Source organism: Delftia sp. WSY_7 (assembly GCF_043104845.1).
In the GTDB taxonomy this organism is placed as follows: domain Bacteria; phylum Pseudomonadota; class Gammaproteobacteria; order Burkholderiales; family Burkholderiaceae_C; genus Comamonas; species Comamonas tsuruhatensis.
The window spans coordinates 1-112427 of sequence record NZ_JBICLB010000033.1 but is presented as its reverse complement, the minus strand read 5'-3'; the positions used below and the strand labels follow the sequence as shown (position 1 = coordinate 112427).

At 63.4% G+C, this 112427-nt stretch carries 105 protein-coding genes and 1 riboswitch (1 of these 106 running past the window's edge); of the genes, 76 read left to right on the top strand and 29 right to left on the bottom strand.

The features are described from left to right. The 3 genes in view from ACF8ME_RS12660 to ACF8ME_RS12650 are tightly spaced (at most 34 nt apart) and all read left to right on the top strand, a layout consistent with a single transcriptional unit that may run on beyond the window. On the top strand, nt 1-808 hold the 3' portion of the coding sequence (locus tag ACF8ME_RS12660; RefSeq protein WP_392407170.1) for an RHS repeat-associated core domain-containing protein. Its footprint begins 278 nt before the window's first position; 808 of the gene's 1086 nt are visible here — the last part of the coding sequence; its start codon lies beyond the left edge, outside the window; its stop codon occupies nt 806-808. 2 nt (nt 809-810) lie between these two features. Then, complete coding sequence (locus ACF8ME_RS12655) at nt 811-1215, top strand: hypothetical protein (RefSeq protein ID WP_074932063.1); 405 nt, start codon at nt 811-813, stop codon at nt 1213-1215. Nucleotides 1216-1249: 34 nt separating this feature from the next. Next, entirely contained in the window at nt 1250-1372 is a 123-nt protein-coding gene (locus ACF8ME_RS12650) for a hypothetical protein (RefSeq protein ID WP_392416747.1), read from the top strand. Nucleotides 1373-1452: 80 nt separating this feature from the next. Here ACF8ME_RS12650 and ACF8ME_RS12645 read toward each other — a convergent pair whose 3' ends face one another. The 3 genes from ACF8ME_RS12645 to ACF8ME_RS12635 all read right to left on the bottom strand — a co-directional run bounded on the left by ACF8ME_RS12645 (nt 1453) and on the right by ACF8ME_RS12635 (nt 2625). Continuing rightward, nucleotides 1453-1923, bottom strand: a complete 471-nt coding sequence (locus ACF8ME_RS12645) for a macro domain-containing protein (RefSeq protein WP_392407171.1) — start codon at nt 1921-1923, stop codon at nt 1453-1455. 68 nt (nt 1924-1991) lie between these two features. After that, entirely contained in the window at nt 1992-2306 is a 315-nt protein-coding gene (locus ACF8ME_RS12640) for a DUF4148 domain-containing protein (protein ID WP_392416745.1), read from the bottom strand. 10 nt (nt 2307-2316) lie between these two features. Further along, nucleotides 2317-2625 carry a hypothetical protein gene (locus ACF8ME_RS12635; protein WP_392416743.1) on the bottom strand — a complete coding sequence of 103 codons (309 nt, stop codon included), beginning with the start codon at nt 2623-2625 and terminating at the stop codon, nt 2317-2319. Between ACF8ME_RS12635 and ACF8ME_RS12630 the strand changes: the two genes are divergently transcribed. The 4 genes from ACF8ME_RS12630 to ACF8ME_RS12615 all read left to right on the top strand — a co-directional run bounded on the left by ACF8ME_RS12630 (nt 2616) and on the right by ACF8ME_RS12615 (nt 5947). Beyond that, a complete protein-coding gene (locus ACF8ME_RS12630; protein WP_013802443.1) occupies nt 2616-3353 on the top strand; it encodes an AzlC family ABC transporter permease in 738 nt (245 codons plus the stop codon). The genes ACF8ME_RS12635 and ACF8ME_RS12630 overlap by 10 nt on opposite strands. Before the next feature lie 3 nt (nt 3354-3356). Further along, nucleotides 3357-3653 (top strand): AzlD family protein, encoded by a 297-nt coding sequence (locus tag ACF8ME_RS12625; RefSeq protein ID WP_012205574.1) that lies wholly within the window; start codon nt 3357-3359, stop codon nt 3651-3653. 63 nt (nt 3654-3716) lie between these two features. Then, nucleotides 3717-4061, top strand: a complete 345-nt coding sequence (locus ACF8ME_RS12620) for a FlxA-like family protein (protein ID WP_046238531.1) — start codon at nt 3717-3719, stop codon at nt 4059-4061. A 284-nt stretch (nt 4062-4345) separates the two neighbouring features. Then, the gene (locus tag ACF8ME_RS12615; protein ID WP_046238556.1) at nt 4346-5947 is read left to right on the top strand and encodes a methyl-accepting chemotaxis protein; all 1602 of its coding nucleotides are present in this window, start codon (nt 4346-4348) and stop codon (nt 5945-5947) included. A 137-nt stretch (nt 5948-6084) separates the two neighbouring features. On the opposite strand, the gene ACF8ME_RS12610 is transcribed toward ACF8ME_RS12615, so the two are convergent. Both ACF8ME_RS12610 and ACF8ME_RS12605 read right to left on the bottom strand, forming a co-directional pair. Further along, a complete protein-coding gene (locus tag ACF8ME_RS12610) occupies nt 6085-8028 on the bottom strand; it encodes an AMP-dependent synthetase/ligase (protein WP_392416740.1) in 1944 nt (647 codons plus the stop codon). Between the two features lie 215 nt (nt 8029-8243). Further along, on the bottom strand, nt 8244-8879 hold the full coding sequence (locus ACF8ME_RS12605) for a GntR family transcriptional regulator (protein ID WP_016446050.1): 636 nt from the start codon (nt 8877-8879) through the stop codon (nt 8244-8246). Between the two features lie 114 nt (nt 8880-8993). Between ACF8ME_RS12605 and scpA the strand changes: the two genes are divergently transcribed. The 4 genes from scpA (at nt 8994) to ACF8ME_RS12585 (ending at nt 16057) form a co-directional block, all read left to right on the top strand. Then, nucleotides 8994-11171, top strand: a complete 2178-nt coding sequence (scpA, locus tag ACF8ME_RS12600) for a methylmalonyl-CoA mutase (RefSeq protein WP_047218660.1) — start codon at nt 8994-8996, stop codon at nt 11169-11171. A gap of 25 nt (nt 11172-11196) precedes the next feature. Then, complete coding sequence (gene meaB / locus ACF8ME_RS12595; RefSeq protein WP_016446052.1) at nt 11197-12207, top strand: methylmalonyl Co-A mutase-associated GTPase MeaB; 1011 nt, start codon at nt 11197-11199, stop codon at nt 12205-12207. A 57-nt stretch (nt 12208-12264) separates the two neighbouring features. Beyond that, a complete protein-coding gene (locus ACF8ME_RS12590; RefSeq protein ID WP_392416737.1) occupies nt 12265-13797 on the top strand; it encodes an acyl-CoA carboxylase subunit beta in 1533 nt (510 codons plus the stop codon). Between the two features lie 211 nt (nt 13798-14008). After that, on the top strand, nt 14009-16057 hold the full coding sequence (locus ACF8ME_RS12585) for an acetyl-CoA carboxylase biotin carboxylase subunit (RefSeq protein ID WP_392416736.1): 2049 nt from the start codon (nt 14009-14011) through the stop codon (nt 16055-16057). Nucleotides 16058-16140: 83 nt separating this feature from the next. Here the strand turns inward: ACF8ME_RS12585 and ACF8ME_RS12580 are convergent, their stop codons facing one another. Then, entirely contained in the window at nt 16141-17235 is a 1095-nt protein-coding gene (locus ACF8ME_RS12580) for a LacI family DNA-binding transcriptional regulator (protein WP_046983925.1), read from the bottom strand. A gap of 156 nt (nt 17236-17391) precedes the next feature. On the opposite strand from ACF8ME_RS12580, the gene ACF8ME_RS12575 reads away from it, so the two are divergent. The 13 genes from ACF8ME_RS12575 to ACF8ME_RS12515 all read left to right on the top strand — a co-directional run bounded on the left by ACF8ME_RS12575 (nt 17392) and on the right by ACF8ME_RS12515 (nt 29568). Continuing rightward, nucleotides 17392-17979: a gluconokinase gene (locus ACF8ME_RS12575; RefSeq protein ID WP_370690597.1), complete on the top strand. Its 588-nt coding sequence runs from the start codon at nt 17392-17394 to the stop codon at nt 17977-17979. Nucleotides 17980-17997: 18 nt separating this feature from the next. After that, on the top strand, nt 17998-18504 hold the full coding sequence (locus tag ACF8ME_RS12570; RefSeq protein ID WP_016446057.1) for a TRAP transporter small permease: 507 nt from the start codon (nt 17998-18000) through the stop codon (nt 18502-18504). A 12-nt stretch (nt 18505-18516) separates the two neighbouring features. Further along, on the top strand, nt 18517-19797 hold the full coding sequence (locus tag ACF8ME_RS12565) for a TRAP transporter large permease (protein ID WP_016446058.1): 1281 nt from the start codon (nt 18517-18519) through the stop codon (nt 19795-19797). Nucleotides 19798-19825: 28 nt separating this feature from the next. Continuing rightward, on the top strand, nt 19826-20845 hold the full coding sequence (locus ACF8ME_RS12560; protein WP_034367023.1) for a TRAP transporter substrate-binding protein: 1020 nt from the start codon (nt 19826-19828) through the stop codon (nt 20843-20845). Between the two features lie 109 nt (nt 20846-20954). Continuing rightward, nucleotides 20955-22781 carry a phosphogluconate dehydratase gene (edd, locus tag ACF8ME_RS12555; protein WP_151019679.1) on the top strand — a complete coding sequence of 609 codons (1827 nt, stop codon included), beginning with the start codon at nt 20955-20957 and terminating at the stop codon, nt 22779-22781. Beyond that, nucleotides 22766-23404, top strand: coding sequence for a bifunctional 4-hydroxy-2-oxoglutarate aldolase/2-dehydro-3-deoxy-phosphogluconate aldolase (locus ACF8ME_RS12550; RefSeq protein ID WP_392416733.1), 639 nt, complete (start codon nt 22766-22768; stop codon nt 23402-23404). The genes edd and ACF8ME_RS12550 overlap by 16 nt, the downstream gene beginning before the upstream one ends. An 87-nt stretch (nt 23405-23491) precedes the next feature. Next, nucleotides 23492-24394 (top strand): LysR family transcriptional regulator, encoded by a 903-nt coding sequence (locus tag ACF8ME_RS12545; protein ID WP_212645816.1) that lies wholly within the window; start codon nt 23492-23494, stop codon nt 24392-24394. A 110-nt stretch (nt 24395-24504) separates the two neighbouring features. Further along, on the top strand, nt 24505-25218 hold the full coding sequence (locus tag ACF8ME_RS12540; RefSeq protein ID WP_392416731.1) for a Bug family tripartite tricarboxylate transporter substrate binding protein: 714 nt from the start codon (nt 24505-24507) through the stop codon (nt 25216-25218). 9 nt (nt 25219-25227) lie between these two features. Next, nucleotides 25228-26415, top strand: a complete 1188-nt coding sequence (locus tag ACF8ME_RS12535) for a CaiB/BaiF CoA transferase family protein (protein ID WP_392416729.1) — start codon at nt 25228-25230, stop codon at nt 26413-26415. Beyond that, on the top strand, nt 26412-27176 hold the full coding sequence (locus ACF8ME_RS12530; protein ID WP_126312291.1) for an enoyl-CoA hydratase: 765 nt from the start codon (nt 26412-26414) through the stop codon (nt 27174-27176). Before ACF8ME_RS12535 ends, ACF8ME_RS12530 begins: the two co-directional genes overlap by 4 nt. 156 nt (nt 27177-27332) lie before the next feature. Beyond that, nucleotides 27333-28169 carry a lectin gene (locus tag ACF8ME_RS12525; protein ID WP_267179099.1) on the top strand — a complete coding sequence of 279 codons (837 nt, stop codon included), beginning with the start codon at nt 27333-27335 and terminating at the stop codon, nt 28167-28169. A gap of 9 nt (nt 28170-28178) precedes the next feature. Continuing rightward, a complete protein-coding gene (locus tag ACF8ME_RS12520; RefSeq protein ID WP_392416727.1) occupies nt 28179-29021 on the top strand; it encodes a YdcF family protein in 843 nt (280 codons plus the stop codon). A gap of 76 nt (nt 29022-29097) precedes the next feature. Beyond that, complete coding sequence (locus ACF8ME_RS12515; protein ID WP_013802423.1) at nt 29098-29568, top strand: VOC family protein; 471 nt, start codon at nt 29098-29100, stop codon at nt 29566-29568. Nucleotides 29569-29574: 6 nt separating this feature from the next. Here ACF8ME_RS12515 and ACF8ME_RS12510 read toward each other — a convergent pair whose 3' ends face one another. After that, complete coding sequence (locus ACF8ME_RS12510) at nt 29575-31554, bottom strand: UvrD-helicase domain-containing protein (RefSeq protein ID WP_392416726.1); 1980 nt, start codon at nt 31552-31554, stop codon at nt 29575-29577. Between the two features lie 415 nt (nt 31555-31969). On the opposite strand from ACF8ME_RS12510, the gene bioB reads away from it, so the two are divergent. Beyond that, on the top strand, nt 31970-33031 hold the full coding sequence (bioB, locus tag ACF8ME_RS12505; protein WP_012205605.1) for a biotin synthase BioB: 1062 nt from the start codon (nt 31970-31972) through the stop codon (nt 33029-33031). A 36-nt stretch (nt 33032-33067) separates the two neighbouring features. Here the strand turns inward: bioB and ACF8ME_RS12500 are convergent, their stop codons facing one another. Continuing rightward, nucleotides 33068-34219, bottom strand: coding sequence for a site-specific integrase (locus tag ACF8ME_RS12500; protein WP_392416724.1), 1152 nt, complete (start codon nt 34217-34219; stop codon nt 33068-33070). Nucleotides 34220-34472: 253 nt separating this feature from the next. On the opposite strand from ACF8ME_RS12500, the gene ACF8ME_RS12495 reads away from it, so the two are divergent. Next, entirely contained in the window at nt 34473-35456 is a 984-nt protein-coding gene (locus ACF8ME_RS12495; RefSeq protein ID WP_209669281.1) for a DNA-binding protein, read from the top strand. A gap of 21 nt (nt 35457-35477) precedes the next feature. Here the strand turns inward: ACF8ME_RS12495 and ACF8ME_RS12490 are convergent, their stop codons facing one another. Continuing rightward, on the bottom strand, nt 35478-36179 hold the full coding sequence (locus tag ACF8ME_RS12490) for a GntR family transcriptional regulator (protein WP_392416722.1): 702 nt from the start codon (nt 36177-36179) through the stop codon (nt 35478-35480). 283 nt (nt 36180-36462) lie between these two features. Between ACF8ME_RS12490 and ACF8ME_RS12485 the strand changes: the two genes are divergently transcribed. Then, nucleotides 36463-38064, top strand: a complete 1602-nt coding sequence (locus tag ACF8ME_RS12485; RefSeq protein ID WP_392416720.1) for a gamma-glutamyltransferase family protein — start codon at nt 36463-36465, stop codon at nt 38062-38064. Nucleotides 38065-38136: 72 nt separating this feature from the next. Here ACF8ME_RS12485 and ACF8ME_RS12480 read toward each other — a convergent pair whose 3' ends face one another. Beyond that, nucleotides 38137-38805, bottom strand: a complete 669-nt coding sequence (locus ACF8ME_RS12480) for a GntR family transcriptional regulator (protein WP_012205610.1) — start codon at nt 38803-38805, stop codon at nt 38137-38139. 267 nt (nt 38806-39072) lie between these two features. Between ACF8ME_RS12480 and ACF8ME_RS12475 the strand changes: the two genes are divergently transcribed. After that, a complete protein-coding gene (locus ACF8ME_RS12475) occupies nt 39073-40065 on the top strand; it encodes a tripartite tricarboxylate transporter substrate binding protein (protein ID WP_043783529.1) in 993 nt (330 codons plus the stop codon). Nucleotides 40066-40133: 68 nt separating this feature from the next. Here the strand turns inward: ACF8ME_RS12475 and ACF8ME_RS12470 are convergent, their stop codons facing one another. Together ACF8ME_RS12470 and ACF8ME_RS12465 are read right to left on the bottom strand one after the other, a co-directional pair. Beyond that, complete coding sequence (locus ACF8ME_RS12470) at nt 40134-41966, bottom strand: methyl-accepting chemotaxis protein (RefSeq protein ID WP_392416717.1); 1833 nt, start codon at nt 41964-41966, stop codon at nt 40134-40136. 126 nt (nt 41967-42092) lie between these two features. Beyond that, entirely contained in the window at nt 42093-43418 is a 1326-nt protein-coding gene (locus ACF8ME_RS12465; RefSeq protein WP_392416715.1) for a serine hydrolase domain-containing protein, read from the bottom strand. Between the two features lie 166 nt (nt 43419-43584). Here ACF8ME_RS12465 and ACF8ME_RS12460 point away from each other — a divergent pair, with 166 nt between their 5' ends. After that, the gene (locus ACF8ME_RS12460) at nt 43585-44511 is read left to right on the top strand and encodes a LysR family transcriptional regulator (RefSeq protein ID WP_013802414.1); all 927 of its coding nucleotides are present in this window, start codon (nt 43585-43587) and stop codon (nt 44509-44511) included. A 4-nt stretch (nt 44512-44515) separates the two neighbouring features. Here ACF8ME_RS12460 and ACF8ME_RS12455 read toward each other — a convergent pair whose 3' ends face one another. From ACF8ME_RS12455 to ACF8ME_RS12420, 8 genes are all read right to left on the bottom strand, one after another. After that, complete coding sequence (locus ACF8ME_RS12455) at nt 44516-45298, bottom strand: CbiX/SirB N-terminal domain-containing protein (protein ID WP_392416712.1); 783 nt, start codon at nt 45296-45298, stop codon at nt 44516-44518. Then, on the bottom strand, nt 45285-46073 hold the full coding sequence (locus ACF8ME_RS12450) for an ABC transporter ATP-binding protein (protein ID WP_392416710.1): 789 nt from the start codon (nt 46071-46073) through the stop codon (nt 45285-45287). Before ACF8ME_RS12450 ends, ACF8ME_RS12455 begins: the two co-directional genes overlap by 14 nt. Beyond that, complete coding sequence (locus ACF8ME_RS12445) at nt 46070-47155, bottom strand: iron ABC transporter permease (protein WP_013802411.1); 1086 nt, start codon at nt 47153-47155, stop codon at nt 46070-46072. The genes ACF8ME_RS12450 and ACF8ME_RS12445 overlap by 4 nt, the downstream gene beginning before the upstream one ends. Further along, on the bottom strand, nt 47142-48185 hold the full coding sequence (locus tag ACF8ME_RS12440) for an ABC transporter substrate-binding protein (protein ID WP_392416708.1): 1044 nt from the start codon (nt 48183-48185) through the stop codon (nt 47142-47144). Before ACF8ME_RS12440 ends, ACF8ME_RS12445 begins: the two co-directional genes overlap by 14 nt. Next, the gene (locus tag ACF8ME_RS12435; RefSeq protein WP_392416705.1) at nt 48185-50311 is read right to left on the bottom strand and encodes a TonB-dependent receptor; all 2127 of its coding nucleotides are present in this window, start codon (nt 50309-50311) and stop codon (nt 48185-48187) included. Before ACF8ME_RS12435 ends, ACF8ME_RS12440 begins: the two co-directional genes overlap by 1 nt. 120 nt (nt 50312-50431) lie before the next feature. Then, nucleotides 50432-50751: riboswitch (cobalamin riboswitch) on the bottom strand. A gap of 12 nt (nt 50752-50763) precedes the next feature. Then, the gene (locus ACF8ME_RS12430) at nt 50764-51438 is read right to left on the bottom strand and encodes a 2OG-Fe(II) oxygenase (protein ID WP_392416704.1); all 675 of its coding nucleotides are present in this window, start codon (nt 51436-51438) and stop codon (nt 50764-50766) included. Nucleotides 51439-51452: 14 nt separating this feature from the next. Further along, the gene (gene alkB, locus ACF8ME_RS12425) at nt 51453-52103 is read right to left on the bottom strand and encodes a DNA oxidative demethylase AlkB (RefSeq protein ID WP_392416702.1); all 651 of its coding nucleotides are present in this window, start codon (nt 52101-52103) and stop codon (nt 51453-51455) included. A 27-nt stretch (nt 52104-52130) separates the two neighbouring features. Next, nucleotides 52131-52862 carry a 2OG-Fe(II) oxygenase gene (locus tag ACF8ME_RS12420; RefSeq protein ID WP_016453410.1) on the bottom strand — a complete coding sequence of 244 codons (732 nt, stop codon included), beginning with the start codon at nt 52860-52862 and terminating at the stop codon, nt 52131-52133. A gap of 205 nt (nt 52863-53067) precedes the next feature. On the opposite strand from ACF8ME_RS12420, the gene ACF8ME_RS12415 reads away from it, so the two are divergent. The 3 genes from ACF8ME_RS12415 to ACF8ME_RS12405 all read left to right on the top strand — a co-directional run bounded on the left by ACF8ME_RS12415 (nt 53068) and on the right by ACF8ME_RS12405 (nt 57492). Further along, nucleotides 53068-53889: a hypothetical protein gene (locus ACF8ME_RS12415; RefSeq protein ID WP_016446083.1), complete on the top strand. Its 822-nt coding sequence runs from the start codon at nt 53068-53070 to the stop codon at nt 53887-53889. A 148-nt stretch (nt 53890-54037) separates the two neighbouring features. Then, nucleotides 54038-55288: a hypothetical protein gene (locus ACF8ME_RS12410; protein WP_017404759.1), complete on the top strand. Its 1251-nt coding sequence runs from the start codon at nt 54038-54040 to the stop codon at nt 55286-55288. Then, entirely contained in the window at nt 55285-57492 is a 2208-nt protein-coding gene (locus ACF8ME_RS12405; protein WP_392416700.1) for an AAA family ATPase, read from the top strand. Before ACF8ME_RS12410 ends, ACF8ME_RS12405 begins: the two co-directional genes overlap by 4 nt. Before the next feature lie 216 nt (nt 57493-57708). Here ACF8ME_RS12405 and ACF8ME_RS12400 read toward each other — a convergent pair whose 3' ends face one another. From ACF8ME_RS12400 to ACF8ME_RS12390, 3 genes are all read right to left on the bottom strand, one after another. Continuing rightward, entirely contained in the window at nt 57709-58179 is a 471-nt protein-coding gene (locus ACF8ME_RS12400; RefSeq protein ID WP_392416698.1) for a hypothetical protein, read from the bottom strand. Continuing rightward, entirely contained in the window at nt 58131-60650 is a 2520-nt protein-coding gene (gene mobH / locus ACF8ME_RS12395; RefSeq protein WP_392417144.1) for a MobH family relaxase, read from the bottom strand. Before mobH ends, ACF8ME_RS12400 begins: the two co-directional genes overlap by 49 nt. 638 nt (nt 60651-61288) lie before the next feature. Next, nucleotides 61289-61471 carry a hypothetical protein gene (locus ACF8ME_RS12390; protein ID WP_392416696.1) on the bottom strand — a complete coding sequence of 61 codons (183 nt, stop codon included), beginning with the start codon at nt 61469-61471 and terminating at the stop codon, nt 61289-61291. Between the two features lie 406 nt (nt 61472-61877). Here ACF8ME_RS12390 and ACF8ME_RS12385 point away from each other — a divergent pair, with 406 nt between their 5' ends. The 7 genes from ACF8ME_RS12385 (at nt 61878) to chrA (ending at nt 70980) form a co-directional block, all read left to right on the top strand. Then, entirely contained in the window at nt 61878-63041 is a 1164-nt protein-coding gene (locus tag ACF8ME_RS12385; protein ID WP_392416694.1) for a TolC family protein, read from the top strand. Beyond that, the gene (locus ACF8ME_RS12380) at nt 63038-63658 is read left to right on the top strand and encodes a hypothetical protein (protein ID WP_392416693.1); all 621 of its coding nucleotides are present in this window, start codon (nt 63038-63040) and stop codon (nt 63656-63658) included. The genes ACF8ME_RS12385 and ACF8ME_RS12380 overlap by 4 nt, the downstream gene beginning before the upstream one ends. After that, nucleotides 63655-64773, top strand: a complete 1119-nt coding sequence (locus ACF8ME_RS12375; protein WP_392416691.1) for an efflux RND transporter periplasmic adaptor subunit — start codon at nt 63655-63657, stop codon at nt 64771-64773. Before ACF8ME_RS12380 ends, ACF8ME_RS12375 begins: the two co-directional genes overlap by 4 nt. Before the next feature lie 16 nt (nt 64774-64789). Then, entirely contained in the window at nt 64790-67930 is a 3141-nt protein-coding gene (locus ACF8ME_RS12370; RefSeq protein WP_392416689.1) for an efflux RND transporter permease subunit, read from the top strand. 64 nt (nt 67931-67994) lie between these two features. Then, nucleotides 67995-68378, top strand: coding sequence for a hypothetical protein (locus ACF8ME_RS12365; RefSeq protein WP_392416688.1), 384 nt, complete (start codon nt 67995-67997; stop codon nt 68376-68378). Nucleotides 68379-68385: 7 nt separating this feature from the next. Then, complete coding sequence (locus ACF8ME_RS12360) at nt 68386-69444, top strand: DMT family transporter (protein ID WP_392416686.1); 1059 nt, start codon at nt 68386-68388, stop codon at nt 69442-69444. A gap of 174 nt (nt 69445-69618) precedes the next feature. Then, entirely contained in the window at nt 69619-70980 is a 1362-nt protein-coding gene (gene chrA, locus ACF8ME_RS12355; protein ID WP_392416684.1) for a chromate efflux transporter, read from the top strand. 297 nt (nt 70981-71277) lie between these two features. Here the strand turns inward: chrA and ACF8ME_RS12350 are convergent, their stop codons facing one another. Continuing rightward, nucleotides 71278-72975 carry an AIPR family protein gene (locus ACF8ME_RS12350; protein WP_392416682.1) on the bottom strand — a complete coding sequence of 566 codons (1698 nt, stop codon included), beginning with the start codon at nt 72973-72975 and terminating at the stop codon, nt 71278-71280. Nucleotides 72976-73326: 351 nt separating this feature from the next. Then, complete coding sequence (locus ACF8ME_RS12345) at nt 73327-73830, bottom strand: hypothetical protein (RefSeq protein WP_392416680.1); 504 nt, start codon at nt 73828-73830, stop codon at nt 73327-73329. Nucleotides 73831-74417: 587 nt separating this feature from the next. Between ACF8ME_RS12345 and ACF8ME_RS12340 the strand changes: the two genes are divergently transcribed. The 20 genes from ACF8ME_RS12340 (at nt 74418) to ACF8ME_RS12245 (ending at nt 93638) form a co-directional block, all read left to right on the top strand. After that, nucleotides 74418-74921, top strand: a complete 504-nt coding sequence (locus ACF8ME_RS12340; protein ID WP_392416678.1) for a hypothetical protein — start codon at nt 74418-74420, stop codon at nt 74919-74921. An 80-nt stretch (nt 74922-75001) separates the two neighbouring features. After that, the gene (locus ACF8ME_RS12335; RefSeq protein WP_392416676.1) at nt 75002-76093 is read left to right on the top strand and encodes a hypothetical protein; all 1092 of its coding nucleotides are present in this window, start codon (nt 75002-75004) and stop codon (nt 76091-76093) included. 56 nt (nt 76094-76149) lie between these two features. Next, nucleotides 76150-76647, top strand: coding sequence for an integrating conjugative element protein (locus tag ACF8ME_RS12330; protein WP_392417143.1), 498 nt, complete (start codon nt 76150-76152; stop codon nt 76645-76647). Then, nucleotides 76644-77222: a PFL_4695 family integrating conjugative element protein gene (locus ACF8ME_RS12325; RefSeq protein ID WP_392416674.1), complete on the top strand. Its 579-nt coding sequence runs from the start codon at nt 76644-76646 to the stop codon at nt 77220-77222. Before ACF8ME_RS12330 ends, ACF8ME_RS12325 begins: the two co-directional genes overlap by 4 nt. 72 nt (nt 77223-77294) lie before the next feature. Next, the gene (gene traD, locus ACF8ME_RS12320) at nt 77295-79550 is read left to right on the top strand and encodes a type IV conjugative transfer system coupling protein TraD (protein ID WP_392416672.1); all 2256 of its coding nucleotides are present in this window, start codon (nt 77295-77297) and stop codon (nt 79548-79550) included. After that, on the top strand, nt 79550-80302 hold the full coding sequence (locus ACF8ME_RS12315) for a TIGR03747 family integrating conjugative element membrane protein (RefSeq protein ID WP_392416670.1): 753 nt from the start codon (nt 79550-79552) through the stop codon (nt 80300-80302). Before traD ends, ACF8ME_RS12315 begins: the two co-directional genes overlap by 1 nt. A 20-nt stretch (nt 80303-80322) precedes the next feature. Then, nucleotides 80323-80634 (top strand): RAQPRD family integrative conjugative element protein, encoded by a 312-nt coding sequence (locus ACF8ME_RS12310; RefSeq protein WP_043792128.1) that lies wholly within the window; start codon nt 80323-80325, stop codon nt 80632-80634. Nucleotides 80635-80649: 15 nt separating this feature from the next. Next, nucleotides 80650-80886: a DUF3262 family protein gene (locus tag ACF8ME_RS12305; protein WP_392416668.1), complete on the top strand. Its 237-nt coding sequence runs from the start codon at nt 80650-80652 to the stop codon at nt 80884-80886. A 37-nt stretch (nt 80887-80923) separates the two neighbouring features. Beyond that, nucleotides 80924-81295 carry a TIGR03745 family integrating conjugative element membrane protein gene (locus ACF8ME_RS12300; protein ID WP_052014041.1) on the top strand — a complete coding sequence of 124 codons (372 nt, stop codon included), beginning with the start codon at nt 80924-80926 and terminating at the stop codon, nt 81293-81295. Between the two features lie 6 nt (nt 81296-81301). Beyond that, nucleotides 81302-81715: a TIGR03750 family conjugal transfer protein gene (locus ACF8ME_RS12295; RefSeq protein WP_319076894.1), complete on the top strand. Its 414-nt coding sequence runs from the start codon at nt 81302-81304 to the stop codon at nt 81713-81715. Then, nucleotides 81712-82452 carry a PFL_4703 family integrating conjugative element protein gene (locus ACF8ME_RS12290; protein ID WP_016446100.1) on the top strand — a complete coding sequence of 247 codons (741 nt, stop codon included), beginning with the start codon at nt 81712-81714 and terminating at the stop codon, nt 82450-82452. Before ACF8ME_RS12295 ends, ACF8ME_RS12290 begins: the two co-directional genes overlap by 4 nt. Nucleotides 82453-82592: 140 nt before the next feature. After that, nucleotides 82593-83522 (top strand): TIGR03749 family integrating conjugative element protein, encoded by a 930-nt coding sequence (locus ACF8ME_RS12285; RefSeq protein WP_392416665.1) that lies wholly within the window; start codon nt 82593-82595, stop codon nt 83520-83522. Between the two features lie 9 nt (nt 83523-83531). Next, nucleotides 83532-84980 carry a TIGR03752 family integrating conjugative element protein gene (locus tag ACF8ME_RS12280; protein WP_392416664.1) on the top strand — a complete coding sequence of 483 codons (1449 nt, stop codon included), beginning with the start codon at nt 83532-83534 and terminating at the stop codon, nt 84978-84980. Then, the gene (locus ACF8ME_RS12275; RefSeq protein ID WP_392416662.1) at nt 84967-85494 is read left to right on the top strand and encodes a TIGR03751 family conjugal transfer lipoprotein; all 528 of its coding nucleotides are present in this window, start codon (nt 84967-84969) and stop codon (nt 85492-85494) included. Before ACF8ME_RS12280 ends, ACF8ME_RS12275 begins: the two co-directional genes overlap by 14 nt. After that, nucleotides 85494-88442 (top strand): conjugative transfer ATPase, encoded by a 2949-nt coding sequence (locus tag ACF8ME_RS12270; RefSeq protein WP_392416660.1) that lies wholly within the window; start codon nt 85494-85496, stop codon nt 88440-88442. Before ACF8ME_RS12275 ends, ACF8ME_RS12270 begins: the two co-directional genes overlap by 1 nt. Further along, a complete protein-coding gene (locus ACF8ME_RS12265; protein ID WP_392416659.1) occupies nt 88439-88867 on the top strand; it encodes a TIGR03757 family integrating conjugative element protein in 429 nt (142 codons plus the stop codon). Before ACF8ME_RS12270 ends, ACF8ME_RS12265 begins: the two co-directional genes overlap by 4 nt. A 77-nt stretch (nt 88868-88944) precedes the next feature. Beyond that, nucleotides 88945-90165, top strand: a complete 1221-nt coding sequence (locus ACF8ME_RS12260) for a TraU family protein (protein WP_392416657.1) — start codon at nt 88945-88947, stop codon at nt 90163-90165. Between the two features lie 10 nt (nt 90166-90175). Next, nucleotides 90176-91558: an integrating conjugative element protein gene (locus tag ACF8ME_RS12255; RefSeq protein ID WP_392416656.1), complete on the top strand. Its 1383-nt coding sequence runs from the start codon at nt 90176-90178 to the stop codon at nt 91556-91558. After that, on the top strand, nt 91555-91983 hold the full coding sequence (locus ACF8ME_RS12250) for a hypothetical protein (RefSeq protein WP_392416654.1): 429 nt from the start codon (nt 91555-91557) through the stop codon (nt 91981-91983). The genes ACF8ME_RS12255 and ACF8ME_RS12250 overlap by 4 nt, the downstream gene beginning before the upstream one ends. Before the next feature lie 14 nt (nt 91984-91997). Continuing rightward, nucleotides 91998-93638, top strand: a complete 1641-nt coding sequence (locus tag ACF8ME_RS12245) for a conjugal transfer protein TraG N-terminal domain-containing protein (RefSeq protein WP_392416653.1) — start codon at nt 91998-92000, stop codon at nt 93636-93638. Nucleotides 93639-93643: 5 nt separating this feature from the next. Here the strand turns inward: ACF8ME_RS12245 and ACF8ME_RS12240 are convergent, their stop codons facing one another. After that, nucleotides 93644-93907, bottom strand: a complete 264-nt coding sequence (locus ACF8ME_RS12240; RefSeq protein WP_392416652.1) for a hypothetical protein — start codon at nt 93905-93907, stop codon at nt 93644-93646. Nucleotides 93908-94236: 329 nt separating this feature from the next. On the opposite strand from ACF8ME_RS12240, the gene ACF8ME_RS12235 reads away from it, so the two are divergent. Next, complete coding sequence (locus ACF8ME_RS12235) at nt 94237-94695, top strand: hypothetical protein (protein WP_392416651.1); 459 nt, start codon at nt 94237-94239, stop codon at nt 94693-94695. Nucleotides 94696-94699: 4 nt separating this feature from the next. Here the strand turns inward: ACF8ME_RS12235 and ACF8ME_RS12230 are convergent, their stop codons facing one another. Both ACF8ME_RS12230 and ACF8ME_RS12225 read right to left on the bottom strand, forming a co-directional pair. After that, nucleotides 94700-95995, bottom strand: coding sequence for a Y-family DNA polymerase (locus tag ACF8ME_RS12230; protein ID WP_392416650.1), 1296 nt, complete (start codon nt 95993-95995; stop codon nt 94700-94702). Nucleotides 95996-96010: 15 nt separating this feature from the next. Continuing rightward, complete coding sequence (locus ACF8ME_RS12225) at nt 96011-96457, bottom strand: LexA family protein (RefSeq protein WP_392416648.1); 447 nt, start codon at nt 96455-96457, stop codon at nt 96011-96013. A 125-nt stretch (nt 96458-96582) separates the two neighbouring features. Here ACF8ME_RS12225 and ACF8ME_RS12220 point away from each other — a divergent pair, with 125 nt between their 5' ends. Next, complete coding sequence (locus ACF8ME_RS12220; RefSeq protein WP_392416647.1) at nt 96583-97413, top strand: SprT-like domain-containing protein; 831 nt, start codon at nt 96583-96585, stop codon at nt 97411-97413. Here ACF8ME_RS12220 and ACF8ME_RS12215 read toward each other — a convergent pair. Continuing rightward, complete coding sequence (locus ACF8ME_RS12215) at nt 97410-98408, bottom strand: tyrosine-type recombinase/integrase (RefSeq protein WP_392416645.1); 999 nt, start codon at nt 98406-98408, stop codon at nt 97410-97412. The two genes, ACF8ME_RS12220 and ACF8ME_RS12215, sit on opposite strands and share 4 nt — an antisense overlap. A gap of 226 nt (nt 98409-98634) precedes the next feature. On the opposite strand from ACF8ME_RS12215, the gene ACF8ME_RS12210 reads away from it, so the two are divergent. The 15 genes from ACF8ME_RS12210 to ACF8ME_RS12140 form a co-directional block, all read left to right on the top strand. After that, a complete protein-coding gene (locus ACF8ME_RS12210; protein ID WP_392416644.1) occupies nt 98635-99378 on the top strand; it encodes a DsbC family protein in 744 nt (247 codons plus the stop codon). Continuing rightward, nucleotides 99375-100262 carry a hypothetical protein gene (locus ACF8ME_RS12205; protein WP_392416642.1) on the top strand — a complete coding sequence of 296 codons (888 nt, stop codon included), beginning with the start codon at nt 99375-99377 and terminating at the stop codon, nt 100260-100262. Before ACF8ME_RS12210 ends, ACF8ME_RS12205 begins: the two co-directional genes overlap by 4 nt. 122 nt (nt 100263-100384) lie before the next feature. Continuing rightward, nucleotides 100385-100810: a lytic transglycosylase domain-containing protein gene (locus tag ACF8ME_RS12200; protein WP_392416640.1), complete on the top strand. Its 426-nt coding sequence runs from the start codon at nt 100385-100387 to the stop codon at nt 100808-100810. Nucleotides 100811-100824: 14 nt separating this feature from the next. After that, a complete protein-coding gene (locus ACF8ME_RS12195) occupies nt 100825-101040 on the top strand; it encodes a hypothetical protein (protein WP_155294253.1) in 216 nt (71 codons plus the stop codon). Between the two features lie 11 nt (nt 101041-101051). Next, the gene (locus ACF8ME_RS12190) at nt 101052-101867 is read left to right on the top strand and encodes a TcpQ domain-containing protein (RefSeq protein WP_392416637.1); all 816 of its coding nucleotides are present in this window, start codon (nt 101052-101054) and stop codon (nt 101865-101867) included. Beyond that, nucleotides 101857-103596 carry a secretin N-terminal domain-containing protein gene (locus ACF8ME_RS12185; RefSeq protein ID WP_392416636.1) on the top strand — a complete coding sequence of 580 codons (1740 nt, stop codon included), beginning with the start codon at nt 101857-101859 and terminating at the stop codon, nt 103594-103596. Before ACF8ME_RS12190 ends, ACF8ME_RS12185 begins: the two co-directional genes overlap by 11 nt. Then, complete coding sequence (locus ACF8ME_RS12180; protein WP_392416634.1) at nt 103589-104221, top strand: hypothetical protein; 633 nt, start codon at nt 103589-103591, stop codon at nt 104219-104221. The genes ACF8ME_RS12185 and ACF8ME_RS12180 overlap by 8 nt, the downstream gene beginning before the upstream one ends. After that, on the top strand, nt 104157-105626 hold the full coding sequence (locus ACF8ME_RS12175; protein WP_392416632.1) for a hypothetical protein: 1470 nt from the start codon (nt 104157-104159) through the stop codon (nt 105624-105626). The genes ACF8ME_RS12180 and ACF8ME_RS12175 overlap by 65 nt, the downstream gene beginning before the upstream one ends. 8 nt (nt 105627-105634) lie before the next feature. Beyond that, the gene (locus tag ACF8ME_RS12170) at nt 105635-107443 is read left to right on the top strand and encodes a GspE/PulE family protein (RefSeq protein ID WP_392416630.1); all 1809 of its coding nucleotides are present in this window, start codon (nt 105635-105637) and stop codon (nt 107441-107443) included. Further along, nucleotides 107443-108528, top strand: a complete 1086-nt coding sequence (locus ACF8ME_RS12165; RefSeq protein ID WP_392416629.1) for a type II secretion system F family protein — start codon at nt 107443-107445, stop codon at nt 108526-108528. The genes ACF8ME_RS12170 and ACF8ME_RS12165 overlap by 1 nt, the downstream gene beginning before the upstream one ends. A 78-nt stretch (nt 108529-108606) precedes the next feature. Continuing rightward, nucleotides 108607-109134 carry a hypothetical protein gene (locus ACF8ME_RS12160; RefSeq protein ID WP_338500755.1) on the top strand — a complete coding sequence of 176 codons (528 nt, stop codon included), beginning with the start codon at nt 108607-108609 and terminating at the stop codon, nt 109132-109134. 27 nt (nt 109135-109161) lie between these two features. Beyond that, complete coding sequence (locus tag ACF8ME_RS12155) at nt 109162-110379, top strand: hypothetical protein (protein WP_392416627.1); 1218 nt, start codon at nt 109162-109164, stop codon at nt 110377-110379. A 1-nt stretch (nt 110380) separates the two neighbouring features. Next, nucleotides 110381-111391 carry an ATPase, T2SS/T4P/T4SS family gene (locus ACF8ME_RS12150; protein ID WP_289241083.1) on the top strand — a complete coding sequence of 337 codons (1011 nt, stop codon included), beginning with the start codon at nt 110381-110383 and terminating at the stop codon, nt 111389-111391. A gap of 13 nt (nt 111392-111404) precedes the next feature. Beyond that, a complete protein-coding gene (locus ACF8ME_RS12145; protein ID WP_392416625.1) occupies nt 111405-111842 on the top strand; it encodes a hypothetical protein in 438 nt (145 codons plus the stop codon). Nucleotides 111843-111852: 10 nt separating this feature from the next. Further along, on the top strand, nt 111853-112427 hold a 575-nt coding region (locus ACF8ME_RS12140; protein ID WP_392416623.1), incomplete at its 3' end, for a hypothetical protein.

Here is a 112427-nt window from a genome sequence, read left to right as displayed (position 1 = left end):
GCAGGGGCAGGTGGCCTGGCAATGGCTGATCTCAGGGTTTGGCGAAGTGCGGCCCACCACGGGCGACCGTGGCTACGGCCAGACCGTCAGCGGCCCCAGCTATGCGCAGGCGGTGAAGTTCGACCTGCGGTATCCGGGGCAGGTGTTTGATGAAGAGACGGGGCTGTCGTACAACCTGCATCGGTACTACGATGCGACGACGGGAAGATACATCCAGGCGGACCCGATCGGGCTGGAGGGTGGGTGGAATCGGTTTGGGTATGTAGCTAACAACCCGCTAAACGACGTGGACCCGCAAGGCCTGCACCCCGTGCTGGCAAGAATGCAAGGCCTGTACTACCGGTACGGTCCGGCGATCACGGAGTTCATTGCCGGGGCGTCGGGGGTCAACGGGGCGTTGGCATCGCCTGCGGCGATCAGCCCGCTGGTGGCGCAGATTCCGACGGGTGTTTCTAGGATGCTGCCGATTGCGCGGGGGATCTCTGGGGGTGTGGAGTCGGGGGCGTTTTGTGCAGCAAAAGGTGGAATACAAGAAACTGCCAAGATTGGAGACTTATTCGCAACTCATGGACAGACAATGAGTAATAGGCAGTTAGATAGATTGATTAAAGATATTCGGGTTAATGGAATATCTAATCCGTTGGTGGTGACTGCGCATGATGGGCGGTTGTATATTCTGGATGGTCATCATCGAGCGTTGGCGGCTCCTAGGGCTGGAGTTTTAGATGTTCCGATAAAAAGGGTGGATTTGCCATACGGTGCTTACAGAGGACCCGCAGATCTTGAATTCACATGGGGAGGTTATTAAAAATGGAACTAAGAAAAATCAATGAAATCATCATTTCTAGTAGAAATATTTTATTTAATAATAGGGTGAATGATACAGTTATTTCTTCATTGGAAGAGGTGTTGAGCTGCTGGCGAGAAATTGAGGTGGATAGTTCGCGTAATATATTGAAATACTGCATTGGTGAGGCTTTGCAGCAGATTAAACAATCTAAATTAACTAGTGCTGGGCGTGTGTTGAATTTAATTCATAACTTGCCTTTGTCATTGGAGGGTTTAAATAATTGGGATTTGGACTATTTTATCTCTATGGAACTGCCGAATTTTCTAGAGCATTTTGAAGAAATACATAATTCCAGAGATATCTCTCTTTATGTGTTTCAACAAATTTCCAATCAGTATTTCAACAGTGCTTTATTGAATAGATAGAATTCTTCTCTGAAAATCGATTGGATTTTAATGCTTGGCCAAGCCGCAGGAGCAGGAGCAGGAGCAGGAGCAGGAGCAGGAGCAGGTGCAGGTGGCTTGGCAATGGCTGATCTCAGGCTTTGGTGAAGTGCGGCCCACCACGGGCGCCTGGGGCTAAGGCCAGACGGTCAGCGGCTTCAGCTATGCGCAGACGACTAGGTTCGACCTGCGGTATCCGAGCTTTGACCGTTACAACAACTATCGTGCCTTGCCAAAAACGACCAGCACAACCGCTGCCCTCGTTTCGACTTGGGCAATGGTGTTCTTCATGATGCGGATGGCAGTGTCTTCATTGAAGCCTCCAGATCCGCAACCGATGAGGGGAAAGGCTACGGATTTGAAGCCGTGATCGTTGACAAGTTGCAGGGCCGAGTGGATGGACCTCTCAATGGAGAGTTCTGACGCCCTCCAAAGAAGATTGATGCCCGCCACGTGGATGATGCCTTTGAAAGGCAGTCTGCCGGCAGATGTCAGTACGGCATCGCCCAGAGGAATGGGGCCGGCCCGCGCAACCTCCAGGAATGGCTGCAGTCCCCCCTTGCGCTTGATTGCGCTGGACACGCCTTGGGGGATCAACAGCCACCAGGGAATGATGTTTCTATTCCATGAGTTGACGATGACTTCAACGTCCTGGTCCAGAAGGTCGCCGTTGACTATGCGGATATTCATTGAGTGAGGGGCGATGCTCGCAGGTGCGGAAACTGCACAGTATCTCGCGCCTCGCGTCACCCCAACGCTCACTTGTCTTGAGCCACCGCATGCCCTTTCTCCAGTCTGGTCACGGCCTCGCGGTAAGCCGGACTGGCACGCAGCTGCTGGTAACGCTCCAGGCCGCGCTGGTATTCGGTGGAGCGGACATCGATCTCGCGGTCCGAGACATAGGTGAGTCCGGCGCGGTGCCACATTTCCAGGTCGGCCAGCACCTGGGCGCGGCTGAGGTCGGTGGGGGCAGCAGTGGAGGAGGGCGCTGCGTCCTGGGCGAGGGCGGTGCCGGCCAGGCCCAGGCTGAGGGCGGCGAGGGCGATGAAGCGGGTGAAGTCGGAAGTGCGCATGGGGAACCTTTCAGGTGAAGCGAAGTGATGAGGGCTTCATGGTCCCGCTGCCGCCCTGGCCGGTACAGCCGTTTGCGACGCACTGCAGCATGGCGGGAGCCAATGGCTGTTGGGATTCGTGAAATGTCAGGAGGGCAGGCGCGGCCATCCGAGGAGCGCCGCCAGCCATGGAAATGCTTTGATCAGCCTGTGTGCGGCAGATTATTTCCGGTTGCTCCAATAAATCGGCATAAACATCTGTGAAATGGCTGGTGGAAGCATGAATCGGCAGCAAATTCCAGCGGCACAGGCCGACAATCGCCGCTCTCCATGTCTTCATCCATTCCACTTTCCCCCGCTGCCGTTTCGGCAGATTCCGTCTCCCGCAGTTCCGAGGCCTTTCGCGGCTTCAGGGATGCGATTCCCGTGATGCTGGGCTTCGTGCCCTTTGCCCTGGTGCTGGGCGCGCAGGCCGTGCAAAAGGGGCTGGCACCGCTGGAAGTTCCTCTCATGACCGGGATGAACTTCGGCGGCGGCTCGGAGTTCACGGCCATACGGCTGTGGACTTCGCCGCCGCATGTGCTGCTGATCGTCGCCATGTCCTTCCTGGTCAATTGCCGGCACATCCTGATGGGGGCGGCGCTGGCGCCGTATCTGCGCCATCTGCCCAGGCGCCGTGCGCTGCCGGCCCTGTTCTTCATGTGCGACGAAAGCTGGGCGCTGGCCCTGGCAGACGCGCAGCGCAGTGCCGCCCGGCGCGTGAGCCTGCCTTACTACATGGGCGTGTCGGCAGGCCTGTACATGGCCTGGGTGTCGTGCACGGCGGCCGGTGCCTTTCTGGGGCCGCGCATTGGCGACCTGGAGCAGTACGGCTTCGACATGGCGTTCACCGCCGTGTTTCTGGTGCTGCTGCGCGGCATGTGGAAGGGCGTCAGGCCTTGCCGGCCCTGGCTGGTGAGCCTGCTGACGGCGGCCCTGGTCTACAAGCTGGTGCCTGGCGCCTGGTATGTGGCGGCCGGCGCCGTTTCGGGCCTGGTCTGCGCGGCCTTGCTGGCGCCCAGGAGCTGAGCGATGGAAGCCACAACCTTGCTGACGCTGGTGCTCATGGCGTGCAGCACGTATTTCACGCGGGTGATCGGCTACCTGCTGCTGCGCGGGCGCACGCTGAGCCCGCGCATGCAGTACGTGATGGAAAGCCTGCCGGGCTGCGTGCTGATCTCGGTGATCGCCCCGGCGTTTGTGTCCGAGCGTCCGGCCGATCTGCTGGCCCTGGTGGTGACGCTGGTGGCGGCCAGCCGGCTGCCCATTCTGCCGACGGTGCTGATCGGCATTGCGTCGGCGGGTGCGCTGCGGCACTGGCTGGGGTGATGGCGGCCGGGGGTGGGGCGTTTTGGGCCTTCAGTTCGCCCGCCAGTGGTCGATATATGGGGCATGCAAGTCTCATCCTCCACCTCGGCTTCCGCCTCGGGAGCCGCTTCATCTTCCGGCGGCAATGACATCGCTGCGTTGCAGCGCAAGCTCAAGGAGCTGCAGCAGGCGCTCAAAGAAGTGGCCTCCGAGAACATCGACGCCAAGGCCAAGCAACAGAAGTCCAAGCTGCTGCAGACGCAGATCATGATGGTGCAAAACCAGATCGAGGCGCTGATGCGCGCCAGGCAGCAGGCCCAGATCGACAAGCAGCGCGAGCAGCAGCAGGCCGCCGAGAACCCATCGCAATCCCCATCGAAGGGCGGCAAGGCGCCCGGGCTGGGCGGCGTGGTCGACGTCTACGTCTGATCCAGTGAGATGGCCCGTGTTTTCACGGGCCGTTTTTCAAGGCATTCAATGTAACTTACATGAGAATGCTGTTCGGACTTTGAGAGGGTTGGCTCTGCAACACGGATGGGGAAGGGGGCTTGCCTGCGGGGCGGTAGCCGCGAGCGTCGCAACTCCTATGGAACTTATTGATTTTTGACTCTCAAGAAACCGGCGGTTGCTACCGATAAGGCAAGCAATGTGACTGCCTGGATGCGATAGCGATGGCCTATACCGATGGCGTCACGGGGACAGAGGGATCTGCGATGAAAAAACTCGGCGATGTGCGTATCGGTACCCGGCTTACCGGTGTTTTTCTTGTTCTGCTGATCTGCCTGATGGCCGTGGGCGCCGTCGGCGCAAGGGCGCTGGGCCATGTGTTCTCGGGCACGCAGACCATGTACCAGGACCGCGTGGTTCCGCTCAAGCAGCTCAAGCAGATTGCGGACGCCTACGCCGTCAACGTCATAGATACGGTCAACAAGGCGAATGCCGGCCTGATCACGGCGCAGGAGGCAGCGGCTAGCATTTCCGGCACGCTGCCCGCGATCGACGCGGCCTGGCGCAGCTATTCGTCCACACAGCTGACCTCGCAGGAGGCCGTGCTGGCCAGCCAGGCGCAGGCGCTGTTCGCACCTGCCAACCAGAGCATCGACCGGCTGCTGCAGCGGCTCAAGACGCTGGATGGAAAAAGGGCCGGCAGCCTGGACGAGTTCGATGGCGCGCTGTATGCCAGCGTAGACCCCATCAGCGCCAAGATCGGCGAACTGGTGGAGCTGCAGCTCAAGGCATCCGAGGATGTGTATGCGGACTCCCGCCAGGTCCTGGCGCAGTCGCAGATGCTGATCTACGGCTTTGTCGCGGCCGCTGTCATCCTCGCAGTGGCGCTGGGCTATGTGGTCACGCGCTCCATCACCGTTCCCCTGAAGTCCGCCGTGGAGGTGGCCCGGCACATCGAGCAGGGCGATCTGGCTTCCGAGATCCAGGCCACGGGGCGCGACGAAGTCGGCGACCTGCTGCGCTCCATGAGTGCCATGCGCGAATCGCTGGCCAGCATCGTTGGCGATGTGCGGCGCGGGGTGGAGTCGGTGACCACGGCATCCAGCCAGATCGCCGCAGGCAACCAGGACCTGAGCAGCCGCACCGAACACCAGGCCTCCAGCCTGCAGGAGACGGCGGCCTCCATGGAGCAGCTGGCAGGCAATGTGGGCCAGAGTTCGGAGAATGCGCGGCAGGCCAGCGCCCTGGCCGTGCGCGCCAAGGAGGTGGCGGGCGTGGGCGGCGGCGCTGTCGCCAGGGTCGTGGGCACCATGGACGAAATCTCGGCCAGCAGCGGAAAGATTGCCGAGATCACGGGCGTCATCGATTCCATCGCCTTCCAGACGAACATCCTGGCGCTCAACGCAGCGGTCGAGGCCGCGCGGGCGGGCGAGCAGGGCAGGGGGTTTGCCGTGGTGGCCGGGGAAGTGCGCTCCCTGGCCCAGCGCAGCGCCGCAGCGGCGCGTGAAATCAAGGCGCTGATCACGGCCTCCACCGAGACGGTGCGAATGGGCGGCAACCAGGTCCGGGAAGCCGGCAAGGCCATGGACGCCATCGAATCCCAGGTGCGCGAGGTGGCGTCGTTGATCGAGGCCATCTCGGCCGCCAGCGTGGAGCAAAGCGGCGGCCTGGGACAGATCAGCGAGGCGGTCTCCCAGATGGACCAGGTCACGCAGCAAAACGCTGCCCTGGTGGAAGAGTCTGCCGCCGCAGCTGCCAGCCTGGAGCGACAGGCCCGCGTGCTGGCCCAGGCGGTGGCCACGTTCAGGATCAGCGAGTTCAAGGAGATCGGCATGGCGCCCGCCGGCAGGGCATTGGCCGCTGCCTGAAGCGGGCAAGGCAAGAGCGCGGACAGGGCGCTCTTGCCTTCTTTTTGATCAATTCAATGTAACTTACATAAATCAATTTTCAAATCAGAAATAAGGAAAGCCGCCGTTTCCGGCGGCGGCTTGTCAAGGGCTGGGGATCACCCCGCGCTGTTGCGGCCTTGCCAGCGCTCGGCGGGCTTGGTGTACATGGCGGCAATCTGCGATTCAAACCGCGCCATGAGGTTGTTGCGCTTGAGCTTGAGGGTGGGCGTCATCAGCCCGTTCTCAATGGTCCAGGGCTCCAGTTCCAGGTGCACGGCACGGGGGACCGCATAGCGGGCAAAGCTGGCCACCTGTTTCTCGATGCGGGCCAGCGCTTCACGCTCGGCGGCGGCGTGGTTCAGGCTCTTGGGATCTTCGGGATCCAGGCCCAGGCGATGGGCCATGGCCTGCCATTCACCACGCTCGATGACGGCCACGGCGGCGATGAAGGGGCGGTCTTCGCCCACGACAAAGGCCTGGGTGAAGAACGGGTCGCCGGTGATGGCCAGCTCCAGGTCGGCCGGTGGAATCTTCTCGCCGGTGGAGGTGACGATGATTTCCTTGATGCGGCCCTGGATGCGCACGCGCCCATCCTCGATCACGGCCTGGTCGCCGGTGCGCAGCCAGCCGTCGGCTGTGAAGGTCTTGGCGGTGTCTTCGGGGCGTTGCCAGTAGCCCCGCATCACGCAGGGCCCGCGCACCTGCAGTTCCCGATTTTCGCCAATGCGCACTTCCACGCCCGGCAGGGCGCGGCCCACGGTGGCCGGGTGGTTGTCCTCCAGCGTGTTGGCGCAGACCACGGGCGAGGTCTCGGTCATTCCGTAGCCCTGGATCAGCGGCAGGCCCAGGCCGAGAAAACAGCGCGCAATCGTGGGCGACAGCGGCGCGCCACCGCTCACGGCCACGCGCACACGCCCGCCAAACTGGGCCAGCAGCGGCTTGGCCACCAGATGGCTGAGCACGGGCCAGGGCAGCCATTGCATCCAGCCCGGCACGTCGGGCTGGGGCGCCTGCGCATCGGCAATGCCTTGTGTTTCACAAAAGCGTTGCCAGCCCCTGGCCTGGGCCAGTTCGAACAGCTGGGCCTTGAGCGGTGCGCGCGCCAGCGCCTCCATGACCTTGGCGTGCACGCGCTCGTAGATGCGCGGCACGGAGACCAGCACCGTGGGACGCTGGGTCTTGAGATCCTCGGCCAGCTGGGCCACGGAGCGCGCATAGGCCACGCAGGCGCCCACGGCCATCGCCAGGTAGTAGCCTGCCGTGCGCTCGAAGGTGTGCGACAGCGGCAGGAAGGACAGGAAAACATCATCGCTGCGCGGCAGCAGCCGCTGCATCACGGCCTGTACGTTGGAGACCACGTTGCGGTGCGTGAGCATCACGCCCTTGGGCTTGCCCGTGGTGCCCGAGGTGTAGACGACGGCGGCCAGGTCCTCGGCAGAGGGAGGCGGGGGCAGGGGGACTGCGCCGCCCTCAGCCAGCCATTGGGCCAGCGGTTGCACGGGGATCTGGCGCAGGGCCTCCAGTGCAGCGGCATCGCCTTCGGTGTCAGGCTCTGCGGCCCGGGAAGCCGGCTTGGCCGATGCCACGACCACCTTGCGCAGCGCGGGCAGGGCCTGGCCCGTGGCGCAGATCTTGTCCCAGGTGGATTGCTGTGCCACGAACAGCATGGACACCTGGGCATTGGCCAGGATGTAGGCAATGCTGCCTGCGTTGTCTATGGAATGCAGGGGCACCGGCACATGGCCGCAGCGCAGGCTGGCCAGGTCGATGGACATGGCATCCAGCCCGTTGGGCAAAAGAATGGCAATGCGCGAGCCCGGTGCCAGCTCCTGCGCGGCCAGGGCCTGCGCCCACAGGGCCACGCGCTCGCCGGTCTGCGCCCAGTTCAGGGACTTCCAGCTGCGCGCATCCTCGTCATAGGCCCGATAGGCCTCGCCTGCGGGCGTCTGCTGCACGCGCAGGGCCAGCATTTCCACCAGGGTGGCGGCCGTGGCCATGCTGGCATCGCCAGGCAGGCTCATGGCCAGGGAAGGGGCGCGGGCTGGATCTTGGATGCTCATGCGAAGAGGTGCGGACCGAAGTGGATGGTGCCGCTGATGATAGCTGCCGGTTACCGCAGGCCCCGGCGTCAGCTTCGGACATGTGCGGAGTTGGCGGCGAGGTTTATGCTGCACTGCAGCGTTCTCGGGCGATGCGCCTGAAGCGAACCAGGAGCCGCATGCCCGCCTACGTCGCCACTGTTGCCCAGCCAGCCAGGGTTCAGATGAACCCGAGTTCAGGACGCTGCAGCCAGACCGTTCCTGAAGTGCTGACGCATGGCCTGCGCGGCGGCCGCGCCATCGCGGCGCAGCAGGGCCTGCATGACGGTCTCGTGCTCGGCCAGCGAGTCCTCGATGCGGCCCTGCTTGAACAGCGATTTGTGGCGGTTGAGCTTCATGACCTTGCGCAGGTCGGCCACCAGCTGGTTGCGCCAGCGGTTGTCGGCGATCTGCAGCAGCTGCATGTGAAAGCTCTCGTTGAGCTCGAAGAAGCGGTCTGCATCGCGCATCTGCGCCTTGAGTTCCTCATGGGTCTGCTGCAGGGCGGCAAGTTCCTCATCGCTGCCCGATTCGGCCACGACCTGCACGGCATCGGATTCCAGCAGGCTCAGCAGGTGATAGACATCGGCAATGTCCTTGGACGACACCTCGGTCACATAGGCGCCACGGCGCACCTTCATGGTGACCAGGCCTTCGGCGGCCAGCACCTTCAGCGCCTCGCGCAGCGGGGTGCGGCTGATGCCGTATTCCTCGGCAATCTTCAGTTCGTCGATCCAGTCACCAGGCGCCAGTTCGTGCGCGAAGATGCGCAGGCGCAGCTTCTCTGCCACCTGTTCGTAGAGCGCGCGGGGAGTGAGGGTGTTTGTCGACATGTGGCCCGGATTGTATCGGCAAAGATATTTTGAATGAATAATTATGAATGATGTAAACTGCGGCAGCTCTGGGGCATGCCCTCAAGGGCACCTGTCATTCACGAGCCTGAGAACATGAGACAAGACCATCCGACAGCGCAGAACGGCCAGGAATTCGCAACTGCCGACCTGCAGAAATGGGCCCAGGCTGCCGCCAAGGCCGCTCCAGGGGGCGACATCCAGGCATTGCACTGGACCACGCCCGACGGCATCGACGTCAAGCCGCTGTACACGGCGGCCGACACGGCGGATCTGCCCCATACGGATAGCCTGCCAGGCTTCGAGCCCTACATCCGCGGCCCGCAGGCCACCATGTACGCGGGCCGGCCCTGGACCATTCGCCAGTACGCGGGCTTTTCCACGGCCGAGGAATCCAATGCCTTCTACCGCAAGGCGCTGGCCGCCGGCGGGCAGGGCGTGTCGGTGGCTTTCGACCTGGCCACGCACCGGGGCTACGACAGCGACCATCCGCGTGTCACGGGCGACGTGGGCAAGGCCGGCGTGGCCATCGATTCGGTCGAGGACATGAAGGTGCTGTTCGACCAGATCCCGCTGGACAAGATCAGCGTGTCCATGACCATGAACGGCGCCGTGCTGCCCGTGCTGGCCGGCTACGTGGTGGCGGCCGAGGAGCAGGGCGTGGCCCAGGACCAGCTGTCGGGGACCATACAGAACGACATCCTCAAGGAGTTCATGGTCCGCAACACCTATATCTACCCGCCCCAGCCGTCGATGCGCATCATCGGCGACATCATCGAGTACACGAGCAAGAACATGCCCAAGTTCAACTCGATCTCGATCTCGGGCTATCACATGCAGGAGGCGGGCGCCAACCAGGCGCTGGAACTGGCCTTCACGCTGGCCGACGGCAAGGAGTACGTGAAGACCGCCACGGCCAAGGGCATGGATGTGGACGATTTCGCGGGCCGGCTGTCCTTCTTCTGGGCCATCGGCATGAATTTCTACCTGGAGATCGCCAAGATGCGCGCGGCCCGCCTGCTGTGGTGCCGCATCATGAAGGGCTTCGGCGCCAAGAAGGCCAAGAGCCTGATGCTGCGCACGCACTGCCAGACTTCCGGCTGGTCGCTGACCGAGCAGGACCCCTACAACAACGTGGTGCGCACCACCATCGAGGCCATGGCCGCCGTCTTCGGCGGCACGCAGAGCCTGCACACCAACAGCTTTGACGAAGCCATCGCGCTGCCCACCGAGTTCTCGGCCCGCATTGCGCGCAACACGCAGCTGATCATCCAGGAAGAGACCCACATCACCAATGTGATCGACCCCTGGGCCGGCAGCTACATGATGGAAAAGCTGACCCAGGACATGGCCGACGCCGCCTGGAAGATCATCGAGGAGGTCGAGGCCATGGGCGGCATGACCGCCGCCGTGGATTCGGGCTGGGCCAAGCTCAAGATCGAGGCCGCCGCCGCCGAGAAGCAGGCGCGCATCGACTCGGGCAAGGACGTTATCGTCGGCGTCAACAAGTACAAGCTGGCCAAGGAAGACGCCATCGACATCCTCGAGGTGGACAACGTCAAGGTGCGCGACAGCCAGATCGCGCGCCTGAACCAGATCAAGGCCAGCCGCGATGCCGCCAAGGTCGAGGCCGCCCTTCAGGCCCTGACCCAGGCCGCCCAAAGCGGCGAGGGCAACCTGCTGGACCTGTCCATCCAGGCCGTGCGCCTGCGCGCCACGGTGGGCGAGGTCTCGGATGCGCTGGAGAAGGTTTTCGGGCGCCACCGCGCCGATACGCAAAAGGTGACCGGCGTGTATGCAGCAGCCTACGACTCGGCCGAGGGCTGGGAAAAGCTCAAGGTCGAAATCGACGCATCGTCCGAACAGCTGGGCCGCCGCCCGCGCGTGATGATCGCCAAGCTCGGCCAGGACGGCCATGACCGCGGCGCCAAGGTGGTGGCCACGGCCTTTGCCGACCTGGGCTTCGACGTGGACATGGGCCCGCTGTTCCAGACGCCCGAGGAATGCGCGCGCCAGGCCATCGAGAACGACGTGCACGCCGTGGGCGTGTCCACGCTGGCGGCAGGCCACAAGACCCTGGTGCCGGCCATCATCGAGGAACTGCGCCGCCAGGGCGCGGACGACATCATCGTCTTCGTGGGCGGCGTGATTCCCGCGCAGGACTACGACTTCCTCTACAACGCCGGCGTCAAGGGCGTCTATGGCCCGGGCACACCCATCCCGGCCAGCGCCAAGGACGTGCTCGAGCAGATCCGCCAGGCCAACAGCCTCTGAGCCCGCCGCAGTGACTCCCGAGCAAATGCAAGACGGCATCCTGAACGGCAACCCTGCCGTTCAGCGCCGGGCGATGGCCAAGGCCATCACCCTTTTGGAATCCACGCGCACGGATCACCGCGCTGCGGCAGATGGGCTGCTCACGGCCCTGCTGCCGCATACGGGCGGATCTTTCCGCCTGGGCATCAGCGGCGTGCCGGGCGTGGGCAAGAGCACCTTCATCGAGACGCTGGGCCTGTTCCTGATTGGGCGCGGCCTTCGCGTGGCGGTGCTGGCCATCGACCCATCGTCCACCGTGTCGGGCGGCTCCATCCTGGGCGACAAGACGCGCATGGAGCAGTTGTCCGTTCATCCGGATGCCTACATCCGCCCCAGCCCCAGCAGCGGCACACTGGGCGGCGTGGCCGAGAAAACCCGCGAGGCCATGCTGGTCTGCGAGGCGGCTGGCTACGATGTGGTCATCGTCGAGACCGTGGGCGTGGGCCAGAGCGAGATCGCCGTGCAGGGCATGTGCGACATGTTCTGCCTGCTGCAACTGCCCAATGCGGGCGACGACCTGCAGGCCATCAAGAAGGGCGTGATGGAGCTGGCCGACCTGGTGGTCATCAACAAGGCCGACATCGACCCGCATGCCGCCACGCGCGCCCAGGCCCAGATCACCTCCAGCCTGCGCCTGCTGGGCATGCACGGCAACCCCGAGCATGCCCACCACGACGAGCGCCTTTGGCAGCCCCAGGTCATCACCATCAGCGCGCTCAAGAAGGAGGGCGTTGAAGGTTTCTGGGGTGCGGTGGAGGAATTCCGCCGCCTGCAGCAGGCCAACGGGCGCCTGGCGCTGCGCCGCGAACGCCAGGCGCTGTCCTGGATGTGGGAGCGCATCGACTCCGGCCTCAAGCAGGCCTTCCGGCAGCATCCGCAGGTGCGGGCGCTGCTGCCCCAGCTGCAGGCCGACGTGGCAGCAGGGCGCATCGCGGCCAGCACGGCCGCCAGAAATCTGCTGCAGGCGCAGGCAGGCCCCGTGGCGGCGCCGCAGTGACGGCCGACAAGACAAGACCAGACAAACCTTACCGTTAGACGTTAGAGGAATCGCAGCATGCAAGACATCCTGGATCAACTGGAGACAAAGCGCGAACAGGCCCGCCTGGGTGGCGGCCAAAAGCGCATAGATGCACAGCACAAGAAGGGCAAGCTCACGGCGCGAGAGCGCATCGAGCTGCTGCTGGACGACGGCACCTTCGAGGAATGGGACATGTTCGTCGAGCACCGCTGCACCGACTTCGGCATGGAAGACAGCAAGATCCCCGGCGACGGCGTGGTCACCGGCTACGGCATGATCAACGGCCGCCTGGTCTTCGTCTTCAGCCAGGACTTCACCGTCTTCGGCGGCGCGCTGTCCGAGACTCATGCCGAGAAGATCTGCAAGATCATGGACCAGGCCATGAAGGTCGGCGCGCCTGTGATCGGCCTCAACGACTCGGGCGGCGCCCGCATCCAGGAAGGCGTGGCCTCCCTGGGCGGCTATGCCGACGTGTTCCAGAAGAACGTGCTGGCCAGCGGCGTGGTGCCGCAGATCTCCATGATCATGGGCCCCTGCGCGGGCGGCGCCGTGTATTCGCCGGCCATGACGGACTTCATCTTCATGGTCAAGGACAGCAGCTACATGTTCGTCACCGGCCCCGAAGTAGTGAAGACCGTGACGCACGAGGAAGTCACGGCCGAGGAGCTGGGCGGCGCCATCACCCACACCACGCGCAGCGGCGTGGCCGACATGGCCTTCGACAACGATGTGGAGGCGCTGATGATGCTGCGCCGCCTCTACAACTACCTGCCGCTGAACAACCGCGAGAAGGCGCCCGTGCGCTACACCTCGGACCCCGTGGACCGCGCCGACAAGTCGCTGGACACCCTGGTGCCCGACAACGCCAACAAGCCCTACGACATGAAGGAGCTGATCCTGAAGACCGTGGACGACGGCGACTTCTTCGAGCTGCAGCCCGACTACGCCAAGAACATCATCACCGGCTTTGCGCGCATGGACGGGCAGACCGTGGGCATCGTCGCCAACCAGCCCCTGGTGCTGGCCGGCTGCCTGGACATCAAGAGCTCCATCAAGGCCGCGCGCTTCGTGCGTTTCTGCGATGCCTTCAACATCCCCGTGGTCACCTTCGTGGACGTGCCCGGCTTCATGCCCGGCACCAGCCAGGAGTACGGCGGCATCATCAAGCACGGCGCCAAGCTGCTGTACGCCTATGCCGAGGCCACGGTGCCCAAGATCACCGTCATCACTCGCAAGGCCTACGGCGGCGCCTATGACGTGATGGCCTCCAAGCACCTGCGCGGCGACGTCAACCTGGCCTGGCCCCATGCCGAGATCGCCGTGATGGGTGCCAAGGGCGCCGTGGAGATCATCTTCCGCGAGGACAAGAACGACCCCGCCAAGCTGGCAGCGCGCGAGGCCGAGTACAAGGCCCGTTTCGCCAACCCCTTCGTGGCAGGCGCGCGCGGCTTCATCGACGACGTGATCCAGCCGCATGAGACGCGCAAGCGCATCTGCCGCTCGCTGCAGATGCTCAAGAACAAGCAGCTGGAAAATCCGTGGCGCAAGCATGGAAACATCCCCTTGTGAAGCACCCCCTGAGCGGCTCCGCCTCTTCCCCCTCTCTAACTCGCTTCGCGAGGGAGGGGGACGACACCCTCGGTGCGGGGCGGCCCTTCCTCGGTGTCCCTCGCGTTGGTCGCGCCGGTTACTGACAGTGCTGGCGAAGCGCAAAACAGGGACAGCGAAGCTGACGACAGCTCCGGTTCCCATGATTTAGTTCCAAGAATGGGCTAAGAAGATGTTCAAGAAGATCCTGATTGCCAACCGCGGCGAGATTGCCTGCCGCGTCATCGCCACCGCCCGCAAGATGGGCATACAGACCGTGGCGGTGTACTCCGATGCGGACCGCGAGGCACGCCACGTCAAGCTGGCCGACGAGGCCGTGCACATCGGCGCCGCTCCCAGCCGCGAGTCCTACCTGCAGGCCGACCGCATCATTGCCGCCTGCAAGCAGACCGGCGCGCAGGCCGTGCACCCGGGCTATGGCTTCCTGTCCGAGAACGAGGCCTTCGCCCGGCGCGTGGAGGAAGAGGGCATCGCCTTCATCGGCCCCAAGCACGCGGCCATCGCGGCCATGGGCGACAAGATCGCCTCCAAGAAGCTGGCCGACAAGGCGGGCGTGAGCACCATCCCCGGCTACAACGATCCCATCGCCGGCCCCGAGGCCGCCGTGGAAATCGCCAAGGGCATTGGCTACCCCGTGATGATCAAGGCCAGCGCCGGCGGCGGCGGCAAGGGCCTGCGCGTGGCCTACAACGACAAGGAAGCCTTCGAGGGCTTTGCCAGCTGCAAGAACGAGGCACGCAACAGCTTCGGCGACGACCGCATCTTCATCGAGAAGTTCGTGCAGGAGCCGCGCCACATCGAGATCCAGGTGCTGGGCGACGGCCACGGCAACGTGATCTACCTGAACGAGCGCGAATGCTCCATCCAGCGCCGGCACCAGAAGGTGATCGAAGAGGCGCCGTCCCCCTTCATCAGCGACGCCACGCGCCGCGCCATGGGAGAGCAGGCCGTGGCCCTGGCCAAGGCCGTGGGCTACCAGAGCGCGGGCACGGTGGAGTTCGTGGTGGGCAAGGACCAGGATTTCTACTTCCTGGAAATGAACACCCGCCTGCAGGTGGAGCATCCGGTGACCGAGTGCATCACCGGCCTGGATCTGGTCGAGCAGATGATCCGCGTGGCCGCTGGCGAGAAGCTGGCCATCGCGCAGGAAGACGTCAAGCGCGATGGCTGGGCCATCGAGTGCCGCATCAACGCCGAGGACCCGTTCCGCAACTTCCTGCCGTCCACCGGCCGCCTGGTGCGCTTTTCGCCGCCCGAGCAGACCATGTGGCAGGCCGACACCGGCCACCTGCACGGCGTGCGCGTGGATACGGGCGTGTATGAAGGCGGCGAAATCCCGATGTTCTACGACTCGATGATCGCCAAGCTCATCGTGCACGGCAGCGACCGCAACGACGCCATCGCCAAGATGCGCGAGGCGCTCAACGCCTTCGTGATCCGGGGCATCAGCTCCAACATCCCGTTCCAGGCCGCGCTGCTGGCCCATCCCAAGTTCAAGAGCGGCGAGTTCAACACCGGCTTCATCGCCGAGCACTACGCCCACGGCTTCCACGCCGAGGATGTGCCGCACGGCGACCCCGACTTCCTGGTCGCCCTGGCAGGCCACATGAACCGCCGCTACCGCGCGCGCGCCGCCACCATCAGCGGCCAGATGCGCGGTCATGAGCTCAAGGTCTCGGCCGACTACTGCGTGGTCGTGCTGGGGGCCGATGGCAAGCACCAGTACCGCGAGGTGCAGGTTTCCGACTTCGACGCGGAAAGCCGCGCCAGCACCGTCACCGTGGACGGCAAGCCCTACACCTTCCGCAGCGAGACGCCGATGCGCGCCATGTGCGTGCAGGGCAGCTGCAACGGCAAGCCTTTCACGGCGCAGGTCGAGCGCGGCACGGCCAGGAACCCGCTGGCCCTGCGCGTCATCCACAACGGCACGCAGATCGACGCCCTGGTGCTGTCGCCGCGCGGCGGCGAACTGCACCGGCTCATGCCCTACAAGGCACCGCCGGACCTGTCCAGGTTCCTGCTGTCGCCCATGCCGGGCCTGCTGGTGGACGTGGCCGTGCAGCCGGGCCAGAAGGTGCAGGCCGGCGAAAAGCTGGCCGTGATCGAGGCCATGAAGATGGAAAACATCCTGTTCGCGTCGCAGGACGGTGTGGTCAGCAAGATCAGCGCCGGCAAGGGCGACTCGCTGGCCGTGGATGATGTGATCCTGGAATTCGAGTGATATCCGCGTGATTCCTGCGCAGCAGGCGTCGACCAGAGAAAAGGCCGGGCAGCAGACCCGGCCTTTTCATTTCCACTGTCGCTTCAACTGCTTTGCCGCACCACCAGCTCATAGCCCAGATCCAGGCTGTGCAATGGCAAGGCCTCGCCGCGCATCAATTGCAGCAGCATGCGCGCGCCTTCGGTTCCGATATGGCCGCGCGGCGTGCGGATGGTGGTCAGTGGCGGCACCATCTGGTCGCTGCCGGGCAGGTCGTTGAAGCCGGCGATGGCGATCTGCTGCGGCACGCGGATGCCGCGGCGCAGGGCTTCGAGCAGGGCGCCCTGGGCGATGTCATCGTTGCAGAAGAAGAGGGCATCGACGGATGGATCCAGCCGCAGGGCGGCGTCCAGCAGCTCGGCGCCCAGCGCCATCGAAGTGGGGCGGGGCCACAGCAGTTCCAGGGCCGGGTCGTGCAGGCCCGCGTCCTGCAGGGCCTGGCGGTAGCCAGAGGCGCGCTGCATCACGCGGGCATCGAGCTGGCCTGCGCAAAAGGCAATGCGCTTGTGCCCGCGCTCCATCAGATGCCGGGTGATGGCGGCTCCGGCTTCGGCCTGCGAAAACCCCACGCTGGGCGTGCCCGGCTCGCCGCCCAGCTCCATCAGGTGCACGCAGGGCACCTTGCTGGCCTGCACGAGTTCCCGCGCAGCGGGGCTGCGGTCAAAGCCGGTGAGCAGCAGGCCGGCAGGGCGCATGGGCAGGTAGGTGCGCAGCAGTTGCTCCTCTTCGGCCCGGTCATAGTGGGTCACGCCGATCAGCGCGTGGTAGCCGGCGGCGAACAGCACCTTGTGCACAGACTCGATCAGGTCCACGAACAAGGTGTTGGACAGCATGGGCACCAGCACCAGCACCTGGGCACTTTTCTGGGAGGCCAAAGCGCGCGCGGCAGGGTCGGGCACGTAGCCCATGCGCGCGGCGGCGGCGCGGATTTTCTCGACCAGGGCCGGGTCCACGCGCCGCTCGCCGCGCAGGGCGCGTGAGACCGTCATGGGGCTGACGCCGGCCGCCTGTGCCACATCGCTGAGCGTGATGCGTCCGCTGGCCCGCGAGGAGCGGGCGCGGCCCGTGGCGGGCAGGGCCGGGTCGCAAGGATCGGCGCAGGACGATTCTGGAGATGCAGGCGGAATCTGGCGGGCCAAGGGAATGTCCTAGGTCGGTGGCGAGAGGGTTGGAGATTATGATAGCGCTATCCCAATCATTCGAAGGCCCGCAGTCCTGCGTGTAAACCCGGACGAAGGCCTCTGAAGCACACCGAAATCCAAGGCAGACCCTGGTCTGCCAATTTTTGCAAGAACATGGATAGCGCTATCCCAACAACAACCGACGCCACCGCCGCAGGCAGCCGCCCACGGGCGCTGGTCGTCATGGGCGTTTCCGGCTGCGGCAAGTCGAGCGTGGGGCAGGCTCTGGCCGATGCCCTGGGCTGGACCCTGCACGAGGGCGATGCCCACCATGCCGAGGAAAGCATCCGCAAGATGCAGGCGGGCATCCCCCTGACCGACGACGACCGCAGCGGCTGGCTGGACCGGCTGGCACGGCTGCTGGCCCAGGCCATGCCGGGGCAGGGCGTGGTGCTGACCTGCTCGGCCCTCAAGCGCAAGTACCGTGACCGCCTGCGTGCCGCCGGCCCGGCCGGCGCCGTGGGCTTCGTTTTTCTGGACCTGGACTACGGCACGGCGTTGCAGCGCGTGCAGGAGCGCGCCGGCCACTTCTTCTCGCCCGAGCTGGTGGCCAACCAGTTCGCCACGCTGGAAAGCCCGGCAGGCGAGCGCGCCGTGCTGTCCGTGGACGCCACGCTGCCGCTGGCCGACATCGTGCACCGCGCACAGGACTGGCTGGTCCATCCGGCGCCGCAGGCCGCCCCTCTCTCCCAGAACCCATAACGCCAGGAGACAAAAACCATGCAATCCGATTCCCCCGCAGTCCGGCCCAAGCCGCGCCTGCAGCACTTTGCCGAGGTGCTGATGGTGCTGGCCCTGGCCGGCATGGTCATTGCCGTGTTCGTCAACGTGGTGCTGCGCTATGTGTTTCACACCAGCATCGTTTCCTATGAGGAAATCTCGCGCCTGCTCTTCGTCTGGCTGGTGGCCATTGGGGCCATCGTGGCCGCTTTCGAGGGCAGCCACCTGGGCTTCGACCTTGTGACATCCCGCGTGGGCCCTGGCGCGCGCAAGGTGTTGTTCTGGGTGTCGCAGGCGCTGGTCCTGGTCTGCATGGGCCTGCTGCTGTGGGGCTCATGGGCCCAGGTGCAGGCCGGGCTGAACAGCTACAGCACCGTGCTGGGCTACCCGCTGGCCCTGGGCGCTGCGGCCACCCTGGTGCTGGCCGTGGGCCTGCTGTTGGTGTCGCTGCGCGACCTGCGCCGCGGCGCGCCGGCAGAAAACCATGGCGAGACTTCGGTCGAGTAAGGAGCAGGCACCATGGTTGTGACCCTGATCTTTCTGGCCGTGCTGATCGGCGGCATGGTGATCGGCATGCCCATTGCCCAGGCGCTGGTGTTGACCGGCGTGGCGCTGATGTGGCATCTGGACTTCTTCGACTCGCAGCTGCTTGCGCAGAACCTGCAGGCCGGCTTCGACAACTTCCCGCTGCTGGCCGTGCCCTTCTTCATCCTGGCGGGTGAGCTGATGAACGCGGGTGGCCTGTCGCGCCGCATCATCGACCTGGCGCGCGCCTATGTGGGCCATATCCGTGGCGGCCTGGGCTACGTGGCCATTGGCGCCGCCGTGCTGCTGGCCTCGATGAGCGGCTCGGCCATTGCAGATACCGCCGCCCTGGCCACCATCTTGCTGCCCATGATGCGCGAGCAAAAGTACCCCGACAGCTACAGCGCGGGCCTGCTGGCCTCGGGCGGCATCATTGCGCCCATCATTCCGCCGTCCATGCCCTTCGTGATCTACGGCGTGACGACCAACACCTCGATCAGCAAGCTGTTCCTGTCGGGCGTGGTGCCGGGCCTGATCATGGGCGTCTTCCTGATCTTTGCCTGGTGGTCCATCGCCCGCAAGTTCGACCTGTCGCGCGGCGAGCGCATGGCCTGGGGCCCGCGTCTGAAGGCACTGGCCAAGAGCTTCTGGGCGATGATGATGCCGGTCATCATCCTGGGCGGCCTCAAGGGCGGCGTGTTCACACCCACCGAGGCGGCCGTGGTCGCAGCCGTCTACGCGCTGTTCGTGTCCATGGTGATCTACCGCGAGATGACATGGAGCCGTCTGTACGCCGTGTTCCTGGCCGCCGCCAAGACCACGGCCGTGGTCATGCTGCTGTGTGGCGCCGCCACGGTGACGGCCTACATGATCACCCTGGCCGACCTGCCCAACATGCTGGCCGACAGCTTCTCCGGCCTGCTGGGCAACCCCATGCTGTTCATGGCCACGATGATGCTGTTCCTGCTGGTGGTGGGCACGGCCATGGACCTGACGCCGACCATCCTGATCTTCGGCCCCGTGTGCGCGCCGCTGGCCGTCAAGGCGGGCATCGACCCCATCTACTTCGGCTTCATGTTCATCTACGTGGGCTGCATCGGCCTGATCACGCCGCCCGTGGGAACGGTGCAGAACGTGATTGCCGGCGTGGGCCGGCTGCGCATGGAGACCGTGATCAAGGGCACGAACCCGTTCCTGATGGTCTATGTGCTGCTTGCCGTGCTTTTCGTGATTTTTCCGCAAATCATCCTGGCCCCTCTGCGCTGGATGCACTGACCCCCCACTACAACCCAAGGAGATGAACATGCGTATTCCCTTTGCACTCGCCGGCCTGATGGCCGCCATCACCACGCTGGCCGCCACGGGCCAGGCCATGGCCCAGGACTTCAAGCCGCGCATCGTGCGCTTCGGCTACGGCCTGGTCGATGACTCCAACCAGGGCCGCGCGGCGCGCTTCTTTGCCAAGGAGGTCGAAAAGGCCACGGGCGGCAAGATGAAGGTGCGCGCCATCGGCAATGCCTCGCTGGGATCGGACACGCAGATGCAGCAGGCGCTGATCGGCGGTGCCCAGGAGATGATGGTCGGCTCCACCGCCACCCTGGTCGGCCTGTCGCCCGAGATGGCGGTCTGGGACACGCCGTTCCTGTTCAGCAGCACCAAGGAGGCCGACGCCGTGCTCGACGGCCCCGTGGGCGAGAAGGTCAAGGCCACGCTGGAGCCCAAGGGCATGGTGGGCCTGGTCTACTGGGAGAACGGTTTCCGCAACCTCACCAACAACAAGCGCCCCATCGCCAAGCTGGAAGATCTGGCCGACGTGAAGCTGCGCGTGATGCAGAACAACGTCTTCCTCGACAGCTTCAAGGCCCTGGGCGCCAACGCCGTGCCGCTGCCGTTCTCCGAACTGTTCACCGCGCTGGAAACCCGCGCCGTCGATGGCCAGGAAAACCCGTTCAACACCGTGCTGTCCAGCAAGTTCTACGAGGTGCAGAAGTACCTGACCATCTCCAACCACGTCTACAGCCCCTGGATCGTCACCGTCAGCAAGAAGTGGTGGGACACGCTGACACCGGCCGAGAAGAAGGTGCTGCAGGACGCCGCCGTCAAGAGCCGCGAGTTCGAGCGCAAGGACACGCGCGAGGAAGCGGCCAAGGCCCTGGCCGATATCAAGACCAAGGGCATGCAGGTCAACGAGCTGCCCGCCGCCGAGGTGGGACGCATGCGCGACAAGCTCGCCGCGGTCAATGCCGGCATTGCCAAGACCGTGGGCCAGGGTACCTGGGATGAGGTACAGGCCGCCGTCAAGCAGGCGCGCGCAGTGAAGTAAGCTTCGATTCAGGGCCGGACGCACCTGGGAGGGATGCCCCGGCCGACATCCACCACAAAGACAACGCGACACAGAGAAAACGCGCATCAGCGCATCCTCAGGACACCCCATGAGCACCATCCACCCCATCGTCGACCAGGTCACGCGCCGCATCCGCGAGCGCAGTGCCGAATCACGTGCCGCCTACCTGGAACAGGTGGACGCCATGGCCGCGCGCCCGCCCGGCGCGCAGTCCATGGGCTGTGCCAACGTGGCGCATGCCTTTGCGGGCATTCCAGGCGGCGACAGGATACGCATCGTGGAGGAGAAGGCGCCCAACGTCGCCATCGTCACCGCATACAACGACGTGCTGTCGGCCCACGCACCGCTGGCCCGCTATCCCGACATCCTCAAGGACGAGGCGCGCAGGCTGGGCGCCACGGCGCAGGTCGCCGGCGGCGTACCCGCCATGTGCGACGGCGTGACCCAGGGCGCGCCCGGCATGGAGCTGAGCCTGTTCAGCCGGGATGCCATTGCCATGGGCACGGCCATCGCGCTCTCGCACGACGTATTCGACGCTGCGCTGATGCTGGGCATCTGCGACAAGATCGTGCCGGGCCTCTTGATCGGCGCCCTGCATTTCGGGCACCTGCCCACGGTCTTCGTGCCGGCCGGACCCATGACCTCGGGCCTGTCCAACGGCGACAAGGCCAAGGTGCGCGAACAGGCCGCGCAGGGCCTGGTCGGCCGCAAGGAGCTGCTGGCCGCCGAATCGGCTGCCTACCATGGCGAAGGCACCTGCACCTTCTACGGCACGGCCAACAGCAACCAGATGCTGCTGGAGGCCATGGGCCTGCACGTGCCGGGCACGGCCTTCATCAACCCGGCCGACGGCGAGCGCGAACTGCTCACGCGCGAGGCCATGCGCAGCGTGCTGGCCATCACCAGGAACAAGCGCTTCGCCCCCATCGGCCGCGTGGTGGACGAGCGCTGCATCGTCAACGCCATGGTGGCCCTGCTGGCCACGGGCGGCTCCACCAACCACCTGATCCACTGGGTGGCGGTGGCGCGCGCTGCGGGCATCACCATCGACTGGAACGATTTTTCCGAGCTCTCGGGCGTGGTGCCGCTGCTGGCCCGCGTCTATCCCAATGGCAGCGCCGACGTGAACCAGTTCCAGGCCGCAGGCGGTCCGGGCTATGTGATCGGCCAGTTGCTCAAGGCCGGCCTCATGCATGGCGATGTGCTCACCGTGCGGCCCGATGGCCTGCAGGAGTTCGCGCGCATTCCGGCCGTGGACAACGGCCAGTTGGCCTGGCATGCGGCCGAAGTCTCCGGCGACCTGTCCGTGCTGCGCCCGGCCGATGCGCCCTTCAGCGCCACGGGCGGGCTCAAGCTGCTGTCCGGCAACCTGGGGCGCAGCGTGATCAAGGTCAGCGCCGTGCCCGAGGACCGCCATGTGGTCGAGGCGCCCGCGCGCGTCTTCGACTCTCAGGAAGCGCTGCAGCAGGCCTTCAAGGCCGGCGAACTGGACCGCGATGTCATCTGCGTAGTGCGCTGGCAGGGGCCGCGCGCCAATGGCATGCCCGAGCTGCACAAGCTCACTCCGCCCCTGGCCGTGCTGCAGGGCAAGGGCTACAAGGTGGCCCTGGTCACGGACGGCCGCATGAGCGGCGCCTCGGGCAAGGTGCCTGCCGCCATCCACGTCTCGCCCGAGGCCTGCGTGGGCGGGCCGCTGGCGCGCCTGCGCGATGGCGACCTGGTGCGCCTGGACGCCGTGGCCGGCACCCTGGCCGTGCTGGTCGATGAATCCGAATGGCAGCAACGCCTGGTGGCCACCATGCCCCGGGCGCTGCGCCAAGCCAATGGCCGGGGTTTCGGCCGCGAACTGTTTGCCGTATTCCGGCGCCACGCGCTCAGCGCAGAAGAGGGAGCTTGCACATGGATCAACGACTGACGGCCTTGGAGCTCATGCAGGACGCGCCGGTCATCCCGGTCATCGTTCTCAACGACCTCGCGCATGCCGTTCCCATGGCCCAGGCCCTGGTCGCGGGCGGCATCCGCGTGCTGGAAGTCACGCTGCGCACGCCCCAGGGCCTGGCCAGCATCGAGGCCATTGCACGCACCGTGCCCGAGGCCATCGTCGGCGCCGGCACCGTGCGCAGCGCAGCCGATGCGCGCGCCTGTGCCCATGCTGGCGCGCGCTTTGCCGTGAGCCCCGGCTACACCAGCGCACTGGGCCAGGCCTGCCAGGACCTGCAGTTGCCGCTGCTGCCCGGCGTGGCCACCAGCGGCGAGATCATGGCCGCCCAGGCCGACGGCTTCAACGAGCTGAAATTCTTCCCCGCCGTGCAGGCGGGCGGCACGGCCATGCTCAAGGCCTGGCAGGGTCCGTTCGGCGATGTGCGCTTTTGCCCCACGGGCGGCGTGTCGCCGGCCAATGCCCAGGAGTTCCTGGCCCTGAAGAATGTGGTCTGCGTGGGCGGCTCCTGGCTGGCGCCCACGGATGCGCTGGAGCAGGGCGACTGGAGCCGCATCACGGCGCTGGCCCGCCAGGCCAAGGCTCTGCGCAAAGCCTGACGAAAGGGCCGGTGGGACGCAGCGGGGCGCTGCGGCACAATCGTCGCCCTCCAGCCAGACGAGAAGCCAGACGAGAGGGCCGCCGCCATGATGAAGATCGACTCCACCACCGTGCAGCTCGTGCTGGCCATTGCCGAGGAGGGCAGCATCTCGCGCGCTGCCGACCGGCTGCAGCTGGCGGTGGCGGCGGCCTCGCGGCGGCTCAGTGATCTGGAGGCCCAGCTCGGCACGCGCCTGTTCAAGCGACAGCCCCATGGCGTGCAGGCCACCGAGCCCGGCCTCAAGCTGCTGGCCCATATCCGGCAGATCGGCAACCTGGTCGATCGCCTGGAGGGCGATGCCCAGGCCCTGGGCCGCGGCCGTGACGGCCGCATCATCATCGGCGCGCCCAAGTCGGCCATCCTGCAGTTCCTGGCCGCCGACATCGCGGCCACCCAGCGCCGCTATCCCCACATCACGCTGCAGGTGATGGAAGAAAACAGCCGCATCGTCCAGCAACTGCTGCGCGACAAGGTCATCGACATCGGCATCTTCGAGAAAACCAGCGGATTCGTGGACCTGCCGCGCGCCGACTACCGGCGCGACAGCCTGGTGCTGGTCTACAGCCGCAGGCATTTCAGCTTCGGCGACCAGCCCGTGGAGCTGGACCGGCTGCTGGAGTGCCGCATCGTCAGCCTGGGCCGGGGCTCGGCCATCCTGAATGCCCTGCGCCGTGCCCATCACAGCCGGGGCAGGGTGTTCCGCAATGATTTCACGGTCAGTGGCTTCGACACCATGCTGGCCCTGGTGCGCGAAGGCCTGGGCGTGGGCCTGATGCCGCCAGGCGTGCTGCGCAGCTTCCACCCCGGGCAGGAGCTGGGCTGGGCCGCGCTGGAAGGCGACTGGCACGAGCGCAGCTATGTGCTGTCCTTCATCGAAGGGCAGGCACAGCAACAGGCGTTGCACAACGTGGTGGCGGCGCTGCTGCATCCCGCCTCCGAGGCGAACTGAGAGCGTCACGGTTTCGCATATGGCGAAACCAGGCATGCGTTCCACAGGCTTGCGGCGAATCCGGCGCGCGGCGACAGTGGCTGCACAACAACGATGTGCAGGAGACAGACATGAGACGCCGCGACTTCATCGCGGCCGGCGCCGCCGCGCTGGCCGCTCCCTGGGCAGGGGCCTCGCCCCCGGGCTCCGACCTGCCCAAGGGCCCCGTCAAAATCCTGGTGGGCTGGGCGCCCGGTGGCGGCACCGATGTGTTCGCGCGCACGGTGCAGGAGGTGGTGGAGCTGTGCCGCAAAAGCCCCGGCAAGATCAGCTTCGGCTCGTCGGGCACGGGCTCGGTACAGCACCTGGCGGCCGAAATGTTCAACATGGCGGCCGGCGTCAAGAGCATCCACGTGCCCTACAAGGGCTCCGGCCCCATGCAGACCGACCTCATCGGCGGCCAGATCGACTTCAGCTTCGACACCATGACGGCCGCCACCGCCCAGGTGCGCGCCGGAAAAATGCACGGCATCGCCCAGACCCGCGTGAACCGTGCCAAGGGATTCCCGGCCATGCCCACCATGGACGAGCAGGGCTTCACGGGCTTTGATGCATCGAGCTGGTACGGCGTGGTGGGTCCGCGCGACATGTCCCGCGACCTGGCACTGCGCATCAATGCCGACATCAACCGCGTACTGGCCATGCCCGACGTGGTCAGCCGCTTCGACGGATACGGCGTGGAGGACGGCGGCGGCTCCGTGGACAAGTTCGCGGCCTTCATGGCTGCCGAATACAAGAAGTGGGGCGACGTGGTGCGCGCCGCAAAAGTGACCGAAGAAAGCTGAGGACCCGGCATGAGCAATTCCCCATCCAACCCGCAACAACTGCCCCTGCAAGGCATACGCGTGCTTGACGTCAGCCAGGTCATGGCCGGGCCCTTTGCCTGCATGCTGCTGGCCGACCTGGGAGCCGACGTGATCAAGGTCGAGCCGCCGGATACCGGCGACCAGACGCGCGGCGCCATGGGCTTCAAGATGAAGGGCCCGGACAGCATGGGCTTTCTGAACATGAACCGCAACAAGCGGTCGCTGACGCTGGACCTCAAGAGCGAAGAGGGGCGCGAGGCCTTCTACCAGCTGGCCGCGACGGCCGACGTCATCGTCGAGAACTACCGGCCCGGCGTGGTCCAGCGCCTGAAGATCGACTATGAAAGCATCCGCCGCATCAATCCGCGCATTGTCTATGTCAGCATCTCGGGCTTCGGCCAGAGCGGGCCCTGGGCCCAGCGGCCGGGGTTCGACCTCATGGCCCAGGCCATGTCGGGCGTGATGAGCGTCACCGGCTACAAGGGAGAGAAACCCGTCAAGGCCGGCGTGCCCGTGGCCGACATCGGTTGCGCACTGTTCGCCACCTACGGACTGCTGGCCGCCTACATCGGCGCGCAGAAGACAGGGCAGGGCCAGCACATAGACGCCTCGCTGTTCGACTCGGCCATGGCTTTCTCGATCTGGGACATGTCCGAATACTGGGGCACCGGCGTGCCGCCCGCGCCGCTGGGCACCAGCAACAAGATGAGCGCCCCCTACCAGGCCGTGAAGGCGCGCGACGGCTACTTCGTCATGGGCGCCACCAACCAGAAACTCTGGGCCAGGCTGTGCGCGCTGATCGAGCGCCCCGATCTGCTCGAGCACCCCGACTACGCCACCGTGGCGCTGCGCCTGAAGCACCGCGAGGCACTGATAGGGGAGCTGGAAGCGGAATTGGCCCACCACGACAGCGCCGACTGGGTGGACCGCATGCTGGAGGCCGGAATTCCCGCCGGCCCGCTGCTCACCTATCCGCAAGCCTTCGAGGGCGAGCATGGCCGGCACCGCGGCATGTGCATGGAGATCGACCACCCCATCGAGGGCAAGGTCAAGAACATCGGCTTTCCCGTCAAGATGCTGGGCACCCCCCAGCAGGTGCGCCGCCATCCGCCCCTGCTGGGCGAGCACAACGCGGAAATCATGGCCGAACTCCGTGCCCTGAAGGCCGCCGCATGAGCACCGCCCTGCATGAATCCGTGGCGCTGACCGTTCACGCCGGGGGCGCGGCCGAGATCCTCATCGACCGCCCCGAACGCCACAACGCCATGAGCATGCCCATGTACGAGGCCTTGCTCACGGCCCTGGAGCGCTGCCAGGCCGACTCGGCCATCCGCTGCGTGATGCTGCGCGGTGCGGGCGGCAAATCCTTCATCTCGGGCACGGACATCGCCTACTTCAAGGACTTCCATGACGGCCAGCAAGGCATTGCCTATGAAGCCTTCGTGGAGCGCGTGATCGACGCCGTGGAGCGCATCGCCGTGCCCACCATCGCCGTCATCGACGGCTGGGCAGTGGGCGGCGGCCTGGCCCTGGCCACGGCATGCGACTTTCGCATCTGCAGCACCGGCTCGCGCTTCGGTGCGCCGATTGCCAAGACGCTGTCCAACACGCTGTCGTCACGCAACATCGCCCGCCTGGTGGCCAGCCTGGGCGTGCCACGCGTCAAGCGCATGCTGCTGCTGGCGGACTACCTGTCAGCCGAGCAGGCCGAGGCCTGCGGGTTCGTGCATGCGGTGGTGCCGGCAGATCGGTTGCAGACCCAGGCACAGGCGCTGGCCGAGCAGCTCATGGCCTTGTCGGCAACCACCCAATCAGCAGTCAAGGAAAGCCTGCGGCGCATCGTGGTGGAGCAGCGGCTGGATGATGAGGATCTGGTGTCGGCGGTGTATGGGAGTGGGGAGTTTCGGGCGGGGGTGGCGGGATTCAACAGGCAATGATTTGAGCCAGCCTTGCCAGAATCTGGCGCAATCCTACAAATTGCTTGGCTAAACTCCACAGCCTGGAAAGAGGCGGTGGCTGCATTCTTGGCCTGAAAGAAAAGGCCGGTTGCTGCGCGTAGCCGCCCCTCAGATCAACGCAGCCCGAGAAATCCCATGCAAATCAAGAAATGCATTTCCGTCCTGCTGGCCAGCAGCTTCATCCTGCCGGTTCTGCCTGCGCATGCAGGCGAAGAGACGGTGCAGCTCATGTCCAATGGCCGCTACCAGACCTACAGCCTGCCCGACGACGCGCAGCAGGTCCAACTGGTCGAGACCTTGGCGGGCAACTGCAGCTACAACCAAAACTGGGGCTATGACCTGGGCCGCCGGGAGATGTGGGTCAAGGGTGGCTGCGGCGGGCGTTTCCGCATCCTGACCGGCCTGCCCCAGGGCGCGCAGGGCCAGGAAGGCGGAAGCGACAACACGGGCGCATGGATCGCCGGTGCCGCCGTGGCAGCCATTGCCGGCGCCGCCATTTTGGCGAACAAGCGCGACAAGGACCGCGAACGTGAACGCGACGAGCAATGGAACGATGACCACTATCCGGGCTACCCGGGCCATCAGCCCGGCTACCCGTCGTGGGGCGGACGGGAGGTGCGGGGCCAGAACGGCCTGTGCCTGGATGTGTCGGGCGGCCTGCGCCCGGGCAACGGCCTCATCGTGTACCACTGCAGCGGCGGTGAAAACCAGCGTTTCACGCTGACGCGTGATGGCGAGATGCGCGTGGGCGACCTGTGCCTGGACGTCGCCGACGGAAGCACGCGCAATGGCGCGCGCGTGATCGCCTGGCAATGCCGCAACCAGCCCAACCAGAAATGGGACTGGAGCCGTGGACAGATCCGCAGCCGGTTTGCCAACAAGTGCCTGGACATCGAAGGCGGCAATGCCCGGCCGGGCCAGCCCGTCATCGTGTGGTCCTGCGCCGGCGGCCCCAACCAGCGCTGGAACTGAGGACGCTTGTTGCACAAGCTCTCTGCCGCGCCCGGGCCAGTGCCCGGACGCAACGCCGTCGCGGGCATTCGGCGGCTGGGTCCCTTGCAGTGGCTGGGCCTGATCACTGGCGCCGTGCTGCTGGGCGATGCCGTGGTGCTGATGGCACGCGGCATGTTCAATCTGGGCGTGACGCTGCCAGCGGTGCTGGGCCTGTTGTTCATGGCGTGCAGCTTCTGGCGCGCGGCCATTGCGCGCAGGCTGCGTGCCAGTGCCTGGCTGCGGCGCGCCTGGTGGCTGGGCTGGGCGGCGTTGGCGATGTGGCTGGCCAGCCTGCTGCTGTTCTGGGCACATCTGCTGTCTGCTTCTTCCCGGCTGGCCCCTGACCAGCCGGTGCAGGCCATCGTGGTGCTGGGCAGCGCCACGCGTGAGGGACAACCGTCGCTGACGCTGGCCCAGCGGCTGGACCGCGCCGCCGAACTGGCTGCAAGCCAGCCCAAGGCGCTGGTGATCACCAGCGGCGGCGTGGACTTTGGGGAAAGCGAGAGCGAGGGCGCCGTCATGGCGCGCTATCTGCAGCAACGCCACGGCATTGCGCCAGAACGCCTGCTGATGGAGCAGCGCAGTACCAGCACGGCGCTGAACCTGGCGTGGAGCCTGCCCCTGCTGCAGGAGCGCGGCGTGGCCCCGGACGCGGCGATTGCCATCGTCACCAGCGATTTCCACACGCTGCGCGCGGGCTGGATCGCCGAGCGCAGCGGCTACGGCCAGGCCTTCACCGTGGGCGCGCCCACGCCGGCGACGATCCGCGCCAACGCCTGGCTGCGCGAGTACTTTGCGGTGATCAGCGGATGGGTGCTGGGGGAGTTCTGAGCCGCTGTGCGATGGGCTGCGGCCTTGCGGATTGGCTCCACAATGTGATTCTTCATACATCAACAGGAGCGAGACAGTGGCAAGCGAACAGCGTCCTTTCCGGGTTCTGGGCATACAGCAGGTGGCCATCGGCGGCACCGACAAGCAGCGCATGAAGCGCCTGTGGGTGGACATGCTGGGGCTGACCCAGACCGGCACCTTCCAGAGCGAGCGCGAGAACGTGGACGAAGACATCCTGGCCATGGGCCAGGGAGCGCACAAGGTGGAGGTGGACATCATGCAGCCGCTTGACATCGACAAGAAGCCTGCCGTCCACACCACGCCGCTGAACCATATCGGCCTGTGGATCGACGACCTGCCGCTGGCCGTGCAGTGGCTGACGGAGCAGGGCGTGCGCTTTGCGCCCGGCGGCATTCGCAAGGGCGCGGCCGGCTACGACATCTGTTTTCTGCACCCCAAGAGCAATGACGAGTTCCCGATTGCCGGCGAGGGCGTGCTGATCGAGCTGGTGCAGGCGCCGGCCGAGGTGATCGCCGCGCTGGGCTGAGGCGCCTCAGGCAAAAGGCTGTACGCGCCGCTGGACATGTTCCAGCAGCCACAGCTTTTTTCTGGCGCGCGTCATGGCCACGTACAGGCGGTTGCGCTCCAGAAAGGCCAGCGCGTGCGGGGCCGTCGCCGGAAAGCGGCCAGGCTCCATGAAGGGCAGGGCGACGTGGTCGTACTCCTTGCCCTTGGCTTCCTCGATGGTGCTGAGATGGAAGTCGAATCCGCGCTCGGCCCGCACGGCACGCTCGAAGCGCGTGGCCATGGCCGCCACCTGTGCCAGCATGTCGGGCACGGCCATGCCCGCCACGCAATCCATGAAAGCCTTCACGCGCTGACGCAATGCCGCCGTCTGGGCCTGAGACAGGGCCACGCCGGCAAACAGCCCCCAGACATCGGCCTGCTCCAGCAGGCCCTGCGCATCGGACTGCAGGGCCAGCGGCAGCTGCAGAAAGCTGCCGAAGGCTTTGAAGTTGCGTTGTCCGCCCTGCAGGCTCGATTGGTCGCTCAGGAAGCGCCAGATGATCTGCGGGTTGTGCAGCATCTCGCCTGCCATGCGCTGGGCCAGCGTGTGGCGGCTGGATGGGTCGGCCATGTCACCGCCTGCCACGCTGCCCTTGCCGTAGAACAGCGCACCTTCCACGAAGGCGGCCAGGATCTCGCTGCCCAGCACGCTGGTCTCGGCCTTCCAGGACAGCGCCTGCATGCCATGTGCATAGCAAAGGCCCAGCAGCAGGGCAATCTCGCGCTGCAGGTAAAAACGCTTGAAGCCGTAGAAGCTGGCGGACTTGCCGGCGCGGTGGATGGCCCATTCCAGCGCGCAGGCGTCCTGCTCGTGGCGCAGGATCACGGTCAGCGAGGGATTGCGCGCGCTGCCAGAAGGCGGCTCGCCCGGCGCAGCGGGTTCGGTGGCACGTGCCAGGCTGGCCTGGATCTGCAGCAACTGGTCAATGCACTCGCTGTCGGCGGAGTGCTGCAGCTGGTGCACGGTGCTGAAGCGCGTGGGCGCCGCTGTCAGGCCCACATTGAACAGCGCATTGACGGCCTTGGCCACTTGGGGGCCGAAGCGCCGCGACTGGGTCAGCGCCAGCGTGGCCGTGGCCTGGGGCAGGAAATCATCGAGCTGGTGCAGCTTGTCGCGGAACACGGACCAGGCCTGTGCCTCGATGTGCTGGTTGAAGTCGCCTGCGCCCAGAAAGGCGCAGCCGCTGGTTCCGACCAGGGCGCGCAGCACCTGCAGCGAGGCAGGGTCCAGGTCATGCATCTCGTCGAACACCACCAGGTCGTAGCGCGGCAGGTCCAGCGCCTGGCCCTGCAGGGCGTCGCTGGCCAGTGCATGGCTGCAGTCGCCTTCGGCGTAGTACAGAGGGTCGCCGCAGTGATCGATGCGGCGGCGCTCGTACTCGAAGAACAGGCAGGCCAGGCGGTAGTCGAGCAAATACTCCTCGCAGAAACTCGCCAGTCCCATGCCTTCCTCGGCCAGGCGCTGGGGCAGCAACGACTTCTTGGCGCTGAGGTTGAAGTCCCAGAAGGCGTCCAGATCCAGGTCGCCGGGCTGCTCGAACAAAGGGTCGGGCTGCCAGGCCAGCCGCTCGCACAGGGCGGCATGTGCCTCGCGCACACGGGCCTGCAGTGCCACGCGGTCGGCCAGAAAGCGGGCCGCAGGGTCGCGGCGGCGGATCTGCTGGGCCGCCCAGCGCTCCACCGTGGTGATCTGTACCTGGGGCGGCACTTCGCGCACCAGTTGCTTGAGCCGGTGGTGAAAGGCCGCCACGCCGGAGCGCGAATAGGCCAGCACCAGGATGCGCTGGGCCTGGCCGCTGCGGCAGGCCTGAACCACCTTGCAGGCCAACGTGGTCGTCTTGCCTACGCCCGCCAGCGCCGCCACGATGGCCGAACGTCCCTCATGCGCCAGGATGGCCTGCTGCTCGCGCGAGAGCAGCAGCGGCTTGCCGTGATCGGTAGGAAATTCCAGGGAGCGCAGGGACATGTGAGGGAAATCTGAGCAAAAGCGGCGAAAGCAGAGGGAAGCGGGTTCAGCCGCAGGCCGGCAGGGCTGAAAGCCGCTGTGGCGACGACGGCGGGCACCCATTGTGGTCGTTTTGGAGAGGCATCTGGCAGGTATTGGGAATCCGTTGCCGCGCCTGTCCACGCATCTTTTGAAGCGCTCATCGGACAATTGAGCGATGTTGAACGCCAATGGCCGCGTGCTTGCGGCAAGAAGAAGTCACCGAGAAGAACTTCTGCCAAAACATCCCCAACATCGCTCAAAAATAAGCGAAGTTCGCTTTTTTTGCAGGCCATGAAAATGGGGCAACTATTTTTGCCAAGGAGCCGGCTTTTTCATTCCCAAGGCTTTTTTTGCTCATCAGAATGAAAAGAGCAGACCCACAGAGGAGTTTTTGATGACCGCCTGCAGCACCACCCCGACGACTTCCGCCACCTCCGCACAGCCTGCGGCCGGCAGCCCCCTGCAATGGCATGCACGCCCCTCCAAAAGCGACACGCTGCCGTTTGAAGGCGCCTGGAGCGTGCAGGCAATCCAGGAACTGCTGGACAAGCCCTTCATGGACCTGATGTTCCAGGCCCAGAGCGTGCACCGCGAGCACTGGCCTGCGGGCGATATCGAACTGGCCACGCTGCTGTCGGTCAAGACCGGAGGCTGCCCCGAGAACTGCGGCTACTGCCCGCAGGCGGCCGAGTTCGACACCGGCGTCAAGGCAGAAAAGCTCATGAGCGTGGACGAAGTCACGCGCGCCGCCCAGGCGGCCAAGGATGCCGGCGCCACGCGCTTTTGCATGGGCGCAGCCTGGCGCGCGCCCAAGGACCGCGACATCGAGAAGATGAACGAGCTGATCGGCGCCGTGAAGGGCCTGGGAATGCAGACCTGCGCCACGCTGGGCATGCTCCAGCCGCACCAGGCGCAGTCGCTGCGCGAAGCGGGCCTGGACTACTACAACCACAACCTGGACACGGCGCCCGAGTACTACCAGGACGTGGTCAGCACGCGCCAGTACCAGGACCGCCTGGACACGCTCAAGGCCGTGCGCGGCGCAGGCATCAGTGTGTGCTGCGGCGGCATCATCGGCATGGGCGAGGCGCCCGTGCACCGCGCGGGCCTGATCGCCCAGCTGGCCAATCTCAATCCGCATCCCGAGTCGGTGCCCATCAACAGCCTGGTGCGCGTGCCCGGCACGCCGCTGGCGGACAGCGAGCCGGTCGATCCGCTGGACTTCGTGCGCGTGATCGCGGTGGCGCGCATCACCATGCCCACGGCGCGCGTACGCCTGTCGGCAGGCCGGCAGCAACTGGGCGACGCCGTGCAGGCCCTGTGCTTCATGGCCGGCGCCAATTCCATCTTCTACGGGGACAAGCTGCTGGTGACCGGCAACCCCGATGTGGAGGCCGACACCACGCTGCTGCGCAAGCTGGGCCTGAGCGGCACGCGGACCTCGGTACAGGAGTGAGCTTTTTGAGAGTTTGAGCTCTTTTGAGCCAGCGGCTCAGGATTGCGGCCGGCCGCTGCCTTGCGCGGCGGCGGCCGCATCGTCGTCGCCGGCATCGAGCAGCCGGGCCGCACGGTTGCTCAACGCGGAATCCGCACGGAAATAGCCCAGCACCGTATTGACGCTGCTGTGCCCCGTCAGCGCCATGGTGTCGGGCAGGGGCACGTTCTGGCGCCCGGCCTCGGTCACAAAGCCCGAGCGCAGGGAATGCGCCGAGAAATCTCCCTCCACGCCTGCCAGCGCACAGCGCTGCTTCACGATGTCGCGCACGGCCGCCGGCGACAGGGGCTCGCCCACATGGCCGCCCTTGCGGATGCGCCGGAAGATCGGCCCTTCCTGTATGGCGGCGGCACGCAGCCAATCGGCCAGCGCCTGGGCCGCGCGCCCGGTGACGGGCTTGTGGTTCTCGGGCGCGTCCCGTCCGGACTGGTTGGTCTTGGAGTGGGCCAGCGTGTAGATGAATTCCTGCGGCCCCACGGACCGCAGGTGGCGCATGTCGGCTCCGGCCACCTCCGAGCGGCGGCGCCCGCCGCTGGACCAGGCGAACAGCAGCAGGGCGCGGTCGCGGCGGCCGCGCAGGCTGTCGTCACAGGTGTCCAGCAATTGCTCCAGCAAGTCGCGCGTCAGCGCATCCTTCTTGGCGGGACCTTCACCGCGCCGCGCATAGGCCTTGCGCGTGCGCGACATCAGCTCGCGCACCGCACCGTCCTGGCAGGGGTTGGCCAGTCCATGCACCTGATGCGCCTTGGACAGCACCGCCATGCGGTGCACCAGCGTGTTGTGCGACAGGGGGCCTTCCCTGGCCTTGTATCCGGCCTCGACCAGGGCGCGGTCGATGTGCATCGGCATTTCACTGGCCAGGCCCGCGCCTGTCTGCCGCTGGGCATGGTCAATGATGAATTGCAGCACGCAGGGCACATCCAGCGGCAGCTGCATCTGCCGGTCAAACCGCAGCGCATGCCAGGCGGACCAGTAGCGCATGGCGCTTTGGTAGCTGTTTCTGGTGTTGGCGGATTCGCCCTCGTGCATCAGCTCGCGCACGGCCTGCCGGGCGGCAGGCTCCAGGCCGGCGGACGGCAGGGCGTTGCCTTCCTGGATGTCGTCCAGGGGCTGAGGTCGGGAGGTCAGCGAAAAAGGGCCGGTGCGCATCCATGGATTGTCGCCCGACGCCGCCCGGGCAATCCCTTGCGGGCCTGCAGCGATCGGCACGACGCAAAGTTCACTTTCCAGCGACCAAGAGCGGCCTTTTTGCGCCACAAATCCGTGTAATGTGCGCATCCATACTGTATGAAAATTTCATACGTAATATTTAATACATCTAACATATGATGTATTACATGAAGTTAAAATAACTCACGATAACAACCTCTTATCGTTGGTAATCTTGGAAATAGTTCACGATATGCAGAAAACATCCACCCGTGGCGTGCAGGAAGCCGATGTCTGGGCCGCGGCAGACGCCTTGATCGCCCAGGGCCTGCGGCCGACCATCGAGCGCGTGCGCCAGCACATTGGCCGGGGCTCGCCGAATACCGTCAGCCCCATGCTGGAGACCTGGTTTGCCACGCTGGGCCAGCGCCTGGGCGTGGCGGCAGGGCAGGGCGAACTGCTGCCGTCGTCGGTGCCCGATCCCGTTCAGCGCCTGGCGCAGCAGCTGTGGGACGCCGCCCAGGAAGAGGCCATGGAGGCCGCCCGCGCCGCCCTGCAATCCCGGGAGGAAGCGGCACAGGCCACGCAGGCCGAGCTGCAGGAGCAGCAGGAGCAAATGGCGCGGCGTGAGGCGTCCATGCAAGCGCAGAAAGAGGCCATGGACCAGGCCCTGCAAGTGGCCCAGGCCCAGTCGCAGGACTTGTCGCGCCGGCTGGATGAAATGCAGCAGCAACTGCAGGACCGCGACGAACGCCTGGAGGAAATGCGCGATGCGCTGGCCGAAGCGGCCCGCCAGCGCGAGGCGCTGCAGCAAAAGCATGGCGAGGAAATGCAGTTCGCCGCGCTGGAGCGCCAGCGCATGGCCGAGCAGTACGCGGGCAATGAGCGCCACATGCTCAATGAGGTGGATCGTGCGCGGCAGGAGCTGGCGGCCGCGCGCAAGGCCGCCACCGAGCAGGAGCGCAAGGCAGCGACCCGCCTTGCAGAGCTGCAAAGCCGCTATGAAAAGAGCGAGGAGGAGCAGCTGAGCCTGCATTCCCAGCTGCAGACCGCCCAGAATGCGGCCGCCCTGGCGCAGGAGCGTGCGGCGGACCTGCGCAGCCTGCTGGAGGCGCAGCAGCGATTGGCCGCTGGCGGTGCCTTGCCGGATGCCGGCGCGGGGCTTTCGCTGGGCCGGCGCGGCAGCCTGTCCGCGGCGCGCCGCTCCATGACGCGCCTCAAGGACAGGAGAGGCTAGGGCGCATCGCCCAGGCCAAGGTCAGGCCTTGGCGCGCGATTTGCCTTGGGGCGGCCGATGTCTGCGCATGGCCTGCGTGATGCTGTCTACCGTTCCACGCACATGCGCGCGCACTTCGCGCTCCATGCGATCCGGGTCACCGGCCTGCAGGCTGGCCACCAGTTGCTGGTGGTGCTCCTGCAACTTCGGCGAGGGCTCGTTGTTTTCCAGCCAGATCCGCATCAGCGGCTCGACCACCGAATGCAGGGCCGAGATCTGCTCGCACAGGCGCGGGGCTGCGCTGATGCGGCAAAAGCGCTCGTGAAAGCGCCGGTGCACCGTGATCCATTCCGACTGGTCACTCTCGCAACGCTTCATTTTCAAAAGCAGGTCCTGCAGGTCGTCCACATCCGCCTGGGTGCAGCACCTGGCGGCCATGGCTGCGGCCAGGCCTTCGAGCACGGCACGCATCTCGAAAACCTCGATGACCTCGCTCTCGGAAAGCTCCCGAACGATCGCGCCCCGGTTCGGCGGCATGACCAACAGGCCTTCCGCAGTCAGCCGGCGCAACGCCTCGCGGACCGGCATGCGGCTCATGCCGATGGAGTTGGCGATGTCATCGGCCACCAGCCTGTCGCCCGGCTTCAGCAGCCCCATGCGGATGCCATGAGAGAGGTGTTGGTAGGCCTCTTCGTGGGCGCTGGTCTGAGCCGCATCGGGCGAGGGGGTGGCAAGTGGCGGCATGTTGATGGTTCTTGGGTGGGCGGAGCCCGGTCGTCATTCTAGGTTTGGCTGTCAGGGTCCAGGGCGCACTCTGATGGTGCATTGTGTACGGCCAATCCAGGCATGGTGATTGCTTGGGTATCTTTGGAAAAATTGGATACAAAGATATCAGGATACGGTAACCTCGAGGATGCCATCGCGCCCCGCGTCGATGGCGCGGTCCGCTGCAAGCAGCGTTGACAGCCTCGGCCCCCATTCATTGCCCGAAATCCAAGTCCCAGCAACACAAGGAAGAAGAACCGTTATGCGTAATTTCCAGAATCCTGGCCGTTCCGTCGTCATGTCCACGCACGGCATGGTGGCAACCTCACACCCGGCCGCCACCCAGGCCGCTGTTCGCATCCTGGAGGCCGGCGGCACCGCCATGGATGCCGCCGTCGCGGCCTGTGCGGTCCAGTGCGTGGTGGAGCCTGGCTCCACCGGCATTGGAGGAGACTGCTTTGCGCTGTACAGCGAGAAGGGCTCCGACCGGATCACGGCCTACAGCGGCGCCGGCTGGGCACCCCAGGCCACCTCCCTGAAGGCCGTTCTTGCCTCGGGCGAGGAAAAGCAATTGCGCCGCCAGTCGCCCTACGTGGTCACGGTGCCTGGCGCCGTGGACGCCTGGGTCGCCTTGACGGAGCGGTTCGGCCGGCTGCCCATGGGTCGCCTTCTGGAAGATGCCATCCGCTTCGCCGAGCAGGGCTATGCCGTGGCGCCGCGCGCCGGCACCGACTGGGCCATGCACACGCAACTGCTGGCCGCCACCACCGCGCGCGACATCATGCTGGTCGATGGCCAGGCACCGGCCATCGGATCGGTTCACCGCCAGCCGCAGTTGGGCGCCACCTTGCGAAAAATCGCCGAGCAGGGCCGTGCCGGCTTCTACGAGGGGGAGGTCGCGCAGGACATCGTCTCCTATCTGCGCAGCCTCGGTGGCGTGCACACGCTTGAGGACTTCGCCACCTATCGTGGCGAGTTCGTGCAGCCGGTCAAGAGCAGGTTCCGAGACCATGTGGTGCACGAGTGCCCGCCTCCGGGCCAAGGCATCATTGCCCTGCTGCTGCTGAACATTCTGCAGGGCCTGGAGCCGGGCACGGACCCGCTCTCGCCCGAGCGGCTGAAGGCCGAGATCGATGCCACGCGCATGGCCTACCGCGTGCGGGATGCGCTGCTGGCCGATCCGCGCTTTGCCGATGTGGACATCGACTATCTGCTGTCGCAGGAGCTGGCCGCCCAGCTGCGCAACGGCGAGTTCCCGGAGCATTTCAAGACCCAGGCGACCAATGCGGCAGCGGAGCACAAGGACACGGTCTACATCTCGGTGGTGGACAAGGATCGCAACTGCGCCAGCTTCATCAACTCGATCTTCCACCCCTTCGGCTCCGGCCTGATGGCGCCCAAATCAGGCGTGCTGCTGCACAACCGGGGCCAGAGCTTTGAACTGGCTGAGGGCCACCCCAATTGCATCGGACCCGGCAAACGGCCCCTGCACACCATCATCCCCGGCATGACCACGAAGGATGGCCGCGTGGAGCTGGTGTTCGGCGTGATGGGCGGCCACTACCAAGCCATGGGCCATGCGCACTTTCTGTCCAAGGTGATCGACTACGGCTGCGACATCCAGGCCGCCAGCGATCTGCCGCGGCTGTTCCCCATTCCCGGCACCGACAAGGTGGAGGTCGAAAGCACCTTGCCGCAGCATGTCGCGCTGGCGTTGGAGCAGCAGGGCTACCAGTTGGTGGCGCCCGGCTATCCTGCCATCGGAGGCGCCCAGGCCATTCGGGTGGATTGGGACAACGGTGTGCTGCACGGCGCATCCGACCACCGCAAGGACGGCTGCGCCATGGGCGCCAACCGCTCCTGAGGGACTGCAGCCTGCGCGCTGGCTTCACGCTTCGCGACAGCGAAGGGGCCGGCGCGGCTTTCAGTGCGGATTTCAGTCGGCCTGGTTCGCCTGGAGGATGCCTGGAAGCGTGCGCAGGATGTGGGCGCGCATCAGGGCTTCCACCTTTGCGCCATCCCTGGCCTTCAATGCGCCTATGAGTTCTTCGTGCCTGTCGTGCACGTAGTCCGTCGATGGCTTGCCCTCCAGCCACACCCGCATCAGGGGCTCGGAGACCGAGTGCAGGGACGCGATCTGCCGCATCAGCTGGGGAGCGTCGGCAATGGTGCACAGGCGCTCGTGGAACTGGCGGTGCGCCGTGATCCATTCCGATGCATTCAGGCCGCTGCGGTGCATGCGCTGCAGCAATTGCTCCAGATCGTGGATGTCATTGGTGGTCACGTTCTCGGCCGCCAGGGTGGCCGCCAGGCCCTCCAGCACCGAACGCATGGCGAACACCTCGCGCACCTCTTTTTCGGTCAGCACCCGGACCACCGAGCCACGGTTGGGGCGGTTGACGATCAGCCCCTCCGTGGCAAGGCGGTTCAGCGCCTCGCGCACGGGCATGCGGCTGGTGCCAATTTCGGCCGCGATGTCATCCGGTGCCAGCCGCATGCCCGGGCGCAGTTCGCCCGTGCGTATGCCGCGCTTGATGTGTTGGTAGGCCTCTTCCTGTGCCGTGGCATGGACAGTGTCAAACGAGGCGCGTCGGTCGGTCAGCATGGTTTATCCGGTGTCTTTCGCCCAGGGCAGGGGCCCGCCGATTCTACGGGGACCTGCCTGCGCCTCCCGGACCCCGTTTGTGCCGGTTTCCACACAGCCATGCCTGTGCAGCTGATGGCAAGAGGCGGTTTTCCCTAAAGCTGGTTCGATTATTGCTTGCTAGTCTTCTGCATGATTGGATACAAATATCTAAATATCTATGCATTTCCCCCATGGCAGCCGGAACCTGTTCCTTCGCCATGCCTGCTCTCCAACCTGATGAAGACCATGCCTCTCCAAACGCTCCGCACTCCCCTGGCCACGGCCCTGCTGTCCGCCCTGGCCCTTGTTGCATCCGCTCAAGCCTCTGCCCAGGGGGCCGGCGCCTGGCCCAGCAAGCCCATTCGCATCGTCGTCCCCTTTCAGGCCGGGTCCGCCACGGATCTTTTGAGCCGGCAAGTGGGGGCCGGGCTGAGCACTTCGTTGGGCCAGCCCGTGCTGGTGGAAAACAAGCCGGGTGCCGCCGCCATGATCGGCAGCGACACCGCCGCCCGGGCCCCGGGCGACGGCTACACCCTGTTGATGAGCGGGCCGGCCTCCATGGTCACCAATCGTTTTCTGTACAAGAAGCTGAGCTACAACCCGGACGCCTTCGAGAAGGTGGCCATCGTGGCGGTCACGCCCAATGTGCTGCTGGCAAACCCGTCCCTGCCGTTCAGTACGCTGGCTGAGATGGTGGCCTATGCCAAGGCAAACCCCGGCAAGCTGACCTATGCCTCGTTCGGGGCCGGCACGACCTCGCACATGGCTGGCGAGTTCCTGCGCCAGGCCGCCGGCATCGACATAGTGCATGTGCCCTACAAGGGTGCGGCCGAGGCCATTCCGGCCTTGATATCGGGCCAGGTCTCCCTGTACTTCGACACCATCATGACCGCCTTGCCCCAGGTGAAGGCCGGCAAGCTGCGCGCCCTGGGCGTATCGACTGCGAGCCGCGCCGCCATGGCCCCGGACATCCCGACAATTGCCGAACAAGGCTATCCGGGCTTTGACATCGCCCCGTGGTACGGCATCGTGGCCAGCCACGGCACGCCGCCGGCCGTGGTCTCCCGGCTCAACACCGAGATCAACAAGCTGCTGAACACCCCTGAGTTCCGCGAGCGCCTGGTGGCCACCGGCGCCGAAGCCCGTGGCGGCAGCGTTGCCGACTTCGAGGCCTTCGTCAAAACCGAGGTCCCCCGCACGGAGAAGCTGGTGCGGCAGGCCGCAATCGCGCTGCAGTAACCGGACCGGCGCCGCCGGGGCAGGGCGGTGGGGCACGGCGGTGGGTTGCCTGCCGTGCGGCGCCGATTTCACCTATGCAGGGCGATGCTTCTGGACCGGGATGATTCGCTGTCCAGCCGAAAGCCTGCCACCACGTCCGCCAGTTGCGCGGCCTGCTGCTGCAGCGACTGCGCCGCGGCCGTGGCCTCTTCGACCAGGGCCGCGTTCTGCTGGGTGGACTGGTCCATCTGGCTGACGGCGGTCCCGATTTCGGCAATGCCCGTGCTCTGTTCCTGGCTGGCATTGCTGATCTCGGTGACGATGGCGGTCACGCGCTGCACGCTTTCCACCACCTTGCCCATGGTGGCGCCCGCGTCCTGCACCAGGCGGCTGCCGGCATCGACCTGGCCCACGGAGTCGTCGATCAGCGCCTTGATTTCCTTGGCGGCCGTGGCGCTGCGCTGGGCCAGGGTGCGCACCTCGGAGGCCACCACGGCAAAGCCGCGGCCCTGCTCACCGGCGCGGGCCGCTTCCACGGCGGCGTTCAGCGCCAGGATGTTGGTCTGGAAGGCTATGGAGTCGATCACGCCGATGATGTCGGCGATGCGGTGCGAGGATTGTTCGATGCCGCCCATGGTGCGCACCACCTGGTCCACGACCGTGCCGCCATGCGTGGCGATGTCGGAGGCGCTGCTGGCCAGTTGCCGCGCCTGGCGCGCATTCTCGGCGTTGTGCTGCACGGTGGCCGTTAGCTGCTCCATGGCGGCAGCGGTTTCCTCCAGCGAGCTGGCCTGCTGCTCGGTGCGTGCCGACAGGTCCTGGTTGCCGCTGGCGATTTCGGTGGAGGCATGGCGCACGGTCTCGGACGATTCCCGGATGCGCACCAGCACCGAGGCGATCTTGTCGGTGAAGTGGTTGAACGCGCGTGCGATCTGCGTCAGTTCATCGTTGCCTTGCACCGACAGGCGGCGCGTGAGATCGCCGTCACCCGAGGCGATGTCTTCCAGCGCATCGCGCACCACGGCCAGCCGGCGGGTGACGCGGGCGATGACGGCGCCCAGCAGCGCAATCGCCAGGATCAGCGAAATGGCAACGATGGCGCCCGACACCTTGAGCAGCGAACCCAGCGCGGACAGCGCCTCGTCGCGCTGCACGGCCACCACCAGTTGCCAGTTCGTGCCGGGCACGCCCTGGCCGTAGAGCAGGAAGTCCTTGCCACTGACGGCCGTGCGCATGCCCGTGCCCGCCTTGGGCAGGGCCTGGATGGCATCGGCACCCAACTGGGGCGAGAGCGCGGAGACGGGCTTGAGCGTGAGTGCCGGATCGGGATGGGTGACGATGGCGCCCGCCTCATCCACCAAGAAGGCAAAGCTGCCCGGCGTAGGCCGGATGGCGCCCACGGTGCGCACCACCGTGGTCAGCAGCACGTCGGTGCCGACCACGGCGACGGGATTGCCGGCCGGGCCCACGGGCTCGGCAAAGGTCACGCCCACTTCGGGCGGAGAGACAAACAGATAGGGCGCCGTCACGATGGGGCGGCCTTCCTTCAACGCCTGCCTGAACCAGGGGCGGGCCGTCACGTCGTAGTCGGCAGCCATCTCATTGAGGAAGAACATGCGCTTGTCGGTGTAGCCGAAGTAGGCATCCGAGAAGCCGCCGCCGTCGCGCAGAGCCTGGACCACGGCATGCGGCTCCGGCGTATCGACCGCCTGCGCCAGGGTATGGGTCAGCAGGCGCTTGGTCGCCACCCATTCGCCCAGCACCTGGGCCTGGGCGTTCACGAGCTGGCGGCTCTGGTCGTCGAGGGTGGACAGCACATGGCGCTGCACCGTGAGGAAGTTGGCAATGGCCAGGGCCAGCATGGCCACGGTGACGATGGCCACGCTGAGCGCGATGAGTCGCGCACGCAGGGACTGGAACATAGAAGAATTACTTATTGCAAGAAGATGCTACATACGTTAGCAAATTTTCTTGACAATACGCATTCTTGCAGGCGGTGCCCCCTGGCCGCCGAAGCCTATGCGGGAAATTCGCGCCCCTTCAGCGCTTCAGCGCTCCCCAGCCAGCAGCCTGCCCAGGGCCTCGTAGGCCGGCAGCGAGGTCGGGTCATTGGCCGCATTGCCAGCCACCGGGTGGGAGGCAAAGCGCGCAATCACCATCTGTGCCTTGGGATCGATGTAGACGGTCTGGCCATGCACGCCGCGCGCCGCGAAGGCGCCATGGGCGTCGTGCGTGACCCACCACATGTTGCGGTAGGTCCAGCCCGGCAGCAGCTTGTAGCCGGCCTTGGCAAAGGCCGCCGCATCGCCGCCCCGGCGGATGTCGTCCACGGCGGCTGCGGGAACGATCTGCTGGCCGTTGAACTGGCCCCGGTTGCGCAGCATCTCGCCAAAGCGCGCCAGGTCCCGCAGGCCCAGGTTCAGGCCGCCGCCTGCAAAGGGCGTGCCAGTGGAGTCCACCGACATGTAGGCATCCTGCTCGGCGCCCAAGCGGCTCCAGATGCGCTCGGACAGCAGATCGGCCACCGATTGGCCGCTCACGCGCGCCAGCACCCAGCCCAGCGCATCGGTATTGGCCGTGCGGTAGCCGAAGGCCTTGCCGTGCACGCCTTCGGGCTTCACGGTCTGCAGGAATTCGTAGTAGCTGCGCGGGCCGGTGTAGTCCTTGGCCTTGGGCAGCGGGTTGCCCGCTGCCGCGTGCGCCCAGACCTCGGCCTGGGGGTCCGCATAGTCTTCGCTGAAGCGTATGCCCGTGGTCATGTCCATGAGTTGGCGCACCGTGGCATTACCGAAGGCCGAGGCCGCCAGCTCGGGCACGTATTCCGACACGCGGCGCGAGGGGTCGAGCTGCCCCTCGGCAGCCAGCATGGCCGCCAGCGTGCCGACGAAGGACTTGGTCACCGACATGGCGCCGTGCTGGCCTTCGGGTTTGAGCACGCCGAAGTAGCGTTCATAGATCACGCGGCCCTTGTGCAGCACCACGATGCCGTCGGTGTAGTTGGCCTTGAGCGAATCGCGCCAGGTCATGGACTGGCTGGCACCCAATGGCGTGAAGCGCAGCTCGTCGATGTCTTCGCGCAGCGCCTGGGCCAGCGGCGCTGCAGGCGCCAGGCCGCGCGACACATTCACCGTGGGCATGAGCTGGCGAAAGTGCGAGACGCTCCAGCGCATGGCGGGAAACTGGAAATAGGAGCCGTCGTCGAAGCGCAGCATGCGGTCCGGCGGCGGCGGCGAGCCCACCATCCAGCCCAGCTTTGCGGGGTCGCTGGCATCGGCATCGGGGTAGGAGGGGGTCTTGGCTGCGGTGACCCCTGCCGTGGCTGTGGCGAACACAAGGCTGCCAGCCAGGGCACCGGCGAAATGTTTGAGCTGCATGCCAGCAACCATACTACGGTTGCCGCGGCGCCAAGATCCGCTGCCAAAGGATGGAAGCCGGCTTCCATCCCAGGCCGTGCGCCCAGTTGGCGCAAGCGCGACAAATGGCTTTCTCGTTGGACTAAGCTTCAAATAGTTTTTGAAAATCAAAGCCTGGCGAATGCCCATGAAAAGCCTGCAAGACCTGGATATCTTCGTGCGCACCGCAGACAGCGGCAGCCTTTCGGCCACGGCGCGCGCCCTGGACCTGACCCCGGCTGCGGCCAGCGCAGCGCTCAAGCGGCTGGAGGCAGAGCTGGGCGTGACCCTGTTCGTGCGCTCCACGCGCAGCCTGCGGCTCACGCAGGAGGGCGAGCTGTTTCTGGAGCACTGCCGCCCCGCGCTGGCCGGCCTGCGCCAGGTGCGCGACCAGTTGGCTGGCGGCCAGGCCGCTTTGCGCGGCACGCTGCAACTGGCCGCCCCCTCCGACCTGGGCCGCAATGTGCTCATGCCCTGGCTGGACGAGTTCCAGAGCCAGCACGCAGGCGTGGATCTGCGCCTGCACCTGTCCGACCGCGCGGCCAATGTCTACAGCGAGCCTGTGGACGCGGCATTTCGCTATGGCAGGCCGCAGGATTCCAGCCTGGTGGCCTTGCCGCTGTCGGACACGCACCGCCGCGTGCTCTGCGCCGCGCCCTCCTATCTGCAGCAGCGCGGCGCCCCCGCCACCCCCCACGACCTGGCCGGCCATGACTGCCTGTGCTTCATGCTGGGCGAGGAAGTGCACGACCGCTGGAGCTTCTGGCCGGCAGGGCAGGGGGCTGCCGTACCTGAGCCCGTCCATGTGCGGGTGCGCGGCCGCAATGTGGCCAATGACGGAGATGCCGTGCGGCGCTGGGCCGTGGCCGGGCGGGGGATTGCCTACAAGTCGTATTTCGACGTGGCCGAGGACCTGGCCCGGGGCCGCCTTCTTGCGCTGTGCACCGACTGGACGACCGAGTGCGTGCCCCTGTTCCTGGTCGCCCCCAGCCGCAGGCAGTTCACGCCGCTGGTGCGTGCGTTGCGGGATTTTGTGGCGGTGAGGCTGGCCGAGCTGGAGGCGGCACAGCCCTGAGACATCACGAAGCCCGCGTCCCCAGCTCCACAGGCCCGTGCACATGGTGCTCTGCGCAGACCTGCCGCGAGAGCACATGGGTTTCGATCACTTCGGCGGCATTCTCGGCCGTGAGCCGCCCGTACCAGACGCCGTCCGGATAGACGATGGCCAGCGGGCCATGGTTGCAGGGGTACTGGCAGCTGGTCTGCAGCAGGCGCAGCCTGGCACGCAGTTCGCTGCTGGCCTGCACTGCCTCGCCCAGGCTTTGCCAGACGGCCACGGCGCCCAGGGCGGTGCAGCGCGGTCCCGTGCAGACCAGGGCATGGTGCTGGTGGTCCGGCACCTGGGACCAGGCCTGGGGATCGTGCTGCCATTGGTCGCCTGCGGTCTCGGCAATATCGGGGGCCTGAAGGCCCTGGGCCATCTGCGACAGCAGCAGCGCGGGCATGGTCGCAGCGCCCAGCAGATGGTCGGCAAATCGCACCTGCACGCCCTGGTCCGGCAACTGCGAGCGCCAGCGCATGGCCAGCTTGTGCAGCCAGCGCAGCAGGGCAGGCTCGTCGGGCGAGAACAGGGGCAGCACGACGATGGAGCGCGCCGGCAGGCATTGCTGCAGCGCCTCGGGCAGCGAGGGTGCGGCCTTGTCCACGAACGATGTGACGACCTTGCAGGCCGGCTCCAGCGTCTGGCGCAAGGCATCGGCCAGTTCGATCAGGCTTTGGCGCGAGGCGGCGCCCGTGCCGCCGCGGCCCAGCACGATCACGGCATCGGGCCCGGGCGGGATGGATGTTTCAGAGGAGTTCATCGGGAATGAAGCTGATGCGCAGCCGGCCGGTGGCGGCATGGATGTCCACCTCGGCAGCCACGCCGTAGACCTGGCCGATGGTGGTAGGGGTCAGCACCTGGGCCGGTGTGCCATGGGCAACGATGCGGCCTTGTTCCATGAGATAGAGACGGTCGCAGTAGTGGGCGGCGATGTTGAGGTCGTGCAGGGCGACGATGCTGCTGATCTGCAGCCTGCGCACCAAGCCCATCAACTCCAGCTGATGGCGTATGTCCAGGTGGTTGGTGGGCTCGTCCAGCAGCATCAGCCTTGGTTGCTGGGCCAGCGCGCGGGCCACGAGCACGCGCTGCTTCTCGCCGCCGGAAAGGCTGGAAAAACGCCGCGCCTCCAGCGCCAGGGCATTCACCTGGGCCAGCGCCTGCCGCATGCAGGCGAGGTCCTCGGCGCTGTCGCCCGCCCAGGGGGACTGGTGGGGGATGCGGCCCATCATCACCGCCTCGCGCACGGTGAAGTCAAAGCTCTGCGGCGCCTCCTGCGCCAGGACCGAGACCTGGGCCGCGAACTCGCGCGCCGTCATATCCCGGATGTCACGCTGGTCCAGCAGCACGCAGCCCGCGTCGGGGCGCAGCACGCGGTAGAGCATGCGCAGCAGGGTGGATTTGCCGCTGCCGTTGGGGCCGATGAGCCCCACGCATTCGCCGCTGTGAAGGGCGAGGCTGGCCTGGTCCACGATGCGCCGGGCGTCGGCACGCCGGGCATCGGCACTCCAGCACAGGTCCTGGGCTTGCAGCTTCATGGGCCGCGCCCTCCCTGCACCGGCTGGCGCACCAGCATCCAGACGAAGAAGGGTCCGCCGATCAGCGAGGTGATCACGCCCACGGGCAGTTCCATGGGCGCAAAGGCCGTGCGCGCGACAAGATCCACCAGCACCAGCAGCAGGGCGCCGGCCAGGGCGGCCACGGGCAGCACGCGCCGGTGGTCCGTGCCCACCAGCATGCGCGCGGCGTGCGGCACGATCAGCCCCACAAAGCCGATGGCGCCGCTGACCGCCACCATGGTGCCCGTGAGCAGCGACACCGCCAGGAACAGTGCGCGCCGCAGCCGTGCCGTGTCCACGCCCAGCGTGGCGGCGGCCTCGTCACCGGCCAGCAGGGCGTTGAGCGGGCGCGTCTGCAGCCCCAGCCAGAGCATTCCCGCAGCCAGCACGGCGGCGGGAATGCCCAGTTCCTCCCACTGCGTGCCGGCCAGGCTGCCCAGCGTCCAGGTCAGCAGGGCATTGGCCAGGTCGCGCTGGCCCGATGACAGGGTGATCAGGCTGGTCACGCCCGCCAGCACATAGCCGATGGCCACGCCGCCCAGGATCAGCCGCGTGGCATGAATGCGGCCCTGGGAGCGCGCCAGCAGGTAGACGGCGACGGTGGCCGCCAGCGCCCCTGCAAAGGCCCCGGCCGTGAGGGCGTACATGCCGGCCGAGGCCAGCGCACCGAAGGCCAGCACGGCCACGGCGCCCACCGACGCACCCGAGGACACGCCCAGCAGATAGGGATCGGCCAGCGGATTGCGCACCATGGCCTGCATGATGGTGCCCACCACGGCAAGCCCCGCGCCCACCAGGGCCGCCAGCAGCACGCGCGGCATGCGGATCAGCCAGACGATCTGCTGGTGCTGCGGCGTGATGCCCTCCAGCGGCGGCGGCTGCATGCCCAGCACCTGCAGCAGCCGGCTCCAGGCAATGCGCCAGACCGTGCCGGCCGGCATGTCCACGGGCCCCCAGGTGATGGCCAGCGTCATCACCAGCAACAGGGCCGCGAACAGCAGCAGGCACCAGAGGCGGGCGGCGCCAGGGCGCCTGGGCCAGCGGGAGTCAGTTGGCCGCATGGCTGGGCGCCGGCATGCGGTCGGGGTGCAGGGCCTGCGCCAGGGCACGGGTCCGCGCAATATTGCGCGGGCCGGGCGTGGCCTCGGCATAGGTCATCACGAAGAACCGCTTTTCGCGGATGGCATCGACGCCGGCCAGCTCGGGCTTGGCCAGCAGGAAGTCGATCTTGCCCTGGGCATGGGGCTGGCCGTAGTCGATGATGACGATCCACTGCGGGTTGCGTTGCACCACGTCCTCCCAGTTGCCTGCGGGCCAGTTGCTGGGAATGTCGTCGAAGATGTTGCGCCCGCCCGCTTCCTCGATCATGGCCTGCGGCATGCCGTAGCGGCCCACGGTCACGGGGATGTCCTGGCCGCTGTCGTAGACGAAGACCGCAGGCCGCTGCCGCACGCCCTGCATGCGCTCGCGCAGGTCCTTCAGGTCGCGCTCCAGCCCCTGCGCCAGTTGCTCGGCATGGGCGTCGATGCGGAAGATGCGGCCCAGGTTGCGCAGGTCGGTCAGGCCGTCTTCCAGCGCCACCTGGCTGCGCGGCCCCACGCGGATGCACGATTCGGACAGCACATACGAGGCAATGCCGTGGCGCTGCAGCACCTCGGGCGTGACCTGGCCCTGGCGAAAACCATAGCTCCAGCCGCCGAAGACGAAGTCGGCCGAGGCGCCCAGGATGGCCTCCAGGTTCATCTCGCGCTCGGCCAGCCGCGGCACGCGGGCCAGCTGGGCCTGAAAGGCCGGGTCGATCTGCTTGGCCTGCGTGATACCGCTGTAGCCCACCAGCCGCTCGCCCAGGCCCAGGAAGAGAAACATCTCGGTGATGTTCACGTCATGGGTCACGGCGCGCAGCGGTGCATTGGCGTAGGTCACGGGGCTGCCGCAGACATTGACGGTCACGGCCGCCTGCGGTGCGGCAGCCGGTGCCGGCAGTTCACTGGTCGTGCCGGAATCGCTGCGCGAGCAGCCGGCCAGCAGCACGGCGGCGGCCAGGGCGGCTGTGCAAAGGCCGCGAAGGCGGTGGGAGCGCGCCATGGCCATCAGAACCGGATATGCGCCGCGATCTCGAAGCGGCGGCCTTGCCCGACCAGGAACTGGCTGCCGTAGCTCGATCCCACATAGACTCTGTCGGCCAGGTTGCGGCCGATCAGGCTCAGGGTGGTGCGCGGGTCCACCTGCCAGCTCAGCGCGGCGTCGGCCACGGTGTAGGCGGGCAGGTTCACGGTATTGGCGTTGTTGCCAAAGCGGTCACCCACGTAGCGCAGGCCCAGCGAGGCCTGCCAGGCGCCCACACGGTAGTGGCCCCAGAGGTTGGCCGTGGTCTTGGCCACGTTCTGCGGGCGGTTGCCGGCGCGGTTGCCGCCGGCCTCGATGAGCTTGTCGAACTGGGCATCCACATAGGACAGGTTGCCCTCCAGGCGCAGGGTGGGCGTGGCCTGGAAGTTGGCAGTGACCTCGGCGCCGCGCGAGGACTGGCTGCCGCCCTGGATGGAGATGGCCGGGCGGTCGGGGTCGCGCGTGATGATGTTGTCCTTCTTGATGTCGAACACGGCCAGCGTCCATTCGCCGCGCCCGCCTGCCACCTGCTGCTTGATGCCGATCTCGGCCTGGCGGCCCTTGCTCAGCTTGTAAGCCGTGTTGGCCAGGTTCAGCGACACCAGGCTGTTGACGGGATCATGGCCCGAGCTGATCTGCCCATAGACATGGGTGTCGCGGGCCAGCTCATAGGTCAGGCCCAGGCGCCAGGAGGTGGCGGCCAGCGTCTTGTTGAAATCCGTGCCGCCCACCAGGGAATGGCTGGCAAAGCTGTAGACATCGCGGCGCAGTCCGGCCATGGCCAGCCAGCGGTTGCTGATGCGCCAGGCATCCTCCAGGTACAGCGCATGCTGGGTCACGCCGGTTTCGGTCTTGGCCTTGGTGACATCGGGGCTGGCCCAGCTGCCATGCACGGGGTCCCAGGCCGAGACCGTGGACGAGCCGCCGTAGGGCGAGTTGTTGGACAGCCGCAGGTTGATGCGCGCGGCCTCCCAGCCCATGGCGATCTTGTGCGAGCCCCGGTTCACGTTCAGGCCCAGGCGATTGCCGGTCTGCTCCAGGTCGTGCAGGATTTCCAGGTAGTCGGAGCGGCCCACGGTCCAGGTGGCGGGGTTGAGCGCGTAGGCCTCGATGTTGCGCCAGTGGCGGTCCGACTGCACGTGGTACAGCTCGTTGCGCACCGTCAGCCAGTCATTGGCCTTCCATTGCACCTTGGCGCGCAGGCGCTCGTCGGCATAGCGCAGCACGCTGTCTTCTGCGTTGTAGTTGCGGTCGCGCAGGGACTCCACCACCTTGCCGTCCAGGCCAGGGGTGCCCCAGTAGCGGCTGGGCTTTTGCACGCTGCGGTCGGCAATCAGGTCGATCTGCAGGTCGCTCGTGGGCTCCAAGCGCAACGTGCTCATGAACTTGCCGTTGCGCGACTGGTCCAGGTCGCGCTCGCCCGCGCTGCGCGCGGTGTAGCTGTCGATGCGGTAGCTGGCATAGGCGCCCAGGGCGCCGGTCACGCCCAGGCCCACGCGCAGCGTGTCGTCCGTGCCCGCTCCCACCAGCACCTCGGCCGAGCTGGTGCGGCTGGGCTGCTTGCGGATGGCGTTGACGGTGGCGCCCATGGTGCCGCTGCCATACATCAGCGAGGCCGGGCCGCGCAGCACGTCGATGCGCTCGTAGCCCCAGCTGTCCCCGGGATAGGCCGTGGTGCCGGCGGCCACGCCCAGCACCATGCCGTCTTCGGCCACGCCCACGGAGTTCACGCCCGCAAAGCCACGGCTGCTGAAGGACAGGCCGCCGTTGCCCGGCGTGCTGCTGGAGGTCAGGCCCACGGTGCGCGTGACGGCGTCCACCAGGGCGTAGTCGCCGCGCTCCTGCATCTGCTCGGCAGAAACACCATCCACGCTGGCAGGCACTTCCTGGTTGGAGACGCCGGTATGGCTGGCCGAGCGCGCAGGCTGGGCCAATTGCTGGCCGATGCGTTCGGCCTGGCCGGTGACCTGCACTTCGGGCAGGACAGTCTGTGCCTGCACAGGAGCGGACAGGAAGGCGAAGGCCAGGGCCAGCGGGCTCAGCCGAAGGCAAAGGGAATCGGCAGCACGGGTGCTGGGAACGCAGGAAAGGGAGGAATGCATTTCGAACATCGGTCTTCGACCGCCTGATGCGAAAGCAAGGCACTGCCGCCTCTCCAGCCAGCGTGCAAGGATAGGGTGCAGGACATTGCCATCCGCACCCCGCAGACAGTCAAGAAAGCGCCCGCTCAGCGGGCGCGAAAAGCAGCAGGCCGGTCTCCGGGCTCACAAGCGGCGCAAGGAGATGCCTTGCGCCCAGCGCCCCGTCTTCCCAATCCACCCGCGAAAAGCTGCATGTTGCAGACCACGCCATGAACCAGTGACAGCCTGTCATCGCCCCTCCGCAGGGTTGCGGAGTCTGGCGGGACAGGCATGGAACGCCTTGACCTGTTTACCGTTGCGGGGGCAGCCAAGGCCTGTGCCGGCAGCGCAAAAAGCATTTGCTGGCAGTCACCTTGTTCCCGTTTCATCCCCATGGCTGGCATGTGGACACCTGTTGCACGGATGCCTTTGCAGGCGCGGCATTATAGCCAGCGGCCCGCGTCGGTAGCCTGCGGCGCGTCGTGCAGCAGCAGTTCCAGCCCCAGGCGCCCGCCCCGGTGAACGCGGCTGATGGCATGGCGCAGGTGCACGCGGTAAAAGCCTGCCGCACCGCGCACCGGGCGCGGCCCCGTGGCGATGATGGCCGCATCCCCCAGGCCCAGCGGCAGCACCATGGGGCGCGATTGCATGCGCGGTCGCTGCTCGGTCATCACGAACTCGCCGCCCTCGAAATCCTTGCCCGGCCGGGACAGCAGCAGCACCAGCTGCAGCGGGAACACCGCCGCTCCCTCGCTGTATGAGCGCAGCGGGGCATGGCCCGCCTGCGCCACATGCAGCAGGTGCGACTGCGGATGCATCTGGCCGCACTGGCGGCCCAGCTGCCCGAAGGCCTCGAACGAGGCGGGCAGGGCAGGCTGCATGTCCATTTGGGCACGCCAGCGATTGGCAATGGCAAGCAGGTGCCGGTACAGCACCGGGCGCCATGTGTCGAGGGAGGGCGGCAGGCCATTGCGCATGGCCGCCTCGCCGGCCAGGGCGCGGCTTTCATCCGCATTCAGCAGCCGTGGCAGCAGGCAATGGCCCTCTGCATCGAGCTGGGTGGCAATGCGGCCCCAGTCCAGGCCGGCGAAGCGATCACTGCTGTTCAGCCCATCCATGTCGCCCCCTCCATTCAACCCGCCTTGCGAAAAGTGAGATTGATGCGCCGCCCGCCCAGCAGCGGGTGAGGCTGGTCCTTGAGCGGCAACACGCCGTGGTGGCGCAGCCGATCCACGCCGCCCCAGACCACCACGTCGCCATGCTGCAACAACACCCTGGCCGTCCTGTCCGCGCGCGCAAGCCCTCCAAACAGAAATGTGGCCGGCATGCCCAGTGACACCGAGACGATGGGCGCGCCAAGGTCACGCTCGTCGCGGTCCTGGTGCAGGGACAGGCGGCTGCCGGGCAGGTACTGGTTGATCAGGCAGGCGTCGGGCGCGAAGCCCTCGAAGCCCGCAGCGGCGGCCGCTTCGCCCGCCAGCTGCGCAAACACGGCCGGCATGGCGGGCCAGGGCTGGCCGCTGACCGGGTCGATGGCGCTGTAGCGGTAGCCGCGCCGGTCGCTGGTCCAGCCCAGCGCGCCGCAGTTGGTCATGGCCACCGACATGGTGAAGCCGCCCGGCGTGACCAGATGGCGCAGCGGCGCCTGGGCCATGACGCCGTCCACCGCAGCCAGCAGTGGCGCCGCATGAGGCAGGGCATGGCCGCGCAGCACCACGGACTGGGGACCAATGGGTTCGATGCCCATGGGAGGTTCATCGGCAAAAAGATCCAGCGTGCTCATACCGGCCGTCCATCAAAGTGCGTCATATCAGAGTGCGTCATGAAAGATCAGCCCCACGGTATGGCGATGGCCGCTTCGGACGCGGCTGACGCCATGGCGCATGGCCGCGCGGCGGTAGCCTGAGCGCCGCCCCGGCACGGGCCGGTGGCGCACGGCCAGGACCAGCGCATCGCCCTGGTCCAGCGCCATCACATCGGCCCGTTGCCTGTCGCCATCTGCCTGGGTAATGACGAATTCGCCGCCCGCAAAGTCCTGCCCCGGCCGCGACAGCAGCAACACCACCTGCAGCGGAAACACATGCTCTCCATAGACATCCTGGTGCAGGCAGTTGTAGTCGCCCTCGCCGTATTGGAGGATCAGCGGCGTGGGCCGCAACTGGCCGTGCGCGTGGCAGCGCGCCAGGAAGTCCTGCAGCCGGTCCGGATAGCGCACATCCAGCCCCATGCGCTGGTTCCAGCGGTTGGCCACCGGCACCAGGCGGGAATACAGCTGTTCGCGCAGCCGCTGCAGCAGAGGTGGCAAGGGGTAGTCGAAATACCGGTATTCGCCACGCCCGAAACCGTGGCGGGCCATGACGATGCGGGAGCGAAAACCGTCTTCCCTGGTGTAGAGGGCCGCCAGGTCACGGCATTGCTGCGCGTCCAGCAGGCCGGGCAGCCGGGCACAGCCGTGCTCGTCGAGCTGGTGCTCCATCTGCGTCCATTGGCAGGGCGGGGCGGATTCGCAAGCTTCGTTGTCGAAAAGACGGAGGTTGTGCATGGCGGGCGCGGTTGGCGGTATGGGCGCTGTGGGCAATTGCCGCAGTCTAGGGCGCCGCAGCAGCGCCTGCATCCCGCTTCTTGCAGTGGACAGAATGTCAACCGGTGGGAGCGCCTGCCAGCCGCGTGCTGGACAGGCCTGGGAGGGCCGGCTGGCAGCTGCAATTGAACAATCGCGGCATTCCTGCAAACGCCTCAGGCCCGCCATGTCCAGCAACGTCCATCACCTCTATCTGTTCTTCGATACGCCCCTGCAGCTGCGCCGCGTGCAACTGATCTGCCAGTACCTGGCCCGGCAGTCCTGGGAGCAGGCCGAGCGCTGGATCCATGAGCTGGACCCCGCCCTGGACCGGTCCGCGCTGTGGGATGACGACTGGGCCAATGCCAGCGCCCTGGGCCACCCCCAGCACCTGGAGCTGGGCTTCGACACCCGCACCACGGCCGGCATGCCCTGGCGGCTGCTGGAGACCTTGTTCCAGCACGGCCTGCAGGCGGCGGTGCTGCATGTCTTCTATGACCAGGTGGGAGAGAGCGAGCGCTATCACTTCGATGCCGGCCAATGGGTCAGCCACCATGCCTGGCTGGCCCGCTACCCGGAGCGCCAGGTGCTGGTCGATCCCGACGCAGAGGTCTATCCGCGCCCGGGGCAGGAAGAGGGCAACGATGGCACCTCACTCAGCAATCCCGCCCAGCCCATGGCCATCAGGCAACTGCGCGAGCGTGACCAGGAACGCGATCGCCAGGCCCAGGAGTCCGTGCAGGCCCTGCTGGAGACCATGGCCAGCCTGCGCAAGAGCGGCGTGTCGCCGGTGGACGGCATCGCGGGCCTGTTCATGCTGCGGGCCGGCTTTCGCGGACTGTGCGAGGCCGTCGCGTTCACCGTGGTTGCCGCCCTGGCTTTCAGAGGCAAGGGTCTGTGGCTCTGGCTGGCCCTGGGATTGGTACTGGCGGTCGTGCTGCCGCTGTACCGGATGGCCAGTGCGCGGCGGGAGTTCGCGGGGCAGGGCGGCAGCGACCCGGCATCCTGAGACAATCCGCGCTCGGCAGAATGAAACAAATTGCACAAGATCCGGCAAAGTCCCAGGAGAGGGTGAACAGGATGTGGATACCGACCGTCGTCACGGCAGGATGGACATGCGCCATCAGGCGCCGTCTTTTTGAGCAGGGCCAATGCTGATGCAGCCCACCGCAATCGAGCAGGGCCCCGCCGTGGCAGCAGGCGTTCACGAGGATTTCGGCCATCTTCTGGGTCTGTACATGCGCCGCATCCGTGCCAGCGCTTCGGGGGTGGCCACCGAGATCGGGCTGAGCCGGGAAGCCGTCAACAACTGGAGGAATGGGGTTTCCCTGCCCAATCCGCGCTCGCGCGACCGGCTGGCCGCCTGCGCCCAGTATCTGCGGCTGACGGAGGCGGAGACCAATCGCCTGTTCTCCGCCGCCGGCTTTGCCACGCAGTTCCCGCTGCAGGCGCCAGCCGCTGGCGCCCAGCCTTTTGCCGGCTTCATGGACCGGCTTTTTGCCCAGCTGGCCCAGGCCTCGCCCTATGCCATCACCATGCTGCTGTCTCCCGCGCACTGGGGTCAGCCCCCGTTCCGTCAGGAATTGCTGCTGCGTGCCCGCGCCCAGTACGGCGCCGAGGCGGTACTGCACATCCAGCCGCCGTACAGCGTGAGCACGGCCCCGGCCGACTACTTTGCGGCCCTGGGCCGGCAGTGCGGGCTGGGCGAGGTGGGCTCGGACTATGAATTCGAGGCCCTGCTGGAAAAGCGCCTGCTGGCAGGCGGCCGCCTGTTCTGCCTGGTCAGCCGTTTCGAGCAAGGCACGGCCGCACTGCGCGAGACGCTGGCCGGCATCCTGCGCAGCCTCAGCGAAATGCACAGCGGCCGCCTGCACCTGCTGCTGTGCGGCAGCGAGGCGCTGGCCGACCTCAAGTACCGCAGCGGCGACCTGTCCCTGCTCAACATCGGCCAGGTGGCACACTGGCCCGACCCCACGCTGGAAGACCTGGCCCTGATGGCGCGCCAGCGCTGGCCGGCAACAGCCTGGCCGGCCGAGGTCATCGAGGCGCTGCAGGCCCTGACGGGCGGGCATCCCGCGCTCTTCGAGGAAGCGCTGCAATGGCTGGTGGAGCAGGGTGTGGGCATCGCTGCCGTGCACTCGCCACTGCTGCGCGCCCATCTGGTGGCCAGTGCGCGCCTGTGGCAGACCCTGCTGCCCCTGGCGCAGGAGCCGGCCGCACGCGATCAATTGCGAAGCCTGGTGGATGCGGCATCGCTGGGCCGTGCGCGGCCCTATCTGCAAGATGCCGTGCTGCGGCGCCTGTTCTGGGGCAACCTGCTGCAGGTGCGCGGAGCGGGCGAGGGCGCCTACCTGCACTGGCGCTGCGACATCGCCCGCGAAGCCGCAATGGCAGTGCTGCAGGCATGAGCGGCCCGGCCCGCCTTCTGCAGCTGCCCCGATCCTATTGGCGCGCCGCGCTGCTGGCCTTGTTCACGCTGTTCATAGGCACCGCCATACTTTTGCCCCGCTACAACCCCGTTACCCGCGGCAGTCTGCAGGGCGCGGAAAGTTCAGGGCGGGTCTGGAACGAAATCATCCTGTGGCGCCTGGCCCTGATGGAGCATGTGCGCCAGCATGAAAGCTGGCCGCAGGACATCGCCAGCGTGGCACCGGAGATTGCCGAGCCCCGCGTGCGCATGAGTTCGCCCAGGCCCTTCGTGCTGCAGGCGGACATCGTGCGCGACAGCCAGATGGGCGTGCTCTCAGGAACCCAGGTCCTGCTGCAGCTGAACATGCCCAGCCAGGACTGGAGCTGCCAGGGCGGCCAGCCACCCACCCCGCCACGCTATCTGCCGCTGAACTGCAGCCCCTCGCCAGGCCAGCCAGAGCACGAGCCCTTTGGCTGGCTGCGCAACATCATCTGGACCTGCGCCCTGGTCTTTGGTGGCCTGGCCCTGCTGTGGCTGGTCCGCCATCCGCTGATAGGCCCGGCGCAGCTCAAGCCCGGGCGCCTGCGCCGCAAGCCGTATCAGCATCTTCCCCAGCTGGACCGGCTGCTGCGGCTCACCGGCCGGCGGTCCGCCGTGCTGCGCGCCGCAGGCATACGCCCGCCCGACTGGCAGCGTGCCCTGCGCCTTGCCGGCGCCAGCCCCGCCGCCCGCGTGCGCGCCCTGGCCGAACGACTGTCGGCCACCTGCAAAACCGCCGAGGGCGAATGGCCCGTGCCCGGTGGCATGTTCGAATGGACGCTGCCGCCGGACCTGCCCATCGCCCTGGGCCGCTGCCTGGTCTATGCGCTGCCAGAGCAGCTGGAAGAACTGGAAGAGGGCGAACTCGTGCGCCAGCTGCGCCTGCTGCAGACCGGCGGCGACGTGGTGCTCATCGTGAGCCCGCACCATCCGCAGTCGCCCATGCCGCTGCTGCAGCGCCATGCCGAGGACCGCGCCAATCTGCACGCAGTGCTGGACAGCCCCGGTCAGACCGAATGGCTGATGGGCGGCGAGCCCGCGCAGGTGCTGCTGCGGCTGCTGGCCGCGCAGCTGCAGGTCACGCGCATCTCGCCCTACCAGACGCGCGGCGGCGTGACGCGCGAGGACGTGTTCTTCGGCCGCGAGCGCCTGCTGGCGCGCATACTCAACCGCGAACCGGCCAACTACCTGGTCGTGGGAGGGCGCCAGCTCGGCAAAAGCAGCCTGCTCAAGGCCGTGCAACGGCGCCTGCAGGAGCATCCGTCCATTGCCTGCCACTACCTCTCGCTGCGCGACCACCGCCTTACGCCGCGCCTGGCCACCCAGTTCGGCCTGCCCGTGGAGACACCGCTGGAGGCCATCATCGAACACCTGCAGTCGCAATCGCAGGGCAGGCGGCTGTACCTGCTGATCGACGAGGCCGACCTGTTCTTCCGCGACGAAGCCCGCAATGGCTACCCCCAGCTCAGCGCCTTGCGTGCGCTGAGCGAGGAGGGCCGTTGCTGGTTCATGCTGGCGGGATTCTGGGATCTCTATGCGGCAGCGTTGCTCGACTACCAGTCGCCGTTGCGCAACTTCGGCGACATCCTGGCCATCGGCGGCCTGGAGCCGTCCGCCTGCCAGGCACTGGCCACCGAGCCGCTGCGCAGGCTGCGCGTGGGCTACGCCAACGACGCCCTGGCCGAACGCCTGATCGAGGCCAGCGGCAGGCGGGCCAATCTGGTCGCCATCCTCTGCCAGGAATGCCTGCAAGCCCTGGGGCCCGACGAACGCGTGATCGAAGAGCGCCACCTGCGCCAGGCGCTGGAATCCCAGCCCGTACAGGATGCGCTGGTCGGCTGGGGCCGCCTGAGCACCGACGAACAGGCCTGCCGCCTGGACCGCATCGCAGTCTATCACACGGCCCAGCAAGGTCACACCAGCCTGACCGCGCTCGACGCCCTGGTCCAGGCCCACGGCGCCACCGGCCAGGCCCAGGCCTTGCGCCGATCCCTGGCCCGCCTGCAACTGGCCTACGTCCTGCGCCGCGATGAAACCCACGGCGTGCACGACGCACGCTACGTCTTCACCATCCCGCTGCTGCAACGCCAATTCGAACCGCAGGAGACGGAGTTGTTGTTGAGGCAGGAACTGGAGAGCCTGGGAAGAGGGTTGAACAGCTGAAAAAAAGAGGCGGAAGACAGGCAGGCCTGGTGCAGGAAGAGTGCCTTACCTGGGTTTGGACAGTGTTAATCGCAATTGTGATTTAACATAATATACATCGTATCTATCAGATGATAGCTAAAAAAAGTGAGCTTTGAAGCGGCTCACATCAGTAGCGGTCACTAACTCGATTGCTCTGAACGTTCCACAAACCCTCGTTGACGCACGGTTCGGACTCTATGGGCTGCGCTCCAAACTGTCAACCGTTTGAACTTTTACCCGAGCGCTGGATGGCTGCTCAGGCGCCTCCAGCGCTATGGTTTTAGCGTCCGCGGCCGAGTTGCTCGCCTCACACATCTCCGTGTACTCACGCACGGCCGCAGGACACACAAAAATCATCCCGCGCTTCGGCGAACGCAACGGCAACATGATCACCTGGTGAGGATGGCGCAAGGCATCCCAGACATGTCTGGCCTTGACCTGCCCGCCGGCATAGGCCAAGAAGACGTTCCACCGATACAGCGCCCGGTGCTGCCAAGGCCTCGACCTCCACAGCCCAAGGCGCTGGTCCGCATCCAGATCCACCTTCGGCTCCTGGTTTTTAGAAAGTGTGTTGAATCTCATAAACTGTTGATTGATATTGTCTTTTCGAAAATTCTCTAAACCATCTTGAGCGCAGGATTGCTCGGCGGGACGGGCTGAACCCATCGCCCAGGCTCGACCAGCACCACACATGACAGCCGGCCTTTGACATCGCCGCGTGAGTAAATCTCGAACGCAACGATGTTGGTGCGATTGGCTGCCGGCAAGTGCCAGCCGCACTTGATGACCTCCCGCTGCACCTTCGTGGCTAGCTCAGTTGGGCTTTCTGCCAGGTCAGCATGCTCCTGTGCGAACTTCTTGAAGATCAGCGGAGATACCAACGCCATGCCTTGCTCGACAAAATGCACAGCTGCCCCCGTTTCGTTGAACTTGATCTCACGATCGACCAAGCCCTGCTGGACCCACCGCATGAAGTCCATCGCCAGCTCGCTGGGCTCGTGCGCAGGCCTTTCCTGGCCCTCGATCCTGGGCAGCTGCTGCAAGAGCAATACAGGCTGGGGCTCGTCTGCACGGTGGGCCTGTGGCTCGGCCTTGGCCCTCACCACGACCGTGGGCAAGTCATCGAGCTCGTCGCTCAGGCTCCGAAATTCCGAAGCAACACTCGCGGCGCGCCGAGTGGGCGGCACAGGCGTTGGGGGCGTCGCGCTGGGCGCAGGCACTGCTGCAGTTTCGGATGAAAGGATCTGGGCGGTGGGTGGTACTGGAGGCTCTGGCGTAGCCAGGGCCGCGTCCAGGCCTGCGGCAGCTTCTGATGGTTGCTCGCGCACCGCACTGCCCTCCTCCCTGGCCCGCGCCGGCTTCGGCAGCCGTGGGCCTTTCTTCGGTCGCATCGCTGCTGCAGTTTCAGCCTCGTCGAGGAAGTCACTCTGGTCGAGTAGGTAGGCTGCCTCACCTGGATCAAAATCGATTGAAGATCCCGCCGCCGGCGGCGGCGCTGGTACTGCCGCATTCTCAGGTTGCCGAGCTGGACCAGGTTCAGCTGCCCGAACTGTTCCAGGCACTGTGGTTCCCTTGATCGCTGGGCCAGCTTCTGCTGGAGCCGTTGCAGGGGGCCGTCCGGGTGCAGGCGTTTCGCGGGGGCTCACTTGCGTTGCATCATTCTTTCGTGCCTGACGTGCTGTGCCAGCTTCGGATTTCACCGCAGGTGACTTTGCCGCAACAGATGGTGCTTTGAACGCAGGTTCACGCATGACTGCCGCAAGCTTCAATTCCTGCTTGCTGGGAGCCTTGGGCGCAACTGCAGCTGCAGGCGCGCGAACAGTGGCTGATAGTGCTGCAGCTTCGGGTGCATGTCCTGCCGCATCCTCCTTACCACCAGAACCTGCCGCAGGAATTTGCAGCTGCACGGCCTGCACCGAGGCCCCGCCCTCCCCGGCCTCATCCTTGCGTTTTTGCCGCAGGACCAATCTGCCTTGCATGGGCGCCGGATACTTGCTCTCGTGCGAAAACACCTTGGCCAAGGGAAATCGCAGCATGGCCAAGTCGTGCTCATAACCTCCTCGATCTGCCGCAGCTTGGGATGCTTCTCCCTGCACAGTCACATGCCAAATTGCCTGTCCGGTGGCCGGGTTCAGGTCGATGACGCCATAGTCCTGCCAGGTGTCGAATAGCCGATCGTTCTTCGAGTCCCCTGGTACAGCCTCATCGGGCTCATTGCGCTTGATCCATTCGCGCACCGAATCCGCCAAGCGTTTGGCCACGAACCAGATGGCCCCCTCAAACACCCACGCTGCGCCACCTGAGCGGTTCAGCGGCAGCTCGGTCCCGGCCTGCAGCATGCTGGTGATAGCCTGCATCAGCAAGTCGATCAACGGCTTGGACGTGGCGGTCGGGAAGCGGCCTTTGTGACCCGACAGCAGAGCGCGCTGCGTCGAGGCCTGGTCGGCTCGGCGCACCAGCTGAGCCACCAAGCTGTCGCGGTCCTGGCCGCTGAGATACTGCTCCAGGGCGTCCATGGCTGCAGGCGTCTGGGCCAGGAACACGAGTGCCGACTCTGGCGCAATGCGCGAAAGCAGCAGCTGCGCCAGTTTGCCGTGGGCGCTGTAGTCGCGCTGGCTCTTGGGCGTGAAATCGACCAGGTACTCGGCGGCCGCACGCTGGGCCGTGATCTGGACCAGACTGCCGCCTGCAGGTGTCCAGCGAATCGAATCCGCCATGCCGTCACAACGCCACTGGATACGTAGGTCGGTCATGGGCTTGGCGATGTCGTGCAGCAGCGCGGCGAAGAACACCACGTAGCTCCACTGGTCACGTTGCGCATCGATCTCCTCGATCTGGGAGCCACCGGGCAGCAACATGGCGTTGCGCCAGGTCAGGGCTGCCAGGACCATCTCGATGGTGTGTGAGAGCAGCCCACCTGCGTGGGCATGGTGGTGTGCCTCTGACGCAGGCATCAATTGCACGAACGCGGCATACCTATGGAGGGCCGGCAACAGATCCCGCTCCCAGACTTCGCGGCTCTGGTGCGACTGGCGCCACATGGCATCCACAGCCTTTTCTGCGCGCACGACTGCGAGTAGCTGTTCGGAGGTCAAAACCTGAAGCCAGCCTGGTTCGGTTCCTCCCACCGTAGGCATTGAATTTGACGAAGGTTCGGCGACTGACGAAGGCCCATTCTTGTCTTCTGCAGGCGGCAGCCTACGATGTTTTGACCAGGGCGACATAGCCAGCAGCCGTGCGGCAAGACTCTTCATCTTGCCCTCGAACATGTACGGCTATTGCACAGCTGCACGAGCTGCTGTATTGACGAGGGCAAAGAGCCCTGCCCTCGGGATGATGATCCTTGCTGTCCGAAAGATGACTTGGCATAGGCACTACAAGGTTGGAGACGGTCGATTGCCATGGCCGAGCACCATACGGACGATGCTCTTCCAAGTCATCCTGAAAACGTACGGTCAGGACCGTAGGTTTGATGCTTGACTTTTATGATTTTTATGGGTCTAAGTTTTGCCGTCCGCTTGGCGGAATGAGACTGAGAAATCGAGTTTCAGCAGCAAGACCAGCCCATCTCAGATGGCAGCAGCCCACTTCTCTCCATTAACCACCTCCGGTTTCATCTGCCACCTTAACAAGGTGTCATCGAAACCGGCAGCAGCCCATATCTCCCAGTCGCTTGCAGAACGCGAGGCACGCCGCCTGCTGATGCTCGGACAGTGACGCGCCTCTACGCGCAAGCTCTGCAACCACCACGAAATCCCTAAATTTTTTAGGTTCGCTACACTTCTTGGCCATGTGCCGTCGGTTTGCCTCCTTCTTCCTGATGCTCTGCGTATGCTGGCAGACGCTGGCATTTGCGGGCGCAGGGTTGTGGGTTGCCGATGGCGAAGAGGCAGAACATGCGCTGCTGCACTTCGAGAACGTGGCACATCACCATGAGCACCATGATGGCCACTTCCATCAGGACGATTCAGACGCGTCTGTCCAACACGCGCTAGGTGACGCCGGTTTGTTCTCACCAGCCCTGATGCCTTCTGGTGCTCCCGCGCTGGAGGGCTGTCCGTGTTCCGGCCCAGCGATGGCGACATATTTTGCTGCGCCTCCTCCTTTTCTTCAGGGCTTAGAACGCCCCCCCAAACACACCACCTGACACCTCGCAGTGCGCGTGGACGCTGCCGTTGGTAGCGCACGCGTCTTCGTTGTCGTTTGTGATGGCTTTGCGCCGGCTGCTTTGCAGCGTCCAGGCTGTCGCACATCTTGTCGGGAACATTGTGAAAAACACCTCATGGGTAGCTGTCTGCATCGTGGCAGGCAGCTCGCTCGGCTGTGCGGCACTGGCGCAGCCATATCCCAGCGTGCCATCGTCCATGGCTTCTGCCCCCCAGGGCCAGATCGTGACGTTGAAGCAGGCGCTGGAAGCTGCTTGGGCACGCTCCGTGGAAGCAGCATTCAGCAACGGGCAACACCAGATCGCCCGCGCAGACCACGCCGTCTCGCAAAGCTGGCTTTCCGGCGCCCCCGCGATGGCGGTATCCCAGCGCGAAGGCCGTGGCGCTGCCGCAAGCGGATCGCGGGAGAGCGAAATTGGCGTATTCCTGCCTCTTTGGAGGCAGGGCCAACGCCAGCAAAGCGGCGCCACAGCCGAGGTCCGTGGCGACTGGGCCCAGGCCAATGAACAAGCAGCAAAGCTGCGCCTGGCCGGCCAGTTGCGCGAAATCTTGGCCAAACTGTGGATGACCCGGGCAGAGCTGCAGCAGGCCCACAGTCAGGGCCAATTGCTGCAAGAGCTGGCGGCCGACGTAGACCGCCGGGTGAAAGCAGGAGACCTAGCCCCCACCGATGCCATGGCAGCACGGGCCGAACTGTTGGCCCAGCAAGCCCAAGTCGTCAATCTGCGGCAAGCCGAGCAGGCCCAAATGACCATGTGGCGTGTGATCACGGGCCTTCCGGCAGCGCCCGGGCCTGAACAGACCAGCACGGACGCAGTACCGACGACCTTGACGCAGCACCCCGAATGGAGGGAGGCCGACATGGCGGTGCAGCTTGCACAGGCGCGGGTCGCTCAAAGCGAATACCAGCGCGGCGCAGCCCCGGAGCTGGGGATCGGTGCGCGCCAAGACCGATCGGGTGGCGGCCAGGCCGCGCAAAACAGCGTGGCGATCTCGTTGCGAATCCCGTTGGGGACGAAGACCTACAGCCAACCGCAGGTGGCTGCTGCGCTCGCAGAGCATGCCGTGGCGCTGTCGGAGCAACAGCGCAAGCATTTGCTGCTGGAGGCCGACCTCCAGCTGGCACAGGCTGCAGTGCAACGCCAGCAGGGGTTGATGGATGGCGAGGTGGAGCGAGCAACCCTGCTGCGCGAACGCGCCTCTTTGTTGCGCACCTCCTTCCAGGCTGGGGAAACCGCACTGGCAGAGTTGCTGCGTGCCGTTTCCGCCGCAGCCCACGCAGAGTCCTCTGTGTCTCGCCAGCAAGCCACTCTTTATCAGGCACACGCACGCCTGCAACAAGCCCTCGGACAGCTTCCATGAACACACTGAACGCACGCATCTACCGCGCCGTTGCGGCTCTCACGCTCCTAGTGGCCGGCGCTATCAGTCCGGCATTTTCCGCCCCCGGCGCCCATGGCCCCAATGGCGAGCACCTGGACAGCAACGCCAGTACACAGTCCAGCGGCCAGCAATCCCCCAGCTTCGAGGCCAAGTCGGAGTTGTTCGAGCTGGTCGGGCGTCTCAGCGGTGGCGAGTTGTCGCTACTGATCGACCGCTATGACACCAATGCACCCGTACTGGGGGCAACAGTCGAGGTCGAAACTGGCTCCCTCAAGGCCACGGCCAAGCACCACGCCGACCTCGGTGACTACGCCATTGATGACGAGGCCTTCCTCAAAGCACTGGAAGCCCCGGGCGAGCATGGCCTAGTGATCACCATCGTCGCTGGAGAGGACAGCGACCTGCTTGACGGGGTGCTGCGCGTCAGCACCCAAGAGGCACCCCATGGTGACCACGACCATGGGCACGGCCCCATGTCCTGGACCCGGTGGGTGCTCCTTGCGCTCGTCCTGGTGGGCTTTGCCCTTCTGGCCCGCTGGTGGTTCACCTCGCGTACAGAAAAGAAAACCAACGAATCCAAGGGGGAAGCCGCATGAACTATCTCGGCCCTATCGCTATTTCTGCCGCATTGATGTTCTGCCAGTCCGCTTTTGCTGCACCGGGGGCCCATGGCCCCAACGGTGAGCACCTGGAGCAAACCACCAGCACCAACACCCGCGGGCTGTCGCGGTTGCCCGATGGCAGCGTGAATGTGCCAAAGCTGGCCCAGCGCCGCATGGGGGTACGCACCTTGATCGCGCCGGAGTCCGACGCCGCCTCGGCCGTGCAACTGCCCGCAAGGGTCACCACCGACCCCAATGCCAGCGGTCTGGTCCAGTCCACCTATGGTGGCCGCGTGGAGCCTGGCCCCAAGGGCCTGCCTGTGGCCGGACAAGCGGTGCGCCAAGGCGAGACCCTGGCCTGGGTTCGCTACAGCGCCGACCCTTATGCCCTGGCTGGCCAGCAAGCCCAGCGTGCAGAGCTGCAAGCCAACTTGAAACTGGCACAACAACGCTTGGTGCGCCTGCTGTCACTGGAGGGCTCCGTGCCCCGCAAAGAGATCGACGCGGCGCGCATCGACGTGCAATCGCTGGAGCAGCGCGAACGCAGTATCAGCACCAGCTTGGAAGGGCGTGAAGCCTTGCGGGCGCCCATCAGCGGGGTGATCGCCCATGCCGACCTGAAGGCTGGCCAGATCGTGGACAGCCGCGCGGTCCTGGTGGCAGTGGTTGATCCCGGCCGGCTGATGGTCGAGGCCAGCACGCCGGATGTGAGCCTGGGTGACCGGGTGCAGAGCGCCACTCTGGCAGGGATCGATGGCGTGGAACTGAAGCTTGTGGGAGCCGCCCGCGCGCTGCGCGACGGAGTGCTGCCCCTGACATTCCGTGCCAGCGCGGCTGCCGGCGCCATGCCTTTGGCCGTGGGCCAGACAGTCACGCTTGTGGCGAACTTGAAGGAGCGTCGCACTGGCATCGTGCTACCGGCCGCAGCCATCGTGCGCAGCCCTTCCAATGAATCCGTGGTCTGGATTAAGACGGGCGCCGAACGCTACATGCCCCAGCCCGTGCAGTTCCAGCCTCTGGACAGTGCGCGTGTGTTGGTGACCCAGGGCTTGGCGGCCGACAACCGCGTTGTGGTCCAGGGTGCCGCGCTGATTGCGCAGATTCGTTGAACGGAGTGCGCGAACCATGTTCAACTGGATCGTCAAGTACAGCCTGAACAACAGGCTCTTCGTGCTGGCGTTTGCCGCACTGCTGCTCGTCTACGGAGCGATGACTGCGTGGCGCACGCCCGTGGACGTGTTTCCCGATCTGAACAAGCCGCTGGTCACCGTGCTCACCGAAGCCGGTGGCATGGCGCCCGAGGAGGTCGAGCAACTGGTCAGTTTTCCCATCGAAACAGCCTTGAACGGCATGCCAGGAGTGACCCGTGTGCGCTCCACCTCGGGCGTAGGGCTGTCCATCGTCTATGCCGAGTTTGGCTGGGGAACCGACATCTACCGCAACCGCCAACTGGTGGCCGAGCGTCTGGCGCAGCTGAGAGGCCAACTGCCCGACGAGGTCACGCCCGTCATGGGCCCCGTGTCTTCGATCATGGGCGAGGTGATGCTGATTGCCTTGCCCCTGACCATCGGCCAGGGAGGCGCCTCCCCCATGGAGGCCCGGGAGTATGCGGATTTCGTGCTGCGCCCGCGCCTGCTGGGCATCCCCGGGGTGTCCCAGGTCATTCCCATCGGGGGCGATGTGCGGCAGCTGCGCGTGGAGCCCGACCCGGCCCGCATGGCCCAGCTCGGGGTCAGCCTTTCCCAGATCGAGCAGGCGCTGCGCGGCTACGCCGGCAACGCCGGGGGCGGCTTCATCGACATGAATAGCCGGGAGTACCTGATCCGCCATGTGGGCCGCACCAACAAGGTGGAAGATTTGCAGGGCATCGCTGTGGCCTGGAAGGACGGTCGCTCCATCCTGCTGCGTCAGGTGGCCGAGGTGCGGTTTGCCCCGGGGCTCAAGCGTGGCGATGCGGGCTACATGGGGGCCCCTGCCGTTATCGTGAGCGTACAGAAGCAGCCCGCTGCAGACACCGTTGCACTGACCACCCAGATTGAGCAGGCACTGGACGAACTCAAGCCTGGCCTGCCCAAGGGGCTGTCGGCACCCCAGGTACTGTTCCGCCAGGCCGACTTCATCCAGGCGTCCATCGGCAATGTAACCGAAGCCTTGCGGGACGGCGCCATCATGGTGGCCATCGTGCTGTTTGCGTTCCTTCTGTCGGCACGGACCACGCTGATCTCGCTGGTCGCCATCCCGCTGTCCCTGGCCGTGACGGCCCTGGTGTTCCGGCTGCTGGACCAGTCCATCAATGTCATGACCCTGGGTGGCCTTGCCATCGCCATTGGCGAACTGGTGGACGATGCCGTGGTGGATGTGGAAAACATCCTTCGCCGCTTGAAGGGAAACCGTGCCCTGACCCAGCCGCGCCCCTTGCTGGACGTGGTGCGCCAGGCCAGCGTGGAGGTGAGATCCGGCATTGTCTATGCCACGGTGATCGTGGTGCTGGTGTTCGTGCCCTTATTTGCCTTGCCGGGCATCGAAGGGCGGCTGTTTTCCCCCCTGGGCATCGCATACATCGTGTCCATCCTGGCCTCGATGCTGGTGTCCATGACCGTGACACCCGTGCTGTGCAGCTACCTGCTGCCGCGCATGAAGCGTCTGGATCATGGGGATAGCCCGCTGGTGGCCTGGCTCAAACGTGGTGACACCCGGCTGCTCGCCTGGTCGTTCCCACGCGCCAAGGCATTGATTGCTGCGGCTGTGGTCGCTGTGGTCGTCGCGGCCGCCAGCGTGCCGTTTTTCCCTCGGGCATTTCTGCCGGCCTTCAATGAGGGCTCACTGGTGCTGTCGCTGATGTTCAACCCGGGGACTTCGCTAGCTGAAGCCAACCGCATGGGATCTTTGGCAGAGACGCTGATAGGCGAAGTGCCCCATGTGACCAAGGTGGGCCGCCGTACTGGCCGTGCCGAACTGGACGAACATGCCGAAGGTGTGCACTCGGCAGAGATCGACGTGGACCTGCGCCGTGACGGCATTGCCGTGGACCGCGAAGAGGTCATGGCCCAGATCCGGGCCCAGCTGGCTTCGCTGCCCGCTCAGGTGGCCATAGGACAGCCGATCTCGCACCGCCTGGACCACTTATTGTCCGGGGTGCGGGCGCAGATCGCCCTGAAGATCTACGGCGATGACACCGACACCCTGCGTGGCCTGGCCGAGCAGATGCGCCAGAACCTGTCCGGCATTCCGGGCCTGGTAGACCTGACCATCGAAAAGCAGGTCCTGATCCCCCAGGTGGTGGTGCGACTGGACCAGCAGCGCCTGGCCCAGACAGGGCTGGCCCCCGGCGAGGCTATTCGCCTGCTGCAGGCCCTGACCGACGGTGCCCATGGTGCCCAGCTGGTGGATGGAGCCAAGCGCTATGAGCTTGTGCTGCGGCTGCCGGACGACAAGCGCGGCCCCCAGGATTTGGCACGCACTCTGGTGGACACTCCCGCTGGGCGGCTGCCCGTCTCCAGCTTCGCCACGGTCGAGGAAACCGATGGACCCAACCAGATCGGCCGCGAAAACGGCCGCCGGCGCATCGTGGTCTATGCCAATACCGATGGTTCGGACATGGGCCGAGTGGTCGCCGACATCCGCAAGGTCATTGCCAGCACCCAACTGCCGGCCGGTGGCTTTGTGAGCCTGGAAGGCCAGTTCCAGGCCCAGGAGCAGGCCACGCAACTGATCGTGGGGCTGTCCCTAGTCTCGCTGGCCATGATGTTCCTGATTCTGTACTCGCGCTACCGCTCGGCCGTGCTGGCGGCCATCATCATGGCCAACATCCCTCTGGCTTTGATCGGCAGCGTGGTTGCAATGTGGCTGGCCGGAGTCAGCCTGTCTGTGGCCGCCATGGTGGGCTTCATCACGCTGGCTGGCATCGCCACGCGCAACGGCATCCTGAAGATCAGCCACTACATCAACCTGTGCCGGCTGGAGGGGGAGTCCTTCACCACTGCCATGGTCGTGCGGGGTTCGCTGGAACGGCTCACCCCCGTGCTGATGACGGCCCTGGTCGCGGCCTTTGCCCTGACCCCCCTGCTGCTGGCAGGGGACGATCCGGGCAAGGAAATCCTGCATCCGGTGGCCGTGGTGATCTTTGGCGGGCTGATCAGCTCGACTTTGCTCGACACCTTGCTGACACCGCTGCTCTTCTGGCTGTTCGGCCGCAAGGCCACCGAACGCTTGCTGGCGGACACCGAAGACACAGGCACTGCCATTCCGGTCAACGAAGCCTTCTGACCGCACTTTCAAACGGGCTTCGCGGTGCCGCCCCAAGTGCACCGCAATCCAACTGGAGAATGTGATGAAGAAATTGAAGTCCTTGATGCAAACCACGGTGCTGGCCATGGGAATGGCAGTGATGGGGTCGGCATTCGCCCACGGCCCTGCCAAGGCCGAACACGGCGGCATCGTGCAGGTCGCCAACGATGTGGGTTTTGAGCTGGTGGCAGAAGCCGATGGCGCCACGATCTACCTGACGGACCATGGCCTGCCTATGTCCTCCACGGGCATTTCTGGCAAGATCACAGTCCTGCAAGGTACGCAGAAGGCAGAAGCCGCAATCAAGGCGGCTGGTGACAACAAGCTGCGTGCCGACGGCGTCAAGATCGCCAGCGGCGCCAAGATTGTGGCCGTGCTGGACAACGTGGAGGGAAAGACCGCCACCGTCCGCTTCGCCGTCAAGTGAGTCCGTCATGACAACAGGCGCTGCCTCTCATCTTCCAGCCATGCGTGGAGGGCTGCTGGCACTGCTGGCAGCCTTCTTGTTCGGCATCAGCACCCCTTTGGTCCAGAAACTGGGCCAGGGCATGGGGCCCTTCACCACAGCCGCTTTGCTTTATGTCGGAGCAGCCTTGGTCGGAGCGCTGTTGCGCAAGCCAGTGGAGCAGGAGGCGCGCGTGTTGCGCAGCGATGTGCCCAGGTTGATAGCCGTGGCTTTCTTTGGCGCGGTCATCGGTCCGGTCGCCATGGCCTGGGGCCTGCAGCGCACCAGCGGCACAGGCGCTTCGCTGATGCTCACCCTTGAGGCTTTGTTCACGGCCGTGCTGGCCTGGCGCCTGTACGGAGAAAGCATGGACCGCAGGGTGTGGCTGGCCGTGCTCTTGTTGCTGGCCGGAGGCATCACCCTGGTCGTTGACCAAGGCCAAAGCGGCAGCAGTCAGCTGCTGGGCCTGGTCGCTGTGATGGTCGCCACCGCGGCATGGGGCCTGGACAACACGCTGTCGCGTGCGCTGGCCGACCGTGACCCTGGCCAGGTTGTTTTGGCCAAGGCGGTGTTGGGTGTGACCGCAACGGTGATCCTGTCCCTGGTGGCAGGCGAGCCCATTCCCACGCTGGCGAGCGCACTGGGCATGATGCTGGTGGGCGCAACGGGGTACGGCCTGAGTCTGCGCTTTTACCTGCTGGCCCAGCGCGCATTTGGCGCGGCACGCACTGGTTCGGTCTTCGCCTTTGCGCCTTTCATCGGCGCCTTTGTGGCTTTTGCGCTCGGGGATCGGTCCGGCGGCTGGGGCTTGCTGGTCGGCGGTCTGTTGATGTTCGTCGGCATTGTTGTTCACTTGGCAGAAGCACATCACCACGAACATGAACATGCTGAGGTCGATCACGAACACGCGCATGTCCACGATGACGGCCACCATACACATACCCACGACCCCATGCCCATCGGAGCCCACAGCCACGCTCATAGCCATGAAGCGGTACGCCATGAGCACCCACATGTGCCTGATGTGCACCACACGCACAAGCACTGAATCAGTCACACATCGACTTGAAACGGTGCCGACCTGTGATGAGCTTCATGGTCTGCTGCATCTTCATCAGGAAGAATCGTTGGGCTAGAATTTCCATATCGGGAATGCAGCCTCCCGTCCCGCAAGGGTAGACGGTGTCTCGTCCAAGTGCTGGAAATCCTCTATGGAGCTTCTATGGACACCGCTTTGCCCAGCTCGGCCGATTCAGCCGCGCCGACCTCCCTTTCGCTCTCTGAAGCGCTTCGTTTCTGGCTGAAGCTCGGCTTTATCAGTTTTGGCGGGCCGGCTGGCCAAATTGCGCTGATGCACGAGGAGCTTGTGGATCGCCGCCGATGGATTTCGGAAAGGCGTTTCCTGCATGCTCTGAACTACTGCATGCTGCTGCCTGGCCCTGAAGCCCAACAGCTGGCCACCTACCTGGGCTGGCTACTGCACCGGACGTGGGGCGGTGTCCTGGCTGGCGCGCTCTTTGTCCTGCCCTCGCTTTTCATCATCATCGCTTTGGCTTGGCTCTACATGGCCCATGGCGATGTTCCCGTGGTGGCAGGCTTCTTCTATGGCATCAAACCTGCTGTAACCGCACTGGTGGCACAGGCAGCTTACCGGGTTGGCTCACGGTCTCTCAAGAATGGTTGGCATTGGAGCATCGCCGTTGCGGCCTTCGTGGCCATCTTTGCGCTGAATGCCCCGTTCCCGCTCATCGTCGTGGTGGCGGCGGCCGTCGGCTTTGTGGGAGGCAAACTGCGCCCGTCTGCATTCGACAGTGGCGCCGGTCACGAAAAAAGAGTGCAGCACCAGGGCATGAGGCCTGCACTCATCGACGACAACACCCCAGCACCGCCCCACGCCAAATTCTCCTGGCGCCGTTTCTGGCTGGTACTCGCAGTGTGTGTTGCCTTGTGGATCGTTGCCATCGCAAGCTTGGCTGTCTTGTACGGGCCGCAATCCACGTTGGTCCAGATGGGCTGGTTTTTTACTAAAGCGGCCCTGATGACTTTTGGGGGAGCTTACGCCGTGCTGCCCTATGTCTATCAGGGAGCAGTGGACCACTTCCAGTGGCTGACAGCTGTGCAGATGATGGACGGTCTGGCATTGGGCGAAACGACGCCAGGCCCGCTAATCATGGTCGTATCTTTCGTCGCCTTTGTCGGCGGCTGGACCAAGGCCATCTTTGGAACGGACTCGTTGCTTCTCGCGGGGACTATAGCCGCGACGGTGGTGACCTTCTTCACCTTCCTGCCGTCGTTCTTGTTCATCTTGCTTGGGGGACCTTTCATCGAATCCACCCACGGCAACCTGAAGTTCACTGCACCACTGGCCGGGATCACGGCGGCCGTAGTGGGTGTCATTGTGAACCTGGCAGTCTTTTTCGCCTACCACGTCATATGGCCGCACGGATTAGCGTCTGGCATCGATTGGCCCTCTGTCGCCATTGGCATCGCAGCTGCAATCGCATTGCTGCGCTTCAAGATCAATGTAATCCACGTCATCTTGGCCTCAGGGCTGATAGGGCTGCTTCTTAGGCTCTGGCCTTGACGGGTATTGCGACGTCGAGGCCAATGTTCGCCTTGGGTCGGCAGCCGCCCCCAGCGAGGAGCTGTTGCCGGCCAGAAGCAGATGACCGCTTGGGCGGAGACGCTCAAAACACCAGTGGCTTCAGTCGGCCAGTTCCAGCCGCTCATGATTGGCGCAGACCGGACGTCTGGCGGGCCGCTTCGCTCCAAGACCAGCCTAAGCGACAACGCGAACTACTCGGGCCACGCTCGCCAGCAGTTTCTTAGTTCGACAAAACCTACTGCCGGCATCCGACTCCACTTGCCTTACCGTGCTTCTTCAGGCCTTAGTGAGGCCTGCGGCGACGGTAGAGAACAGAGCGGTGTCCTTGGCCTTGTCCCGTCCATAATTCCCGCCGAGAACCGAATCGATGGCGTCGGCCGCCTTACCAAAGACCTTGGCCGCGTCTTTGTCATCCTTAAAAGCGGCGACCACCTTTTCGCAGTACTTCTCAAATTTGTTGGAATTCATGCGCTCAGCCGTTTCGCCCGCCACAATGACCCGAGCAATTGGAAGCAGGTGGTACTTGAAAGGTCGGTATTTCGTATCCAGCGCCTTGCGGCGAAAGAGAGACTCAAGACGATAGAGGGCCAACGCGCTAGCGTAGTAAGCGACCGGAGGGTGATCCGCAACGAAAATTTTCGACTCGATGGAGTTCAACAACGCTCCGTAGTATCGACTGGCCTGGTGAGGAAGCCCCAAGAACATCGAGGCGAATGCACGGATTTGGTTCGGAATGGTGACAATTCGAATTTTCTCGATGCCGGTTGTTGCGCGGAACTGCTGGGAGCGGCGCTCGTAGTAGAGCTTAGAATCCCCATCACCCGCCTCGTAGTAATCCTCCAGCGATTTCTGGAAGTCGGTCAAAGAGGTAAGTTCCTCTGGCTTGACTGTAGTCTGCCGGTTTGTGGCCTTGATGATCTTGTTCTTCACCGCCCCATCCTGAGAGACGATGAGCTTAAATGGGATTTGCACCCTTTCGAGCTTGTTCTGATTGCGGAAAAGCACGTTGCTCGTTTGACAACCATTAACAACTTGGTAGCCTTCGAGCGTAAATCGGTCACCTGTCTTCTGGATAGAATCTGCTACGACCGTAACGCCATTGTTCATCAGCACAAAGAGACGCCGTGACTCGTCCTCAAGCGTCTTTTCAATCTCCATATTGACGTCGTTGTCGCCTTGAAAGTCGCGCACGTTATCGTAAAACAGCCCCTTGAGCATATTGCCGGCGTCGTCTGATATGAGCTTCATGAACTCGTCAGACGGCAGGTAGCCAAGATAGGATTCTTGGATTCCAGGCAATTCAGGTAACGTGATTTTGCTGACGAACTCGATGGATTTAGAGAAACGGTTCTTAGCGTTCGAGTAAAGCCGCTGGAGAGCCTTCGCGTCGACGGGGACGAAATCGACAGAGCCGAAGATGTCGAGATCCATTAAACCGTCGCGCTCAACTTCTACTCTCTTGACTAACTTGGGATCGTCCTGCCACTTGCCTGTAGTGGCGTAGTAGATCTTCACGGTCGGATTGCCGCGCTTGAACAAGGCGCTTTGCCCATAGATGAACTTAATCAAACTCTCCTTATCCGCGATCCTGGGATTCCGGGGCATCGTCGACTTCGTCGACAAGAGATCTTTTAAACCAAAGAAGGTGTTCGATATTTCGTCGCCGGAAAAACCTCCGGACTTCGACTGACAAAAAATCAGGTTGGCTTCGATATATTTGTTTGCTGAAACCAAATCCATAACTTCCTGCTCGTCTAACACCAAGGTCCCGTTCACTATGACAGCTATACCATCGATGCCTAGATCGTCCGGACCGCCAGTATGCAAGTCCTCGACGTCGAACTCTTCTCCATACTCGTTCGAGATGGTGCAGTAGTTCACGAAATGCTCCAAGACGGCGGAGTCGTCCATCTTTTCGGTGAGAGATTCCTCGGCCTTGAAAGCGGCCACAAGGTTTTGGGTGACGAGATCCATGTTAAGCGCCCGAAATGATTGAACTGGGGGAGGGAGGAGTCGATGCCTACCAACGTCATATGCAACAAAATTATCGTCGAAGCCGAGCCTATTGGAGAAATTGCGGTCACGGCTTGGAAAAAATGACTTGGCCGAGCGGGTGTATTGTGCTACCGCTCCGCTCAGAAACCTGCCGGTGGCACGGGAGGACAGCGAGTGGCAGCAACGGGTCGATTGCTGGCCGACACGAACGACCGCTGATAGGACGCTCATGTTTGTCGCGCTGCCCGATCAAGTCTGCCGCCCGGCGACAGACCGCTCACAGTCTGAAGCCATCGCTTACAAGTCACCGGCAGCCGGCTGTGACAGCTTTCACCGGATTTTTGGCTGAAGAGCTTTCTTGCACTCCCTCACCCTGCAGGGCATTCCTGCTGCAGGAGTCCAGACAGAGAGCTCTTCACCGGCATGGCCTAGAGCCAGGAACTGCAGGAATGAGTGCTCGATAGGGTTCCAGCGAATACGCGGCCGCAGTCCGTCCATGCTCCAGTCGCAGCACACATGCACAAAGGGCTGAGCCACGATGGTGTGGACGATGCTGTGCCAGGTCGCATCTGCCAAGCCTTGCTGGGCCACTTCACCTCTCGGCTGATCAGCCACATGCCGCAGGAGAATCTGGCGCACAGACAGCACCGGATCGAAGTCCTCTTCGAGGTGCCGCTCCAGCCCTTCAAATCGGCCCAGCCAGCTGAGCAGCCGCGCGGTCCAGCTTTCCAAACCTAACTGCTGCAAGGACTCTATGACTGTGAAGATCGCACAGCCATGGTCCAGCGGATCACGCCCTAAGAACGGGTGCTCCTGGGAAGGGCGAACGGGCATGTGCTGGCTGCGAAGCGACGGTGTATCCATGGCCGCGCACGGTACATGGGATGCGTCGATGTAGTCAGCCGTAAATCGAACACTTCGCACCGCACGTTTTACGCTTGAAATCGAAATGCGTTTGTGTTATGGCATGTAACTGGGCTCCCATGCGGTCGGGACTATCTGCCTCATGGCTCTGGCCATGGGCCATTTTTGGATTGCTGCGCCGCCCCGGCGCAGCAATCCAGCCCCCTATCCCGTCAGAGCCCTTTCCCAGTACCAGTAAATCCTTTGCGGCTGCTCCTCAATTTTGAGGAGCAGCCGAGCCCTTTGGATAGGGCCTGTAAGCCGGTAGAAGTTTTTTTCCTGTAGCAAGCAGCCCTCTGCTTGCGGGCTGTTAAGCCATTTCAACACCTGCCCTTTTTTTACTTGCATGTCAAGCGTAAAACGTTCGGTATGCACCGCACGTTTTACGCTTGAGAGCAAGTGCACCAAATCCGAACATGCCGACCGGCGGACGCGAATGCGTTCTTTCCCCGGGCTGCATGTCTTCTCCTCCTCTTTCGTCATGCGGCCCGGGATTTTTCTTCTGGAGTTTCTCCCGCATGTCCCGGCACTCGCACCGATTTCTCATCGCTGGCATGGCATGGCTGGCGGCCGGCGTTTGCTACGCCAACGCGCCCCTGGTGGACGGCAATAAGCGCCTGCAACTCGGTCGCTACACCACAGCCGATGCGCAGCCCCAATTGGGCCTGAGCGAGCCTTTGGCGCTCGTAGCACAGATCACCTTTCCCCGGGAACAGGTCACGACCATTGGCGAGGCCATCGACTACACGTTGCTGCGCACTGGATATGCATTGGCCGACCAAACGGCGCTGTCTCCCGAAGCCCGGCGCTTTCTGGGACTTCCTTTGCCCGAGGCGCATCGCACCCTCGGTCCCTATTCCGTCCAGGACATGCTGGCTGTTCTGGTGGGCAAGGCCTGGACCTGGCAAACCGACCATGTCACGCGCCGCGTGTGGTTCGTCCTGGGAAATGCCGGCGGCGCACAGCCGCCGCGCCGACTCCAGCCCATCGTGTCTCCTGCCAAATCGGGTAAAGAGCAATGAGCGGGCAATTCCCACACACACCGGGGCGCCCTGTTGTGCCAGGCCTGGATTTCGCCCCCCACATCGGCGGGCTGGAGTGGATGCAAGACGTCGACGCGCGACAGGGCCCCGCTCCTGAAGCGCAGGATCGACCCGGCGCTGCTGCAGCCCCAGATCCTTCGACTGCTGCCACCTTGGCCCAGGCTGATGCGCCTGAGTTCGATGAGTCTTCAGCGCATCCGGCTCCCGCCAGGCCAGGCAAAAAATCCATCCTCAACTCTTCCACGGGAAGGCGCAGTTTGATTGCCGTGTCCCTGGCAGGGATCGCACTGCTGGGCTATCTCCAGTACGGACCATCCATCCGCCAGGTTCCCGATCTTCTTGGGACCAATCTGCCGACCGTGGGCACGATTGAGGCCAGCGGCCCGGACGAGATCCGTGCACCGATTGATCCACGATTGGGGGGGCTGGACCAACTGGGCATATCTGCGCTTGAAACCGCTACCGGCCCCGATGAGTTCGCCGTAGCTCAGCCATCGCAGCCACAGCAGCAGACGCCCGTCGCTTCTACCGCCGAGACGAGTGTTGGCGTGGCCCCCACTGTGCAGCCTCCTGCCGCTTCCTTTACTGCATCTGATCCGGAACTTGCCGCTCGCATGCAGCGCATGGAAGCGATGATGATTGAGTTGAGCCAGCAACTGGCCCGCATGCGTGAGCAGGATTCCAAAGCGCGAGCCACCGCTCCTACCGTGGTCCAGGCCGCACCCGCGACTGCAGGTGCAGTCGCTCCAGCCCAATCCTCTGCGCCTGCGGCCGCGCCGACCGCTACCGAACCACACACCGCCCGGCCCACAGCAGCAGCCCCGCGCGTGATGGTCAAGGCCCCGCCAGTCAGGGCCGCGACTTCGCGGCCTGCAGGACAGCAGAAGGCCGCTGCTTCCAAGGCATTGCCCGCCGAAAAGCCCGCAGCGCCCGCGCTCTCCGGCCAGTTGATCGCCGTCGATATGTGGAACGGCGAGCCCTCGGTCGTGGTGGCCTCGGGCATCCCAGGCGACCGCCGCATGCGTGTGCTGCGCCCTGGCGACGTGGTCAATGGCATGGCGCTCAAGTCCGCTGATCCCGTTTCGCGCACAGCTACCTTTGTGGCCCCAGGCAGCCCTGGCCTGACTCTCTCCGTGAGCCAGGGAGGTTGAGCATGCGAGCCGCTATTTGCCTCAGCGCGGGCTTTCTGCTGGCACAGGTGGCGTGCATGCCGGTGGTGGCCCAGGTGCGCACCACCCAGACCACCGAAGGCAGCTCCACAGCAGCAAACACCGCCCAGGCGCGCAGCCAAGCGGACGAAACCGACCGCCAGGTTCAGCAGATGTGGGGCCTGAACGCCGAAGAAATGCGCCGGGCCAAAGTGCTGGCCCTCGGGCCGCGGGCGAATTTCTCCGTCGAGAAGCTCTCGCCGCTGGAGATCCTGGGCATCCACGCGCGATCCGAAGCAGAGCGCAGGCAGTATGCCGAGCGCATGGCACGGATCTTCCGAGCGGACGTTGAGCGTTCAATTGCGTGGGAGCGCGAGATGCAGGCGGCCATGGCGCGGCTGTTCCCGAACGATCCCATGATCAGCTTCGATGGCATGCCCAAGGTGCATAGCTCGGTCGGCGCCGCCGACATGCTGGGCGTGCCACGCACGCAGATCATTGAGCCTCAATCGGCTGCCAGCACTCCGGTTCCAACGCGCGGAGCGCTTCGCCGATGAATCTCCGCGTCCTCTGTGCCCTGGTCCTGTGCTCAGCTGCAGCCGTTCCTGTACTCGCAGGCCTGCCAGTGCCGGAATCGCCCGCCAAGCTGGACGTGCTTCACGACAGCGGCCGCAGTGTGCCGTTCGCGCCCTACGTTGCCCAGCTCGTTGGCGATGCGGACGATCCTGGGATTCTCGACGGACTGCGCTTCCCGTTTGGCGCGCGCATCCTGCGTAACGGCGTGCTGGCACAGGAGGGCTTGCAAGTCTTCGACGGCGCCTGGATGACACAGCCGGTGTTTGTCCTGGCGGCCGATGAGCTTTCCATGCGCTGGCTCGCTCACAACAAGGACCAGCTGGTGCAGCTGCAGGCGGTTGGCATCGTGGTGCAGGCCGGCAGTCCCCTGGCCTTCAAGTCTCTGCAGCGGCTGGCCATGCCGCTTCGCCTGGCGCCGGAAACGGGCAGCTGGATGTCCGAGCAACTGGTCGCTGCAGGCGCCAATGCGTACCCGGTGCTGGTGCACTCCAACGGACGCGCGTACCAGATCCTGTTCCAAGAAATGTTCCAGCAAACGCCGAGGTCTCCCCAATGACAACCTGCGCTTGGAACGTTTCTGTAACGCGATGCTCCGCAACATGTTCCAGCCCTGCCACAGGAGGCAGCCATGAGTGAGGGGGTGATGGAAGGGCTGCTGCGGCCCCCGGTGGAAGCCTGGAGCGCTGCCACAGCCTTCGGGATTGCTGGCGTTGCTGCAGCTGCTCCATGGGCGCTGATGATGCCGCACTCATTGGGCGCCGTGACCGCTGCGATTGCGGCCGGTTTCGGATGCAAGCGCGCCCGCGAGGCCTATGCCATTTATGCGTACCAGCGCGGCCTGAAATTCACGAAGATGACCCGTGTGGCGCCACACCAGCTGCCTGGTACCAAGGACCACCTGTATCTCGGCGAAGGCTTCGCCTGGACCCAGCTGCATACGCAGCGCAAGCTGGACACCCAGGCCGTCAAGGTCCGGGAGTACGTCAAGCCCTCTCCTGCCGAGATGCGCCTGGCCAATGCCGGCGAGCAGGTTCGCAAATGGGCCGAGACCAAGACGGATAGCCTGCTTCGCCAACTCATTCGTCGTGCAGTGGATATCGGTGGACCAGCCAATCTATTTGCCTCGGGCGTGGATCTGGGCGGCTCACCCGTGCTGCATGGCGTGGGCGTTCAGGACGAAAAGCCTGTGCTGCTGCGCCAGGGCTCCCGTACCGGGCACATGCTGGTTCTGGGCACGACGCGCGTAGGCAAGACACGCCTGCTGGAATTGCTGTGCACACAGGACATCCACGCCGGCCACGTCACGATCGTGATCGACCCCAAGGGCGACGCCGAACTGATGCTGCGCATGCATGCCGAAGCGCGCCGCGCCGGCCGGGAAAAGAGCTTCTACCTGTTCCACCTGGGCTACCCAGACATCAGCGCGCGCTACAACGGCATCGGCAATTTTGCGCGCATCACCGAAGTCGCCGGCCGCGCCACCAACGCCCTGCCCTCTTCCGGAAACAGCGCTGCGTTCAAGGAGTTCTCCTGGCGCTTCACCAACATCGTGGCCCAGGCCCAGGTCGCGTTGGGCCGGATTCCGACCTATGAATCCCTGCTGAAAGACGTGACCGGCATTGATCCCCTGTTCATGGACTATGCCGCGATGTTCTACCGCGCCCAGGCCGCGCAGGGCCGGTACAAGAACTACCAGGAACGACTCGCTGAGATCCAAAAACTGCTCCCTGTCAAAGGAGCGATCCCGGTGTCTCGCAGCATGCAAGACCGCCCGCCCGAGATCCAGGCCATGTACGTGTGGATCAAGGAGTCCCAGCCGGATGACAAGGTGCTGCTGGGCCTTGCCGCGGCCGTCAGCTACGAGCGTTCTTTCTACGAGAAGATCATTGCCAGCCTCGGTCCGTTCCTGGAAAAGCTCACTTCGGGCGCCGTGGGCAAGCTCATCTCCCCCGACTACTTCGATCCAAACGACCAGCGGCCCATCTTCGACTGGATGACGGTCTTCCGGCAGGGCGGCATCGTCTACGCGGGACTGGACGCATTGTCCGACTCGGTGGTCTCCTCGGCCGTGGGCAACTCCATGCTGTCGGACCTGGTGAGCGTGGGCGGCCGGCTCTACAAAACCGGCCTCGATCCGCACGCCACCGAGGGCAAGCTCAAGCTGCCCAAGGTCTGCTGCCATTTCGATGAGGTGAACGAGATCGCCGGCCCTGAGTTCGTGCCCATGGTCAACAAGCTCGGTGGTTCAGGTTTCCAGATCACGGCCTACACGCAGTCCGTGTTCGACATCGAGGCCCGCGTGGGCGACAAAGCCAAGGCCGGGCAGATCCTGGACAACTTCAACCATCTCTGCATGCTGCGCGTGCGCTCGGCCGCGACGGCCAGCCTGCTGACCGACCAGGTGCCGCAGGTCAACGTGACGCACCTGACGCCAGTGTCCGGTGTCTCGGACACCGCTGCCACGGGCAACGGCGTGGACTTCACCAGTCGCAACGATGACATTGCAACCACAACGAAGGCGCCGCTGATCGAGCCCTCAGACATCCTGGAGCTACCCCAGGGCCAGGCCTTCGCGCTGCTGGAAGGCAACCGTCCATTCAAGATCCGCATCCCGCTGGCCGACACCACCAACGATCCGTTCGTCCCTAAATCCTTGAAGAACGTTGCCGAGGACATGAAGCGGAGATATCGGACCAGCGAGACCTGGGCAGCCGACACCGACTGGATGGGGCACAACCATCTGGGTATTGGCGGACATGAGCTCATCGGCACAGACCTGGCCAGCGGCGCCAAGAACGATTCCGAGTACACCGCCGCGCCAGGCGCGCAGTCCAGTGCACTGCGCAGCACCGGCGTGATCGACAGCATCGTGGGGCATCGCTGATGGCAACCGCGCAGCGCATGCCCACCAAGGCTCCAACGGTCGGTCCTGTGGACCTGGTGGTCAAGATCGCCTTCGGCCTGGTCAGCATCACGCTGACAAGCTGGCTGGTGGGCATGGTCATCGAGATCGGCGGCAGCATGTTTGTGTGGAAAGGCAAGGGCATACCGCACGCCCAGTCTGTGCTCCAGCAGGACCTGCAGTACATCGCTGTCGCACCACGCAGCGTGCTGGTGCCCGACACCGTGGGCTTTTCCCTGCAGCTACTGGGCTATGTTCGCTGGCCCTACGAAAAGCTCGGCGTTCTGCGCTGGTATCAGCGATCGCTCACCGACGAGCCCATGCAGGCCATGGCCAAGCTTTCTGCCCCTCTGCAGGCCGTGGGCGCAGCTACGCGCGTTGTCTCCAAGATCGCTGCCGAGTGGGCCGTGATCAGCATGCTCGTGGCCCAGGACGTGGTGCTGCGCCTGAGCATCGCGGCCTATGCCATGCCGGCATTCGTGCTCGCTTGCCTGATGGGCGTGATCGACGGCCTGGTGCGCCGTGACCGGCGCCGCTGGGTCGGCGGGCGCGAGTCCTCGTTCGTCTACCACCACAGCAAGCGATACACGCATTGGGCTCTCACGGGTGGGTTCAGCCTGTACCTCGCATGGCCTTTTCCCGGCTTCAACCCGGCCTACATGGTGCTGATCTTCACGGTCCTGGTGGCCGCTTCCCTGTCCACGACCGTGGGCGCTTTCAAGAAATACGCATGACTTTTCCGAAGGAGAAATTGATGAAATCCCCCCGCCCGCTTTTCGCCATCCTCGTGATCGGCATCCTGGCCACCACGGCATCGGCCTGGGCCACGGTGTCCGACGACGATCTGGAGCGTGAGCGCCTGGCGCGCATTGCCGCAGAGATCGAGCAGGTCCAGGTCATGGTGGGCCAGGCCGAGCAAAGCGCACCCACCGGCCAGCGCGTGAAGTTCCGCTACGACTGGCTGCAGCGCGATCTGGAAATGCTGCGCCAGGGAATCACCACCCACATCGACGCTCCCCGCCAACCTCGCCCCGTGGCACCGCTGCGCGGCGACTACCGGCAGTAATCAAGGGGTGAACCCATGTTTGGCGATATGAAAGCGGGATTCATGGACGCCTCGGGCGTTGATCCCGCGCGAATGAAGGTCGTTGTCATCACGCTGGTTTTTGGCGTGATTCTGGTTATTGCCGCATGGTTCGGGAAAATGATTTTGGAGGCCTATACCGATGGCGAGATTGAGCAGGATGATGCAATCGAATCGGTGATAACCGTGATTGTTATCGTCTGTGCAGTATTCGCATTAGTGGCCTGGCTTTAGTTTTTGCAACTACTTTTCTGTTTCAAGGATAGATGTTATGAAAAAATCGATTTTGTCCAAGGTGGCGCAAACCACTCTCCTGGTATCGGTGATGATTCACGAAAGCGTGTTTGCTGCTCTTCCCAACATTCCGACACCTCAAGGCGGCGGCATCGGGGGGGCACAGGTTCAGGACGGTGACTGGATGGGCCAGATGGGTGCCTACTTCAAGGCAGGCATTAGCATCCTCGCCCTTGTGCTCGCTGGTCTTTCGTTCATCAAAGTCATGGGTGGTGGCTTGCGAAAATGGAATGAATACTCGCGCGGCCAGGCCGAGTTTGCGGATCTCAAAGAATTCTTCATTGTGGGCGTCATTTTGATTGTCTTTATTGTGATGATGGCCAACTACGCACTCTCGGTACTCGCTTAAAGATACATGGCGGCTGAACAACAACCCCAAGAACGGCGAGGCGCGCCACTGACTGACCGAGTCAACGCGGAGCCCGCGATCATCAATGGCATGTCTGTAACGGAGGCGACGTATATTGGTGGAGCGTCTTTTGCTATCAGTATAGTTCTTGGGGTAGTCCTGTTTTTCTTGACAGGTTTCTGGCATTTCATCTTCGTACTGGGCATCGCCCTGCCGATGGTGACCATCTGGTATTCGTCCTTTTACCTGCAAAGCATTAAGCGCTCAAAGCCTGAGCGCTGGTATGTCCAGGCATTTCGCATCTACCTTGCCCGCAAGGGCATCGTCAAAAGCCAGTACATCACTCACCACGGCTATATGGAACTTGGCCGGAGAATCAATTCCGATCCATTCAGCCAAAAAAGCAAAGAAAAAGTATGAGCAGTGAAAAATATATGAACGCTCTGGAAATGGAGCGTCGGCACAGCCGTAGGCAAATGGCCAGCCAATTTGCGCTGCTTGTATTGGCCATATTCGCCGTCTGGTTTGCCTGGCGACAACCAAAAAGCGTTGACGTGCATCTGGCGCCTGATGTGCGCGCCGGTGACACCGTGCATGTCACAGGTGGTCATTCCCCCGTGCCGAAGCCCAATGTCTACGGTTTTGCCTACTACATCTGGCAGCAGATCAATCGCTGGCAGACCGATGGTGTCAAGGACTACGGGCAGCAAATTTTCAATATGCAGTATTACCTGACACCTCGGTGCCAGGCGCAATTGCAAGCCGATATGGAAACCCGCCAGGGCAAGGGCGAGTTGCGCAAGCGCACGCGCCAGATCACCGAAATCCCCGGCTTCCCTTATTCCGAGAACCGTGTGCTGAGCGAAGGCCCCGACGCCTGGACCGTGCTGCTGGACATGCAGGTCACAGAAACCTTCGGTGGCCAGGGCGTGAAGGATGTGTTCATCCGCTACCCGCTGCGCGTGGTGCGCTTCGACGTGGACCGAGAGCGCAACCCCTGGCGTCTGGCCCTGGACTGCTTTGGCGCCAACCGTCCAGCGCGCCTGAACCCCGCTGAGCTCAAGGCCGGCAACCCGGTGCAAGCGACCCTTGCGGCGCCGCGCCTGCCCAGCGTGATCTCCCCGTCCAGCCTGCCCCGCGACACCTCCGTCGATTGAACATGCAACATCGCCAACTCCTCGCATGCAGCCTGGCTGGCCTGCTGCTGCTCCAGCCCCTGCAGGGCGCTTTCGCCCAGCAAGTCGAACCGCTGAATGTGTCTGGTCCACCCCCTGACCTTGCCGGCGAGAAGACCAGCGTGACTGCCGGCCAGGCGGCTGAGGCCATCGACCTGGGCCAGGCCAGCTCACAAGGCGCCGGCAGCAACGTTGCCGGCATGAGCGTGCCTGCGCCCTTGGCAGCCGCAGCACGCGGCTCGATCGCGCGCAGCGCGGCTGCCCAGGCCACGCTGCGCCGCGTAGGCCCTGCCCCGCTCAGCGGCACTGCGTCTGGCCCTGCCGAGCGCACAGTGTTCGCCCGGGAGCCCGTGCGTGTGAACCTGACCGTGGGCCAAGAGCGCCTGGTCACGCTCCCCTCCGACGCCCTGCTGCATGTGCCTAGTGACATCTCGGCCGTGGCGCGCATCGAGTCGATCGGCGGCACGATCTACGTCACCGCGCTGGTGCCATTCGTGCCCATCCGCATCGTGGCCGAGCTCGTTGACAGCGGTCAGCAGATCCCCATGGACCTGGTGGCGGTCGCAGACAAGCCTGCCCGCGCAACGTCCTCCAAGGGCGAGCTGCAGGTGTCCGTGATCGAACCCGGCAGCGTGCCCAATCCTTCGCCCCGCTCTGCAGATGAGGTTACAGCTGCCGCTGCAGGCGCGGGCATCGACATGGTGCAGCTGACGCGCCACGCAGCACGCCAGCTGTATGCCCCTCGCCGCCTGGCCAACGCAGCACCTGGCGTCATGCAAGTGGCGGTGAGCACAGATCCTGTGCCGACCCTGCTGCGCGGCGCCAACGTGGACGCAGCCCCTGTCGGCCAGTGGAAGGGCGGCGCGCTGTACGTCACGGCAGTTCGCATCACCAACAAATCGCGCTTCGCGCTGGAGGTGCCGCTGGAGAGCGTGCGCGGCCGCTGGATTGCGGCGACGGCCCAGCACGGGCGGCTCGGCCCCGCCGGCTCCGACACCGACACCACGGCCATCTACGTGGTCTGCGAGCGGTCCTTCGAGTCGTGCCTGTAAGGGGAAATCATGGCAGTACCCAGAAACAAACTCATCCCCATCCTCGGGGCTCTGACGCTCGCGGGCGTGATCAGCATTTTCTTCATCGGTCGCAGCGCGCCACCAGCCGCCGCACCTATGGCTGCTGTGCCCTTGCCGGCCACGGCCGGTGCGGACGAAGACACGGCAGCCGAAACCTTGGCCACGGTGGCAGCAAGCAATCGAGAGCTCCGCACTGACATCCAGAAGGTGATCCAGGCCAACGAGCAGCTTGCGCGCGAGAACCGAGAAATGCAGCAGCGCATGACGATGAATGGAGCTCCTGCAGCAGCAAGTTCCTTGCCTTCAGCGCCTGCCACAACCACGGGTTCCGGCCAGCCTGGTAACGGCCCTGTCGATGTGATCGCCAATGCCTGGGGCAACGCCTCCGATGCCTTCGGCAACATCGGCGGCCCACGCCTTGCAGGTGCTTCGCAGCCGCCCCTTCAAGGCTCGTATGGCACTGGCGCCGGGTCCGCGTTCGACATGGGCTCCGGGTCGGGCTACGAAGTGCTTGCGCCCATGGGCTACACCAAGCAGACCAGCACGGCCAATGGCAAGTCCACCACGCGCTATGTGCGTGCGCCGGGAGCAGCTGAAGTGGCTCCCGGCCCTGCGGGCCAGGGTGGCTCTGCAACGCGCGCAGCGCAGGCTGCAGCTGCCGTCAAGCCCGAACCCGAGCCCTACTACACACTTCCCGAGAACTCGACTCTGGCAGGCGTAACGGCCATGACCAGCCTCATCGGCCGCGTGCCCGTGAACGGGCGCGTGACCGATCCCATGCAGTTCAAAGCCATGGTGGGCCGCGACAACCTGGCGGCCAATGGCTGGGAGCTGCCCGAGGACCTGGCCGGAATGATCATCACCGGCGTGGCCATCGGGGATATGGCCCTGTCCTGCACCGAGGGCAAGGTGCGCAGCATGACCTTCGTCTTCAACGACGGCGCCATTCGCACGGTGTCGGCACGCCGCAGCGGCTCATCGACCAGCGGCGGCCTGTCCTCGGCATCGAATGCCGATCTGGGCTTCATCAGCGATCTGCACGGCAACCCCTGCATCCAGGGCAAGTTCGTGACCAATGCGCCCACCTATCTCACCGACATCATCGGCGCCAAGGGCCTGGGTGTGGCCGCCGAGGCACTGGCTCAGGCCCAGACCACCACGCTCAACCGCGGCGACTCGACCTCGGCCTCGGTCACCGGCAACGCCGGCAGTTTCGCCCTTGGCCGCATGGGATCTGCCGCCACCGAAGAACTGACCCGCTGGCTCACCGAGCGCCTCAAGAGCAGCTTCGACGCGGTCGTGACGCCTTCCGGCGCCCAGTTGGTCGTCCACCTGGACCGCGAGATCCAGATCGATAAGCCCGCCAATCCACGCAAGGTCGTGCACCGCACGCAAGCCACCAATGCCCTGTCAGGAGCCCGCTATGGCCTCGAATAAGCTTTTTCCCATCGTCCGACTCCTGGCCTGCGCCCTGGCGGCGGCCACCCTCATCGGTTGTTCTGTCACCGGCCCGCGCGAATCGCCGCTCAAGGAAGTCACCAAGGACAGCCCCACGCTGCTGGACATCTACCGTGGCAAGAGCCTGCCCGGCCAGGCAGTCGCCCAGGGCGCCGAGCAGGGGTCCAGGCAGGCCTCGGCTAAGGAGACGGCACGCGACCGGCTGGAACGCGATTCCCAGGCCCGCCCCATCGCCCACGGCGACGGCGGCACGGCCCGCTATTGGTCGGCGTTGGAACCCATGCAGCAGCGCTTCGCTCGTGTGGCCAACCCCGACCTGGTGATGGTCGTCTACCCGCACCTGGCCCGGGGCAAATACCCGGTGCCGGGTTACGTGACCGTCTTCCCGATGTACGAATCCACCGAGTACGCCATGCCCGGTGAGTCCACCGAGGATCTGCAGCGCGGCCGCGCCGCGTTCAGTGGCCGCACCGGCAGCGGGGAGGCCCGCTGATGAACATCCTCGATCTGATTTTGGGTGGCAAGGCCAAGACCTCCCCCACCCCGTCCTCCTCCGCGTCCACGCCCACGCCCACGGCCGGCCAGGCAGCACGTGATGTGCCCGCTCCTGCAACTGAGCGCCCGATGACCGTGGGAGATCGCCAGCGCATGGCGCAGCGCCCGCCCTCCTTCACCGAGATGCTCCCCTATGTGACCTACTCGCCGGGCGAGCAGGTTTTCGTGATGCGCGACGGCGCCACCTGGGGCGCCATGTTCGAGCTCGATCCGGTGGCCACCGAGGCCCAGCCGCTGAGCTACCTGCAAGAGCGCTGCGACAAGGTGCGAGAAGCGATCACGGCCCTGCCCGAATCCGACACCACGCCCTGGATCGTGCAGTGGTTTGTCAATGACGACCGCAACATCGAGCAGCTGCAACAGCACCTCCATGACTACGTGCTGAGCCAGCACAAGGACAACCCGGCGCGGGGCCAGGATGTGATCAATTCCGAATACACCCAGTCGGTGCTGCAGGGGTTCCGCAAGCATTTGGAGCAGGCCTCGCGCCCCCAGGGCCTGTTTACGGACACGCAGGTCACAGGCCAGGTCTGGCGCGGCCAGCAACGGCGCGTGCGCTGCTGCATCTACCGCAAGTTCACCAGCGCAGCATCCGAGCCAGGCACACCCCAGCAGCAGATGGAATCCGTGGCCACGACCCTCATGGCCACCTTCAACGAAGCGGGCATCGCCGCCAGGCGTTGCGACGGCAAGGACTTCTACGAATGGCTCCTGCCCTTCTTCAACCGCGATGTGCCGTGGGCACCGACACCCGGCGAACTGATCAAGACCTACCCATACCCTGGTCCCAAGCCCGCCACCATGTTCGACTGGGACCTGGCCGAATCCCTGTCCCTGTCCCAGCCACGCACGGACCATGCCGGCGGCTACTTCGAGTTCGACGGCGTGCCTGTGAAGGCGCTGACGCTCCAGAACATGCGCAGCGAGCCCTCCATCGGGCATTTCTCGGCAGAAACACAGACGGGCAAGGAGTCCTTCGCCAGGTTCGACCGCCTGCCGGCCGGCTCCATGCTGTCGATGACCGTGGTGATCTCGCGCCAGGACCTGGTCGAGCAGCAGATCACGCGCATCCGCGACAAGTCGCGCGCCCACACGCCCCAGGCCATGGAGACACACGCCGAGTGCGAGCGTGTGCTGCATCACATGATCGGCAATCGGGACAAGCTTTTCCCGATGATGATGACGCTGTACCTCACCGGCCGCGACAAGGCCGAGTTGGACAAGGCCGTCACCGAGGCCAACGCACTGCTCGGACCTTCGGGCCTGCGCTTCATCGATCCCCGCCAGGACCTGGTGCCGCTGGACACGTTCATGCGCGCACTGCCGTTCAACTTCGATGTGGACTTCGACAAGAAGTACCTGAGCCGTTCTCGACTCACTTTTGCCAGCCACATCGCAGCGCTGATGCCGGTCTACGGCCGCTCGCGCGGCACGCCGCACCCAGGCTTCTGGTTCTGGAACCGGGGCGGCGAGCCGCTGTGGATCGATCCCCTGAACAAGCGTGACCGCAAGAAGAACGCCCACATGCTCACGCTCGGGCCGACCGGCGCGGGCAAGTCAGCCACGCTGAACTACCTGGCCATGATGACCATGGCCATCCACCGCCCACGAATGGTGATCGTGGATGCCGGCGAATCCTTCGATTTGCTGGTGGCCGACATGGCGGCCAAGGGGCTGAGCGTGCACCGCGTCACTCTCTCTCCTGACTGCAAGGAATCGCTGCCACCCTTCGTCCATGCATTCAAGCTGCTGGAAGACCAGGACATCATGGGCTCCTACCATGCCGCCGAGGAGCGCGCCCGTGCCTCGGCCGGCGTCCAGGTCGATGAGGCTGCTGATGGCTCTGCCCTGATGGCCTCCGTCGAAAACGCGCTCAGCACCCCTGCCCTGGCGCCGGCCCATCCGGCAGCGGCGGCGGCCGCAGAGACGGAGGAGGATGAGGAAGACGAAAAGCGCGACTTCATGGGCGAGATGCTGATTTCGGCCATCCTGATGATCACGGGTGGCGAAAAGGCCGAAGTCGATCGCATGTCGCGTGCTGACCGCTACCTGGTATCGCGCGCCATTATCCGGGCCGCTGTCCGGGCGAAATCGGAGCAACGCAAGCACCCTTTGACCCAGGATGTGGCGCTGGAGCTCGTGGACATGCAACGTGACGATTCACTGTCGCCCCAACGGCAGGCCCGGGCTGAAGACATGGGACAGGCCATGATGTCCTTCACCATGGGCCTGCGCGGCACGCTGTTCAATACCTATGGCGGCGACTGGCCCGATGCGGACGTGACGCTCGTGGAAATGGGCACTCTTACCAAGGACGGCTACGGCGATGCCCTGGCCCTGGCCTACTCCAGCCTGATCGACTCGGTGCAATCGCGCGGCGAGAAGTACCAGGCCGAGGGCCGGCCCCTGGTCAAGCTGACCGACGAGGGCCACTTGATCACCACGAATGAGTTGCTCGGACCCAAGCTGGCCAAGGCCACGAAGATGTGGCGCAAGCTCTCCATCTGGTTCTGGCTCGCCACCCAGAATTTGCGCGACTTCCCCGACTCCATGGAGCGCGTGCTCTCGATGTGCGAGTTCTGGATGCTGCTGACGATGGACAAGTCGGAGATCCAGGAAGTGGCGCGCTTCCGAAACCTCACCCCGGAGCAGCGGGCCATGATGGAGTCCGCGAAAAAGGAGCCGCCCAAGTACACCGAGGGCGTGCTGATCAGCGCGCTGGGCCAATGGCTGTTCCGCAATGTGCCACCGGCGCTGCCGATCGCCCTGGCCATGACCGAAGGCCATGAAAAAGCCCAGCGGCGCCGGATCATGGAAGAGCATGGCTGCACCATGGTCGAGGCCGCGTACAAGGTGGCCGAGCAGCTGGCGGAGGCGCGGGCATGAAGCAGATCCTTGCCATCGCCCTGTTCAGCATGGCTGCCGCCGGCGCCGCCGCACAGAGTCCCGCTGTGGTCACATCGGTCGAGGTGTTCGCCAACTCGGCCACCCATGTCCGGGCCCAGCAGAACACGCCCTACGCGCTGCGCGTTTTCCGGCTCGATGCCATGGCCCAGGTCAGCCAGCAGTTGAGCATCCGACTACCCATGGATGAGGCCCAGGCCAAGGCCTACATGCTGCAGCAGGAAGCGAACATCCGTGCCCGCTACAAGGACCAGATCACGAATGCTGCCAACGGCATGTCGCTGGCGATCCACTATCGCCTCGATCGCCTGCCGGCCATCGTCATCAACCGGAGCAACGTGATCTACGGGGTGGCCGACGTGGACCACGCCGTCGGTCTGTACCTTCAGTCGAAAGGCCAGCGATGAGCGCATCACGTTTGTCCCTCCGACCTGGCCGGCGCGCGCTTGCGACGTCGATTGCGGCTGCAGCCGCATCCCTGGCGATGTCCTTGGCGCCCACTCCAGCAAACGCCCTGACCACGCCGGGCCTGATCGTGCACACCGCCACGGCGGCCATGTCGTGCCTGAGCTACCAGGTCGAAGGCGTGTGTTTTTTCCTGCGCTGCAAGATCGCGGTCTGCTGGATCGAGACCAGCATGAAGATCAGCCACTACGTGCCCGACGTGGTGATCAGCACTTACAACGAGCCGCTGCGCCATCCCTGGACTGACCTGGGCACGCTCGTGGCCACCTCAGTCACTGCCGCCGGCTCCACCATCCTGGGCCGCGCGCTGGACTCGTCAGCTGGAGGCCTGGACACGCCTTCGGCAATGACCAACTACAAGAGCGCCGACGCCATCGGCAACCCGGCCGCGCAACTGGCCATGATGGTGTCGGGTGCGCCGGTCACATTGCCGAAGTCCCTGCCTATCCCAGGCATCAGCGAGCTCGCCAAGTTTCCTTCGCAGGAACTGCCGAACATCGGGCGCCAGTGGACGCAGGTGCCCCAGGAGATCGTCAACACTGTTGCCTCCGACGCCAAGAAGATGCTCGAAGTACCTGGCCAGCTGCTGGCCGGTCTGCAGAGCATCATGAAGACCATCGACGGCGTGCGCCAGGTCATCGAGATCGCAGAGACAGCGCAGCAGATCTCCGAGGCCGTGGGCACATTCCAGCAGATCGGCAGCATGGTCTCGGGGATGACGGGCGGCTCCATGCTGTTCTGCCCAGGGGGCTCATCCCCTTTCTACCTGCACATGCAGACCGAGCTCGATGCGCCTTTCTGGCGTGGCGTCTTGCCCGTCGAAATGCTGTACCCGCAGTCCTGGGTTCCTGGTCTGGGCGAAGTCGGCAATGGCTACACGCAAACCTGGGGCGCGACCTATCCGCGCACCGGCGAAATCATCCAGTCGCACCCCGTGAAGGCCTCGGCAGTGCTGGCTGAGCGTGTCGCATCGATCATCTACAAGTCGGCCCAGCCGCACGTCTACACCAAGGTCGAGCCGGGCAGCGGCTTCGTCTACTTCGGCAGCCATCCGCACCGCTGGCAAATGCTGCATCCCAACCCAGCATCCTCCTGCATCCAATTCGGCGCGAACGATTCGCTGTCGCTGACCACCTTCGGCGACGGCCAGACCGACCCGGCCGACGGCTACTCCTGGAATCTCTGGAAGCACTACGTGTGCTGCCAGCGGCGCGGCATCTACCTCTACTCCATTCCCTGAAGGAACTTCGATGACTGCATCATCTCGCCGGCAGCACAAGGCGCTGCAGGCCATCTCGTGTGTCGCCGTGGCCTGCGCGCTCACCGCCCTCAGCGTGCCAGCGCAAGCACAGCCCGTTTCGTCCTCCAGCCTGTACTACCGCATGGGCGGCGGCTCGCCCAGCGGCATGGCGCCCAACCGGGGCTCCCTGTCCACCCAGCTCAGCGCTGGCGTGCGGGCCAACTATTCCTGCGGCAAGTTCGACATCGGCATGTCCTGGTCCACGCTGATGAACAGCATCCAGAACCTCGGTGCCACGGTCGCCGGGGCTGTGCAGGCCGGCATCGCCGCCCTGCCCTTGTACTTCCTGCAGCGCGCCCAACCGGGCCTGTATCAGCTCTTTCAGAACTTCAGCCAGAAGGCGGATCTGCTTGTCGCCTCCTCGCTCAAGAGCTGCGAAGAGATGGAGTCGATGATCAAGTCCGGCAAGGACCCCTACGAGGATTACATCGCGTTGGCCAAGGGGGACGCCTGGAAGATCAAGGCCTCGCTGTCCGGCGACGTGGTGCAGGCCAAGGTGGACATCAATAAGAACGAGGAAGCGCAGAAAAAGGGCCTTGACTGGGTGTTTGGCGCCCGGGCCGGTGGCATCGGCACAGCACCGATCCAGCCCATCCGTGACCTGGCCGTGGCCGGCTACAACGTGACGATCAACAAGTCGGCCAGCACCATCGCCACGGCCAACTATGGCAGTTCCTCGCTGTCCTCAACGCGCCTGGTCCAGGCCTTCAAGGCCCCCGAGGATCTCGCCAAGTGGAGCACCGAGGTGCTGGGCGACCAGAAGATCTATCTCTGCACACAGGACGCCAGCTGCCCGAACCCCACAGCGACCGTCACCGCCACAGGCCTGGCGCCGAAGTACGAGCAGGAGCTTGAAGGCGTGCTGCCCACGATGCGGACCCTCTCCACGGCAGAAACTGCCAGCCAGGCAGACCTGGCGAAGGTCAGCGCACCGGGCATGGCCGTGAGCCCGCAACTCATGGATGCCGTGCGCAAGCTGCCTACGGATATGCGCTCGGTGGCCGTGAATCGCCTGTCCCAGGAAATAGCCATGCACAAGGTCATCGACAAGGCGCTGATCGCGCGCAACGCGCTGATCTCGGGCATGAGCCTGCCCCAGGCCACGGCTGCAAAGCAGGTGAACAACGAAGTGCAGCAGCGCATCGACCGGCTGACGCAGTACATCGACGACATGATGTTTGAGTTCCGCATCCGCAAGGAAATGACCGGCGACACAGCGCTGGCGATCATGCAAAACCAGCTGGCAGCTGGCGCGGCTGCAGCAGGCGCCGCCGGCGGCGGTCGTGCAGATCGGGCACCCCTGGTCGATGGCCATGTGGGAGCTCAGCGATGAACGAGGAATTTCGCAGCGACATTGACGTGCATGAACCGCCCGCCCCGAGCGCTCACCATTCGCCTTGGTGGCTGCGCGGCTGGGTTCCCTGGTTCCTTTGCGCGATAGGCCTGCTGGCCATCGCAACGCTGGTGTCCAGCGTGCTGATCCGCCTGGCTCCCACCCAGGTGCTGGAGCTCATGGCCTGGTTTCGCAACGCGTCCCGCCTGGGCGCCCTTGCGCAGGTCCTCCTGTGCGTGTGCATCATCGCTCGCTGGCGTCGCCTGGTGGCCTACGGCCGGCGCCGTGGCTTCGTCAGCAAGGCAGAGCACCGCGAGATCCTCCTGATGCGCTGGCGCGCGGCCGGCTTCCTGGCCCTCTATCTCATCGCCCTCCCCATTGGGCCTGGCAACCTTGGCCGGGCCGTGCTCGGCTGGTTCAACTGATCTCGGAGCGAATCATGCAGCTCGACAGCTATCTGGAGCTCTTCACGACCATGTACGGCTGGGCGTTCGCCAACTTGATCGGCGAGATCATCGTCGGCACCGGCCTGGTAGCCCTGCCCTTCGCGCTGATCGTCTTCCGCACCTGGCATGAAGCCAAGGACCGCGGGCAAGGCTTTGAAGGCGTGAGGTCTCTGCTGGAGTCCGTCCAGACCCGGATCATCACGGCCCTGTTCGTGATGTCCATGTGCTTTGCAACGACACCCATCACGTCGCTGCACAACGTCAACATGACCTATGTGCCCGCTCGTAGCTTCGATGGGTCGGAACCACAGCCAGTCTCGCTAAAGGGCGGCACCAGGTCGGGTTACGACACGGCCATGGCGGATGCCGTCAATGGCTCATTCAGCAAAGCTGGAAACCTGTCGTATGTGCCGCTGTGGTGGTACTCCACGATGGCCATCACCTCCGGCGTCAATGGTGCCTTCCGCGCCGGCCTGAGCAACGCAGGCCGCGACCTCCGCATGATCGAGGACATGGCCAGGATGGCGACCATCGAAGATCCAGGCCTGCTCTATGACCTGCAGCGCTTCTACTCGGAGTGCTTCATCCCCGCACGCAGCCAGTACCTGGCCATGGACAAGAGCAAGATCTCCCCGACCGGCAAAGCCCTGCTCGCCGAGGGCAGCGGCTATGGGCCAACCGATGTGGACTGGGTCGGCAGCCAGTTCTTCCGCACCGAGGCAGGCTTCTATCCGAACATGCGCTCCTACAACCCGGTGCCAGGCTGGGCGATCGATTTCTCGCGTGACGTGGAGTACATCCAGACGCCGGCACCTGAAGGCTCTCCAGAGCATGGCTACGTCAACCCAGATTGGGGGCGACCAACATGCACGCAATGGTGGGAGTCCGCGTCGACCGGCCTGCGCGATCGCCTGATCAACAACACCAGCACCTGGAAAAACCTGACCCAAAAGGTTCAGAACACGCTGACCTTCGCCAATGCGGACGAAGCAAAGGACAGCGTTGCGCGGCTGGGGTTTGAGAAGGCCAATCCCATATTCGTATCACCAGATCGGATCATTGGTGACGACTACGGTACTGCCACGAATATCGGCAGGTCCATCGTCGGGGCGGCGAGCACATTCGGTGTTGCAAACAAAGCTCTGGACGCGTCACTAATGATGATTCCTTTGCTCAATGCGCTACCGATGGTTCAGGCCTTGGTATTGATGGCACTCTACACGTTCTTGCCAACGATCGTGTTCCTCAGTGGATACGACTTGAAAATGATGATTTACGGAGCGATGGCCATCTTCACTGTGAAATTCTGGGCTGTGATGTGGTTTATTGCACGCTGGATAGATGCTCGGCTCATAGAGGCCATGTATCCTGGATTCTCTGGCTCTGCCATCATGCAAGAAATTACCCAAGTATTTAGTTCCGGGCAACCGCAGTTGTACAAACGGATGATTCTAAATATACTTTTAATGCTTCTTTTTCTAGGGTTGCCAGCAATTTGGACAATTATGATGGGGTGGCTTGGTTACAGGTTGGGCACAGATGGCGGCCTCCTAGGCGGAGCAACAAATATGGCTAGTGGTGCAGCAAGTTCAACTAAATCAGGCTCTTCTAAAATTTCTGCAAGGAGAAAATGAAGCTTTCAATCTTCATTGAAATAAACCATCTCGAAAGCGTCTATTTTTCCTTCATTGTATGCTTGCAAAGCAGTAGCTTCGTCAACAACCCCGTGGTCAAAGCGAGGATGGGCTGAAATGCCATCCTCACCAGCTGAGCCATCATCACTATTGATCATCGAAAAAAACGCATTGGCGATTCCGGAGAATACAGCGCCTGCAAGAATGAAGACAATTTTTCCTATGAGCTTCAGAGAGGCGATAAAAAATCGAAGAAAAAAACCAAACATGAGCGTCCTTAGAGTGTAGATCTGGATCACAGACATCGACGGTGCAGCACAAGGCCCAAACCCGACGCCTCATAAGGAGCGTTCCCCATGCGCTAGGTTGATCTGTCCTAGCCATCAAGCCACCGCTGATGTAAAGATCAATGGTTGACAGATCGTAACGCTTGCACGCGAACGTGTAAAGTTCTGTGCATCCTTCTTGTCCGCCGCTTTTGCGGCTCCCACACTTAACTATGCCGTCTACTCGTATGCTCCCTGCGGCTATCGCCGTCCTTATTTCTCTAACAGCGCCCGCAGGAGCGCAAGAAAAAAGTTCGTTGATCTGGACTCCCATGCGAACCGTGGTACTCAATAGTACAAATTTTCCATCTACTGGAACTGCTGAGGAGCAGCAGATTCTTAAGCAGCTTTGGTTCGAAGACCTTTCTCGGGTGCGTCGGAATGAGAGAGGTCTTTACCCTGTCTTTCTACTGATTGGTGATGTCCGCAAGGGGCCTAGACGCATCATTTTTAGCATGTTCTCCAGTGCGGGGTCAGAGCGTTGCGATCCGCCTGCCAACGGCGCGAGTTCCCACGATATCTACAGCGTATGCAATATGCGTGTTACGCCATGGCCTCAGAGCAACGGAAAACAAACTGATCTGCCTAATTATTGCGCCATTTTTGGCGAAAAACCCGAAATCGGCAGAATTGAATACTCGTTTGATCCGACGTTACAAACGATTAATTTCCGTACCGTACAGTACGGAAAGATCGTTCAAGAATGCAATAAAACATTAAAGCTTGGTTGAATAATCAAGCGCGCACCAAAGGGATTTCAGAAATTTCAGTTGTATATCTTGGAGTGCGGCGCTCTTGACGCATCTCCCAAGTTTTAGCTGGCTTCTGTTGCCCCGTGCTTGCGACGTGCACCGTACCCTTTCCAAATCTGCTATTAATCCTATCTACTGCACTCATCAATCTGCCTTGATCTCGGCCAGGTGCCTCCTCAAGTTGTAGTTCTGCCTGTACTGCATCGCTCCCAGTAATATCGAGCAAGATCACGCCAGCTTTGATTAGGTCAAAGCCTGGCTCAAAAATTGCACGCGCACCCGAAATGGCTGCTGAGACAATTTGCCGCGTGTCGGCTGTAGGTCGTAGTGGAATGACCGTAGAACGATTGAAGCGCGGCCCAGGCCGGTGCGGCGAAGTGTGCGCGAAAACCTGAAGCTGGCTGGCCAGACCATCCTGCAGTCGCAACTTCTCAGCTGCGCGGGTTGCATACTCACTCACAGCCTCAAGCAAAGGCTGCAACTCGCTCACCGGCCGGCCGAAAGATCGTGTGCAAGCGATCGTCTGTTTGGGCGCCGGCGCCAGGTCCAGTTCAATGCAGGCTTGACCTCGCAACTCGCGCACTGTGCGTTCCAACGTGACGCTCCAGCGTCGACGGATCATGGCCAAGTCAAGCTGCGCAAGATCCCAGGCCGAGAGCACGCCGACATCGGCCAGGTCAGCAGCAATGCGTCTGCCCACCCCCCACACGTCGGCTGCAGCGGTCGCACGCAACAACTGCTGTCGGCGTTCCGGAGACTGTTCTGCAAGGTTGCAGATCCTGGCCAGGTCGCCGGGATAGCTGCCCGGCTTGCGCTCCGCAGCCTTAGCGATTTGGTTTGCCAGTTTCGCCAGCGTTTTTGTATGGCCGATGCCCACACAGCATGGGATGCCCACCCACTGCAGGATGCGCTCCCGCACGGCTGCGGCCCGAAGGCTCAAGTCGCGTATCCCCTCCAGCCCACCGATGAAGGACTCGTCGATCGAGTAGATCTCCTGCGTGGGACCTAAGCCTGCAGCGATGCTCATCATCCGGTCGCTCATGTCTCCATAAAGCGCGAAGTTCGCGGAGAGCGCAACGAGCCCATGGGTGTGCTGGAGATGTCGGAACTCGAACCATGGCTGGCCCATGCTTACCCCGATGGCACGGGCTTCATTTGACCTGGCGATCGCGCATCCGTCATTGTTCGAGAGCACCACCACCGGCAGGCCCACCAGCGAGGGGCGGAACACCCTCTCGCACGAGACATAAAAATTGTTGCCGTCGATGAGCGCGAACATTGGACAACCTGCAGGTTATGCCCGAAAGCGCTTGATGCATGCGGTGACCACGCCCCAAATCACCAAGGTCTGACCGTCCCTGGGCACGATGTCTGGGTAAGTCGCATTCGCCGACTGCAGGCGGATGTTGCCCCCGGCACAGTGGAGCCGTTTGACCGTGAAATCATTGTCCACCACCCCAACAACGATGTGTCGATGCTGAGGTTTGATCGCTCGATCTACAAGGATCAGATCTCCGTCATCGATCCCGTCTTCGCACATTGATCTACCGGCAACACGCAGTAGAAAGGTCGCTTGTGGATGCGTGATGAGCGTGCTTGTGAGGTCAATTCGCTTGCCACCGAAGTCGGCGGCCGGCGACGGAAACCCCGCTCGGATGCAAGCATCGCCGGCGATAACGTAGCAGGCAGCCTCACTGAGCTGGACGGGCCGCTCTGGGGGGAGCAAGTGAGCGTTGGTCATGGGTTATACCGATACTGTAGTTATGTACAGTATACGCCGCAATGCCGAGATTCAACCCTTCTCCCCCATGGCAGCAACGACTGGAAGGCTGGGTAAAGCCTTGTTTGTATTGCACAATACAAATCATGATTGTCGCCAGTCCTGCCTCACCCATCGTTCTGCCAGCAACTGCACTGCCTCTGCGTGTCACGCCCACTCGTGCGGCCTACTCCGAGCTTCAGCAGGCCTACGAGCACTTCAACGAGCACCTGTTCGCAGACACCCTGCCCTATTGCCTGATCACGCTACAGCGGGAAAAGCGTACCTGCGGCTACTTCTCTGCGGCGCGCTTTGCGTCGCTGGATGGCAGCACCACGGACGAGATTGCGCTCAACCCCGCGTACTTCGCGGCCGTGCCGATCATCGAGACGCTGCAGACTTTAGTGCACGAGATGGCCCACTTGTGGCAGCACCACTTCGGCAAGCCAGGCCGGGCGCGCTACCACAATGAGGAGTGGGCAGCAAAGATGGAGGCGATCGGCTTGATGCCGTCATCCACAGGCCGGCCTGGAGGGAAGCGCACGGGCGACATGATGGCCGACTACGCCATCGTCGGCGGTCCGTTTCTTGCGGCCTGCGAGCAGCTGCTGACAGCGCGCTTTCAGCTCAGCTGGTATGACCGTTTTCCGGCCATTGAGCATGTGGTCACGGGCCAGTGGAGCATGGCCACCCAGATCCAGGGCATGGCCGGCACCACGCCTCCCATGGCCACCGTGCCGGCCCTGGCCGAGGCCGTGCGCCCCGTGGGCCAGTCCGTGGCCGCGCCCGATGGAGGCTCCGAGACCGTGCAGCCGCTGAACAAGTCCAATCGCGTCAAGTACAGCTGCACGGGCTGCGTGGACCGTATCAGTGTTTGGGGCAAAGCTGGTCTCAAGCTCGTCTGCGGCGATTGCCAGTCTGAGTTCGTCAGCCATTAGCCTTGTTGACGTGGATTGCCCCAGCGTAGAAATGGCTTGTATGCGGCACCACGAGGGTGGTGCCGATGGTGGAGCTCGTGGTCGTCAAGGCCATGCCTGGACACGTAGATCGCTGTGGTCTCCAGCTGCGCATGGCCCAGCAGCAGCTTGATGGTGTCGAGGGGTGCTCTGCCTTGGTAAAGATGCGTTGCAAATGCATGCCTGAAGCTGTGGGGCGATAGGTCCAGACCACACATTGACGAGTACCTGCGCACCATTCGCCATAGCTGGAGATAGCGGTAGTCGGGATAGTGCCCGCTGGACACGAAGAGACGCCTTGTCGAACGAGCAGCGTAGCCCCCAGCTCGAAGAATGTCTGAGCGGATTCGTTTGTACTGTGCAATCCAATCTAGCGCAGGCTCGCCCAGCACGACCAACCGCTCCTTCATCCCCTTTCCCATGATCTGCAGGCAGCGGCCCTGGACATACATGTCTTGGGGCAACCCCAGTAGCTCTGCCGCGCGAAGGCCTGCTCCATAAAGGAGCTCAAGGATTGCACGGTCGCGCACCCCCTCGGGCGTCTTCACATCGGGTCGGTCAAGAACGTTTTGGATCTGTGCGACGCTCGGCACTTCCGCTCGCGGCCGCGACAACACGCGTACCGGTAGCAAATAGGGGTCGACATCCATATGCACGATGAGCTCCGAGCGAGCCCATCCGTACAACCTGCGCAGGCACCATTGCTTTTTGCGGAAAGTGGCGGCTGATACAGAGGCTTTTGCGACTTGTAAATAGGACTGAATGTCCGAGGCCGGGAGGGTATCCCATGCGCGCCCTGTTTCTTGGATCGCCCACTTGTTGAACGCGCAGATCTCAACCTGCAGTGTTCTTCTCGTGGAATCAGCCCAGCCCTCTGCCAGGAATAGATCAGTCAGAAAATCTTCAAAACGGGAATCCCAGCCCTCGTGCAATCGGGAGGGCTCGCCCTGGTGCATCCAGGGGTCTTTTCTATCCATGCTGTCCTCAAGTGGCGGGCCAGCAGGGATGGCGGTGAGACCCGTACCAGCTGGCGAGACGCACACCTCGACGCGCCAAATTCTAGGTCAAATAAATATCCAAAAGTCAAGCGTAAAACGTGCGGTATGTATCGAACGTTTTACGCTGGAGTGTCTAGGGAGGGCTGCATACAGTGCGCCCATGCCTACCCACCCCCCTCATTTTTCGTGCGCACGCCTGGTACGCATGGCCTTGCCCGCTGCTGTTGCAGCGGCCTTCCTCACTGTCTGCACAACGTCTTTTGCTGAGGGTGTCTCAGACAAAGTCGCCGCTCAGTTGAAGGCAGCGATTTCCGCGAACACCGGCAACTCTGTCCGGGTAGACGAGATCGGTACCACGCCGCTGAAAGGCATCTTCGAGGTCATTTCGGAGGGGGAAGTATTTTACGTGGATGAAACAGGTCGTTACAGTTTTGTGGGCGGATCGATGATGGACCTGAAGCAGCGCGTGGACCTCACCGCACGGCTCCAAGACAAGCGAATGGCAATACCGTTCGATCAGCTGCCGCTCAAACACGCGATCAAGGAAGTCCATGGCAACGGCAGCCGCGTGATGGCTGTGTTTGAAGATCCAAACTGCCCCATCTGCAGGGTGTTCACGAAGTTCGTAGACCAGATCGATGACGTGACGGTCTACAGGTTCATGCTTCCGGTTATCAGCCCCCAGAGCCAGAACTTGGCGCGCATGGCGTGGTGCTCTCCAGACCGGGCCGGAGTGTGGCAGGCGATGATGAACGGCGCCCGGCCCAAACTGTCTGAGGCATGCAACGTCGACGGCCTGGTCGAAATCCTCCGCACTGGCGAGCGCTACCAGATCAACAACACCCCCACCGTGGTCTTGGCAAACGGGAAGCGGCTTGTGGGAGCCACCCCTCCCGAGCAATTCCTGGAAGAGCTAGAAAAAGGCGGGCGAGTTGGGGGGCGCAAATGAGGCTGTTGAGATTTGTTGCGGACTGGCGCAAACGCTCACCGCTCACGCTCGCCCTCGTCCCGGTAGTCGCGCTTGCGGCCATCGTCAGTGCGGCTGACATCGTCACAGCGATACAGAACTCACCGAATGCGAGTCCATGGCTCAAGCAGAACGCCCAGGCTGTCGCCAATCTTGCGATCAACGTCGAAAGCCGCGGAGATACCAGCGCATACAACGGCAGCTGCTGCTATGGCGTGCTGCAGATGAACAGGGCGAATATCCGTGAATACGCTGGTGTGACACCAGAGGAATATCGCCAACAGAGTCTCCAGCAGCAGATCGACTCGTGGTCGGCTTTGACAACAGACGCTATGAAATCCGGCGTGGTTCGCGATCTACTGGCCTTGGGTACTTTCGATGGTCGACCTGTGGATGGGAACCTGGTGCTGGCATGTGTTCAGCTGGGAATTGGCAACTGCCAACGGATGATCAATTCCGGTCGCTGCTCTGGATTCGCCGACAGCAACGGGACGACGATCTGTGGCATGGCGGATCGAATGGTCGGCGGCACAGGAACTTCGCCCGGTGGGAATGGTGGGACCGGTGGGGGAACCAATCCTGGCACGGGTGGAGGCAGCGGTGGTTGGAAGCCCATTCCCGAAGTGCCCGTTGCGCAAAGCCTCGAAGAAGGGTTTCGGCAGGCCTCGGGCCAGAGCATGGGCAACGTGCGCAAAACCATCCTTACCATCGGCATCGGCGCCACTGCGGTGATTGTGGGCTCAGCCTTGCTGGCCGTATGGCGCCGCTATGCGAAGGGTGGATTGGCGGTCGACCAGTTTTCACGCCATGCTTTGCAGGCCGGGCTCCTCCTTGCATTCATCGCGATTGCGATGACCGTCGCATGAGCAGGCTCCGAATAAGCAATCTGGCAGCGGCCCTTGGGCTCACCGCCCTCGTGTGCTTCGGGGCGCACGCCAGCACGCTCGACTGCCTGCGAGGCCACAAGACCAACGCGCATTGCCGGCAGATGCTCCAGAACTACTGGCAGCACGAACGAGCTATCACCGCCGTAGCGCTGCACTACGGTCTGGAGCCCGCTCTGCTCAAGGCACTGGTCGCCGTCGAGAGCCAATACAACGCCCAGGCACGTTCCCCGGCCAATGCCCGGGGCCTGGCACAGGTACTGCCTGACACCGCGCGAGGTGTTGGGCTGCAGGACGCCGAGAGCAACCTCTACAGCCCCGTACTGGGCCTTGCCGCCGGCGCCGCATATCTGAGAAAGATGTGGTTCGAGTTCAGGGACTGGCACCTGGCCCTGGCCGCATACAACGCCGGCCCGGGCGCCGTGCGCAAGCACAAGGGCATCCCGCCCTACCGCGAAACACAGCAGTACGTGCCCAAGGTGCTCGCGTTGTACCGCGAGTTCGCCCTTGCAGAAGCAGCAATGCGCTGAGCGCTGGAGAAGCCATGTTCCGAGGCAGCACACGTCCACTCACCAAGAGCGAAGTCCAGCGTATGGGGTTCGCCAACAACGCGCGTCAGCGCAAACGACAGCACCGCCGAGCAGCGAAGAGGCTGCTCAAAAGCGGTGGCTTTTTCAACGGCAACAGCATGCGCGGCACCACCTTCCACGCCGTGGCCATGTGGCATTTGGCCCAGGCCCGCGTGCTTGCGCAGCGTTGAGGCAAACAGGAATGAAGATGAAAAAACACATGCTCGGTGCATGCGCCACGGCCGTGGCCATGTCCGTCTCTTGGCCTGTGCTGGCCAACGGCCCAGCTGGCGGCAACGACTCGCGCGAAGCGCTGCTGCAGGCCCAGGTGGCTATTTCATGGCGCGCCCGGGTGTCCGAGTTCGGCCAGCTGATCGCCCAGCGCATAGGTGTGCCCTATCTCGAAATCTGTCCCACCGATCCGCAGCAGCTGGTGCATGTCGAACAGGGCGACACAGCGAGCATCGGCGATGCCCTGCGCTCTGTGAACCTGCAGCTGCAGCCTGGCCAGGTACTGGAGCTGGCCAGCACCGCTGCAGGCCTGCGGCTTGAGCTCGCCAGGACGAGCCCTCTGAGCCCGACCTCGTCGCCATGGGCCGCCGCCGGCGCAGCTGCGCCGTCAAGCACCGCCGGTTGCGATCAGGCCAGTGCCCAGGAACTGGCCGCGCGCCAGAGCCGTGCTGTCGCCTCGGTCCAGATCACTTCCTCTGCAGCAGGCGCGCAGGTGGCCACGCAACGCTACGTGCTGCGCGAAGGTCAGCCAGTGCACGAGCAGCTGCAGGGCTGGGCCCAGGCCGCTGGCTGGAAGCTCATCTGGTATCCGCGCGTGTCGTGGCAAGTCATTTCGAGCTCGGCCTTCAGCCACGAACTCGATGTCGCTGCGGCCGTCGAGGCCGTGGTCACGATCCTCCGGGCCGAGGGCAAGCAGGTCCTGCTGACGGTGGCGGCCGCCAACCAGGTCATGGAAGTCACGTCCACGGACATCACCGCAGAAAGCAAAGACGGCAATGAAGAATAAGCACCTCCCCCAGCGCCTGACATGTCTCGCCACGGCGATCAGCGTGCTGCTTCTGCAGGGCTGCACGACGATTCAGGAAGCCGAGAAGAACACTAAAGCGGCCAACGAGCAGGCGCGCCGGCTGTTGACCGAACGCACCCAGATAGCCGCGCCTGCAGGCGTCACTCGCTTGGCAGTGCCACGCATCGCCGGCAAGGAGATCCGGCTGCACAAGAGCCAGGCCCTACCGGCAATTTTCGAGAGCGAAATCGCCTACGCCACCCATGGCTCGCAAAAGCTCAGCGAAGTTCTGGAGGAGCTCGGGACGCGCATCGGCATCCCGATCGCAGCAACTGAAATCGTGGGCGCGCCAGGTGCTGACCTCGGCCAGCAAGGACAGGCCCAGGTTGCCGGCACCCGGGGCATCAATGGCTTCACGCAGGTCGAGCACAACGGATCGGTGAAAGCCTTGCTCAACGACCTGGCCCAGCGGAACCAGGCATCGTGGCGCTACGCCGGCTCGCGCAACGTGATCGAATTTTTCCGGTTCGAGACCCGCACTTACGACATGAACATTCCGGGCGGCGCCAAGGCGCTGGCGGCATCGATCAGCCTGTCTGCCACCGGCTCGGGTTCCAGCGGAGGGGGCAGCGCAGCAAGTGGTGGGTCGGGCGGTGCTGGAGGCAGTAGCGGCAGCGGCACGGTGTCAGTCACTCAGAACCAGCTCATCGACCCCTGGACATCGATCATGAGCTCGGTCCAGGCCATCCTCGGTATCCAGGCAGGAACCTCATCTCAGTCGCGCGGCGCGAATAGCAGTGCAGGTGGTTCGGGGGCCGGCGTCTCAGCCGGTGGAATTGGCGGGTCTGCAGGGGCAGGAGCCGGTTCATCGAACTCCAGGCTCGCGGTGGCTGGCCAAGACGGATTCGCTTCGGCTACACCGGAGCTCGGGATCGTGACGGTCACGGCCAGGCCGCACAGCCTGCAGCGCATCAGCACCTTGCTCAACTCGATCAACGCGCGCTACGCGCGCAACGTGATGATCGACCTGACCGTCTACAACGTCACGCTGGCCAAGGAGCAAGCCGCAGGCCTGTCGATGGACCTGGTCTACAAGCAGCTCAATGGCAATGGAGTGAGCCTTGGAGGCACGAGCCCGATCCAGCCGTCCAGCGGGCAGCCCGGGCGATTCACGGTCAGCTTCGCCGACGCAAATTCTCGGCTCAACGGCACCAAGATCATCGCCGAGGCGCTCAACACGGTCGGCAGCGTGGCCCTCTTCAAGAAGGGCCAATTCCTGGCCATCAACGGCCAGCCCTCGCCCTTCCAGGTGGTCCAGGACCGCGTCTACACGGCCACCCGCACGACCACGCAGACCGCCAACGTCGGTGCCCAGACGACCGAGCAGAAAACCACACTCACCACCGGCCTGACGGCCAACGTGGTGCCGCTGATCCTGGGCGACAACCGCATCCTGCTGCAGTACCAGTTTGAGCTTTCCTCCGTCACGAGCATGAACCCTGAAGTGGTCAATGGCGTGACCTCGTACTCGCCAGAAGTAGCGCGGCAGAGCATGCAGCAGCAGGCCTTCGTCAAGGACGGCGATGCCCTGGTGCTGTTTGGATTCGATTCCGGCAGCGAGGAAGTCAACGACCAGCTGTCGATCGCGGGCGCGAGCAAGCGCGGCCGCGGCGATCGAACGATGTCGGTGATCGTGATGCAGGTGTATGGAGGTCAGAAAAATGGCTGAGCAACGCAATGCCCCCAAGGGCAAGTTCATCGTCGCAGGCCTGCTGGCCGCTGCACTTGCCGTCCTTGCAGGCGCAGGCCTGGCACAGGAGAAGACCCCAGCCGACCTGGCTGCCGAGAACGAGGTGCAGCTGCAGCTGCTGCAGCAGCAGCGGCAGATCCGCGACATGCTGGGCACGGACCCGATCGTGGGCAGCCTCCCGACGGTCGTGTCGGTGATCATTCTCGATGGAAAGAAGACTGCCCGCCTGGCCCTGGCCAACGGAGCCGTGTTGACCTTCGCCGAAGGCGACGAGATCGCGGAGCGCATGACGCTGGCCAGCGTCGCACCGCGCAAGGTCCAGGTCCGGATTGAGCCCCTGCCCAACGCCAAGAGCAAGAAGCCAGTACCCATGACGCTGGCTTTCAAGGCCAGCAGTTCGCAGACCGGATCGTCGGCTCCTGGAATGTCCTGGCCAAGCCAAGGAGCCGCCGCCGGCATGCCGGCGGCGCCGCTGGCCATGCCTGCAGGGCTGGTCCAAGCGCAGCCCACCCTGCCCTCGCCCAGCTCGGCCATCTGGAATGGCCCAACTCCCAATCAAATGCCTACGCAAGCCGGCCAGCCGCCTGCGCAAAGCAATCAGTGAGGCGTCACAGATGCTAAAGCGCGCGTTCAAGAAGGCCAGGACTGAGCCGACTCTCTCCGAAAGTGAAATCGCAGCGGATTCAGTTCTGTCCTCCGGCTTTGATCAGAGCTCAACTCAAATATGGAAAATCGATGGCTATAAATTGGCTCTCGGTTTGACTTGGACAGAGGCAGATAATCTTAAGACAGCAAAACGGTTTGTCGGAAAAAATAATGCCTATCTGACTTTGAGCGTCAGTGGTCAGCTGAACGTGGCCAAGGGCTCGCCACAGACGGCAGGTTGCTTCGCCGGTGGAGCACTTGTCGCCAAGCTCCTGAACAATGCACTTGTCTTTCAGAAAATTGCAGAAGGAACCTTCTGGATATGTCTGATCAAGGATGGCCTTCCTCAGCCAACATTCGATCGAATTGTCTACGATACGGAAGAGGCAAAACAGGCATTTTCGACCGCAGCAGAATACATTCCACACGATGGCGTGATAGTCGGAGACACGATTAATGCCAGATATACCATTCATAAAATCATAGAGGCAGCTAAAGAACTCAAATCCGATGAGTTACAAGAATGTCGTCTGCGTAAAAATGGTCTTGATATAAGAAAGATTTTCGCTGCGACCCTCCTTCTGACGGCCGCTGCCGCAGGCTCGTATTTCATAGCGACCCAGCGAGAGAACCTGCGAAATGAAGAGCGTCGTTTGGCCGCACTGAAAGCATTGCTACAGAGCCAGCAAGAAAAGCGAGCCGAGGAGCAACGAATAGCCAATCTGATTCATCAATACCAAGAAAAAATTGCATCAGAGCAACGAAACTTCGGACTGCAAGGAGTCGCACTTTCGCAATGGCATGAGTGCGAGAAGATTCGCAAGTCGCTGCCATATACATCGATGGGCTATAAGCCAGCGATTCTGAAATGTGATTTTCAAGGGAAGAAAGCAACCGTTGAATGGTCACCCGCAAACTCCCATACACGCATTGCGGACCGCACAAAGCTGCCAGGCATCCTCGATCCAATGAACGCTGAAGGCCCTATCGTCTCCTATTTTCCACTTGCAACAAATTCGATAATCGGAGTTACCGCTGAGAAGGTAGATCCACGAGTCGTCAAGATGACGATACTGGATTGGGCAGCCCGTAATCTCAAGGCTCTCAAATTCTCGCAGGAAGAAGAAGTCACGCTACGACCTCCCGCAGAAATCAAAGGCATGGCAGGCGTTAGCGAGTACAGATTAGGAAAAAAAATCCAACTTCAGCTAAACACCGCCAGCAGCAGTGAGCTCTTGAGCATGCCTTGGGCAGTAGAAATACTAAATAAATATCCCATTAATGTCGAGCGCGTGATTTGGAATAATCCGGCAGCGGTGGGCGCACAAGTTAGCGCCTCCACAACGCTCTATATCCTGGAATAGGTCAAAAAATGGAACTCGGTATCACATTGAGAATGCCCGGGCGTCGGGGCGATAAACATCAAGATCAGCATGCAAAAGCCAAGGAAGCACTCCAGCTCAAGCAGAGGGATCTCAATGAAAAGCGTGCAGTGCTGGAGAGATACGCTGTCTCTGATGTACCAGCAGTTCCGGAAGGTGAGTACATCTATCTTCAAAAGCTCACACACCCGCTGGGTGAACAACATCTGGAACACTTCGCGGCGATACAGAGCAATATGCTGTTCGAGCAGAAGATAGCCGGCTTCGCGCTCAATCAGCCGCTCGCAGATTCCAAGAGCTCTAAAAGCCATCGTACCTATTTGCTGATGACTCCTGACATGTATCTGCAAAGCAGAGGCATGTTGGATGTTGCTCAGCGTCTGAAAGCAGACAACCATCTAAACATCTATCCATTGATCTCCACTTGGGAAATAATTCGGGCGGTCCACCACAACAACGCGCGCGAGATCAGCAGCTCGGATTCCGAACAAACGTCTACCCAGACGCGTGTGCGGCAATTGCTATTGGATGCTGCAAAATCTGGCGCATCAGATATCCATATCGAGGCACGAGAGAACAAAGCTGAGGTCTTGCTCCGTATTGACGGCCGACGTTACAAGATGGGAGACATCTCTCTGGCAACCGCTGAAGACTATGGTTCGGTACTCTTCAACTTTGAATCAACGGACATTGCCCGAAAAGGCTCCTGGACCAAACGGGAAATCAAGGACACGAATTTTGACGTGTGGGATGACCCCACGAAAAAGAACAAGCGTCTATTGACAGTGCGGTTCCACTCAACAGCCATTCATCCGGATAAATTCCAGTTAGTTTTGCGTCTGCTCAGGCCTGCCCACGTCGAAGGTGGTTTCAAGAAACTCAGCGACGTCGGATACTCCGACGCTCAGCGGGAACAAGTTGAGAAAATGCTCATCGGGGGCTCTGGCCTGGTCGTATTTGTCGGGCCAACCAACTCCGGAAAATCATCGTCTCTGCAAAGCTGCATACAGCAGCTCTACGAAAACCGTGGTCCAAATATCAAGGTATGCACGATTGAGTCTCCGGTGGAATATGAGATTCCCAACGCATGCCAGATGCCCGCCACAAAAGATACTTTCAACGTACTTTTGGAAGCCACGTTACGGCAGGACCCCGATGTGGTCATGGTCGGAGAAATCCGCGAAAGCCAAGCCGCAAAGACCGTAAAGGATCTGGTTCTTGCAGGGCACAAGATTCTGTCATCAATCCATGGCTATTCGGCGATGGCTGCGTTCTCTCGTCTTGAGCAACTGGGGGTAGATATTGACCTGATGACCATGCCTGGATTCATTTCCGGTTTTGTCTATCAAAGGCTATTACCTATTGTGTGCCCCGAATGTTCATTGCCACTTGATCTTGCTCGTGCGACCGGCATGATCAATGAGGGTCTTTTTAATCGCTTGACCTCTGTAAGTGACGATAAACACAATATTCGCTTCATCAACGAAGGCAGATATTTTCTCAACGCAGAGAACAAGTTAGATACAGGGTGCAAATGCGAAACATGCAATGGCACAGGTATCCTCGGAAGAACACCCATTGCAGAAATAATCATTCCCGATGAGAAGCTCTTAGGCTTCATCAAGAAAAAGGATGAAGCAGGAGCGCGTGATTACTGGCTCACCACGCTGGGTGAAAAAGTGGAGTATGGCCTCGGAGTCTCTGCACTTTCGCACGCGATTCAAAAAATGCGGCAGGGCCTCGTAGATCCGCGCGATGTGGAGCACAGTATTGGGATGCTCAGAAGGGATGGATTCTGATGAAGAAGATCAAAAGAATTCTGTTCCAAATCCGCCTCACCACGGATATCAGGGCCAAGCTATACGGCGCGCTCGCTTCCATGACAGGGCCTGCCGGTGGAATACCCCTCGGCGCAGCGCTCTCAGAGATGGAAGCAGAGTACCGCAAGCAAAAACATTTTCTCCATCCGTTGCTTCAAGAAGTGATGCGCAGGATGAAGGGCGGCGGAAGCAAAAGAGTCTCGCTTGAAGGCAGGGAGGCTCAAACCCTGAAGCTCGGAGACGTATTATTGGGATTAGTCCCGAATAATGAGGCCATGATTATTCGCAGTGGTGAAGAACAGGGAAATATCTCCTTGGGTTTGCTTCAAGCTGCGAAGTATGCGCGCAGTCAGTCCGAGATCATCAAAATCATACGGTCTGGTGTCTCGCGCGTTCTTTGGTATGCACTCATGATGTCCGTCATATATTACTACTTCTCTCTGGAGATTATCCCGCAAATGGAGCAAGCGGCTCCAAGGCACCGATGGACGCAAGCAGCCCAAAGTTTTGGATTTGTGGCAGATCACATCATTGCTTTCATTATTGGTTTCTTTCTATTTATTGCTTTCATTTATTGGGCGTTTAACTATCTCAAGAAAAATTTGACCGGGCCGGTGCGCAATTTCTTGGATAGAAACATCTGGCCGTTTACCACAGTCAGGTTGCTGAATTCATCTGCAACCTTGGGAAGCCTGAGCGGATTTCTCAGAACTGGTGTTCCGTTTAGAACAGCCGTGAACTCGATCTCCGAGGGCGCAGACAGATACATGGTAAGCAAGCTCGATCATATCAAGCGACTTACGCAACAAGGAAAACCCCCTCACGTTTCATTAACCTCATGCAATTTATTTCCGGAGGAGAACGCATGGATTATTAGTCTTTATGGAAGAACTAGCGATTTCGGGCAATCCCTGGATCACATCGCTAACGAGTTCTCTGAACTCTCGATTGAAAAAGCCAAAACAACCGCCATGGTGGCGGACATATTGGGAACACTTGCTATTGCAGGATCAATCTTATGGATCGCCGTGACCATGTACGGCATCGTCGGCACTCTTAAATAGATTTCACAGGCAACATATATGATCATTCACAACACCACTTCCAAGCCGCAAGCCTTTCAAGCAAAACTCCAGCGCGGTATGTCCATGATTGAAATGGCGGCCTGGACACTGCTGGCAGGCATCGTGGCCGCCATCGTGCTGAGTTCCCTGGGCGTCCTCAAAGGAGGCATCAATGCAGGAAATCTCGGCGAGAAGGCCCTGTATCTGGCCATGGACATCCAGAAGCACTGGAATCGTGCGAACGACTACACGAGTGTCACGGCCGCAGAAGTGGACAAGATTGGCATCGTCAAAAACCCCATCAAGTTCGACGCTGGCCAGCTGTATGACGGCTATGGCAACCAGATGGCCCTGAATGGCTCGCGCATCACGTTCGCAATGACGCTGGGCGGTACCGCAGCCCCCATGGACAAGGACGACTGTGCGAACCTGGTGGCCCGGCTGGAGCCAGTGGCCATGGCCATCCGCGTGGGGGCATCTGCAGCGGCCAACGCCGGCGTCATCTCGGGCGGCAACCTCTACAAGAACGGAGCCACCTTGGATCAAACGGGCCTGACCACGGGCTGCGCTGAAGCAGGCACCAAGATCGCCATCCAGGTCCGCTGAGCACTACGACAGAGAAGCACGATGCAAATGAGGACGACACCCCCCCGAGCCCTGCTCCACCTGGTCGCCCAGGCCTGCGCCGTCGCCGCCCTGGGCCTCAATACCAGTTATGCCTTGGCCGATGCTGTTTTTGTGACTCCGGGCTCTCTGTCGGGCTACACCTACTATCCTCCGGCCAAAGCAGGCGGTGGAAGCGGCTCCGGCAATGCCAGCGGCCGCGTGGAGACACTGCAGAAATGCTACGTGGCCATCAAATCGCCGGATGTGAGCTTCACGCTGCAGGCCGCGGAGTTCTACGGGCTGGAGAACATCCGGCTCTACTACAAAGCGGCTGGCGGCAATGGCGGCACAGGGACGAACGGAGGCGGTGGCGGTTCCACCGCCATCATTCTGAATGGCAGCACGGCGGCCATCGCCCCAGGGGGCAACGGTGGCCAGGAAGCTCCGGTGACGAAGGGAGACTTCCAGGTGGCGCCCGGTGACAGCGTGCGCATCGTCACTGGGGGCGGTGGCGGCTCGGGCTGGCCAGGAGTTTCAGGTGGCGGTGGTGGTGCTGGCTGGCGCGGCGGTGGAGCGGGCTCCAGCTATGCCCCAGGCCAAGGCGGCAGCGCGACACCAGGAGCTGGTGGCGGCGGGGCAAATCCTGGCACTTCCGGCAGCGGACACAACGGGGGAGTGAGCACATATCCAGATGGCAACAGCGCACCTATTGGAGATACCACGCGCAGCCCGGCTTTTTGGCAACGGCCCATTCATCAATGGGCAGAAAGCACGCCGGAATCAATGCGCCCTGCGAAGTGGTGGATGTATCTGGATGCACGGATTCCAGCAACACCTACACGCTCGGGCTCCAATGGATTGTCATTTCCTTTGGATATGAATGCGGAGGCCAGTGACAGCATGGTTCCTGGCTTTGGAGGTGCTTGGGGACGTGCTGGATCTCCTGCCCCACGCACCACTTGGGGCGGCAGCTGGGGCTATGAAGAAAGGCTCAATGGAACGCCCGTTCAAGCGTCAAACGACCAGCTGACAGTACCCAAATGCGGTGGCTACAACTGCTCTTTCACAACGAACTACTACCAACTATCGCATGTGGGAATTTATGCTGACCCCACAGATTTTCAGCTGACTCGAAAGCCGACTCTCAGATCGTATGAGTTCGGGAGTGACTACGAAGAAAAATCCAATTTGCCTGGACAAGTCGTTTTTATGTATAGCGCCGTAGAGTGCAGTCTCCTGAAATAAAATGAACATCGACGCCGTTACCGCAACAGACCTGAGCAGCCTCATTGGAAGCATTTCCGACCTGGGGGTATGCCTCACTGCACCTGAGAAAAGTATACAGTTTCCAGGTCCTCTACAGCTCAACCCCCTGCTGCGAGACTATGCCATCAGCCTTGCCAAAAGCTTTACAGAGCTGAAGCTCGAAGACGGAACCATTTCATTCCAAGGCAATAATTGGCGTGGTCACTTGGACTCAAGTGTTGTGGACGGGACTTGGATTCGCTTCCGGAAAATGCAATCTAGTGCGCCCACACTGGAGAGCTTGCCCACCAAGCTCTCTGAAGCGTCACAGCGATTCCTTCTTGACCAAAGACATTCATCAGGGGGGCTCATACTCATCAGCGGTCCAACAGGCAGTGGTAAAAGCACTACCGCTGCCGCCACTGTCGTATCCAGACTGATTGAATTCAGTGGATATGCTCACACAGTTGAAGAGCCCGTAGAACACCCGCTCAATGGCTGGCATGGACAAGGATATTGCACTCAAACCCAAGTGAAAGAGAACGGAAGTGGCTGCTGGGAAAAGGCACTTCAGGGAGTTCTGCGATCGCAAGCCGTTGGGACTCCATCCATGCTATTTATAGGAGAGATTCGTGAAGATGGAGCAGCAAGAGAGGCCCTGCGCGCAGCAGGAAACGGGTTCCTCGTCATAACGACCAGCTTTGCCTCTGATGTAGCTACAGCCGTCCAAAGCTTTAGCGACAGAATTGAGAAGGGGCAAATAGAGATGTTCTCTCAGTTGCTACGCGGCTTGCTGTTTCAGCGCCTTGAAAACAAACTTCTCCAAGTTCAGCTCTTAGAGAAAACATTGGTCGTACAGCAGCGTATTTCCCAGGGAAACTACTCAGGAATAAATGAAGAGGCGCAACGACAGGCGAATGCGCGACTGTATGCGTCTACACCTCCAACGATTGCAGCAGTTTCAGGCGGTAGAACAGTCACTGGCTCCATCGGTGGTTTTCGTTTACCTTGACTGCGAGTGATGAATGTGGATCTTCGTATACATTGCGTTCTTTTTGGCTGCAATACTCAGCTATGCGTCCTCGCAGGGAGATTCAGGTGCCTCAGAAATAAAGATAAGCGCTAGTGAAGAAATAAAGCAGTACAAAGCATTCATGACCGCTGCTGATCATTATTTTTCTGATAGTGACAGAATCGCTCTGAAGAGACTTTACTGGCGAGACATCAAGGTGAGTGCCCCTTCTGGAATGAACATGGCTGATATGCGCTCTTCCTGGTATGTGATCAAAGGCGAAGACGGTGCGTGGTCTGCTTGTACTGACATCAGCGAGGAAACCATGGCAAACATTGCTCAACTTTTTCCCGACGCAGAATCAGGACCGAAGATTCAAAAAAGAGAGAATTACTATGCCGTCGGAGATCAAGAAATCGCAGAGTCCGCCACTTTACTGTGCAGTATGTAGGAAAGAAAAAATGAAAAACCAACACAGAGGTGTAGCGCTGATCGAGATAGCTGTTGGATTGACGCTGCTTTCAATCATTCTGCTGGCAAGTTTTAGCCTATTATCAAAGGGCAACGAAGTAAGTAAGGCAAAGTCCATATCGAGCCACTGGACGCAATTCGCAATAGCTGCTGATGCACATTTCAACTCCAACAGAACGGCTTACATAGCAGCCATGACGGACGGAACAGATGCGGACAAGCTATGCAAGGTCAATGTGAACAGTGTGACCGGAGAAGGTGGAACCATCACATATGACCCGACTTTGCACAGATGCGCTGTGGATAGCAGCATGCTGAAATTCCATGCTGCTTTGCCAGCGACCACTAGTGATCTGAATCCATACAGGGAGCGTTGGGTTGCCATCTTCAAACTTGTATACGACCGTGAAGATCCACCAAAGCCCACTGGAGGAGTAGAAAGCTTCATCGTCTCGGCAACAGTAGATGGATCGGCTCCTATCGTTCTGGCTGATCCCAAGCTGTATGACAGCGCCTTAACAGCATCAGGATACACGCAAGGAAATGGTGGAGTCGTCCCAGATGC

Excerpts from the sequence above, each read along its gene's own strand:
- ACF8ME_RS12215 (WP_392416645.1), bottom strand. The coding sequence starts at position 98,408 with ATGGATAGAAAAGACCCCTGGATGCACCAGGGCGAGCCCTCCCGATTG.
- ACF8ME_RS12325 (WP_392416674.1), top strand. The coding sequence starts at position 76,644 with ATGAATCTCCGCGTCCTCTGTGCCCTGGTCCTGTGCTCAGCTGCAGCC.
- ACF8ME_RS12495 (WP_209669281.1), top strand. The coding sequence starts at position 34,473 with ATGCAGAAAACATCCACCCGTGGCGTGCAGGAAGCCGATGTCTGGGCC.
- ACF8ME_RS12195 (WP_155294253.1), top strand. The coding sequence starts at position 100,825 with ATGTTCCGAGGCAGCACACGTCCACTCACCAAGAGCGAAGTCCAGCGT.
- ACF8ME_RS12630 (WP_013802443.1), top strand. The coding sequence starts at position 2,616 with ATGTCTTCATCCATTCCACTTTCCCCCGCTGCCGTTTCGGCAGATTCC.
- ACF8ME_RS12165 (WP_392416629.1), top strand. The coding sequence starts at position 107,443 with ATGAAGAAGATCAAAAGAATTCTGTTCCAAATCCGCCTCACCACGGAT.
- ACF8ME_RS12305 (WP_392416668.1), top strand. The coding sequence starts at position 80,650 with ATGTTTGGCGATATGAAAGCGGGATTCATGGACGCCTCGGGCGTTGAT.
- ACF8ME_RS12265 (WP_392416659.1), top strand. The coding sequence starts at position 88,439 with ATGAAGCAGATCCTTGCCATCGCCCTGTTCAGCATGGCTGCCGCCGGC.
- ACF8ME_RS12370 (WP_392416689.1), top strand. The coding sequence starts at position 64,790 with ATGTTCAACTGGATCGTCAAGTACAGCCTGAACAACAGGCTCTTCGTG.
- ACF8ME_RS12460 (WP_013802414.1), top strand. The coding sequence starts at position 43,585 with ATGAAAAGCCTGCAAGACCTGGATATCTTCGTGCGCACCGCAGACAGC.
- ACF8ME_RS12410 (WP_017404759.1), top strand. The coding sequence starts at position 54,038 with ATGCAGCCCACCGCAATCGAGCAGGGCCCCGCCGTGGCAGCAGGCGTT.
- ACF8ME_RS12455 (WP_392416712.1), bottom strand. The coding sequence starts at position 45,298 with ATGAACTCCTCTGAAACATCCATCCCGCCCGGGCCCGATGCCGTGATC.
- ACF8ME_RS12545 (WP_212645816.1), top strand. The coding sequence starts at position 23,492 with ATGATGAAGATCGACTCCACCACCGTGCAGCTCGTGCTGGCCATTGCC.
- ACF8ME_RS12635 (WP_392416743.1), bottom strand. The coding sequence starts at position 2,625 with ATGAAGACATGGAGAGCGGCGATTGTCGGCCTGTGCCGCTGGAATTTG.
- ACF8ME_RS12270 (WP_392416660.1), top strand. The coding sequence starts at position 85,494 with ATGAACATCCTCGATCTGATTTTGGGTGGCAAGGCCAAGACCTCCCCC.
- ACF8ME_RS12385 (WP_392416694.1), top strand. The coding sequence starts at position 61,878 with ATGGCTTCTGCCCCCCAGGGCCAGATCGTGACGTTGAAGCAGGCGCTG.
- ACF8ME_RS12535 (WP_392416729.1), top strand. The coding sequence starts at position 25,228 with ATGAGCAATTCCCCATCCAACCCGCAACAACTGCCCCTGCAAGGCATA.
- ACF8ME_RS12565 (WP_016446058.1), top strand. The coding sequence starts at position 18,517 with ATGGTTGTGACCCTGATCTTTCTGGCCGTGCTGATCGGCGGCATGGTG.
- ACF8ME_RS12150 (WP_289241083.1), top strand. The coding sequence starts at position 110,381 with ATGAACATCGACGCCGTTACCGCAACAGACCTGAGCAGCCTCATTGGA.
- ACF8ME_RS12230 (WP_392416650.1), bottom strand. The coding sequence starts at position 95,995 with ATGTTCGCGCTCATCGACGGCAACAATTTTTATGTCTCGTGCGAGAGG.
- ACF8ME_RS12260 (WP_392416657.1), top strand. The coding sequence starts at position 88,945 with ATGTCCTTGGCGCCCACTCCAGCAAACGCCCTGACCACGCCGGGCCTG.
- ACF8ME_RS12245 (WP_392416653.1), top strand. The coding sequence starts at position 91,998 with ATGCAGCTCGACAGCTATCTGGAGCTCTTCACGACCATGTACGGCTGG.
- ACF8ME_RS12180 (WP_392416634.1), top strand. The coding sequence starts at position 103,589 with ATGGCTGAGCAACGCAATGCCCCCAAGGGCAAGTTCATCGTCGCAGGC.
- ACF8ME_RS12475 (WP_043783529.1), top strand. The coding sequence starts at position 39,073 with ATGCCTCTCCAAACGCTCCGCACTCCCCTGGCCACGGCCCTGCTGTCC.
- ACF8ME_RS12405 (WP_392416700.1), top strand. The coding sequence starts at position 55,285 with ATGAGCGGCCCGGCCCGCCTTCTGCAGCTGCCCCGATCCTATTGGCGC.
- ACF8ME_RS12655 (WP_074932063.1), top strand. The coding sequence starts at position 811 with ATGGAACTAAGAAAAATCAATGAAATCATCATTTCTAGTAGAAATATT.
- ACF8ME_RS12490 (WP_392416722.1), bottom strand. The coding sequence starts at position 36,179 with ATGCCGCCACTTGCCACCCCCTCGCCCGATGCGGCTCAGACCAGCGCC.
- ACF8ME_RS12605 (WP_016446050.1), bottom strand. The coding sequence starts at position 8,879 with ATGTCGACAAACACCCTCACTCCCCGCGCGCTCTACGAACAGGTGGCA.
- ACF8ME_RS12550 (WP_392416733.1), top strand. The coding sequence starts at position 22,766 with ATGGATCAACGACTGACGGCCTTGGAGCTCATGCAGGACGCGCCGGTC.
- ACF8ME_RS12240 (WP_392416652.1), bottom strand. The coding sequence starts at position 93,907 with ATGTTTGGTTTTTTTCTTCGATTTTTTATCGCCTCTCTGAAGCTCATA.
- ACF8ME_RS12300 (WP_052014041.1), top strand. The coding sequence starts at position 80,924 with ATGAAAAAATCGATTTTGTCCAAGGTGGCGCAAACCACTCTCCTGGTA.
- ACF8ME_RS12500 (WP_392416724.1), bottom strand. The coding sequence starts at position 34,219 with ATGCGCACCGGCCCTTTTTCGCTGACCTCCCGACCTCAGCCCCTGGAC.
- ACF8ME_RS12625 (WP_012205574.1), top strand. The coding sequence starts at position 3,357 with ATGGAAGCCACAACCTTGCTGACGCTGGTGCTCATGGCGTGCAGCACG.
- ACF8ME_RS12610 (WP_392416740.1), bottom strand. The coding sequence starts at position 8,028 with ATGAGCATCCAAGATCCAGCCCGCGCCCCTTCCCTGGCCATGAGCCTG.
- ACF8ME_RS12350 (WP_392416682.1), bottom strand. The coding sequence starts at position 72,975 with ATGGATCTCGTCACCCAAAACCTTGTGGCCGCTTTCAAGGCCGAGGAA.
- ACF8ME_RS12335 (WP_392416676.1), top strand. The coding sequence starts at position 75,002 with ATGCAAGACGTCGACGCGCGACAGGGCCCCGCTCCTGAAGCGCAGGAT.
- ACF8ME_RS12160 (WP_338500755.1), top strand. The coding sequence starts at position 108,607 with ATGTCCATGATTGAAATGGCGGCCTGGACACTGCTGGCAGGCATCGTG.
- ACF8ME_RS12290 (WP_016446100.1), top strand. The coding sequence starts at position 81,712 with ATGAGCAGTGAAAAATATATGAACGCTCTGGAAATGGAGCGTCGGCAC.
- ACF8ME_RS12430 (WP_392416704.1), bottom strand. The coding sequence starts at position 51,438 with ATGGATGGGCTGAACAGCAGTGATCGCTTCGCCGGCCTGGACTGGGGC.
- ACF8ME_RS12340 (WP_392416678.1), top strand. The coding sequence starts at position 74,418 with ATGTCCCGGCACTCGCACCGATTTCTCATCGCTGGCATGGCATGGCTG.
- ACF8ME_RS12310 (WP_043792128.1), top strand. The coding sequence starts at position 80,323 with ATGAAATCCCCCCGCCCGCTTTTCGCCATCCTCGTGATCGGCATCCTG.
- ACF8ME_RS12645 (WP_392407171.1), bottom strand. The coding sequence starts at position 1,923 with ATGAATATCCGCATAGTCAACGGCGACCTTCTGGACCAGGACGTTGAA.
- ACF8ME_RS12205 (WP_392416642.1), top strand. The coding sequence starts at position 99,375 with ATGAGGCTGTTGAGATTTGTTGCGGACTGGCGCAAACGCTCACCGCTC.
- ACF8ME_RS12330 (WP_392417143.1), top strand. The coding sequence starts at position 76,150 with ATGCCGGTGGTGGCCCAGGTGCGCACCACCCAGACCACCGAAGGCAGC.
- ACF8ME_RS12420 (WP_016453410.1), bottom strand. The coding sequence starts at position 52,862 with ATGCACAACCTCCGTCTTTTCGACAACGAAGCTTGCGAATCCGCCCCG.
- ACF8ME_RS12590 (WP_392416737.1), top strand. The coding sequence starts at position 12,265 with ATGCAAGACATCCTGGATCAACTGGAGACAAAGCGCGAACAGGCCCGC.
- ACF8ME_RS12435 (WP_392416705.1), bottom strand. The coding sequence starts at position 50,311 with ATGTTCGAAATGCATTCCTCCCTTTCCTGCGTTCCCAGCACCCGTGCT.
- ACF8ME_RS12585 (WP_392416736.1), top strand. The coding sequence starts at position 14,009 with ATGTTCAAGAAGATCCTGATTGCCAACCGCGGCGAGATTGCCTGCCGC.
- ACF8ME_RS12275 (WP_392416662.1), top strand. The coding sequence starts at position 84,967 with ATGGCCTCGAATAAGCTTTTTCCCATCGTCCGACTCCTGGCCTGCGCC.
- ACF8ME_RS12450 (WP_392416710.1), bottom strand. The coding sequence starts at position 46,073 with ATGAAGCTGCAAGCCCAGGACCTGTGCTGGAGTGCCGATGCCCGGCGT.
- mobH (WP_392417144.1), bottom strand. The coding sequence starts at position 60,650 with ATGCCTACGGTGGGAGGAACCGAACCAGGCTGGCTTCAGGTTTTGACC.
- ACF8ME_RS12540 (WP_392416731.1), top strand. The coding sequence starts at position 24,505 with ATGAGACGCCGCGACTTCATCGCGGCCGGCGCCGCCGCGCTGGCCGCT.
- ACF8ME_RS12525 (WP_267179099.1), top strand. The coding sequence starts at position 27,333 with ATGCAAATCAAGAAATGCATTTCCGTCCTGCTGGCCAGCAGCTTCATC.
- ACF8ME_RS12225 (WP_392416648.1), bottom strand. The coding sequence starts at position 96,457 with ATGACCAACGCTCACTTGCTCCCCCCAGAGCGGCCCGTCCAGCTCAGT.
- ACF8ME_RS12560 (WP_034367023.1), top strand. The coding sequence starts at position 19,826 with ATGCGTATTCCCTTTGCACTCGCCGGCCTGATGGCCGCCATCACCACG.
- ACF8ME_RS12575 (WP_370690597.1), top strand. The coding sequence starts at position 17,392 with ATGGATAGCGCTATCCCAACAACAACCGACGCCACCGCCGCAGGCAGC.
- ACF8ME_RS12380 (WP_392416693.1), top strand. The coding sequence starts at position 63,038 with ATGAACACACTGAACGCACGCATCTACCGCGCCGTTGCGGCTCTCACG.
- ACF8ME_RS12445 (WP_013802411.1), bottom strand. The coding sequence starts at position 47,155 with ATGCGGCCAACTGACTCCCGCTGGCCCAGGCGCCCTGGCGCCGCCCGC.
- chrA (WP_392416684.1), top strand. The coding sequence starts at position 69,619 with ATGGACACCGCTTTGCCCAGCTCGGCCGATTCAGCCGCGCCGACCTCC.
- ACF8ME_RS12415 (WP_016446083.1), top strand. The coding sequence starts at position 53,068 with ATGTCCAGCAACGTCCATCACCTCTATCTGTTCTTCGATACGCCCCTG.
- ACF8ME_RS12440 (WP_392416708.1), bottom strand. The coding sequence starts at position 48,185 with ATGGCCATGGCGCGCTCCCACCGCCTTCGCGGCCTTTGCACAGCCGCC.
- edd (WP_151019679.1), top strand. The coding sequence starts at position 20,955 with ATGAGCACCATCCACCCCATCGTCGACCAGGTCACGCGCCGCATCCGC.
- ACF8ME_RS12360 (WP_392416686.1), top strand. The coding sequence starts at position 68,386 with ATGACAACAGGCGCTGCCTCTCATCTTCCAGCCATGCGTGGAGGGCTG.
- ACF8ME_RS12155 (WP_392416627.1), top strand. The coding sequence starts at position 109,162 with ATGAGGACGACACCCCCCCGAGCCCTGCTCCACCTGGTCGCCCAGGCC.
- scpA (WP_047218660.1), top strand. The coding sequence starts at position 8,994 with ATGAGACAAGACCATCCGACAGCGCAGAACGGCCAGGAATTCGCAACT.
- ACF8ME_RS12185 (WP_392416636.1), top strand. The coding sequence starts at position 101,857 with ATGAAGAATAAGCACCTCCCCCAGCGCCTGACATGTCTCGCCACGGCG.
- ACF8ME_RS12235 (WP_392416651.1), top strand. The coding sequence starts at position 94,237 with ATGCGAACCGTGGTACTCAATAGTACAAATTTTCCATCTACTGGAACT.
- ACF8ME_RS12170 (WP_392416630.1), top strand. The coding sequence starts at position 105,635 with ATGGAACTCGGTATCACATTGAGAATGCCCGGGCGTCGGGGCGATAAA.
- bioB (WP_012205605.1), top strand. The coding sequence starts at position 31,970 with ATGACCGCCTGCAGCACCACCCCGACGACTTCCGCCACCTCCGCACAG.
- ACF8ME_RS12570 (WP_016446057.1), top strand. The coding sequence starts at position 17,998 with ATGCAATCCGATTCCCCCGCAGTCCGGCCCAAGCCGCGCCTGCAGCAC.
- traD (WP_392416672.1), top strand. The coding sequence starts at position 77,295 with ATGAGTGAGGGGGTGATGGAAGGGCTGCTGCGGCCCCCGGTGGAAGCC.
- ACF8ME_RS12390 (WP_392416696.1), bottom strand. The coding sequence starts at position 61,471 with ATGGAAGTGGCCATCATGGTGCTCATGGTGATGTGCCACGTTCTCGAA.
- ACF8ME_RS12640 (WP_392416745.1), bottom strand. The coding sequence starts at position 2,306 with ATGCGCACTTCCGACTTCACCCGCTTCATCGCCCTCGCCGCCCTCAGC.
- ACF8ME_RS12620 (WP_046238531.1), top strand. The coding sequence starts at position 3,717 with ATGCAAGTCTCATCCTCCACCTCGGCTTCCGCCTCGGGAGCCGCTTCA.
- ACF8ME_RS12365 (WP_392416688.1), top strand. The coding sequence starts at position 67,995 with ATGAAGAAATTGAAGTCCTTGATGCAAACCACGGTGCTGGCCATGGGA.
- ACF8ME_RS12200 (WP_392416640.1), top strand. The coding sequence starts at position 100,385 with ATGCTCCAGAACTACTGGCAGCACGAACGAGCTATCACCGCCGTAGCG.
- ACF8ME_RS12295 (WP_319076894.1), top strand. The coding sequence starts at position 81,302 with ATGGCGGCTGAACAACAACCCCAAGAACGGCGAGGCGCGCCACTGACT.
- ACF8ME_RS12530 (WP_126312291.1), top strand. The coding sequence starts at position 26,412 with ATGAGCACCGCCCTGCATGAATCCGTGGCGCTGACCGTTCACGCCGGG.
- ACF8ME_RS12615 (WP_046238556.1), top strand. The coding sequence starts at position 4,346 with ATGAAAAAACTCGGCGATGTGCGTATCGGTACCCGGCTTACCGGTGTT.
- ACF8ME_RS12470 (WP_392416717.1), bottom strand. The coding sequence starts at position 41,966 with ATGTTCCAGTCCCTGCGTGCGCGACTCATCGCGCTCAGCGTGGCCATC.
- ACF8ME_RS12400 (WP_392416698.1), bottom strand. The coding sequence starts at position 58,179 with ATGGGTTCAGCCCGTCCCGCCGAGCAATCCTGCGCTCAAGATGGTTTA.
- ACF8ME_RS12345 (WP_392416680.1), bottom strand. The coding sequence starts at position 73,830 with ATGCCCGTTCGCCCTTCCCAGGAGCACCCGTTCTTAGGGCGTGATCCG.
- alkB (WP_392416702.1), bottom strand. The coding sequence starts at position 52,103 with ATGAGCACGCTGGATCTTTTTGCCGATGAACCTCCCATGGGCATCGAA.
- ACF8ME_RS12465 (WP_392416715.1), bottom strand. The coding sequence starts at position 43,418 with ATGCAGCTCAAACATTTCGCCGGTGCCCTGGCTGGCAGCCTTGTGTTC.
- ACF8ME_RS12175 (WP_392416632.1), top strand. The coding sequence starts at position 104,157 with ATGGCCCAACTCCCAATCAAATGCCTACGCAAGCCGGCCAGCCGCCTG.
- ACF8ME_RS12480 (WP_012205610.1), bottom strand. The coding sequence starts at position 38,805 with ATGCTGACCGACCGACGCGCCTCGTTTGACACTGTCCATGCCACGGCA.
- ACF8ME_RS12220 (WP_392416647.1), top strand. The coding sequence starts at position 96,583 with ATGATTGTCGCCAGTCCTGCCTCACCCATCGTTCTGCCAGCAACTGCA.
- ACF8ME_RS12210 (WP_392416644.1), top strand. The coding sequence starts at position 98,635 with ATGGCCTTGCCCGCTGCTGTTGCAGCGGCCTTCCTCACTGTCTGCACA.
- ACF8ME_RS12510 (WP_392416726.1), bottom strand. The coding sequence starts at position 31,554 with ATGTCCCTGCGCTCCCTGGAATTTCCTACCGATCACGGCAAGCCGCTG.
- ACF8ME_RS12280 (WP_392416664.1), top strand. The coding sequence starts at position 83,532 with ATGGCAGTACCCAGAAACAAACTCATCCCCATCCTCGGGGCTCTGACG.
- meaB (WP_016446052.1), top strand. The coding sequence starts at position 11,197 with ATGCAAGACGGCATCCTGAACGGCAACCCTGCCGTTCAGCGCCGGGCG.
- ACF8ME_RS12250 (WP_392416654.1), top strand. The coding sequence starts at position 91,555 with ATGAACGAGGAATTTCGCAGCGACATTGACGTGCATGAACCGCCCGCC.
- ACF8ME_RS12485 (WP_392416720.1), top strand. The coding sequence starts at position 36,463 with ATGCGTAATTTCCAGAATCCTGGCCGTTCCGTCGTCATGTCCACGCAC.
- ACF8ME_RS12375 (WP_392416691.1), top strand. The coding sequence starts at position 63,655 with ATGAACTATCTCGGCCCTATCGCTATTTCTGCCGCATTGATGTTCTGC.
- ACF8ME_RS12315 (WP_392416670.1), top strand. The coding sequence starts at position 79,550 with ATGGCAACCGCGCAGCGCATGCCCACCAAGGCTCCAACGGTCGGTCCT.
- ACF8ME_RS12190 (WP_392416637.1), top strand. The coding sequence starts at position 101,052 with ATGAAGATGAAAAAACACATGCTCGGTGCATGCGCCACGGCCGTGGCC.
- ACF8ME_RS12255 (WP_392416656.1), top strand. The coding sequence starts at position 90,176 with ATGACTGCATCATCTCGCCGGCAGCACAAGGCGCTGCAGGCCATCTCG.
- ACF8ME_RS12145 (WP_392416625.1), top strand. The coding sequence starts at position 111,405 with ATGTGGATCTTCGTATACATTGCGTTCTTTTTGGCTGCAATACTCAGC.